This window comes from Flavisphingomonas formosensis (assembly GCF_009755815.1).
GTDB classification, from domain to species: domain Bacteria; phylum Pseudomonadota; class Alphaproteobacteria; order Sphingomonadales; family Sphingomonadaceae; genus Flavisphingomonas; species Flavisphingomonas formosensis.
Genome location: NZ_WRPK01000005.1, coordinates 402,842 through 503,530, shown reverse-complemented (window position 1 = coordinate 503,530; position 100,689 = coordinate 402,842). Strand labels below are relative to the sequence as shown.

Sequence of the window (100,689 nt, the reverse complement as noted above, 5' to 3'; positions counted from 1 at the left end):
GCGCATGGTTGCTCCTCCTCATGGTTGTGGCCGCTCGATACGGACCACGTTCTACTATCCGCGAGGAGCAGCCACCCCACCGACTCGGGCACGAGCCCCAATCACCCCATCTGTTTGGAAATGCGCGGAAGCGCGCATTTCGAGGCGGCACCGCCCTCCACCTTCTTTCCAACGATGCTGCGCATCGCCGGAACCTTGGATGGTTCCGCCCTCTCCCCCACCCGGCCTCCCATAGAATACTGCCGTTGGGAGGCCGGGTGGGGGAGAGGGCCGGTGCCGAGCATGCGCCGAAGGCGCATTTCCATACAGACTCTGAAACGGGTCCGCCTGCAGAATCGGTTACGGAGTCAAGAGGGCCGCGATGGTCGCGGCCCTCTTTCGTTGCGTCCCGAGGATCTTCCGTCCGCCGTGATCAATATTTGAAGGTGACGTCCATCAGGTAGCTGCGGCCGTAGCGTTCATAGCGGGCGAGCTGTTGCGGATCGTTGTTCCAGTAGAAGCGCGCAACCTGGTTGGTAAGATTATTGGCCTGCACGCGTACCGAGAAATTGCGGTTGATCGTGTAGGACAGGCTGGCGCCCAGGGTCGTTTCCGCTTCCAGCCGGGTCAACTGCGAGGAATCCCAGCCGTAGATGACGGTGAACGGCGTGTGATGCTTGAGTGCGACGCGGGCGTCGATGCCGTGGTCCGAATAATAGAGATCAAGCTCTCCAGTGAACTTGGCGAGACCCACCGCCGGGAAAGGATTGCTCGACGGCGCGAGCTCCTTGATGTTGGAGTGGACCAGCGCGACGTTCGAATAGATTCCGAAATGATCGAGGCCGGGAATGAAATAGAAGGGGGTCTGGAACGTCGCTTCGAGGCCGGCGATGTTGCCGCCCTTGCCATTGGCGGGCCGGGTGATGGTGTAGGAAGCGCCGTCTATGTCGGCTGCTGCCTGGGTATAGCCGATGTTGGTGCCGACCTTCTTGTAATAGCCGGCAAGCGCGAACAGCGCGTCCTTGTGGAAATACCATTCGAGCGAAAGATCGGCTTGCGAGGCCATGAACGGCTTGAGCTGGGGATTGCCGGCCGATCCCGTATTGGTCGGCGGATAGTAGCTGAGGCTGCGGCTGGCGCGCAGTTCGTCGAGCGGCGGACGGGACATCACGCGGGCGATGCCGGCACGCAGCTTCAGCTTGTCCGAGAGATCGAAATTGAGGTTGAGGCTCGGCAGCGCCCGGAAATAATGATTATTGGCGCTGACCGGCGCGTAGCTGGTGACGTTCGCCTGCAATATGGGATCCCAGCTGGTCGTGCCCTGAAAGGCATTGCTGTGGGTGCTGACGTCGACGAAGCGCACGCCCACATTTCCGGTGAAGCCGTTTCCGCCGAAATCGGCGAGCAGATATCCCTCGAAATCATCCTCGCGGACCCGCCAATATTTCGAGAGATCCTCGATCGGTGCAGCGATATTCAGGGCCAGACCGGCAATCTGCTCGTAATTGCCATACATCAGGTTCGGGACGTTGAAGCCACCGACATTGAATTCGCCGAGCATCGAGGAGGGAATCGAAACGTCGCCGCCGGTATTGGTGGTGACGGCCGACGTGAAGGCCTTGAAGCTCTTCACACGGTTGGAATAGCGCATCCCCGCGCCGAAGCCGGTGAAGAAGCCGTCATGCAGCGTATGATAGACGTCCGCCTGGCCGGCGGCGAGCGAGTCGCGCAGGCGCTGCGGCCCATCGACCAGGCCGGCATAGTAGCTGCGGACCGACTGGATCGAGGGATCGGCCGGATCGATGCTGGTCGACACCGTCGGCACCGACCCGGCGCCGGTGGAGAAGCTGGTGCTTGCGGGATAGACCTCGCTGGCCACCGCGCGCCAGATGTTGTCGCGACGCGCGAGCGAATAGGATCCGTCGAACTTCACCGTCCAGTCGTCGCCGCTATATTTGGCGTTGAGGCCGGTCGCGATCAGATTCTTGTCCTCGGTATAATGGCCGAGCACGTTGGTGACGGACGAATAGTTGTTGAGCGTGCCGGCGACGATGTCATTGCCGACGATGGTGTAATTGCCCGGCTGATAGATATCGCCCGGCCCGCCGATCGTGCCGCCCCAGTCGCCCCAGCCGTTAGAACGGCCGTACCATTGCTGATATTGGCGCTCGTTGATCTTGACGTCGGAATAGAGGAAGTCGGCATTGACGTCCCAATCCCCGCCCGGCTTCCATTCCAGAGCGCCGGTAGTGCTCCAGCGGGTCTCGGTGAGCGCCTTGACCTCGGTCTGCGCGCCCCACGGAGCGTTGATCGGCTTGCCGTCCAGCGTGGGTGGAGAACCGGTATCGACGGTGTTGTACCCCCAGCCCTGGAAGGAGGCGAAGCCATTCTTCTGCTTTTGGTACGAGCCGCCGACCGCGACGGCGAGAGTGTCGGTGAGCTTGGCCACATATTGGCCGCTCTCGCGCGTGCCCCAGCCCCCATAATGGGGAATATCCTTGCCGCCGTCATTGTACAGCGCGCCGCCGCGCACGGTGAGGGCGGGGCCGGTATAATCGAGCGGATGCAGCGTGCGGATGTCGATCGTGGCGGCAACGCCTCCGGCGATCAGATCGGCCGACTGCGATTTGTACACGGTCACCCCCGAGACGATCTCGGACGGATAGATTTCCCAACGGACGTTGCGATCCGGTTCCGACGAGGCGACCTCGCGGCCGTTGACGAGACCCAGCACGAGACGCGGGCCGAGACCGCGCACCACGGCCTGGCTGGCATTGCCGCGATCGCGCGTGGCGGTAATGCCGGGAAGGCGCGCGAGCTCGTCCGCGATGGTCACGTCCGGCAGTACGCCGATATCCTTCGAAGAGATGGTCTCGGTGACGACCGTTGCCGCACGTTTCGCCTTCAGTGCGTCGCGCAGGCTGGCGCGATAGCCCGTGACGACGATGTCGTCGGGCGAGGTGTCGGTCTTTTGAGGCGTGCCGGGCGCCGTTTGCGCCTGGGCGGCCTCGGCCGCGGCGACCAGCGCCAGCAGGCTCGCGACGCCGAGATAGAGACTGGGCCTGGATTTCATCGATGCATCCCCCCGGACGATTACCGTTGCTAATTATCATATAAATACGATTGTTGAGATCTACGTGTCAAGGCCGCGTCGGACGCGTGCGTGCGGCGCATCCGCGCACCGGAGGGGTTGCCGAGATTGAACCACGTCGAAGGCAAATGTTGCAGACTGATCAACATCGCAGCGCGCAAATAGCATCTCCGCGCCGCCAGCGGGCTGCTATGCCAGCACCATGACGCAACCGGCGAGGAGGGTGGCATGAGCGATGTCGGCGAGATCGACCTTGCCGATCCGCGTGCCGTGCGCCGTGCGATTCGCCAGGGCAGCTTCCGCGATTTCACCAACCATGTCGCGCCGGGCTATGTGCAGGGCAATCTCGTCATCCTGCCGCGAGCCTATGCCGAGGATTTCGAAACCTACTGCCGGGCCAACGCGCAGGCATTGCCGATCCTGGGACGATCCGAGCCCGGATCGCCCCATATTCCGGCACTGGCCGAGGATCTCGATCTCAGGACCGATGTCGGTGAATATATGGTCTTCCGCGACGGCGAGCATGTGGCGACGCCGGACGGCATCGGCGATCTCTGGCGGGACGACCTTGTCGCCTTCGTGCTCGGCTGTTCCTTTTCGTTCGAGGCCATGCTGCTCGCGCATGGGGTTCGGCTGCGCCACCTCGACGAGGGCAATGTCTCGGCCATGTATGTCACCGACATCGATACGGTGCCGGTCGGTCCGTTTGCGGGCAAGCTCGTCGTCTCGATGCGTGCGTTGACGCCGTCGGATGCGATCAGCGCGACGATCATTTCGGACCGTTATCCGCAATATCATGGCCGCCCCGTATCGATCGGGCTGCCATCCGCGATCGGCATAACCGATCTTGCGGCTTCCTATGGCGGACACGGGCTGACCCGGCTCGAAGCCGGGGAGATCCCGGTCTTCTGGGCATGCGGCGCAACCGGGCAGATTGCGGCCCGCGCGGCGCGGCTGCCTCTCTGCATCACTCATCACAAGGCGCATATGGTCATCACCGATCTTCCCGTGGTCCCCGCTCATGGCTGAGCTCGATCTGGATCCCATCGTCCGCGACTATCGCGCGAACGGCTATGTCATCGTTCCCGGCCTGCTCTCGCCCGAGGAGGTGAGCGCGCTTCGCGCCGTCACCCAGCGCATCGAAGATGCCGCGGCAGGGTTGAGCGAAGAAACGCCGGTCTATGACTTCGTCACCTCGCCCGAGGGGGAGGTGACGATCGAACGGATCAAGAAACCGCACCGGGCCGACCCCTTCTACTGGTCTCTCGCCGGCCATCCGGGCATCATCGCTGTGCTGAGCGCGCTGATCGGGCCCGACATCCGGCTGAGCCACAGCAAGATCAACATGAAAGCTGCGCGCGGCGGCAGCGCGCTGGAATGGCATCAGGATTGGGCCTTCGCCCCGCACACCCACATGGGCACCTGCGTGGCATCGGTGATGATCGACGAGGCACGGCCGGAAAATGGCGCGATGCAGGTCCTCGCCGGCAGCCACAAGGGGCCGCTGCTCGAGCATCATGGCGAGGACGGCTATTTCATCGGCGCAGTGGATGTCGCCGATCCGGGCGTGGATCTGGGCCAGAGCCGCTCGCTGGTCGGGCCGGCCGGTACCGTCGCCTTCCATCATCCGCTGACCATCCACGGATCGGGCGTGAACCGTTCCGGTGATCCGCGCCGCATCCTCTTCCTCGAATATGCCGCGGCGGATGCCTATCCGCTCTTCTACGCGGTCGACTGGGAAGAATATGAGGGCCGAATGGTCGCTGGATCTTCCGCTCCCTCGATACGCGTCGAGGCCAATCCGGTGAAGCTGCCGCAGCCGTCGCGCGCCGGCAGCTCGATCTACAAGATCCAGGCGGGGCTCAAGTCGCGCTATTTCGCGAAGGCGGGCTGATCATGGCGGAAGGAGCGGCGCCCGTCGCCTTCGTCACCGGTGCGAGCGCGGGTACGGGCCGCGAGATCGCGCTGGCGCTGGCGGGCGCCGGGTATGACGTGGCGTTGGTCGGCCGGCGTACCGAAGCGCTGGAGGCGGTCGCCACAGCCATAGGCGAGCATGGGCGGGATGCGCTGGTCCTGCCGATCGAACTGCGCGATGCGGCGGCGGTCGAGACCGGCATCGATGCGTTTCTCGCCTGGTCGGGCGGGCGCTGCGACGTCGTCGTCAACGCCGCGGGCATACCCGGGCCGCTGTCGCCGGACATAGGCGGCTTCGGCGTCGCGGAATTCGACGCGGTGATCGCCACCAACCTGCGCGCGCCCTTCCTGATCCTCTCGCGGCTGTTGCCCGTGATGCGCGCACGGAAGAGCGGGCGCATCATCAACATCGGCGGCAACCATGGCATGCGCGGGAGGGCGGGCCGCTCGAGCTATTCCAGCTCCAAATGGGGATTGCGCGGGCTCAGCCGCAGCGCGGCGCTGGAGGCCGGCAAGGACAATGTGACGGTCAACTATATCGCGCCGGGCCCGATCGCGGTGCAGCGCATGAAGGACGGCTGGGCGGCACGCGGAGAAGCCGAGGGCGCGAGCGAGGATGCCGTCCGCAAGGATTATGTGGCGGCGATGGGCATAGCGCTCGGCCGAACCAACGAGCCGGCGGACATCGTCGCCACGGTGCTGTTCCTCGTCGGCCCGGGCGGGCGCAACATCACCGGGCAGGAGATCGTGATCGACGGCGGCGTGATCGTCTGATCCGGTGCCTCGCAACGTGCCGAACGCGGGCTCTCACCCGACCAGGCCGATATGGCCGGCCAGGGCGGCGGTGAACGCCTCGGGCGCCTCGACTGCAGAGATATGGCCGGTATCCAGCAGCGACAGGTTCGCACCCTGGATGCCGGCGGCGAGATATTCGCTGTCGGCAGGCGGGGTGGGGATGTCCTCGCGGCCCGTCAGGACGAGCGTCGGCACGGCGATGCGGCCAAGCTGATCCCGGAAATCGCAATCGCGCAACACTGCGCAGCAGCCGGCAAAGCCATGGCTTGGCGTTGTGAGGAAGATCGACCGAAACTTTGCGACCGTTTCCGGCGCGCGAGCGCGGAAGCCGTCCGAGAAGAAGCGCGTCATCGACATGTCGACGAGCGCGGCCATGCCCTGATCGCGCGCGACGTCGATACGCTGCTGCCATCCTTCGGCCGTGCCGAGCCGGGCGGCGGTATCGCAGAGGGTGAGGCTGGCCAACCGCTCCGGCGCGTGGATGCCGAGCCACTGGCCGAGCGTGCCGCCGAGCGAGAGGCCGCACAGATGCACGCGATCGATCGCGAAGGCATCCAATATGGCGAGGGCATCTCCGGCAAGCTGCTCGATGCGATAGTCGCCTTCCGGTGCGTCCGACCGGCCATGGCCACGCGCGTCATAGCGTAGGATGCGAAAGCGCTCGGCGAGCGCCGCCACCTGGTTGTCCCACAGGGTGAGATCGCAGCCGACCGAATGCGCGAAGAGCAGTGCGGGGGCATTCGCGCGGCCTTCGACACGAACGTGAAGGCGGGTTCCGTCCGGTGCGGCGATCATCGGCATGGCGAACTCCTGGGGGTCTCTCCCCCTCATCGCATATCACCGCGCATGCCGCCGTTCGAAATCCGGCACTTGCCCTTCGCCCAATCGGCACCGCCAGCGCCTGGCCATCGCGCTAGGATTGCGCATTTTCTGTCGGAGTATCACGGGATGGAGGGGCATGTGCTGCCGATCGTCGACATTTCGGCGCTGGCCGAGACGGATCGCGAAGCCAGGCGATCGCTTGCGGAGGCGCTGCGTGCCGCCGGGACCGGGAGCGGTTTCTTCTATCTGACCGGTCACGGTCTCGACGAGGCTGCGCTGGGCGCCGTGCTGGACGCGGCACGCAGCCTGTTCTCGCTCGACGAAGCCGCCAAGCGCCGCATCGCCAACAGGGGGCGGCCCGGCGCACCCGGCTATGCCCGCATGGGCGGGCGCACGACGGCGGGCGATCTGCAGGCGCCGCTCAAGGAGGAATATTTCCTGCGACGCGAAGGCGGCGCGGAGCCCAACCTCTGGCCGGACAAGCTCGCGGGCTTTCGGGCCGTCATGCTCGCCCATGTCGAAGCGATGCACGATATCGCGGCGCGCGTGATGCGCGGCATGGCGCTGTCGCTGAATCTTCCGGAGGATCATTTCGACGCCTTCTGCACCGATCCGATCGCGGCCCTGCGCCTGGTGCGCTATGCGCCGGAGGCGGAAGGGGCCGGGCCGCATAATGATTTCGGTGCGCTGACCCTCCTGCTGCAGGATGATGTCGGCGGACTGCAGCTCTTCGATCGCGGCCGGGATCGCTGGATCGACGTCCCGCCGTTCCGTGGCGCGCTGGTCGTCAATGTCGGCGACCTGTTCGAGCGCTGGACCAACGGACTGTATCATTCCTCGCTGCATCGCGTGGCGAACCTGGCCGGGGTCGAGCGCTTCTCCGCGCCTTTCTTTCTCACCGGCGCGGCGAGCCAGCTGATCGAATGCCTGCCCGGCTGTGTCGCACCGGGCGAAGCGCCGCGGCACCCCCCCGTCACGGTTGCCGATCATCTCAACGCGCGGTTCGCGGCGCAGGGCTTCTGAAGGCGAGACACCTCGCATGGCATGGAAAAGGGACCGCCGGCAGAGTTCCGGCGGTCCCTTTTTCTTTTGTGGGCCGGACTATGCCGGCCCACATTTCTCCATGATCAGTAGCGAGCTTGCAGCGTGAGGCCGTAGGTACGAGGACGATAAGATTCGTCATAGTAGAGTGGTGACGTAATCGTATCGTGGTTTCGCGCCAGCGGCGTGGTCTCGTTGGTGAGATTGTTGACGAAGAAGGACGCATCGAACGCGCCGAATTTCGCGCCGACGCGCACCGTCACATAGTCGCTGCTCTTCAGCGGATAGAGGCTTGCATCATAATTATAGGGGACCGCCGGGACGGTGGACCTGACGCCCGTGCCGGTGAAGCTGTAGTCCACTCGGGCATAGCCGTCGACGCTGGTGCTGATCGGCTGGGTCATCTCGGCGAAGGCGGTTGCCGACCAGGGCGGACCGCCGACGCGCTGCCCCTTGGCCCGAACGATCACGCCGGGATTGGCGTCGCTCGGGTCGCCGTCGAAATAGGCGTCCTTGTCGATGGTTGTGTGGTTGTAGCCGAGGCTGCCGCCGATCTGGAAACCCCTGAACGGTTTGAGTGCCACCGAGACGTCGAAGCCCTTGCCCGTGGCGTTGCCCAGATTGCCGATGAAGGTGAAGCCGCAGGTCGGCAGGCGGATCGCCTGCTGCAGCTTTTTCCACTTGATCAGATAGGCGTTGGCATCGACGATGAGCATGCCCCCGAACAGGCTGTTCTTCGAACCGACCTCATAAGACCAGAGCGAGTCGCGCTTGTAGCCGGTCGGGCTGGTCGTGACCTTGAGATTGGCGAGGTCGGTCGCGCAGAAATTGGGATCGACGATCGGCTGAGCGCCGCCAGGGCGGAAGCCCTTGCTGGCCGAAGCGTAGAGCATGTTGTTGTTGTCGACCTGCCAGGTGACGCCGATCTTGGGCGTGAACTGGTTTTCTTTCTGGCTGTTGAGCACCGTCGAGTCTTTGCCGCTGTTGACCGGGCCGGTACGGAAGTTGACGAAATCGAACTTGTTGTGGGTGAACCGTCCGCCCAGCGTGATCTTCACGCCATTGATCGGCTTGATGTCGACATTGGCATAGCCGGCAAATTGACGATCATTGGCATCTATCAGCTCGAATAGATTGTAGCGTCCCAGATATTGAGGATAGCCGCTCGAGATAACGCCGGGGATGCGGCCAGAGGCCGAGTAATAGATCAGGTGCTGCTTGGTTCGCGAGTAATATCCGCCAACCGTCCAGTCGACCAAGCTGTCATCATTATAGGATTGAATGCGCACCTCCTGAATGAAGTTGCGCTGTTGATTGGTCAGATCGGCAAAGGCGTTCGTCGCATCCTTATTGGCATATGTCCCGAATGGACTGCCGCTGCGCAGTGTCGAGAGATAGTTGGCATAATCGAGAATCTGGTGCTGCTTGCGCGAAAAATAGGACGTGTTGGAGATCAATTGCACGCGGCCCAGGTCATAGTTGACCTTGAGCGAGGGTAGGTAGAAGCGGTCGCTCGAAGGTTCGGCGTTGGTGTGGCCGGTCACATAATCGCCTTTGGAGGGATTGCCGTATCCTTCCCAATATTGATTTCGACCATTCGCTTCGATGTTCTGATAATAGATTCCGGGCGTGATAGTCAGATTGTCGATTGGTCTCCAGGAGATCGCCGCTTTTACAGCGTAGGTGTCTTGTGAGTTGATATCCTTGTGAATGACATTGTTCGTACCGGGCGTCACTTCGTCGATATAGCCGCCGTCACGGCGATACCATGCGCTGAACCGCACTGCGATCTTGTCGGTAACCGGTCCGCCGGCGGCGAGGCCCGCTTCATAGCTTGGAGCGCCATGTTCCGTGGTCGAAACTTCGGTACGGCCGTAGACGCTGAAATCGGAAAAGCTCGGTTGCGGCGTGATGAAGCGGACGGCGCCGCCCTCTGCGCCTGCGCCGAACAACGTGCCCTGTGGACCGCGCAAAACCTCGACGCGCTCGAGATCGAAGACACGCGGATAGGGATTGCCCGGAAAATAGCCGACGCTGCGGATCTGGATCGGCGTATCGTCGATGTAGATGGCCGTGGTCGCAGCGCCAACGTCAGACGCGATGTTGCGGATCGAGATGTTCGCTCCGTTGTTGCCGGTGACACCCGACGTGCGCGTGAAGCGCAGGCTCGGCGTCAGGCGTGCGATATCGTCGATCTGGCGGATGCCCTGCGTGTCCATCTTGGCCTGCGAGAAGGTTGCGACAGACAGCGGAACCTTGAGGACATTTTGCTCGCGGCGCTGCGCCGTCACGATGATGTCGCTGGAATCGGCGGCCGGTGCCGCGGCGGCTTCGGCTGCGTCCGCAGCCATGGCCGGCTGCGAAAGCAGCGCAGCGGCGGCGACGCCCGCGGCCAATGCGATTCGACGACAGGAGAAGAGTGTCTGCCCTTCCGTCCGGTGGACGGTATATTCCCTGAAGACAATATTCATCTTTTGAGCTCCCTCGGTATGTGGTGCCCTCGCCTGCGAATATATTATCAATATTGTCGTTGATTATGTTATTGAGGTACGCGTCAGAACAGATTGAAATATTCTCGTTGTTCCCAGTCGGTCACGTGCGCATTGTATCGTGCGACTTCCGATCTCTTTATCATTAGGAAATAATCGACGAAACGATCGCCGAACGCGGTACGAAACAGAGTGCTGCCATCCAGCGCCGTAAGCGCCGCTTCGAGCGTCGTCGGCAGCATCGGCGCTTCGGCCTGATAGGGAGAATCGACGCCGGCCGGCGGCTCCTGGCCAGCCGCGAGGCCGGCGAGGCCGCTCGCGATTTGCGAGGCGAGGTAGAGATAGGGATTGGCGGCCGGCTCGCCCGCGCGATTCTCGATGCGTGCGGCTTGCGGCGACGTTCCGGTGATCACGCGCAACAGCGCACCGCGATTTTCCCGTCCCCAGGCGACGCGGTCGGGCGCCAGCGAATTGGCGCGATAGCGCTTGTAGCCGTTGATCGTGGGCGTCGTGAATGCGGCGGCTTCGCGCGCGCCGGCCAAGAGCCCGGCGAGATAGTGGCGCCCGATCATGGAAAGTTCTGCCCCGCCATCCTCTGCGGCGAAGACGTTGCGGCCGCCGGCCGACAGCGACTGATGCAGGTGCCAGCCGCTCGACATGATGTTGGGCAGCGCCGGCCGGCACATGAAGGTGGCATGATAGCCGTGACGCTGGCAGATCTGCTTCACGGCGCTGCGGAACAATATCATATCGTCGGCGGGCTGCATGCCGATGCCGGCGCGGAACACGAATTCGCACTGGCTCGGGCCGAATTCGAGCTCGATCGAACCGAGCGGCAGGCCAAGCGCGACGATGTCACGGCGCAATATCTCGAGGATGGGCTCCATCTGGTCGAGCCGCTGCTCGGTCAGATAATTATAGCCCTGATGCAGCAGGCTGACTTCAGGCGGATTGCCAGGCTGGCCGGCATCTTCGAGACCGAGCTTGGCATCGACGAGGCGGGTGATGTGGAACTCGACTTCGAGCCCCGAGACGAAATCATGACCCTGCCGCCCCAGCCGGTCGATCATGTCGCGGCAAAGATGGCGTGTCGAGAAAGGAACCTTGCGGCCGTCGGCGAAATAGAGATCGCACAGCATCCACCCCGTGCCGGCGGCCCAGGGCAGGATCTTGAAGGTCAACGGATCCGGCACCATCACGATGTCGGCGCCGCCCTGCAGCTCCGGCATGTCGATACCGGCCCCGGCAGTGAACACCGGGACGACGGTACGGTGCGCGCTGTCCTTGAGGAGCAGGGTGGAGGTGAGCGAAAGGCCGTCGCGCATCGCCGCGGGCAGGGAAAGCGGGAGCACCGCCTTGCCGCGCAGCACACCATGCAGATCGGGGAAGGAGAGGCGGACGATTTCCAGCCCGTCCTTCTCCATGCGGTCGAGAATGTCGGCCGCTGCGTTGCGCTGTGCATCGCTCCAGAGGCCGTGTTTCTCGACGAAGCTCATTGTGCCGGCGCCGCCTCGCTGAGAGTGGACGCCAGCCATGGCGCATTTTCGCGGCGGCGTGCATCGGCGGAACGCCAATATGCTTCCCACTCGCCGGTCGTGCCGATGCCGTCGATCGTCGCGGGACCGGTGATCGCGGCCGCCTGTTCCGCCGTCAGTTCCAGGAAGACCGGCTTGCCTTCCTCCGCCTTCCGGATCTCGCCGAGCAGCATCTTGCGATAGGCGACGATCGCCTTGTCCGTCGTGCCGAGATGCTCGCGGGTGCGATCCTGGATGCGACCCTGGGATTCGACCGCCCATTGATCGTGGACGTTGATGTCGAGCCCCATGCCCGTGAAGGTCTGATCGCGCTGCTCGGCCACATCGTAGCCATATTGGTTGCCGCGGCCGACGCGCGGCCGATAGTCCGGCAGCGTGTAGAGCTCCAGCCGTTGCCGGCGCATCTCGGGCTTGTCGACCGGATCGGTGAAGCTGGTGAAGATGGCGTACCAGTAGCAGCTGACGTCGTCGACCGGCACATGCCACTGGGTGATGGTCATTTCGGACGACATCGGAATGACGAAGGCCTGCGGGAACAGGAGATTGGTCACGCGGACGTGGGTGCGCCGCGCGTCGATCTCACGCAGCGCCGTGATGCGCAGGCCGATCTCGGATTTTTCCACCTCGATCTCGGGGCGGGGGAAATCGCGCAGCACAGCGGTCATCGGAATGTCGCTGTCCGCCGACTCCGCGCGAAACTGCCGGCCATAATTGTCGTTCGGATCCGCATCCTCGAAGAAGCGGTGCAGGAAGCTGGCATGGGCCGGATCGATCCCGACCTCCAAGGCCTGCAGCCAGTTGCACTCCATCAGCCCCTTGAAGGCGAAGACGTGGCTGTCCGGCGCGGCGAAGCAGTCGAGCGCGGGAAGCGCGGGGGGCTCACCCTCGCCGAGATAGGCGAAGATGATGCCGCTGCGCTCGCATACCGGATAGGAACGCAGCGTGATACGATCGCACAGCCGGCTCTTTTCCGGTTCGGCGGGCGTTTCGAGGCACTTGCCGTCGACATCGAACAGCCAGCCGTGGAAGAGGCAGCGCAACCCGCCATTTTCGAGCCGCCCATAAGCCATGTCGGCGCCGCGATGCGGGCAATCGCGATCGATGAGGCCGAGCCGACCCTGCTCGTCCCGGAACAGGACGAAATCGTCGCCGAGCAGCTTGACGGGACGCACGGGGCGTGGACCTTCCAGTTCCACGCTGAGCGCGGCAGGCTGCCAGTAGCGGCGCAGCAGCGCGCCTGCCGGCGTGCCATTGCCCGTCTGGGTGATCAGCCTGTTCTGATCCCGGCTCATCATCGGCGGTAGTGTCCCCCTTTTGCATTTGTTCGACTACCGAACAAATTGACGAAAAAACGATGATTCGTGACGCGTATGACTGTGCGTCATCGGATTCGGTTTGGCTGTTGCTTCAATCGCGGGGGCCTGTTGCCGAGAATGAAATAGGAGTGTCACATGCGCTGCCGGGCGTTGCGGCTTTTCCCGTCGACGTGCGCCTTTCGGCTGCTATAGCCGGCCGATGACGAACGAGACGCCCGCCAGCGGACGCGCGATCCGCGCCATAGCCATCTTCTGCGGATCGAACAGTGGCGACGGCAACCGTTATATCGACGCCGCCGCGTCCCTCGGCCAGGCGCTTGCCAGACGCGGCATCATGCTGGTCTATGGCGGCACGCACAAAGGGCTGATGGGGGTGCTCGCCAATGCCGCGCTCGATGCCGGCGGTACCGTCCATGGCGTGATCACCGAGCGGCTGCATGGCCGCGGCCATCTGCACGACCGGCTCAGCGTCCATGAAATCGTTTCGGACATGCGCGTGCGCAAGGAGCGGATGCTGGACCTGTCCGACGCTTGCATCGCGTTGCCCGGCGGGCTCGGCACGCTCGAAGAGTTCATGGAAGCCTGGACGCTCAACCAGCTCGGCGACGTCGACAAGCCCGTCGGCCTGCTCAACGTCGATGGCTATTATGCGCCGCTGATGACGATGATCGACATGATGATCACGCACCGCTTCCTGCCGCCAGCGCATCGCGACAGCGTGGTGCTCGCCGAGGATCCCGACGCGCTGATCGACGGCCTCCTTGCGCAGCCGCCGATGAGCGTACCGAAGTGGATGTCCTGAGGCGCGGGCCGCTCCAGTCGGTCCATCATGCTGAAACCAGTGCAGCATGATGGCAAGAAGTCCGCTTACGCCGTTCTGATCCAGAGCGATTTCGTCTGGAGATGCTCTTCCAGATGGTTGGGCCCATATTCGCGGCCATAGCCAGAGGCCTTGTAACCACCCGCCGGTACCGCGGGATCCAGTGTGTTGTAGCAATTGACCCACACGGATCCTGCGCGCAGCGCCTTGCCCATCGCATGCGCCTTGCCGATCTCACGTGTCCAGACGCCGGCGCCGAGGCCGAAAGGCGTTGCATTGGCGCGGCCGATCACTTCCTCCATCGTATCGAATGGGAGCACGGAGAGCACCGGGCCGAACACTTCCTCCCGCACCACCTTCATATCGTCGCCAACGTCCGTCAGCACGGTCGGCGGCACGAAGAAGCCGGCATCCCAGGGATCGCCGGTCAGCTGTTTACCGCCGCACACCGCCGCGGCTCCCTCTTCGCGCGCGCTGTCCAGATAGCCGACCACACGGGCGAGCTGGCGGGCCGAAACGAGCGGGCCAAGATCGGTATCCTCCTCGATACCGTTGCCGATCCGCATCGCCGCTGCCGCGCGTGCGACCTCGGCGGCGAACTCTTCCGCAATGGCACGCTCCACGAACAGACGCGTGCCGGCGCTGCACACTTGCCCGCTATTGCCGAACGCGGCGATGGCAGCCGCAGGCGCGGCGGCCGCAATGTCGGCATCCGCGAAGATGATGTGCGGGGACTTGCCGCCAAGCTCCAGCGACAGGCGCTTGAGATTGCCGGCCGATGCCTGGACGATCTTGCGTCCCGTGGCGTCCGAACCGGTAAAGGACATTTTGTCGACGTCGAGATGCGCGGCGAGCGCGGCGCCGGCGGTTCCGCCGAAACCGGGAACGATGTTGATCACGCCCGGCGGCACGCCCGCCTCCAGGCAGAGCTCGCCGAACATCAGCGGCGAAAGCGAAGCATCCTCGGCTGGCTTCAGCACGAGCGTGCAGCCCGTCGCCAGCACCGGCCCGACCTTCAGCACCGATGCCCAGAGCGGCCCGTTCCAGGGGATGACCGCGCCGCACACGCCGACCGGCTCCTTCACCGTCGCGACGAACATGTCGGGCATGGAGGGCTGCGGTGTCGATCCCTCGATCGCACGGGCGAGGCCGGCGAAATAGCGCAGCACGCCGGTGAGCAGGCCGATGGCGCCGCGCGTGCGGCGGATCGGCGCGCCCATGTCCAGCGTGTCGAGCCGCGCGAAGCTCTCGCCGCGCGCTTCGAGCAGGTCGGCGAGGCGAAGCAGTACCGCCTGCCGTTCGGCGGGCGTGAAGCGCGGCCAAGGGCCGCTTTCGAATGCGCGGCGCGCGGCGGCGACGGCGCGATCGATATCGGCGGCATCGCCTTCGGCTATGGTCGCGAGCAGCGCGCCCGTCGCCGGATTGCGGGATTCGAAGCTGCGGCCGGATTGCGCGTCGACCCATTGGCCGTCGATCAGCAGCTTCTTGCGCGGATCGGCGAGAAAGGGATGATCAATCGATGACATCGTCGTCCTTCAGCGTCTGGAGAATGGCACGGGTGACGGCGGACACGGCATCCGCATCCGCGCTGGCGAGATAGCGCAGCTCGGCAATCTCACCCTGCGGCGCGGGCGTGCCGCGATGCGCGGCGGTGAACGCATCGACAGCGACTATAAGATCGGGCTTGCCGTCCGCCGGCGCGACGAAGCGCCCGGCCGGCGCGATCGTGGCCGCGTCCAGCGCGAGACCAAGTTCCTCCGCGATCTCACGGCGGAGCGCCGCGATATCGTCCTCGCCCGGCTCGGGCTTGCCGCCGGGAATGTAGAACAGCGCCTTGCCGGCGCTGCGCACGCACAGCAGCCGCCGCGCCTCGACATTCAGCCAGGCGACCTTGCGGATCATCCGCGCAGCCGGAACCGGATCGGCTGCGCGCCTTCCCACAGCACCTTGCGGCCGAGTTCCGCGAGCTGCTCAGCCCCTTCGACGATCGTCAGGAACTGGTTGCCGGGAAGCTGGCCGAACTTGCTGCTGAAACAGACATTGCCATAAGCGAGCAGTACTTCCGTCTCGCTCACCCCGCCGGGATAGAAGATGAACTGGCCGGGCGTCGGGTAGCAGGTGTGATTTTCCCAGGGCAGGTCGACATGGGCATCGCCCATCGGAATCCACATGCCCTCGCCGCTCCAGCGGACATGGATGAGCTGCTGGTCCCAGGGCAGCATCGTGCGGAACAGCGCGCAGGTCTTCGGTGCCAGCGCCTCTTCCAGCCGGGCGACGAAAGCGAAAGGGCCGGCCATGATATCGACGAGCATGGTCATATCCGGACTCCTCTCAGGCGGCTGCCGCAAGGCGCGCGAAGCCCGCTTCGAGATCGGCGATCAGATCCTCGACATCCTCCAGCCCGACATGGAGCCGCAGCGACGGCCCCGGCGCCTCCCAGGCTTCCGCCGAGCGCAGGTCGGACGGATAGGTGGGCACGCACAGGCTCTCATAGCCGCCCCAGCTGTAGCCCAGCCGGAACAGCTTCATATGATCGAGCATCGCGGCGAATTGCGCGTCGGTGCAGGCGTTGAGCACGATGCCGAACAGACCCGAGGCGCCGGTGAAATCCCGCTTCCAGATCTCGTGCCCGGGATCGCCGGGAAGTGCCGGATACATCACCCGGGCAACCTCCGGGCGATCCTGCAGCCAGGTGGCGACGCGGGTGGCGTTCGCCTGATGCTGCCGCATGCGCAGCGGCAGGGTGCGCAGGCCGCGCAGCGCCATGTAGACATCGTCGGGGCCGCCGCAGTAGCCGGATCCGGACGCCGTCTTCTTGACCGGTACGAAAGCCTCCTCGGTGCACACGGCGATGCCGAGCATCAGGTCGCTGTGACCGGAAATATATTTGGTCGCCGCGTTGATCGACACGTCGACGCCATGCTTGAGGGGCTGGAAGCAGACCGGAGAAGACCAGGTATTGTCCATGATCGTGGTGATGCCACGCGCACGGCAGATGCTGGTGATCGCCGGAACGTCGGTGATCTCGAAGGTCAGCGAGCCGGGCGATTCGATATAGACGACCTTGGTGTTGGGCCGCATCAGCGCCTCGATGCCGGCGCCGATCGAGGGCGGATAATAAGTGATCTCGACGCCGAACTTGCGCAGGAAATCCTCGCAGAAGGCGCGGGCCGGGCCGTAGAGGCTATCGACGATCAGCAGATGGTCGCCTGCCGAGAGGAAGGCGGTGAGCGAGGCGCAGATCGCGCCGAGCCCGCAGGAGGTGACGACCGCCCGATAGCCGCCCTCCAGCAAGGTCACGGCATCCTCGAACGCACGTGTCGTCACCGTGCCCTCGCGGCCATAGGTGAAGCCGACATAGGCGCCGCTGGCACGATCGCGCCGCGTTTCCAGAAGCTCGTCGAGCGATTGGAAGATCACCGTCGAGCAATGATAGACCGGCGGGTTGACGACACCATGATTGGCGTCCGGATCGCGGCCGGCATGAAGGATCTGCGTGTCGCGCCGATAGGCGGAAAGGTCGGTCATGATGCTCTCGTTACGGCGATGGTCTCAGACGCGTCGCCCTTGCAAAGACAGGGACGACAGGGAAGAAGCAAGCGGCACGGCAGCGTCGCGATCACACGATCGTGCCGGCATCGATGATGATGTCCTGCCCCGTGATCATCCGCCCGCCCTCACCGGCAAGGTGCAGGATCGCGGCCGCGATATCGTCGCCGGTGACAAGGCGCCCGAGCGCGGTGCCGGCGGTGAAGCGGCCGATCACCGCCTCGACCGGCTCGCCGCGCGCATCGGCCGATTGCTGGAAGGTGCGCCGCAGCCTTTCGCCTTCCACCCCGCCGGGCGCGATGACGTTGCAGGTGACGCCGAACGGCGCCGCTTCCAGCGCTGCGGATTTCACGAGGCCGCGCAACGCCCATTTCGACGCAGCGTAAATTGCCGAATTGGCGACCCCCTTGTGGCCGTACGTGCCTCCGATCACGATCACGCGGCCGTGCCGGCGTTCGATCATGCCGGGCAGGACGGCACGCATCGCCAGCATCGTTCCCAGCACATTGACGTCGAAACAGGCATGGAGGTCGGCCGCGCGGCTCTCCCAGACCGGCCTGCGCGGACCGCCGACGCCGGCGGTGCAGACCAATATGTCGATGCGGCCGAAGACCTCCAGCGCCTGCGCCGCGACGGCATCCATCGCCGCCTCGTCGGTGACGTCGCCGGGTGCGACGAGCGCGCGGCGGCCTGCGGCACGGACCAATTCGGCGGTGATTTCGCCTGTTTCCGCCTCGCGCCCCACCACCACGATGTCGCAACCGGCCTCTGCCAGCACCGCTGCGAGCTCGCGCCCGAGCCCACGCGTCGATCCGGTGACGAGCGCGACCTGGCCCTCCAGCGGCCCGCTCACCGGCTCCAGTCCAGCACGAGGCGCTCCATCGCGAGGGTGAGCGTGAAGAAGAGATAGGCCGCGGTGGTGCTGGTGAGCACGGCCGCCCACATCAGCGGGAAATCCTGCACCGAATAGGATTCGAGGATCAGCATGCCGAGCCCGGGCGCACCGGACAGCCATTCCGCGAACATCGCGCAGAGGATGGCCGATCCCGATGCGATGCGCAGGCCGGTGAAGATGTACGGAATGGCGAAGGGCACGCGCACCTTGAGCTGAATCTGCCAGAAGCTGGCGCCATAAGTGTGCATCATCTCCATGGCGTTGGGCGAGGGCGACAGGAAGCCGCGCTTGGCCGCCAGCATGATCTGGAAGAAGGTGAGCAGTGCGACCATGCCGATGCTGTTCGCAGGGCCGCGGCCGAAAATCAGGATGATGAGCGGCGCGACGGCGATCATCGGAACCGTGCGGATCAGGATGATCAGCGGCATCAGCGCCCGGCTCAGCCGATCGGAGGCGATGAAGGCGATGGCGAGGGTGATCGCGATGACGACGCTGATCACCATGCCGATCGAAGTGCACAGTACCGTGAAGCCCGCCGCCTGCAGGATCGCGCCGCCATGGCCGCCGAATGCCGCGAGCACGGCCGGCGGGGGCGGTAGCAGATAGCGTGGAATGGCGAAGACCGTGACGAGCAATTGCCAGATCAGCCCCAGCGCCAGCAGGAAGGCGAGGAAATTGCCGATACGGTGCGCGGCGATGCGGCCTGCGCCGGCAAAGGGGTTGTGACGGCGCCGGACGGCCGCGACCGTGCCGCTCACGATCCGACCCCGCGACGACCGCTGTCGGTGATCGAAAGCAGCTCGAACAGGCAGACCAGCATGTAGGCGCTCGCCGAAACCGCGCAGGCGAGGAACACACCGCTCCACAGCTCGATCACGCGAAGGCCGAACATGGCGTTGAGCATGTAGACGCCGAGGCCGCGCTCGGCGCCCGTCCATTCCGCGATCAGCGCGCCGAGGATGGCGAGCGGTGCCGCGATCTTCAGCCCGACGAACAGATAGGGCAGGGCGTAGGGGATGGCGAGCAGCCGGAAGCGCTGGAGCGGCGAGGCAGCCAGATTGGTGAACAGCTCATTGGCCGTGGAAGGAGGCGATTTGAGGCCCTGCAGCACGGAGATGAAGATCGGGAACAGGCAGATGATCGTCGTGATGGTGAGGCGCATCGGCAGCGACAGCCCCATCCAGATCACCAGCACCGGCGCGATCGCGATCATCGGGATGCTGTCGATGACGGTGCCTATCGTCATCACCGTCGTCTCCAGCGGCTTCACCACATAGACGAGCGCGGCCAGCGCGAGCGCGAGCAGGATGGCGAGCAGGAAGCCGGTGACGGCCACCAGCAATGTCGGCTCGAGATGATACCAGAGCAGGCCGCCATGGCTTGCCATGCCGGCGAGCACCGCACTCGGCGCCGCGATCGTTACCGGCGTGAGGCCCGCGCGGGCGGCCAGCTCGAACGCCAGGATCGCTAGCGCGAACACCGAAGCGGGCAGAACGACACGGCGGACGTCAGGCATCGTCGAGCATGCCCAGCGCATCGCCGAACAGGCTGGTGCGCACCCGATCGACCGCCGCGGCGAATTCGGGCGAGTTCATCACCGAAAGCTTGCGCGGCCGCTCGACCTCCACCTCGACGACATCGACGATCCGGCCCGGCCGTGCGGCGAGCACGAAGATACGATCCGCCATGAACACCGCTTCCTGGATCGAATGCGTCACCATCAGCGAGGTCGTACGCGTCTCGGCGCGGATGCGCAGCAGCTCCATGTTCATGCGATAGCGGGTGATCTCGTCCAGCGCGCCGAACGGCTCGTCGAGCAGCAGCAGCTGCGGCGACAGGATGAGGGCGCGGGCGATCGCGGCGCGCTGCTGCATGCCTCCGGACAACTGGCCGGGGCGGGCATGTTCGAAGCCCGAGAGGCCGACCAGGTCGATCAGCTCCTGCGGCGTCGAGCCGGACAGCCGCGCCGAATTGCCGACCAGTTCCAGCGGCAGGCGGACATTGTCGAGCACCGATCGCCACGGCAGCAGCGTCGGATCCTGGAAGACGAAGCCGATCTCATGCTCGCGCCGCGCCCGCGCCGGCTCATGTCCGCCGATCAATATGGTGCCGTCGCTCGGCGGCAATATGTCCGCGATCATGCGGAGCAGCGTCGATTTGCCGCAACCGGACGGGCCGATCAGCGCGCCGAACTCGCCGGCCTTGAGGGTGAGATCCGTCGGGCTGAGCACCTCGACACTGCGGCCATCGATTTCGAAGCGCTTGCAGACGCCGCGGACGGTGAGCTGTTCCATCGCGACATCCTGGCGCGGGGTTGGGAGGGATTCCGTCGGTGCGAGCGCGGACAGGGAGGTCATGACGCTAGGTCTGCCCGAATACGCCGTTCACGAGATATGCCGATTGCGATCGAGGGTGATGCCGAATCGGCTACGCACATGTGGTCATCCGACTGCATGAGCGGCCTTCACCACATCCTGCGTCACCATGTGTTCGATGTCGATGCGCCGATCGGCGGGAACCTGCCCGGCATCGCGCGCGATCCGCAGATTCGCTTCGAATATCGCCGGATCGAGCCACAGCAGCCCCTGCGTCCGGGCGTCGCCGGCGGTGACGTAGGGGACGATGGTTTCGGCCTGCAGCGTCTGCTCGGCCAGGCTGCGCCCCGGATCGGCATATTTCTCGACGACGATCCGCGCCGTCTCCCGCGGGTGCGCGACCATCCAGCCCCAGCCGCCGATCAGCGCGCGCGTGTAGCGCACGAACAGCTCGAACTCCTTCTCCAGCCGGTCGCGCCGCGCGATTAGCACCGCGCCATAGCTCGGTGCGCCGATGTCGCACATGTGCAGGACATGGGTGGGGAAGCCGGCAATGGTGAGCGAAGGTACTGCCGTCGTCGCCCAATTGAAATAGCCGTCCACCTGGCCACCGACGAGCATCGACGCGTCCGATCCGACGGGCACGAAGCGCACCTTGTCCGCATCCAGCCCGGCGCGGCGCATCAGCACGCCGATCTGGCCGCGGATGCTGTTGGGCAGGCCGATGGTCCGCCCGACCATGTCGCGCAACGAACGGATCGGCCGTGCGGCGGGGCTGATGATGCAGCCCGGATCGCGCTGATAGATGGCGGCGAATGCGACCAGTGGCTGGCCCTGCAACGCCGCCTCGATCATCCCTTGCGGATTGCTTTCGCTCACGAGCGACCGTCCGCTGGAAACCAGGGTGCGATAGTCCGTGCCCGGGCCGCCGGCGGCATAATAGACGTTCAGCTTCTCCCGATCGAAGAAGCCCTGTTCCTGCGCCATGAAATCGCCGCCGAACTGGACGCCCTTGGTCCAGCCGAGCTGATGATCGATCGCCGAAAAGCCGCTGCGTCCCTCGCGCGCCGAAAAAGCGCCCTGCTGCGCCGCGCGTACCCAGAGCGACCCGACGCCGGCGGCGCAGAGCGTGCCGAGGCCGGCGAGCCCGATGCGGCGCAGCGCCTCGCGTCGTCCGGGCTGGAAAGAAGGATGCGCTGTTTCCATGGTGCGCAGCATAGCGCGCCATTCGTGCGCTGCACGTAGACGATTCGTCGACGGGTGTTGACCGAAAAAGCATCGGTGAGGGGGCAGGCGTTGCGATAATCGTGTCACTGCATCGATGTTCGAGGAGAATGGAATGAGCCGCAGCGAGAGAAGCGATGACGACGTCATGGTCGCCGCGGCTGTCGACATCGAGGAGATTCCGCTGATCGATTTCGCGCCCTTCCTTTCGGGCAATGCGACGGATCGCGCGCGGGTCGCGGGCGAGATCGCCTGGGCATGCAGGGTGATCGGCTTCTTCTATCTCAAGGGTCATGGCGTCGATCAGGCCGTGATCGACAGGATGTTCGACCAGTCCGCCGCCTTCTTCCACCTCCCGCGCGAAGAGAAGATGCGCGCGCTGGCGACACGGGACTGGTATCGCGGCTGGGTGCCGGCGCCCGAGCGGCAGTCGCTCTCGCGCAACAGCCGCCTGTTCGACCAATATCGTTTCCAGCTCGATTGGGGGCCGGAAGACCGGCCGGACGATCCGCTCGCCTGGATATTCGACGCGCCCAACCGCTGGCCGGAGGAGATGCCGGCCTTCCGTGCTGCGGGCGAGGCCTATCTCGATGCGATGCAGACGCTTTCGGTCGAGCTGCTGCGTGCCTTCGCGCTCGGGCTCGGCCTTCCCGAGGACCGGTTCGACGGCTATTTCCATCGTCCGCCGTCGCAGCTGAGCCTCAACTATTATCCGCCGCTGCCGGCCGAGGCCGATCTCGACGTGTCCAACACGGTCTCGCACACCGACGAGGGGCCGTTCACCATCCTGGCGCAGGGGGCGGTCGGCGGCCTGGAGGTGAAGCGGCGCGACGGCGCATGGATCGCTGCGCCGCCGATCCCAGGCGCCTTCACCATCAATGTCGGCGACATGATGATGTGGTGGTCGAACGGCGAATTCCTCTCCAACTATCATCGCGTGCGCAACCGGTCCGGCGGCGAGCGTTTCTCCGTACCGTTCTTCGCCAACCCCGATCGCGACGTGGTGGTGGCGCCGCTTCCCGAGATGCTCGCGCGGACCGGCACGCCGCGTTACGAGCCGGTCAAGGTGTCGGACCATCTCGCCCGCTTCTACGCAAAGCTCGAACGCAATCCGGATGACTATAATGGCTGAATCCCGGGCGATGGTGAAGATCGGCGCCGATATCGGCGGAACCTTCACCGACGTCGTGCTCGAAACGCCCGAGCGGCGTCATTCCACCAAGCTGCTCACCACCTATGACGCGCCCGAACGGGCGCTGCTCGACGGCGTGGCATTGCTGCTCGGCGAGGCGGGGATCGCGCCCGGCGATGTCGAGTTGATCGTGCACGGCACCACGCTTGCCACCAACGCCTTGATCGAGCGGCGCGGCGCGGCGACCGCGCTGCTGACCACCGAGGGTTTTCGCGACGTGCTCGACCTCGGCACCGAAAGCCGGTTCGATCAATATGACATCGCGATGGAAAAGCCGGCGCCGCTGGTGCCGCGCGCGCTCCGCATCGGTGTGCCGGAACGGATCGCCGCCGATGGCGCGGTGCTGCTGCCGCTCGACGAGGCGGCGGTGCGCGCGGCGGCGGCCGGCTTCCGCGCGCGCGGTATCCAGAGCGTCGCGATCGCCTTCCTGCACAGCTATGCCAATCCCGCGCACGAGCAGGCCGCGGCGCGCATCCTCGCCGAGGAGATGCCGGGCGCGAGCCTGTCGCTGTCCTCCGAGGTCTCGCCCGAGATGCGCGAATATGAGCGTTTCTCGACGACCGTCGCCAACGCCTATGTGCAGCCGCTGGTCGATCATTATCTGCGCCGGCTCGACGACAAGCTGGCGGAGCTGGGCTTCGCCTGTCCCTTTTATCTGATGCTGTCCTCGGGCGGATTGACGACGGTGGACACGGCGGCGCGCTTTCCGGTCCGGCTGGTCGAATCCGGGCCCGCGGGCGGCGCGATCTTCGCCGCCAAGATCGCGCGCGAGCGCGGCATCGATCGCATGGTCGCGCTCGACGTGGGCGGCACGACCGCGAAGATCTGCCTGATCGATGAGGGCCGGCCGCAGACGTCTCAGGGCTTCGAGGTCGCGCGCGTCCACCGCTTCCGCAAGGGCAGCGGCCTGCCGCTCCGCATCCCGGTGGTGGAGATGGTGGAGATCGGCGCGGGCGGCGGCTCGATCGCCGCGCTCGATGCCGCCGGGCGCCTCCAGGTCGGCCCGCACAGCGCGGGGTCCGAGCCGGGGCCGGCGGCTTACGGGCGTGGCGGCACGCGCCCGACCGTGACCGATGCCGACATCACGCTCGGCCGGATCGATCCCGACGCCTTTGCGGGCGGCAAGGTGCGGCTCGACACCGGCGCGGCCGCAGGCGCGCTGGCGGGGCTCGGCGCATTCGGCGCGGACGCGGCGACGCTGGCGATCGGCGTCAGCGAGATCGTCGACGAGGCGATGGCGAGCGCGGCGCGCGTCCATGCCGTCGAGCAGGGGCTCACGCTGGAGGATCGCACGTTGATCGCCTTCGGCGGCTGCGCGCCGCTCCACGCGGCGCGCATCGCCGAGAAGCTCGGCGTGCGGGAGGTGATCATCCCGCGCAATGCCGGCGTCGGCTCTGCGGTCGGCTTTCTCCACGCGCCGATCTCCTACGAGCTTGCGCGCAGCCTTCCGCAGACGCTCGACCGGATCGATTTTGCCGCAGTGAACGCGATGCTGGACGAGATGGCGGCTTCGGCCGACGCGCTGGTCGCGCAGGGGGCCGGCGGGCGGGCGCGGTCCGAGACGCGTTCCTGCCTCGCCCGCTATGTCGGCCAGGGCTATGAGATTCCCGTGCCGCTGCCCGCGCGGAGGCTGGGCGAAGGGGACGAGGCGGAGATCCTCGCCGCCTTCGAGCGCGCCTATCGCGACCAATATGGCGGCGTCACCATTGCCTGGCCTGTCGAGATACTCACCTGGCGCGTCTCGGTTCAGACGCGCGAGACGGAGCCCGTGCGGCTTGCCCAGACCGCTGCCTCCCGCACCGTCGATCCCGCCGGCTATCGCGAGGTGATCGATCCGGCCTCCGGCACGGCGGAGCGCTTCGGCCTGTTCCGCCGTGAGGCGCTCCGGCCCGGCGACCGCTTCGCCGGCCCCGCGTTGGTGATCGAGCGCGAGACGACCAGCGTCGTGTCCCCGGCCTTCGACGGCGCCATCGACGGCCATGGCTATATCGTGCTCACCCGCCGCATGCCGAACGAGGAGATGCCCCGATGACCGCCGCCCTCTCCGACCTGCGCATGCAGGTGATGTGGACGCGCCTCATCTCGATCGTCGAGGAACAGGCGCAGACGCTGATGCGCACCGCCTTCTCGACCACGGTGCGCGACGCGGGCGACCTTTCCGCTGCGCTGTTCGACGTGCGGGGCCGGATGGTCGCGGAAGCGGTGACGGGAACGCCCGGGCACGTCAATTCGATGGCCTCCGGCGTTCATCATTTCCTCGAGAAGTTCGCCGTCGAGAGCATGGCCGAGGGCGATCATTTCATCACCAATGATCCCTGGCTGACCTCCGGCCATCTCCACGACGTGACCGTGATCACCCCGGTGTTCCACCGTGGCCGGATCGTCGGCATCTTCGGCGTCTGCTGCCATCAGGTCGACATAGGCGGGCTGGGGCAGGGCCCGGACGGGCGCTCCATCTACGAGGAAGGGCTGCAGATCCCGCTGCTGAGGCTCGCCTCGCGGGGCGTGATCAACGCCGATCTCATGGAGATTTTGCGGCAGAATGTCCGCACGCCGCTGCAGGTGGAGGGCGATGTCCTCTCCTACATCACCAGCAACAATGCCGGCGCCCGGCGGCTGTGCGCGATGCTCGACGAGTTCGGGCTCGATGGCCTCGACGCGATCGCCGATTATGTGATCGAGCGGTCGCTGGCGGCGACGCGGGCGGAGATCGCCAGGCTGCCGCGCGGCAGCTGGTCCAACGAGATGACGATCGACGGCTATGACCGGCCGATCACGCTCCGCGCGACACTGACCATCGCCGAGGATACGGTGACGATCGACTATGACGGCACCGATCCGGCGGTGCAGCGCGGCATCAACGTGGTGATGAACTATTGCCGCGCCTATACCGTCTTCGGCCTGCGCTGCATCGTCTCGCCGGAGATCCCGAACAATGACGGCGCGCTCTCGCCGTTCGTCGTCAAGGCGCCGCTCGGCAGCATCCTCAATGTCGAACGCGGCTGGCCGGTCGCCGCCCGCCATGTCATCGGCCAGATGCTGCCGGACGTCGTGTTCGGCTGCCTCGCCCAGGCGCTGCCCGGCCGGGTGCCGGCGGAGGGAAGCTCCTGCCTGTGGAGCGTGCAGCTGCGCGGACGGATCGAGGCGGCGGGCAGCAACGCGCCGGGCCGAAGCTTCGACACCGTCTTCTTCAACAGCGGGGGATCGGGTGCCCGGCCGATCCAGGACGGTCTCTCCGGCACCGCCTTTCCGAGCGGCGTGCGCGCCATGCCGGTGGAAGTGAGCGAGGCCAACGCCCCGATCGTGATCTGGAAGAAGGAACTCACGACGGACAGCGGCGGTGCGGGCGAACGGCGCGGCGGCCTCGGCCAGACGGTGGAGGTCGGTGCCCGTGGGGATGCGCCGTTCGAGGTGCTCGCAATGTTCGAGCGCGTCGAGCGTCCCGCGCGCGGGCGCGATGGCGGGCACGACGCGAAGCCCGGCGTGGTTCGCCTCAAATCAGGTGGCGCGCTTCGGGCCAAGGGCCTGCAGGCGATCCCGCGCGGCGACCGGCTGGTGCTGGAGGTACCGGGGGGCGCCGGGCTGGGCGATCCGACGACGCGCGCACCGGAGCAGGTGATGGCCGATATCGACGCAGGCTTCGTGTCGCCCGAGGCGGCGCGGCGCATTTACGGAGCGGAGGAGTAGCAGGACCGGCACAGTCGTCAGGGCAGGTCGTGATGCTCCGGCGCGGGAAGGCTGCGCAGGCCGTCGAGCTTGCGGGCGAGCTGTTCCGCGAATTTGGCGGGGGCCAAGGGCAATGCGCGTCCCTTGAACTGCCCCAGCACCAGGGGGCCATAAGCGCTGTCGAGATCGCTCACCGAGCGCACGGCGAAACGCGGATCGGATTTCCAGTTGAGCGCGCCGATATCGATCTGGAAGGTGATCGCCTGTGTGTTCGCCACGAAATCGGCGAGCATGTCGAAGCTGTTCGCTTCCAGCACGATGTTGAGCTTGGCCGAACTGGCGGCGAGCCTGTCCTCCAATATCTCCCGTCCGCCGAAGCTGCCTTCAGGAAGCGCGACGTCATAGGCCGCGCATTCGCGGATACGCACCGTCTCGCGCGCCGCCAACGGATGATCGGCGGCCATGATGGCGGCGAGCCCCTGGCCGACGGTCAGGATGGTCTGCAGCTCGGCCGAGCGTGACGGGCGGAAGACCAGCACGAGATCGGTCTCGTAATTGGCGAGTGACTGGATCGCGGTGGTGTGGTCGGTCACCGTGACCTTGAATTTCACCATCGGATGCTGGGCATGAAAAGCGATGATTTCGTTGAGCAGGAAGCTGCGCGCCACCGCCTGGCTGCACGCGATGCGGATCTCGCCGCGCTTGAGGCCGGACAGTTCCTCGATCTGCGAATAGACGCGCCGCAAATCCGCATTCTGGCTGCGAATCCAACGGATCAGCACCTCGCCGGCGGCAGTCAGCTTCACGCCGGTCGCGTGGCGTTCGAAGATCGGCGCGCTGAGATCATATTCGACGTCCTGGATACGGCGTAGAAGCGCGGACGGCGTGACGCTGAGCCGCTCTGCCGCCTGCCGAACCGACCCGACGCGCGCCACTTCGTCGATGTAGCGCCAGATGCGCATGTTCCTGAGTGCCATCGATACCCCGTAGTCTAATTTGCAACGCTACCCCGAGAAATTAGCACCCCCGCGGCAACGGCATAGGCCCTAATTCTCGGTGGTCCGGTGGTGCCGAAGCGGCAACACCCGCTGTCGCCGGATCCTGGAAGCTTTGGACAAATATTTGAAATAACGGAGTAACGGCCGATCGGTGACGCGATCGCCAACATAGAAGCAGGCGCCGCACGATGCGGCAACAGCAAAATTTCGGAGAAGAAGTCTGGCTGGTTCCAGCCGGTATGCGGACTTCTTCACCGACCGATCGTCAAGGGGCGCCGCAGGCCCGAAGGAGGAATGCGCGTATGGATTTGGGACTGGCGGGAAAGATTGCCGTCTTCACCGGGCCGGGCAAAGGCATGGGACCGGCCGTAGCCGGCGCCTTTGCGCGGGAAGGCTGCCATCTGATTCTCGCCGGACGCGATCTGGCGCCGATCGAAGCCGTTGCGGCAGATGCGCGGGCCATGGGGGTCGAGGCGCTGGTCAGCGCCTGCGACGTGATGGAGCCGACAGAGTGCGAGCGTCTGGTTGCGGAGGCGGAAGCGCGCTTCGGCCGTGTCGACATCCTCGTCAACATCGCCGGGGGAACCGGGCCCGTCGGCAAGACCGCGTGGGAGACTTCCCCGGAGGAATTCGACCAGATCGTGCGGCTCAACATGGCAGGCTGCTTCAACACGATGCGCGCGGTGCTGCCGGGGATGGTAGCGCGCCGCTATGGCAAGATCGTGAATGTGGGCGGCACCTTCGGCATGCGCGGTCGCGCCGGACGCATGGCTTATTCCGCCTCCAAATGGGGTCTGCGCGGCATCACCAAATCAACCGCGCTCGAGGCCGGCCCGCATAATGTGAACGTGAATTGCGTCGCGCCGGGCATGGTCGACGGCCCGCGCTTCCGCACCAAAGTGATGCCCGGCTACGCCAAGGCCAAGGGGATCAGCGAAGAGCAAGCGGTGGCCGAGCACGCCGCCGAATATGCGATGCGGCGGATCAGCACCGGCGAGGACGCCGCCGCCGCATGCCTCTTCCTGGCTTCGGATGCTTCGCGCCAGATCACCGGGGTTGACCTGCCGGTCGACGGCGGCTGGGCAATGCTTTGAGAAGCGTCGCACGGCTGGTTCCGGATATGAATTACTGTACCTAACCGTTTCTCCAAGCGAGTAGATTATATGATTGCTGATCTCGTCATCACCGGCGGCACGGTCGTCACCGACAGTGCCCAGTTCCGCGCTGCGATCGCGATCAAGGACGGCGCGATCCTCGCCATCGGCGATGACGCCGCGATGCCCGAAGCGCGCGAGCGGCTGGATGCCAGCGGCAAATATCTGCTGCCCGGCGCGATCGACGCCCATGTCCATTTCCGCGAGCCGGGCTACACCCACAAGGAGACCTGGGAGACCGGCACGGCGAGCGCCGCGATGGGAGGCGTCACCACCGTTTTCGAGATGCCGAACACCAAGCCGCCGACCGGCACCGTCGACGCGCTCAACCTCAAGCTGAAGGCGGCCGAGGCGGCCTATGTCGATTTCGGCATATACGGCCTGCTCGCCGAGGATAATCTCGACCAGCTCGAGGCGTTGATCGAAGGCGGTGTCGCTGCGTTCAAATGTTTCATGGGCAACACCTTCGCAAACCTCCCGGCACCGCCGAGCGGCGCGATCCTCGAAGGGTTCGAGATCGTCGCGCGGCACGGCTATCGCGTCTCGCTGCATGCGGAGAATGCGTCGATCATGGCGCGTCGGCAGATCAAGTTGCGCGAGGCGGGTCGCACCGATCCGCTCGCCCATCTCGCCGCCCGCCCGCCGGTGGTGGCGGTGGAGGCGGTGTCGCGTGCGGCAATCCTCGCCGAATGGACCGGTGCGCGAATCCACATTCTTCACGTGTCCTCCGGCGACGAGCTGCGCCCGCTGCGCGAAGCCAAGGCGCGGGGTGTCGACATCACGGCAGAGACCTGCCCGCACTATCTGCTGCTCGACGAGCATGCCTATACGGAGAAAGGCTCGCTGATCCGGGTCAATCCGCCGGTGCGCGAAAAGGCGCATCAGGATCAGCTCTGGAAGGGCGTGGCCGACGGTACGATCGACATGATCGCGACCGATCATGCACCGCATACCGCCGAGGAAAAGCATAATGACGACATCTGGTGCGCGGATTGCGGTTTCACCGGTGTCGAGACACAGATGCCGCTGATGCTGACCCAGGTGCAGGCAGGGCGGATGACGCTGAACGATTATGTGCGGATGACCTCCACCGCGCCGGCCAAGGCCTTTGGCCTGTTTCCGCGCAAGGGCGCGCTGATCCCGGGCGCGGATGCGGATATCGTCGTCGTTGACCTTGGCCGGGAAGAGACGGTGGATTCGGGCGTGCTCAAGTCCAAGGGATCGAGCACGCCGTTCGATAAGACGACGGTGAAGGGCGTTCCGATCCACACGCTGGTGCGCGGCCGCTTCGTCATGCGCGATCGCGCGCTGGTGACGGAGGCGAAAGGCCATGGCCGCAACATAAGGCGCGTGCAGCAGATGCCCCTGCCGACGCCGCGGAACGTCGACCAGACGACCGCGGCGATCATCGCCTTCCGTCCCGGGGCGGCGTGAGCGACGGCCTCTCGATCCGTGCCGGCCGGCTGCTCGCGACGCCGGGGCATGGCGGGGGGCAGGGGGCCTCCGCCATTCGGATCATGGGCGGCCGCATCGCTGCGATCGAGGCTGCCGATCCTGCGGCGCTGAGCCCGCCGGAGGCGGATGCGTTGCTGATGCCGGCGCTCGCCAACGCCCATGATCATGGGCGCGGGCTGAGGACGCTGGCTTTCGGTGCGGCAGACGCGCCGCTGGAGGAGTGGCTTCCGGCGTTGGCACGCCAGCCCCGGATCGATCCTTATGCCTGCGCGGCGCTGGCCTTTGCCCGCATGGCCGAAAGCGGCATCTGCGCCGCCAATCATTGCCACAACACCCAGGATGGGACGCAATTGCTGGCGGAGGCCGAAGCCGTATCGCGCGCGGCGCGGGATGTCGGCATCCGCATTGCGTTCGCCTTGCCGTTCCAGGATCGCAATCCCAACGTCTATGGGAAGCTCGATCCGCTCCTGGCGAGCCTGCCGGCGGAGGATCGACCGGCCGTGGTCGCGCGTGCCAATGCGCTGCGCGGGCTCGAGACCAACATGGCGCTGATCGAAGCGATCGGCGCCCTCGAGCATGAGACATTCATGCTCCAATATGGTCCCGTCGCGCCGCAATGGGCATCACATGAAACATTGGCGGCGATCGCGGCGGCCTCGCAAGAGACCGGTCGACGCGTGCATATGCACATGCTGGAAACCGAACGGCAGCGGCAATGGGCCGATGCGCATTATCCCGGTGGACTCGTCCCGTTCCTCGATTCGATCGGCCTGCTCAGCCCGCGTCTGACAGTGGCGCATGCCGTATGGCTGCGCCCCGACGAGTGCGCGCTGCTGGCCGAACGCGGCGTGACCGTTTCGATCAACCTCTCCTCCAACATGCGGCTGCGCTCCGGCCGTCCACCCTTGCACGACATTCGCGCAGCCGGCCTGCGTTTCGGCATCGGCCTCGACGGGATGAGCTTTGACGATGACGAGGACATGCTGCGCGAACTGCGGCTGGTCTGGCATTTCCACGCCCGCGATGCGGATCCGATGGCCGCTGGCGAGCTCTTCGATGCGGCGATGCGGAGCGGTCGACATACGATCGTCGGCGACGATGGCGGCGGCACGATCGCGATCGGTGCGCCGGCCGATCTGATCGCGATCGATTTCGCGGCGATGAGCGCAGACTGCGTGCATGACGACATCGATCCCGTAGCCATCCTGCTGGGCCGTATGAAGGCAGCCCATCTGCAACGGCTCGTCGTTGCGGGACGGGATATCGTCATCGACGGCCGCTGCGTCAGCATCGATGCAGAAGCCCTGGAAAGGGAGCTGACCGCGGCGGGACGCGCCGCCTTTGCCGCCCAGCGCGCCGATGATGGGCGGATTGCACGCATGCAGCAGGCCGTGCGCGGCTATTATGACGCCGGCTGCCACAGATCCGGCGGCGATTAGATCGTTCTGAAAAACACCGCGTAACCCGATATATTCAGGCGTGTTTTGCTGGCACCAATATCGTCCCCGCGGATGCGGCCACCACCAGCGCAATGGCCAGCCACTGCAACCCGGTCAGATGTTCGCCGAGCAGGAGCCAGCCGGAGAGGGCGCCTACCGCTGGCTCCACGCTCAGCAGCACGCCGAAACTATTCTCCGGGATTCTCTTGAGAGCGACCATTTCCAGCGAATAAGGCAGCGCGCTGGATAGCACCGCCGGTATGAGACCGAGCAGCATCAGCGAAGGTGCCCAGAGAGCGGCGCCGGCATGATGGATGCCGATCGGCACGACGAGGATCGCCGCGGTGGTCATGCCCAGCGCAACCGCCTGCCCGCCGGGCAGATGGCCGGTTCGCTTGCCGAATATGATGTACAAACCCCAGCAGAGCCCGGCTCCCAATGCATAGACCACGCCGACCGGATCCAGAGCGTGGCTGGTGTTGCGTATGGGGAGCAGGAGAAGAAGGCCGACGACGGCCAGACCGACGATCGCGAAGTGCGCGGGCCTGCGCGAGTGGATCAATGCCACGGTCAGCGGGCCGAGAAATTCAATCGCGATCGTGAGGCCCAACGGAATGCTGCGCAATGCCATGTAGAAGCAGAAATTCATGACGCCCAGCGCGGCGCCGTAGCGCATCGTCGCATAGAGGTCGGCGCGTGATAGCGGCATCCGCCACGGGCGGAAGAGGATCAGCAGGATGATCGCCGCGAAGCCGACGCGATAGGTGACCGCGACTTGCGCTCCCACGAGCGGAAACAGCTGCTTGGCGAACGAAGTTCCCACGCAAAAGGAAATGATCGAACCGGCGAGCGCCGCATAGGGCAGCGCCTTATGCAGGAGCGGCATGGACGGTGGCAGAGGGGTGGCGGTCACGGTCGTCATGATGAAGGCGATATACGCGCGCGGCCATGGCGAAGGCCGCCTTTTTCTGTCATCCTTCGGCGGATTTCATCATCATTGTGGTATGAATGACGGAAACAGTCACACTCGACACGTTCGATCGTCGCATTCTGGCGATCGTCCGACGTCATAATCTGGAACCTGCTCGATCCATCGCCGACCAGGTCGGCCTGTCCGAAAGCGCGGTGCTGCGTCGCCTGCGTCGGCTTCGCGCAACGGGCGTGATCATGGCGGATGTCTCGCTGATCGATCCGCGCCGGCTGGCGTCGTCGATTACGATCCATGTGCTGGTCGAGCTGATGCAGAGCCTCCCGCATGTGGAGCAGCTTTTCGCGCGGAAGCTCGAAAAACGGCCGGAGGTGATCGGCGCATGGAACGTCACCGGCCGTACGGATTTCCTCCTGATGGTGACGGTGCCTTCGATCGAAGGCTATCAGGCGTTCATCGATGCAGTGCTCACGCCGGACGAGAATGTCCGTCGCTACGAGACGCTGGTGAGCCTGCGCGAGATCGTCCGGTTTGACCCGTATCGCGTGGGGGAGGTTTGCTGACTCTGCTTTTCGGATTGGTGCCGTCCAGTGCACGGTCCCGTGACACTCGAGAAGCGCGAATGACCGATCGAGCCCCAACTTTAAATAAGTCTGATAAGATATGTTATGTTAAATTCAGATCATTCGTTACGATATGATCGCTACGGCTTTGAAAGACCAAGCTTAATGGCGCGGCTTTCGATGTCGGGTTCGATCGTCTTCGCCGCTGCGAGATCGGCCTTGCCCGCATCTTCCTGTCCCGCGCGCAATCGCGCCAGTCCGCGGCCGAGCAAGGACCAGGCGGAACCCGGCTGTCGCGCAAGGACCGCATCATAATCGGCAATCGAATGTGGATAATCACCACGGCGCAGATAGACCATTCCCCGGCTGTCCAGGAAGCCGGCATCGGCTTTGCGTATCCGCAATGCCCGGTTGCAGTCGTCGAGCGCCTTGTCGAGGTCGACATTGGCGAGCGCCCGGGACCAGCATCGGTCGTTGAGCCCTTCGGCAAGGCCCGCATCGTCCCCGTGCAGCCTCACCCAGCCATCGAACAGTGGGATGGCCCGCGCAGGTGCGTCCAGCGCGACGAACAGATTGGCGAGCGCGAGCGCCATGCGAGAACCCGTGTCTACGAAACGCTCTGCCGCCTCGGCATCCGCGAGAGCGCCTGTCGTGTCACGATTGCCGAGCCTGACCCTGGCGCGCATGATCAATGTCTGCACATTGTCCGGATCGCGCTTCACGGCTGCATCGAGATCGTCGAGAGCGAGCTTCGGCTGGCGAATGGCGAGATAGGCTTTTGCCCGGTCGACATGGTAGCTGGCGACATCGGGCGCCTGCCGGATCGCCTCGCTGAGATCGGCGATGCCGAGAGCCGATTCGTGCCTGGCGATATGGGCATTGCCGCGCAGGGCGAATTCTTCGGCGGTTTTCGGGGTGGCGCTGCTGTCGTTCTGCCTGGCTGTGCTGGCGGAGGCCGCCGGGGCCGGCTCCGCCGCCGCATCTCCCCCCCTCTGTCCCAGCGAGAAGACCTTGCCCCCATTATAGGTGAAGTAGATGCGCCGCTGGCTCTTGGCGACGAGCATATGGTGCGCAAGCATGAAATCGGTGCCCAGCAACATGTCCGGTGTGTCGGGACCGTTGCCGATAGTGCCGTCCATCACGGCAATATGCGTCTTGCGGATCTCTTCGTCGCCGATCTTGAACTGATCGACCGGCGCGATCCATGTCCTGTAGGTTCGCCGCCCGACGCCGCGCGTGCCGTAGCTCGCCAGCACGTCCTTGGCGGTGAGATCGATACCGGCTCGCTCCGCCGCGTCGCGACTGAGGAGCGAGCCGCTCGCGCCGCTATCGAGCAGCGCGCGGATCGTCTTGCCGTTTATGGTGACGGCGACGAAGCTGCGTCGGTCACGCTCGTTCGTGGTCGAGAGCATTTCCGCAACCGAATAATTGCCGTTGCTCGACCAGTAAGCGAGCGCGCCATTGCCGCAGCCTTTGGCCTCGACGATACGGACCTTGCCCGCGGCGAGATCATATTCGGTATCGGCCAAGGCAAGTAGATTGGCGCCGATCAACCCCGCACCAGCATCCGTTCCGCCAACCAGAAACTCGACATTCTTGAGCTCCGTGCCGAGGAATCCGAACGTCCGGATCCGGGCGAGCTGGGGCACCGCGCTTCCACCGATGCCGGAAATGGTGAAATCGAAGGGCAACGGTCCCGGCGACAGGCCGAGCTGGGCGGCCTGCGCTTGAGACATGAAATTGAAGAAGGCGCCGCTGTCGAGAATGAAGCGGCTTTCCTTGCCGTTCACCTTGACCGTCGTCATCGGACGCAGTCCCTCCATCGTGACCGGCAACGTGCCATAGCTGACGAGCTGACAGCTTGCCGCCTGCGCGGCCTGGGATGCCAGCATCGCCAGGACCAGGGTTAGCAGGCGGGCGCCGAACGGCACGCGCATCATCGACATCGATCCCCCGGTTCCCCCTTTTCGGCAATGCGATCGCCTGTCCATTATGAAGCATAAATGTCTATAATAGCACATATGGGCGAGAACAGATGGCGCCGAAATGGTGGAAACGGGCACGGCCGCCGCGGTCATTCGGGACGAAGATCGAACCTCTGGATATAAGGCCGCAGCCGCTGGCGCACGACGGCAGGATCGATGCCATATTCCTCCGGCGAATAGCGGTGGATGCCGTGCTTGCCCTGGGGATTGTCCGCGATGAATGCCTTCATCCGGCGCGCGCCCTCCTCTGACATGGGCAGATCGAATGCACGGTATATGGCCTCGACCACCGCAAATTGATCCTGCACGAAATCGGGGAACATCACGTCGTAAAGAATCGCCCTGGGCCAGCTTTTCTCGGCACGAAGGCGCAGGACGTTCGCCAGCACGCGCTCGAGCCGTCCGGTCCAATCCTCCGCGATCTCGGCGCGATCGACCTCGTCGCTGCCCATCGTCCGGACGAGCGCCGTGAGGCTGGCGTAGGATGTGAGCGATTTCACCGGATCCCTGTGGGTGAAGACGATCCGGGCATCGGGATAGGTTTCGAGCAGATGCTCCAGACCCCACAGATGTGCGCCGGTCTTCAGAACCCACCGCTCGCCCTTGTGACGGTGCTGCAGATGCTGGAGCTGCTGCCGATGGAAGGCGTATACGGAGCGCCAGTCGGCATCGCGGTCCACCCAATCCTGATAGCTAGGCACCCGAAACTGGTTATGGAACAAGGGCGTGCACATCGCATCGCCCATCATCACCACGCATTCCTGCGAAAGTTGCGCGCCCATCGGATGCATGGCCTTGAAGGCGATGCGCCGTTCGTCGATCGGCGGGAAAGAGGCCTCGCATCGGGCGATGCGGGGATCGGTCTCAAAGCTGGCGGTCATCGGCGGCGGCGAGGGATAGGTGATTTCCCAGGTCAGGGGTGCGCGATTTGCCGGGTCCTGCGCCAGGATGTCATGGAGGATGGTGGTGCCCGTCCGGGGAAAGCCGATGATGAAGATCGGCTTGACGATGCGTTCGTCGGCAATGCCCGGAAAGGTTTTGCGGTCCTCTACATAGTGCAGGCGGTTGACGATATGGCCGAGCGCCCGTTCTCGGGCGATATGCTGGCCGATGGGATTGAGCCTGGCGTCACGGGCCAGGGAATTGACGAAAATCCCCAGCGGCTCCACGAACGGGCCGGATCCGAAATCTTCGAGGCCTTCAGTGCGCTGCCGTGCTTCCGCCATCAGCGACGGAACGTCGAATTCGATACCGGCGTTGGCCATGCTCATCCCCCGCAATCCCACTCCCGCAACTGGAGATGCGCCGGTATCCGGACACATTCCGATCATGTCCGACCTGTGGACAGTTCCCTTCCCTCGACAAGGCCGGGCCTGCCACCATCGATCGATCTTTTAGTGGTTATCGGTGCCGTGGCGCATGAGGCTTCGCAATGTCTGCGCGTATTTCATCGAAGGGCGTGGCCCTTTTTGCGCACTTTGGCCACACAGACTTGGCCGCGACGGTCGGTTGTCCGCAGGAAGGCTCAGGCTGCAAGCGAGGGCTGTGCGCCGACCTGCAACTGGCGCTGCGCCGTCGCGAGGCACGCGCTGAGGCTCGCCCCGACGAAATGAGCGAGCGTGCCGTCCTGCCTGCGAACGGAAAGTTCCCAGACGTCGCCACCCGCCTCACATAAGGCGCGATCGGCCTGCGTGGCGAAGACCAGCGTCTCGCCCAGACGCTCGCGGTGGAGCAGATGCCGCGCGACGGTTGTTTCCGCCTCCAGATGCGCATTGTGCGCGACGAAAAAGCTCTCGCTCACACGCGCCAGCCAAGCGAAGCTAGAGGCCTCCGACATTCGTTCCAATGTACCTTCACAGCTCTTTGCCGAGCATTCCGTAGATCCGGTTCGGCTGTTCCGCGACATACGCCCTTTTCGCGAATAAGTTCCGCGGCTTATCCTGGAAGAGTCGTTTTCCGCGCATTAGCCGGATGCCGGTGGCGGGGTTTCGGGATAGGCCGGATCGGGCTGATCGCGGTCAGGAAGGGTCGGCGTGATCACCGGCGGCGGCTCGACCGGCTCTTCGAGCGGCGTGGCCGGCGGCGACACCTCCGGCGGCGATTGCGGATTGATCGTATCAGGTGGGGCGACTTCAGGCTGCGTTGCCATTCTCTATCCTTCCCCGACCCAACGCAGCGCCATGGCGGACGTTCCTCGTGCCGGACGCGAATAGAGCCAGCCTCCCGTCCGAACCTGCCAAAGACGGGACAAAAAAATGGCCCGATGCCAAGAGAAGCACCGGGCCAAGTCGACGAGCACCCTGCTCGTCCGGGTCGCATGATGCTTATGGCGGGCATCGCGCCACTGCGCTGTGACGGCCGTCACGCCGCCTTCCCGCGCATTCCGATCCGCTGTCGCCTGCTCGATGCCGGCATTTGAAAATACCGGCGGCCGACGCGTATTGGCTAATAATTCGATACAAATCTAACGAACCAAGATCAGTTCATGCAGATCTCGCTTATGGTTTCGTTCTTGATCTTAAGACAAGCGCAAGGGTTTCGGCGGGCCCTTGGGAACGAGCCGATTCCCCCTCGTACCCCATTCGCCATATTCGCGGGCGCACGGCCGTCGCATATTGCGATCTGATCGGTTGCGACCCAGCCGCGATAAAATGGCTTCGTGGCAATATTCGATGACGGGAGCATGATAAAGGAGCAGAAGCGAACGGCTTGTGCCCGATCGGAATCGCATCACGCATCGTCCGAAGAAGGGCTTTATGCGGAAACACTTTGTTACAGGCGGGCGAGTTTCAAGAAACATTGGATCGGCATTTCAATGCCTACCACTTTTCACATGGAGGCTCGATTGTTTGCCAAGATTCTCTGCTCGGCGGTGTTGCTGCTCGCGCCATCCGCGCTGATGGCCCAGCAACTGTCCGAAACCCACGAAGTCGTCTCGATGCCCGGCAAGAGCGTCCCCATGCTCCGCCCGGTCACCCAGGTCAAGAACGATGTGGCTTTCTGCCACCCGGAAACCAGCAAGGCGACCACCTGTCTTGGCCATGCCCGCGCCAGGGCGCAGGCTCTTGCCGATGCTGCCCCCCACCCCACTCAGCTTAGCGAGCGATGATCATGATCACGTCCGTCCGCAAGATTGCCCTTCTCGTCGGCGCAACGCTTCTCCTGCCGGCAGCTGCGTCGGCCAGCGACACCCTGTCGAAGCGGCTCGCGGCGATGACGCCGGCTGATTTCGAAAGCCGGACCAGCATTGTCAACGATCCGCTCGAGCCCGATCTGGTGATCTCCACCGAGAAGGCGCATCGCGGCCGCCAGCCGATCCGCGATGGCCTGGCCGACAATGTCTATGTTCGCGCGCTCGTCGCCCGTGATACCGGTGCGGTGCGCTTTCAGATCTGGCACGACATCGCTTATTGGGGCCAGCGCAAGGAGCTCTACCAGGTGAATTATGTCGCCGGCGGCGCGCTCAAGAGCGATCCTCTCGCCATTGCCGCCCATCGTGCGGACGAATGCCCTTTCGTCGACGAAGTGGTCTATTGCAAGCTCAACAAGACGCTCGTCTTCGAGGTGTCGGAACCGGTGATGCGGGAGATCGCGCAGCAATATCAGCCGGCCTCGCGTGATCCCTGGTCGTTCCGCTTCAAGGACCGCCTCGGCCGCGACGTGACCAGCGGTATCGCGCCGGCGGAAGCCGCAGGATTGCTGCGGGTTCTCGACAAGGTGCGCAGTGCCGCCGCGCAGCAGCACGCCTCGCTCTGACCTCGCTCGGGGCGGCTCCGGCCGCCCCCTCACGCCGCCCGTTTCGGCCATATCGACGATAGATGTTTGTTATGGCGCGTGCCAGCACCTATCTGTCGTCAGTCGAGCGAATGACATAAAGATCCGGATGACCGCACACACGATCATATTGGTAGAGGACGATCCGTCCCTCCGTACCCTCACCGTCCGTCTCTTGCAGGAGAATGGCTTCCAGGTGCGATCCGCCACCTCCGCTCCGGAGATGTGGACCGCGCTCGAAGCCGGGCCGGCCGATCTCATCGTCCTGGACGTCATGCTGCCCGGCACCAACGGCATCGATCTCTGCCGGCAGATCCGCCGCGACAGCGATGTGCCGATCATCTTCATCAGCGCCCGCGGCAGCGAGGAGGATCGCATCCTGGGCTTGGAGCTCGGTGCCGACGACTATCTCGCCAAGCCGTTCAGCAGGCGCGAGCTCGTCGCCAGGATCCGGGCGGTGCTACGTCGCGGGCCGATGGCCGACGCGAACGACAAGAAGCGCCATGAAGCCGAATTCGACGGCTGGCGCGTGTCCTTCACCCGGCGCGAGCTGCGTTCGCCGAGCGGTGCGATCGTCGATCTGACCGGTGCGGAATTCGATCTGCTCGGGACGTTCGTGGGGCAGCCGCAGCGCGTCATAGGGCGCGAACGGCTGATCGAGCTTTCGCGCACCCGCCTCAGCGACAGTTCCGACCGAAGCATCGACGTGCTGGTCAGCCGCCTGCGCCGCAAGCTCAGCGCGGATGGCGCCAAGCCGCCGATCGTGACGGTGCGGGGCATAGGCTACATGTTCAGCGCCGCAGTCTCACGCGATTGATGCGGGGCCGCTCGCTCGGCGTCCTCGCCCGTATATTGCTGATCCTCGTCGCGATCATGGCGACGGAGTTCATCGCCAACACGCTGGTGTTCAACCGGGCGAACCGTTTTGCGCTGCGCGAGGACGACGCGCATCGGATGGCCGAGCATCTCGTCGTGGCCCGGCGCGTGCTCGATCGCACGCGACCGAGCGACCGGCCGTTCGTGGCGAACGAACTGAGTACCGATCGCTTCACCTTCCGCTGGTCGCGTGCCGGCGACGTGATGCCGTCCAATCTCAGCCTGCGCAACATGCGCAACCAGATATTGGAGCAGGAGCCGGCGCTGCTCGAGGCGAAGCTGCGGATCCATCTCCTGCCGCTTCCCAAAGGCGGCGATGTCGCCGGCACGATGGAGCTGTCGGACGGCACCTTGCTCTTTTTCCGTACCTATCAGGCCAAGGCGATCTGGACGCTCACCTTCGGACGCATTCTGAGCCTGATCGCGCCCACGCTGGTGCTCGTCCTCGTCGGCATCATCATGATCCGCGCGACGCTGGGGCCGCTGCGCGTGCTCATGCGGGCGACGCGCCAGGTCGGCACCCAGGATCCCAAACCGGTGCCCGAAGCAGGCCCTGCCGAGGTCCGCAGCCTCATTCACGGCTTCAACGCGATGCAGGATCGTATCCACCGGCTGATCACCAGCCGCACCCAGGCGCTCGCTGCGGTCGGCCACGATCTGCGTACGCCGCTTGCCCGGTTGCAGCTCCGGCTCGACGGGGCAGGCCTCGATCCCGCCACGCAGCGTCCGATGGATCAGGACATCGAAGAAATGACCGGGCTTCTTCACTCGCTCCAAATCTATCTGAGCGGCGAGGAAGCGACCGTAACCGCCGAGAGCGTCGATCTCGCGATCATGGCCGCCACGCAGATCGACGCGGCACGCGATGCCGGCAAGGATGCGCACTATTTCGGTCCGGATCATCTGGTCGCCCATGTCCGTCCGGTCGCGATCCGGCGCGCGCTCACCAATCTCATCGACAATGCGCTCCACTATGGCGGTAATGTCCGTCTCACGCTACGCGAGCGCGACGACGGCATTCTCATCATCGTTGACGACGACGGGCCCGGCATCGCGGAAGACAAGCTCGCCGAGGTGCTGCAGCCCTTCGTGCGGCTGGACGGTGCGCGCAGCCGCAACACGCGCGGAATGGGCCTCGGTCTCGCGATCGTGAACGACGCGGTGCGTGCCGAAAAGGGCAGTTTCACGATCGAGAACCGGCCCGAAGGCGGCCTGCGCGCCACGATCCGTCTCCCCCGCGCGGCGGGTTGAGATCTGGCCGGGATCGGCCGCCAGCATGGAAATACTTCCTTACATTCAGGCCGAAAAGCAGCAAAAGCCATAGGATAGTTCTCTTCCATCCCGCGGGATCCCCCCTGCCCGCGCATGGAGGCAATCGATGAACGAACTGATCGGCCGCGTCTTCAGCTTCGAGAAGACCGTCTTTCCCAACAGCAGCGATCTCTACGCCAAGCTCGCCACCCATGGGCAGAGCCCCAAGGCGCTGATGATCTCCTGCGCGGATTCGCGCGTGGTGCCCGAACAGATCATGCAGGCCCAACCCGGCGACCTGTTCGTCTGCCGCAACGCCGGCAATATCGTGCCGCCCTTCGCCACGCAGAATGGCGGCGTCTCGTCAACCGTGGAATATGCGGTGATGGCGCTCGGCGTAAGCGACATCATCGTCTGCGGTCATTCCGATTGCGGCGCGATGAAAGCGCTGAGCAAGCCGGAACTGCTCGCCGGCATGCCGAACGTCGCGGCCTGGCTGCGCCATGGCACGGCGGCCGAGAATGTCGTCAACAGCTGCTATCCGGATCTCGACGGAGCGGCGCGGGTTCACGCGATCAGCCTCGAAAATGTCGTGGCCCAGATCGCCCATCTGCGGACCCATCCGTCTGTCGCCGCTGCGCTCGCGCGAGGCAAAATGGCGCTGCACGGCTGGTTCGTCGATATTCATGCCGGCCAGGTGCTCGGTCTTGACGGAGAGACCGGCCGCTTCGTGCCCTTGCGCGAGGATCAGCCACTTCCCATCGCGGTGGCGTCGTCGCCGCGCCTCGCCGCCGATGTCCATTACGAGGCTGCCGCATGATAGCCAAGCTGAAGGGCCAGGCGTCGGGCAGCCCGACGCTGGCGCGCGATTTCACCGCGTCGATCGTGGTGTTTCTGGTGGCGATGCCGCTGTGCATGGGCATCGCCATCGCCTCCGGCGTGCCGCCGGAAAAAGGCCTGATCACGGGCATCATCGGCGGCATCGTCGTCGGCCTGTTCGCCGGATCGCCGCTGCAGGTCAGCGGCCCGGCGGCCGGCCTTGCCGTGATCGTGTTCGAGCTGGTGCAGCAGCACGGACTGAGCGCGCTCGGCCCGATCCTGTTCCTGGCCGGCGCGCTGCAGTTCGTAGCGGGTACGCTGCGCATGGGCGGCTTCTTCCGTTCGATTTCGCCTGCGGTGGTGCATGGCATGCTCGCCGGCATCGGCGCGCTGATCGTGGTCGGCCAGTTCCATATCCTCTTCGACAGCCGGCCGCTTTCGAGCGGTCTCGACAATCTGGCAGCCATGCCGGGCCGCGTTCTCGGCCTCTCGCCCTTCGCCTGGCGATCGACCGAGATCGCGCTGCTGATCGGTCTCGTCACCATCGGTACGATGCTGGCATGGGAGAAGTGGCGGCCGGCGAGCCTGCGCCTCGTCCCCGGTGCGCTGATCGGCGTCACCCTGGCGACCGCCATCGCCTATTTCTCCGGCCTCGAAATTGCCCGCATCGACGTCCCCTCGTCGATCATCGGTGCGATCGACACTCCCGACGGCGGCTTCCTCGCGCCGCTCGCCAGCCCCGCCCTGCTGATGAGCGCGCTCGTCATCGCCTTCATCGCCAGCGCCGAGACGCTCCTGTCCGCCGCCGCGGTCGATCGCATGCATGACGGCGTGCGTACCGACTACAATAAGGAACTGCGTGCCCAGGGCATCGGCAATCTGCTATGCGGCCTCGCCGGCGCACTGCCGATGACCGGCGTGATCGTCCGCAGCTCCGCCAACGTCCAGGCGGGCGCCAAGACGCGGCTTTCCACCATTCTGCACGGCGCCTGGATCCTCGGCTTCGTCGCCCTGCTTCCGTGGCTTTTGCGCGAGGTACCGATGGCCGCGCTGGGCGGTATCCTCGTGGTCACCGGCTGGCGCCTCGTCAGCGTTGCCCATGTGAAGCATCTGTTCGAGAATTACGGCCTCCTCCCGGCGGCCACCTGGGCGGCGACGTTCGTGCTCGTGGTGGCGACGGATCTGCTGACCGGGGTTCTCGTCGGTCTCGCTTTGTCGCTCCTCGAACTGATCCCGCATCGCAAGTCGCTGCGCCTCACCGTCGAGGAGGATCATGCCGACGAGGAAAGCAAGGTGCGCCTGCACGGTTCGGCGACATTCGTCAGCCTCGCCCGGCTCAGCGAGACGCTGGACCGGATCCCGGCGGGCCGCGCGGTCCATCTCGATCTGCATCGGCTCAACGGCATCGATCATACCGCCGCCGAGACGGTTCGCGAATGGCTCGCCCGTCGCCGGAAGACCGGACAGCCCGTCGCTCTCGCCGGCCCGGATCCGATGCTGCGCCGCTTGGCTGCCGCCGGACACTGACTTCCCCCGGAAGCTCACGAACCCGAGCTTCCACCCCCAGCGGAGCCGAGCGATCCTGTCGCTCGGCTCCGCACCCATTTAGAGTCTGTTTGGACATGCGCGGAAGCGCGCATTTCGAGGCGGCACCGCCCTCCACCATCTTTCCAACGATGCTGCGCATCGCCGGAACCTTGGATGGTTCCGCCCTCTCCCCCACCCGGCCTCCCATAGAATACTGCCGTTGGGAGGCCGGGTGGGGGAGAGGGCCGGTGCCGAGCATGCGCCGAAGGCGCATTTCCATACACACTCTTAGCGCCGGCCTTGCGCCCCTGGTGATGCTTGCATTCCGCCGCCCCCTCGGCCGAATGAATTAGAAAAACTCAATACACGAATTTAATCTATTCCCGATGCTCATATACTCTGGACAAACGCCCCCGATGTAAAATCGATCGGACAATTTTTTCCATCATCCCGTACAATCATAGCCATTTGCACCAGGAGAATTTTGGGTAGCATATACTGTGCGGAGAATGTCGGAGATTGTCATGGCCACTCGTCAGGGTGACGCAGTTACCTGCCTGATCGTACCCGGCCTGAACGGTTCGGGCGAACAGCATTGGCAGACCCTGTGGGAGCGCGAACGAAGCGATTGCGTGCGTGTCGAAATGGGCTGCTGGTCTCGTCCGGTAAGAACGGTATGGATCAGCCGGCTCGAGCAGGCGGTGCTCTGCACGGCGGAGCCGATCGTCATCGTGGCGCACAGCCTCGGCTGTCTCGCTACCGCCTGGTGGTCGACCCTGTCGGATCCATCGATAACGGCGCGGGTCCGCGGCGCGCTGCTGGTTGCGCCACCCGATGTCGAGAAGCACGGGCCTCATCGCGTGCTGAAACGCTTCGCGCCGGAGCCCGACACGCCTCTTCCCTTCCCTTCGCTGCTCGTCGCCAGCCGCAACGATCCCTATGCGAGTTTCGAGCGGCAGGCGGAGATGGCCCGTCGCTGGCACAGCGAGCTGATCGATGTGGGCGCGTGCGGCCATATCAACGCGGAGTCCGGCCTGGATGACTGGATCGACGGACAGACGCTGCTCGACGAACTGATCGAGCGCACCTGTCCCGCGCAGCCAGTCGAGCCAACCCACCGGCACGAGGGAAGCGGCCGGCGCGATCGCGCCTGATCCACTTATCGTCAATTGTCATAAGCCATTCGAATATTCTCGACGGACAGGTGGGACGCATCGCTCTAGCTTCGGCATGAAACCAGCCAGTGAGGATGGCATGTCCGCTCGCAGAGTCAGACCATATCCGGCGTCGAATGCCATCGCGGCCGCTTCACATATCGATCATGGCCTGACCGGCACGCCATGGCGCTGCCGGGATTGATCGGCGGTCCATCGTGCTGCGGCACTGGCTGCACGGCATCTTCGGTCAGCGAGCGGCAGCCGGACGCCTCGACGCGGCATCGCCGACGATACCGGCTGCTCTCGGGAACGACGCGCTGTCTCGCGAACTTCTCTGCGCCGTCCATCATGGCCGTTCCTGCGCCGACGGCAGCCGGCGCATTCGCCACCCGTCATTTCTGAAAGGAGCATGACCATGCCCGATAACGCGCAGGAAAGCCTTACCGCCCAGTTCGAAGCCCTGCATACCGAACGCGTGCGAAGCTGGGATCCGGGCAAGCTCGCCAAGAATGTCGATCAGCGCCGTAAGCTCGTCGACGCTTTCGATCCCGGCACCATCGTCAAGGTCGGCGACCGAATTGCTCCCTTCACCCTCATCGACAGTGATGGCGCGGCGTTGACGCTGGAAGCGCTGACTGCCGAGGGTCCGGTCGCCCTCGTCTTCTTCCGTTTCGCCGGATGCCCGGCCTGCAATCTCGCCCTGCCCTATTATGACCGGCAGCTTCGGCCGGCGCTCGACGCTGCGGGTATCCGCCTGGTCGCGGTCAGCCCGCATCTGGCGGAAAAAGGGCTTGGCGAGATCAAGATCCGGCACGGGCTCGGCTATGCCGTCGCGTCGGATCGCGACAATGCGCTGGGCCGGCGGTTCGGCATTACCTTTTCGCGGGGCGAGATCCCGGAAGGCCAGCCGACACCAGGATGGATCGGCGAGCTGACCGGCACCGGCACGGCCGAATTGCCGCAACCCGCGGTGATCGTGATCGATCGCGATCATGTCGTCCGCTTCGTCGATGTCAGCCCTGACTGGCTGGTCCGCACGGAGGCGCAGACCGTCCTGAATGCGATCCGCGCGCTCGAGGTGAGGGTGGCGGCCTGAGCGCTGCGCGGCGGCGGGCGTGCCCGACGCCGCCCGCCGCTTTTGCGAAGATCAATAGCATATCAGATATCCCCGTTCGTCCGTCGACATGCGCCGCCGTATCGAGGGATGGTACTTTCCCCTTTCAGGATCCGTCCGATGGCCAATGCGCGCAAGATCAAGCTGGGTTTCATCCTCCACGGTGTCGGCCGGACATGGAATGACTGGCGCCATCCCGACAAGGATGTGAATGCCAGCACCAGCTTCCCCTTCTACGCCGAACAGGCGCGGCTCGCCGAAAAGGGTAAGTTCGATTTCCTGTTCGTGGCGGACAGCCTGTCGATCACGGAACAATCGAGCCCGCATTATCTCAACCGGATCGAACCGATCACGATCCTGTCTGCCTTGTCCGCCGTCACCTCTCATATCGGCCTCGTCGCGACGGTGACCGTCAGCTATTCGGAGCCGTTCAACGTGGCCCGGCAGTTCGCCTCGCTGGATCACATCAGCGGAGGCCGCGCCGGCTGGAACGTCGTCACCTCGTGGCTTGGCGATACCGCCGCCAATTTTTCCAGGACCGAGCATCCCGCCCATGAGGTGCGCTATCGCATCGCCGCGGAGTATCTCGACGTCGTCCAGGGGCTGTGGGACAGTTGGGAGGACGGCGCGCACGTCGGCGACAAGGAAAGCGGCGTGTTCGTCGATCCTGCGAAGCTGCATCGGCTGGATCACAAGGGGGAGTTCTTCCAGGTGCGTGGCCCGCTCAACATCAAGCGCGTGCCGCAAGGCCAGCCCGTGATCTTCCAGGCCGGTGCGTCCGACGACGGGCGCAATTTCGCTGCCAAGCGCGCCGAGGCACTGTTCACCCATGCCGAGACGATCGAGCAAGCGCAGGAATATTATCGGGACGTCAAGGCACGGGCCAAGGGCTTCGGGCGCGATCCCGGGGCGGTCCATGTGCTGCCCGGCATTTCGCCGATCGTGGGCGATACCGACGCGGATGCCGAAGCCCGATATCAGGAGCTGGCCGCGCTGGAATCGATCGATACGGGCCTGGGTTTCCTGTCGCGCACGTTCAACGATCACGACTTCCGGCAATATGATCTCGATGTGCCCTTTCCCGACGTCGCCCATATCGGCCTCAACAGCCAGCAGAGCGGCACGTTGCGCATTCTGAAGGAGGTGCGCGAGGAAGGGCTCACCTTGCGCCAGGCCGCGCAGCGCCTGTCGACACCGCGCACCGCCTTTATCGGTTCGGCCGAGCGCGTCGCGGATGCGTTGCAGCACTGGTTCGAGAATGAGGGCGCAGACGGCTTCGTGGTGTTCGAGCCATTGCCGGGCCAGCTTGCGTTGTTCGTCGAAAAGGTCGTGCCGATACTCCAGGCGCGTGGCCTTTTTCGGGAAGATTATGAGGGCGCGACCTTCCGCGAGAATATCGGCCTGCCCGTTCCGGCCAACCGCTACACGGCCGCTGGGCGCGTCCAGCAGGCCGCCTGACACCGGCCTCCGGCCAAAATGCTGGCGCTCGTCGAACACGCTCCGTCAACGGGCTGACCGGCGCGCGCGGAGCCAGCGTAAAGCGGAACTGCAGCGGCCCATAGAATTGCTCGATAGCTGACGGGACGAGCGGGTGCCAGACGCAGCTTTGCAACGCCCCTGGGCGGATGGGAGAATGATGGCATGCGGTGGATCCGCACCTGTTGGAACTGGATCAGGGCGAGGCAGCGCCGCTTGGCGGAGACCCTGCTCCGCCCCGATGCGGTCACGCTCGCCTATCGCCCCGCCGGAGCTCCGGACACGCGCCCGTCGATGACATCGGAGATGCATGGGTGAACCGTCGCTTTTGCCTTGGGGTAACGCGGGAGTCGGCATAGCAGGGCGCCGTTCGCCGGCATGCGACAGCCCCCTCGTCGTTGAACCTCACCCTATCGATGAGGCGGGAGGGGCCCGGACCCGGAACTCGAATTGCATGGTAACAGGCCGCTGCATTCGTCGTCCGCAATTCGACGACACGAAAGATGAAAGTTTGATCAACCATCGCTGATTGACGATCACGGCGTGGTGCAGTGCGAAAATTGCACTTGGCGAGAACCAATCTCGTGGGCCATATTGGTTCAGAGAGGATGTCTCGGGGCGTGTGCTTTACTTCATCACTTTGATGGACCGGAGAGCAAACGCTATGAGAAAGACTATCGACCCGACGCGTCAGCTTGAAATCCAAGCGGCGGCGTTGCTCCTGTTAGGCGCTGTCGTGGGCTGGCTGATCTGGTAGCCCGATCGATCCGGCGGACATTCCTCATTCTCAGCGGAATCGATCGAAAGGAGCGGCGTCATCGCTGACTCGGAACAGCAAAGCTTCGCGATGGTGTTGCAAGTCCTGGGGGAAGACCGCGATAATTCGGACGGAAGCGATCGGCAGGGGGCAATACTGGCGAGCCGAATCGGCGAGACCGTGCTGCTGCATCACGAGCCTGAGACCAGGGCGCATCCTCCCCTGCTGATCGTGACCAACCGGAGCGGCGTTCAACTCGGCCATATAAGGGAACCCGAGGCCTCGGAGATCATCGCGGCGATGGGCGGCGGGATGCGGGTGACCGCAACCGTGCAGGCCGTTCTCGAATTCCCTCGCAGCCGGGCGCCGCAGCGCCTTGTCATCCGCATTTCGGCTAAGGCAGCCGGCTGACCGACCGGAGCGATGCGACCGCAAAGGCCCGGCGCACGGCGTGATTTCCGTATCCCGCGGGCATTCGCTCAGTGCCGACCCGCCAGACCGAGCAAAGTTGGTGCATCGACGGTGAACTTGAAGCCGACGACGAAGGCATTGGGTATGTCCGTCCTCCGGAACGGCATGCCCGTCTGATCGGGATGGACGATATATTGAAGGTTGGGCGAGATCCGGATCGCCGGGCCGAGCTGCGCTCCATAGGCCAGTTCCATCATATATTGATGGCGGGGAAGATGGGGAGACCCGCCGATCGAAGTCCGCGCCGCCCGCACTGCGTCCAATGCCAGGTCGCTGAACCGCTGATCGTTGATCACGAAGCCGATCGTATCCTTGTCGCGTCCTGCGAAGGTACCTGTCTGCACCAGGCCCAGCTCCATGAAGCGCGTTTCCGTCACCCGCCCCGACAGATTCTGCATCGCCACGCCAAAGACGGATAGCCCGCGCTCGCTGTTCGGATCGGGACGGAAAATCATCTGGTCGAAGCGGAAATAGAGGCCGGACCGACCCTTGCGCGTCGCCGCCGGACGGCCGCTCAGCACCGCGATGCCGCCGCGATCGTCGCGCAGCGGGTCCGTATAGTCGCCGCGATCGACCCATCCGCCGAGAATATAGTGGCGCGGCAGCCGATCGGTCCCGAAATCCGAGCCATAGCCGAGCTCGAAGGGCACGATGTAGCCGGTGCCGCCCTTGAAGCTGAGGCTGAAGCCGTCGTCGTCGGCGCGCTTGCGGTTCGGGTTGACCTCGTAGATCCCGGCATGAGCGAACCAGGGGCCGAAGCTCAGCTTCGCCTTGGCCATCCAGCTCGATGCCGGAAAATAGGTGAAATTGCTATTCTTGAAGACGAAGGTCGGATTGCCGCACGCCGAATTCGACTGGAAATTGCAGTAGAGCGGCGAGTTCAGAAAATGGATGTTCGCCTGGCTCTTGCCGGCCTCGATATCGAGATGCCCATCGAACAATTTCTGCTCGTAGGTCAGGATCGCGAGATGGGTGTTCTGCGTGCCCCATATCTCCTGTACCGATGTATTGTTGCCGATGGCGAGGGCGGACAGGCTCTTGCCGTGCCGGTTGGTCACCGCGAAATGCAGCGCGCCGCCGTCCACCCCTGCGATCTTCGCGAGATCGAGATCGAGGCCCATGTAGAGCTGTCCGGCATAGGCCGCGTCGCGCCGCACTCCGCCGCTGGGATTGGCGGCTGCCTCGCCCGTATAGTTCAGTGCGATGCGGATCCCCGCGTCCGCCAGTGGCTGCCATTCGGTCGCGGCGTCCGAAGCCGGAGCGGGCCGCGTGCCGAGCTTGTCCGGCACCGCCTCGCTCGCCTGCGTAACCGTGCTTTGCGTTTCCTGTGCCCCGGCGGCCGGCACGCCCATCCCCAGGCCCAGCGCGGCCAAGGCCGCGAGGCGCATCATCCCCACCATGTTCACCGATCCTCTCTGTAAATGACAGTCCCAGTCAGGCGGCCGGCAGCGGCCGCTTGACCATGCCCAGCAGCAGCGCGCTCACGACGGTCCCCGCCACGAGCGCCGCAACATAGGCGAGCAGATGAGTGACCGCGCCGGGGATCGGCAGCACGAAGATTCCGCCATGCGGAACCTTGAGCTCCACCCCCACGGTCGTCGATATCGCGCCCGCGATCGCGGATCCGACCATCAGGCAGGGGATCACGCGCAGCGGATCGCGGGCCGCGAACGGGATCGCACCTTCGGTGATGAAGGCGAGGCCGAGCACCGCCGCCGCACCACCTGCCTCGCGCTCGTCCGCGGTGAAACGGCTGGCGAACAACCGCGTCGCCAGCGCAACGGCGAGCGGCGGCGTCATGCCGCCGATCATCGTGGCGGCCATCGGCGTATAGACCTGGCTGGCGATCAGGCCGGTGGAGAAGGCGTAACCCGCCTTGTTGACCGGTCCGCCCATGTCGAACGCGGACATCGCGCCGAGCACGAGGCCGAGCAACAGCGCGCTCGCGCCCTGCATGCCGCGCAGCCATTCGGTGAGCCAGGACAGCAGGGCCGCGGCCGGCGCGCCGACCGCATAGACCATCAGCAGCCCGGTCAGCAGCGTGCCGAGCAGCGGCAGGATGAGCATCGGCTTCAATCCCTGCAGCGTGCGCGGCAGGGGGATGTGGCGATTGAGCCAGTCGACGCCGAAGCCGGCGATGAAGCCCGCCGCGATGCCGCCCAGGAAGCCCGCGCCGAGATTGGCGGCAAGCATGCCGCCGATCATGCCGGGTGCGATACCCGGCCGGTCGGCGATCGAGAAGGCGATATAGCCCGCCAGCGCCGGCACGATCAGCGCAAAGCCGCCCTTCGCGCCGATCTCGAACAGCGCGTGGGCGAGCGTGCCGGCATGGGCATCGTCATTGGCGTGGATGCCGCCCAGCGCGAAGGCGAGCGCGATCAGCAGGCCGCCCGCGACGACGAAGGGCAGCATGAACGACACGCCCGTCATCAGATGCTTATAGGCGCCGGCCCGTTCCGGTCCCGAGCCTGCGGCGGCCGCGGCATTGGGGCTGGCACCGCCGCCCTGCACCTTCGCCTCGGCCAGCGCGCGCTCGATCAATTTGGCGCCGCCGGTGATCGCCGGCTTGGTGCCGGAAACGAAGACACGCTTGCCCGCGAAGCGGCCACGATCGACCTCGCGGTCCGCCGCGATCAGGACGACGTCGGCCGCCGCGATCTCCTCCGGAGTCAGGGGGGTCCGTGCGCCGACCGAGCCCTGCGTCTCGACATGGATCTCATAGCCGAGCTGCCGCGCCCCTTCCTGCAGGCCCTCGGCCGCCATGAAGGTGTGTGCGATGCCCGTCGGGCAGGAGGTGATCGCGACGATGCGCTTCACCGGCGAAGGGCCGGCACTCCCCTCGCCTGCGGTCGCGCCGGAGACAGCGGCCAGGGGATCCGCCAGCACGGCATCGAGGGTCAGGCGTCGCGGGGCCTGCAGATCGAAGCGGCTGTCGTCGGCATCGGCAGGCGCGACGAGCAGCACGCCGTCGCCCTCCGCCACCGCCGCCCGATCGAACGGATGCAGCACGCCCTGACTGGTGCGCACCTCCACAGCAATGTCCCATCCACTCGAACGCGCCGCCTTGCGCAGCGCCTCGCTGGCGAGGACGCCGGCGACGTCAGCATCGCCGGCATCCACCACGGCCCAGATCCTGGTCATTAGGCCTCTCCCCTCATCATCTCCTGCGGCATATCGACCGCGGTGATCGTCACATCCTCGACAAGCGCGTCGATCGTCGGCAGCGCCGGCAGGTTCGGGCCGGGGCGGCCGAGCTTGGCCACCGCGAACGCCGTCGCCAGCCGGGCTATCCGCTCGAGCCCGGCGCCTTCCCGCGCCGCCGCCGCGATCCCGGCGACCATCGCATCGCCGGCACCGACGGTGCTGGCGAGCGCATCGACCGGCAGGCGGGCAAGCAGCGCTCCTTCCGCAGAGAGGAACAGCGCCCCCTCCGCGCCCATCGACACGACGACCAGCGCGATGCCGCGCCGGTTCAGCGCCGCCGCCACGTCAACGACGTCGGCCAACCGAGGCAGCGGCTGGCCTGCCCAGTCGGCGAGCTCGCGGCGATTGGGCTTGATGCACCAGGGCATCGCCCCGCCGGCCAGTGCGGCCGCCAGCGGCTCGCCGCTGGTATCGAGCAGGATCCGCGCGCCGCTCGGCGCCAGCCGCTCCAGCAGCGAGCGATATTGATCGATACCGCAGCCGGCGGGCAGGCTCCCGGAGAGGATCATCATATCGCCCTCGGACGCCTGTGTGACGATATCCGCCATCGCCAGCTCGATCCGGTCGGCGGGAACGGCGGGCCCGTCGAAATTGATGTCGGTCGTCCGGCGATCGTCGACGATCTTGAGATTGACCCGCGTCGCCCCCGGAAAGCGGACGAACCGATCCGCGATCGCCTTGTCGCGGAACAGCGTCTCGAACGGCACGGCATTGTCGGCGCCCAGCAGCCCCGCCGCGGCGACCGGGCATCCCCAGTCGGCAAGGCAGCTCGCGACGTTGACGCCCTTGCCGCCGGGATGCTGCTGCACCTGGCGGGCGCGATGGACCTCGCCCGGAACCAGCCGGTCGATCATGATCGTCTGATCGATCGCGGGGTTGAGCGTGACGGTGACGATGGCCATCACTGCGCCGCCCGGTCCAGCGCGCGCACGTCGGCAGCCGATTCCGCGTCGAGCGCCCGTTCCGCCAGCGTCCGCAGCGAGCCGAGCGAAGAGGCCCGGATGCGCGCCTTCACGGCAGGAATGTCCCGCGGCGTCATCGAAAGTTCGCTGACGCCGAGCCCGACGAGCAGCGCAGCGCCGAACGGATCGCCGGCGATGCCTCCGCAGACGCCGACCCAGCGCCCGTGCCGTCCGGCGCCGGCCACCGTCATCGCGATCAGGCGCAGCACGGCGGGATGCAGGCTGTCGGCATCGGCCGCTAGCTCGGGATTCTGGCGATCGATGGCGAGCGCATATTGGGTGAGGTCATTGGTGCCGATCGAAAAGAAATCCGCATGCGCCGCCAGTGCATCGGCCCGGACCGCCGCTGCCGGCACCTCGATCATGATGCCGATCGGCACCTGCGGCGCGTCCAGCGCCTGCCGCACCTCCTCGCAGCGGGCGCGCAGCGCGATCAGCTCGGCGACGGAGGTGATCATCGGAAACATGATCGAGAGATCGCCGCCGTCCCGGGCGGCGCGGTAGAGCGCGCGCAGCTGCGGATCGAGCAGGTCGGGCCGGCGCAGCAGCAGGCGGGCGCCGCGCACGCCGAGGAAAGGATTCTCCTCCTTCGGGAGATCGAGATGCGGCACCTGCTTGTCGCCGCCGATATCGAGCGCGCGCACGATCAGCGGACGGCCGCCCAGCGCGCCGATCATCGCGCGGTAGGTTTCGCGCTGCTCCTCCTCGCTTGGGCTGTCGCCGCGTTCCAGGAACAGGAATTCGGTGCGCATCAGGCCTACGCCCTCGCCGCCCTGCGCCAGCGCGAAATCCACCTGGTCGGGGCGATTGACGTTGGCGCCGATGGCGATCTCGTGCCCGTCCGTGGTGCGGGCGGGTTCGCTGCGCTCGGCCTGTTCGGCGGCGCGGCGGGTGGCCAGTTCCGCGATCCAGGCGCGCGCCGATCGCAGATCTTCTTCTGACGGATCGAGCCAGACGCGGCCCCCGTCGCCATCGACGATCGCCAATCGGCCGGCCGCCTGCGCCAGCAGCTCGGCGCCCGCGGCGACGACCGAAGGCAGGCCGAGCGTACGGGCGAGGATCGCGCTGTGCGAGGTCGGCCCGCCCAGCGCGGTCGCGATGCCGGCGACCTTCGCGCTGTCCAGCGCTGCGGTATCCGACGGGGAGAGGTCGGCCGCGACGAGGATCGAGGGCTCGTCCGGCAGATCCGCGAGCGTGCCTGTGCCCAGCGCCGGATTGAGCTGTGTCAGCACGCGCCGGCCGACATCGCGCAGATCGGCGGCGCGGGCCGCCAGCACCGGATTGCCGAGCGCGCCAAGCTGGCCGGCAAGCCGATCGATCGCTGCGTTCCAGGACCATGCGACGCCGTGCCCTTCCACCATCAGCTGGCAGGTGAGCGTGATCAGGTCCGTATCGTCGAGCAATGCGGTCTGTGCCTTGAAGATCGCGGCATCGGAGGCGCCGAGCCGGCGCGTCGTATCGTCGACCAGCACCGCCATCTGGGCACGGGTGCGCACGATGGCGTCGTTCAGCTGCGCGCCGCCCTCCACCAGCGACACCGGCTCGTCCGGAACGCTGAACTCCTGTGCGGCGAGCAGGTGGACGCGGCCGATGGCAAGACCGGGGCTGGCCGCGACGCCCGCGATCATCGTCGGCGTTCCCGCGGGCTGCCATCCGGGCCCGCCGCTGCGGACCTTCTCCGCGGCACGGGCGGCATCCGCCTTTTCCCGTCCCGACAGGCCGGCGATGACGGCGAGGAAAGCGCGCAGGGCCTCTGCCGCGCCCTGCCCTGCCGCCGAGAGGGTGACGCGATCGCCCGGTTTGAGGCCGAGCTGCAGCAGCTGGACGAGATTGCGCGGGTCGGCGGCCTCCGCGCCATGCCGGACGCGCAGCGGCACGACGGACCGCTTCGCGGCCTCGACCCAGCTCGCCGCCGGCCGGGCGTGCAGGCCAGCCGGATAATCGACCGTCCACTCGATGCGTTCGGCAAGATCGGCGGCCACCTCCGCTTCGCCGGACGAGAGCGCGGCCTCGCCGTGCAGCGCCGCGGCGATGGTGGCGGGATCCCGCGTCCCGAACAGGCTGCGCAGCTTTGCATCGTCCTGGATCAGGCGCGTGAGACGGCGCAATATATCAATGTGGCTGTCCGAGCTGGCGGCGATGCCGACGACGAGATGGGCGACCTGCCCCGGATTCCATTCGATGCCCTCCGGGATCTGCAGCACGGCGATGCCGTCGCGCCGCACCAGCCCGCGATCCTCACCGAGACCGTGCGGAATGGCGACGCCGCCGCCCAGATAGGTGTTGGCCACCGCCTCGCGGCCGATCATGCTGCGATCATAGCCAGGACCGGCGCAGCCTGCGGCGATCAGCAACTGCCCGGCCTGCAGGATCGCATCCTCCTTGCTGGAGACATGCGCGCCGATACGGATCAGATCGTCCGTCTCCAATGCCACCGAAGGCTGGTCGAGCGTCATGCGCACCTCTCCTCGTTTTTACGATGGCTATTAGAAAACGTTTTCTCATAAATTTGTCAATAGCCTCTAGGCCAGGGCAGAATATCTTGATTTTTCAGCATCAGCAGGCCAAAATGACGGCAGAAGAGTGGAGAACGTTTTCACAATGACGGTCGGAATCAAGGATGTCGCTCGACTCGCCGGCGTCTCGCCTGCAACCGTGTCGCGCGTGCTGGCCGGCCGTGCGGTGGATTCCGACATGCAGGAACGCGTATTGGCTGCGGTGAAATCGACCGGTTACCGGCCGAACCTCTCGGCCCGCCGCCTGCGCTCCCAGCACAGCAATACGATCGGCCTGATCGTGGCCGATATCCGCAACCCCTTCTTCACCGCGGTGAGCCGCACCATCGAGGATGTCGCCTATGCCCGCGGCATGCGCGTGATCCTGTGCAACACCGACGAGGATCCGGCGAAGGAGGAGATGTATCTGCGCCTGATGCAGGAGGAGCGCGTCACCGGCGCGATCCTCGCGCCAACGCGGCGCGGGGTGGAGAAGGTGGATGCCATCCCGAAGGATTTCCCCATCGTCCTGATCGACCGCGCCGGTACGTCCAGACAGCATGATAGCGTGTTGCTGGACAATCATGCGATGGCTGCGTTGCTCGTCCGGCATCTCCATGAGCAGGGATATCGCCGGATCGCCGGCCTGTTCGGTGCCGCCAGCACAACCGGCGCGGAACGCCGGGCGGGCTATGAGCAGGCGATGGCCCAGCTCGGGCTCGATCCCGAAGCGGTGCTGGTCGATCATGCCCCTGGCGCCGCGGAAGCGGCCGTGGCCCGGCTGCTGCAGGCGACCAGCCGGCCCGAGGCGCTGATCGCGAGCAATGGCGTGATGTTGACCCGCGTCCTGCACGCGGTACGCGACATGGGGCTCGTGATTCCCGGCGACGTCGCGCTGGCTGGCTTCGACAACGAACCCTGGATGGAACTGGTCGGCGACGGGCTCACCGTGATCGAGCAGCCGGTTGCCGAGATCGGTCGCACCGCGATGACGATGCTGCTCGACCGGCTGGACCATCCCGATGCTGCCGCCCGCCGCATCGTGCTGGACGGGCGCTGCCTCGTGCGCGGATCCAGCACGCCGATCCGCCGAACCAGCGCAGCAGCCTGAAGGACGCCAGGAGATGAAACCCCCGATCGGCCGTGACACCCGGCTATGCATGTCGCTCTCGGCCCGGCCCGGCAATGCCGGATCCTACCTGCACAATCATCTCTACGAGGCGCTGGGCCTCGACTATGTCTATAAAGCCTTCAGTACCACCGATCTGGCGGCGGCCGTGGCTGGCATCCGCGCGCTCGGCATCCGCGGCTCGGCGATCTCGATGCCGTTCAAGGAAGCGGTGATACCGCTCCTGGACGTGCTGGAGGATTCCGCCAGGGCGATCGAGAGCGTCAACACGATCGTCAACGATGACGGGCGGCTGACCGGTTACAATACCGACTATACTGCCGTGCGGACGCTGCTCGCGCGCCATGCGGTGGATCCCGCCACGCCATTTCTGCTTCGCGGAAGCGGCGGCATGGCCAAGGCCGTCGTCGCCGCGTTGCGCGATTCCGGTTTCAGGCATGGCACGCTGGTTGCGCGTAATGCCGATGCCGGTCGGGCGCTGGCGGCGCTCTACGGTTATGACTGGCGTGCGGACCTGCCTGCGGAAGGCGCCGGCCTGCTGATCAACGTGACGCCGATCGGCATGGAAGGACCGGACCGCGACGGCTTCGCCTTCCCGCCAGCGCTGATCGCCGCCTGCACCGTCGCCTTCGATGTCGTTGCCCAGCCCGCGGAGACGCCTTTCATCCTGGCGGCGCGCCAGCAGGGCAAGCGGATCATCTCGGGCGCCGAAGTGATCGTGCTGCAGTCGATCGAGCAGTTCGTGCTATATACGGGCGTCCGCCCCTCAGGGGATCAGATCCGCGCCGCGGCGATCTTCGCCCATGGGCCGGGGATCGCCGCCGCGCTCGGCTGACGATTCGCCGAACGCTACGCCTCATCCAGTTCCGCGATGATGCGGCCGGCCTCGGCGAAGGCGGTGTTGGCCGCCGGCACGCCGGCATAGATGGCGGTCTGCATCAGCACCTCCTTGAGCTCGTCGCGGGTAAAGCCGCCGCGCGCAAGGCCGGCGCGGACGTGCAGGCCGAACTCCTCCCAACGGCCGAGGCTGGCGGTGATGGCGACGACGAGCAGGCGGCGGGTGCGATCATCGAGGCCCGCTCGGCTCCATATCTCCTGCCATGCGATGCGGGTGATCATCGCCTGGAACTCGGCATTGAACGGCGTGCGATTGGCCAGCGACCGATCAACCCAGGCATCGCCGAGCACGCGCCGCCGATTGGCGAGGCCCGCCTCGAAGAGTGTCTCCGCCGCCTCGCGGACCGGAGCTTCGCCGAGCAGAGTATCGCGCAGCGCGGCGGCGAGCGCAGCGGGCGCCTCGATCGGCGGCAGATGGGCGGAAGCGAGTGCGACGTGGCGCGCGTCGGGCAGAGCCGCGAGCAGCCGGTCGCCATGGCCCGCGAAAGGCGTCGAGACATCGGCATCGCCGGTGACGACCAGCGCAGGCACCGAAATCGCGCCGAGCCGGCCGTCCAGCGCCATGTCACGGATCGCGGCGCCGGCGCCGGCATAGCCGGCGTCTGCCTGGGCGGCGATCGCGCGGCGCAGGCTGTCGGCGATCTCGGCATGGCTCGCCGCGAAAGCGGGGGAGAGGAAGCGGCCGATCGCCATGTCGGCGATGGCGGCAGTGCCCTCGTTCCGTACCGTGGCGATGCGCGTCTCCCACGATGCGCGGTCCATCGCGGCCGAGGTGCAGATCAGGGCGAGCGCGGAGACGCGATCGGGATGATCGAGCGCGAGCTGCATCGCCATCATGCCGCCGAGCGAGACGCCGGCGACCGGTGCCCGCGCGATGCCCGCGGCGTTCATCACCGCCGCGACGTCCGCCGCCAGCATGGGAAGCGTATAATCGCCGTCCGGCGCATCGGATGCGCCATGGCCCCGCGTGTCGATCCGCAGCAGGCGGAAGGCCCGCAGGAGATACGGCAACGCGGCGTCCCACAGGCTCATGTCGGTGCCGATCGAGTTCAGCAGCACGAGCGGCGGGCGCTCCTCCGCTCCCTCGAGCCGCCAATAGAGGCGGACGCCGTCGCGCTCGGTAAAAGCCATTCAATCCTCCTCGCGACCGGCATTTTCGCTGCCCAGCAGCTGCGCGACGATCGCCGCGCTTTCGCCGATGTCGGTGCCCAGTCCACTCGCGGCGAGATTGCGCGCAATCGCCGCCTCGTCGATCTCCAGCCCCTCGGTGACGGTGGCGAGTGCATCGGCCGAGCCTGCGGCGAGCAGGAACAGATCGGCGATCGCCGGACCCTCCGCCTGCCAGCCGCCAATGCCCCGCTCCTCTTCGGCCGGGAGGCCGGCGAGAATGCCGGCCACCAGCCCTGGCGCGCGCAACGCGGCCGAAAGCGCGACCTGGCAGCCTGTGGGATTGCGCTTATGCGCCATCGCCGAGGAGCCGCCCCGCCCCGCTATCGCCGGCTCGCGTGCTTCGCCGATCATATTCTGAGCAAGCAGCGTGACGTCCCGCGCCACCTTGCCGAGCGCGCCGATGGTGATGCCCAGCGCCCCCGCGATGCCCGCGATGCCGCCGCGCCGGGCATGCCAGGGCGGCGCGGCCGGAAGGCCGAGCGCAGTGGCGAGGCGGCGGGCGATCGCCTCGCCACTGCCTGCGAGACCGGCGCGCGTGCCGGCCGCGCCGCCGAATTGCAGCACCGCGTGCGCGGCGACCTCCGCCTCTATCCGCCGTGCGCCGTCCGCGACGCCCGCCGCGCCCTGGGCGAGGCGCAGACCGAAGCCGATCGGCAGCGCATCCTGAAGCAAGGTCCGGCCCAGCGCGGGCGTGTCGGCATGGCGCCGTGCCTGGTGATCGAGCGCGGCCACGATGCGTGCGAGATCGGCTGCGAGCAGCGCCGCCGCCTCGCGCAGCTGCAGCATCAGCACCGTATCGGCGAGATCCTGGCTGGTCGCGCCGCGATGCACAGCCTCGGCCGCGGGGCCGGCCAAGGCGGCGCGCAGATGTTTCACCAGCGGAATGGCAAGCGTTCCCGCCAGCGCCGCCTCCTCGGCCAGCGCGGCGGGATCGAGCACGAGCGAGCGGCAGGCCGCGCCGATCGCGTCTGCGGACGCCCGGTCGATCAGTCCCTCCGCTGCCTCGGCGGCGGCCAGCGCCGCCTCGAAGGCGAGCGCATGGCCGATCGTTCGATCGTCGGCGAAGATCGCCAGCATCGCCGGCGTTGCCGCCGGGCGGGAGCGCAGCCAATCGCTCATAGATCGAAGAAGACCGTTTCCCCCTCGCCCGAGAGGATGATGTCGAGCCACCAGCTCCCATCGGCGCGGCGGGTGGCGATCAGCGTGTCGCGCCGCTCCTCGGGAACGAGGCCGAGCACCGGATCGAAGTCATTGCCTTCGCCGTCGGAGAAATAGAGGCGCGTCGCCAGCCGCTTGAGGACGCCGCGGCCGAAGACCGACAGTGCGATGTGTGGTGCCTGCAGGCTGTTGCCCGGCCCCGGTACCCGGCCCGGACGGATGGTACGGAAACGATAGACGCCGTCCTCGCCGGTCGATGCGCGGCCGAAACCCACGAAGTGCGGATCGGGCGCCACTTCGTCGCGTGCATCGTCCGGGCTCGCATAGCGGCCGGCGGCATTGGCCTGCCAGATCTCGATCATCGCATCCGGCACGGCCTCGCCCGCCCCGTCGAGCACGCGCCCGGCGATCTCGATCGCCTCACCGGTGGGCGTACCGGTGGGAGACGAGAGGTTCAGCACATAATGGTCTTCCGGAAACAGCTCCGGCCGGGCGCCCATGTCGGACTTGCCGATGAGGTCGGCGCCGCCTTTCCAGGGCAGGCCATAATGGAAGAACGGACCGACCGTCTGCGAGGGCGTCTGACCGAACAGTGCCGCATCCTGATTGTCCGCCCGGGATGCGGGGTTGCGGGATTCCAGGTCGCTCATCACGCTTCCTCCTCGAGCGGCGTCGCGTCGCGTCCCTTGAGCACGATGTCGAACCGATAGCCAAGCGCCCAATTGGGCTCGGTGATGCCGATATCGAAACGGCAGACCAGGCGATCGCGATAGGGCATCGGTACGGCATTCGCGATCGGATCGATCTCGATGAGCGGATCGTCCGGAAAATAGAGTTGGGTGACGAGCCGGGTGGCATAGGCCGGACCGAGCAGCGAAAGGTGGATATGCGCCGGCCGCCAGGCATTGCGATGATTGCCCCAGGGATAGGCGCCGGGCCGGATGGTGACGAAGCGATAGCGCCCTTCCCCGTCCGTGACCACGCGGCCGGCCCCGGTGAAATGGGGATCGAGCGGCGCATCCCACTGATCCTTGCCATGGATGTAGCGGCCGGCGGCGTTGGCCTGCCAGATCTCGATCACCGTATGGGGAACGGGCCGCCGAGCCTCGTCGAGCACGTGCCCGGTGACGATGATGCGCTGGCCGAGCGGCGCGCCCTCGTGCTGGGTGGTGAGATCGGCGAGCGCGGAGCCCATCAGGCGGTCCCAGCAGCCTGCCGGGCCGGTCACCTCGGTCAGTGTCTGGGGAATGCGGACCAAAGGCAGCGAGGGGCTGCGCAGCACGGTGGAGCGATAGTCGGGAAACCGCGAGGGCGGCGCCCCCGCATCGTCATGGGCATAAGCGAGACTGTCGGTCATGGTCGGTCCTCTGAGGATGGGGCGCCGGACTATGCCGTGCTTGCCGGACGATCTTAGCCGCAGCGATCCGATTGGACATGATCGGGCGAACATAATAATTGGACGATCCAACAGACATTTTCCGTGGAAAGGCTTCGCGCCATGCCTTCCCGTCCGGCGACCATTCCGACCTTTTACCTCTATGGGGAGCCAGACAGGCTGGTCGCCCAGGGCTTTGTACACCTCGAAAACCTCGACGACCGCACTCGCCCGAGCGAATGGACGATCCAACCGCACGCCCATGCGGAGCTCAGCCATGTCTTCGTGGTCAACGAGGGCGGCGGGGCATTGCGCGCGGAGGCAGGCGAGATCGGCTTCTCGGCGCCCTGCCTGCTGCTGGTACCGGCGGGCGTGGTGCATGGTTTCGGCTGGTTTGCTGAATCGAGCGGCTGGGTACTGACCCTCGCCGGCAGCTATCTGTCGGACCTGCTGCAGCGCAACCCCGATCTCGCCATGCTTTTCAAGGAGCCATGTGCCGTGGCGCTGGATGAGGCGCTGATCGGATCCGTTGAGGCCATTCTTGCCAATCTCAGCCGGGAGTTGGGCTGGGCCGCGCCCGGCCATCGCGCGGCGGTGGAAGCCGCGCTGCTCTCCCTGATGGTGATTGCGCGCCGCCAGCTCGGGGCTGCGGAGGGTGGCTACGCTTTGGCGGAGCCATCGCACCATGCGGCGATCGTCGCACGGCTGCGCGAACGGATCGAGCAGCGCTTCCGTCTGCGTGAGCCGGTCTCGGCTTATGCCGCCGCGCTCGGCGTCAGCGCCACCGCCTTGCGCGTCGCTTGCTCGCGCGTCGCGGGCGCCTCGCCGACGGCCTTGCTCGATCAGCGTGCGCTGCTTGAGGCGAAACGCGCGCTGCTCTACTCCAACCTATCCGTCGCCGAGATCGGCTATTCGGTCGGCATGGTCGATCCGGCTTATTTCTCGCGCTTCTTCGCCCGTCATGTCGGCCGCTCCCCCAAACGCTACCGTGAGGAGAGCGTATCGGCACGACGGGCGTAGAGATCAGCGCACCGCGCTATGCGATGGTCGGAACGATACCCCCCTCGGTGCGCACCGCCGCGCCGTTGGTAGCTGCCGCCAGCGGGCTGGCGAGGAAGGCGACCATCGCCGCTACCTCTTCCGCCTCGATCAGCCGGCGGATCAGCGACAAAGGCCGCAATTCGGAGAAGAAGGCCGCTTCGCGCTCCGCCTCCGGCGCTTCCTTGTCGGATACCACCGAACGGATGAAATCGACGATGCCTTCCGAACGGGTAGGCCCCGGCATCACCGAGTTGACGGTGACGCCCGTGCCCCGCGTCTGCTCGGCGAGGCCGCGCGCAATGGCGAGCTGTGCCGTCTTGGTCATGCCGTAATGGATCATCTCGCCCGGGATCACGAGCGCGCTTTCGCTGGCGATGAAGATGATCCTGCCCCAGTTCTTCGCCAGCATGCGCGGGAAATAGTGGCGCGCCAGCCGGGCGCCGCTGACCACGTTGACCTCGAAGATATGATGCCAGTCCTCGTCGCCGATTTCGGTAAAGGGCCGCGCCTCGTAGATGCCGAGATTGTTGACGAGAATATCGACGTCCGGGACCGCCTCGATCAGTGTCGCCGCGCCGGCCGCGGTGGCAGGGTCGGCGAGAATGGCGGTGACGCGGCCGGCCTGCGCCACGCGCTCGGCGGCGGCATCCAGTTTCTCCTGGCTGCGGCCGGTGATGACGACCTCCGCTCCTTCTGCGGCCAACCGCTCGGCGATGGCGAGGCCGATGCCTGCCGTCGAACCGGTGACGAGCGCCTTCTTGCCTGCGATGTTCAGATCCATGACCAACTCCCTTGCTGTGGCCCTGAGCTAGGCATGCGGCGGATTGATGAGTAGATGGCAACGCATCATCATTGAAGTGATCGAAAGTCATCAATGCCATGGACAATCGGCTGGGCGACATGGAGATGTTCCTGACCGTGGCCCGCGAAGGCAGCTTCGCCTCCGCGGCGCGCGCATTGCGCCTGACGCCGTCGGCGATCAGCCGGGCGATGGCCCGGCTCGAGGCGCGGCTCGGCGTCCAGCTCATCCGGCGCACGACGCGCGCGCTGACGCTCACCCATGAGGGCGAGCGCTATCGCGATCGCGTCTCCGGGCTGCTGGCGGACATCGACGCGATCGAACGCGGCATCGGCGAAGAGCGGATCGAAGCGCGCGGGCCCTTGCGCGTCAACGCTTCGGTGCCGTTCGGCGTCCATTGCCTGCTGCCGATCCTGCCGCGCTTCCTCGATGCGCATCCCGGAATCACGCTGGAGCTGGAACTCACCGATGCCGTCGTGGACCTGGTCGAGGAGCGCGCGGATATCGCCATCCGCATCGGGCCGCTGCGCGATTCCACATTGCGCGCGCGCAAGATCGGCCACAGCCGGATGGTCGTCGTTGCCAGCCCGGACTATCTCGCAAAACATGGCGAACCGCAGGTGCCGGCGGATCTGGATCGTCACCGCTGCCTACGCTTCACCTTCCGCCGGTCCATCGACAGCTGGCCGTTCCGCGTGGGCGGCAGGATCGTCCAGCGTCCCGTCGAAGGCGGCTTTTTCGGCAATTCGGGCGAGGTGGTGCGTCAGATGGCCGCGGCAGGCGGCGGTATCGCGAGGCTGGGGAGTTTCCACGTCGCCGCGGATCTGCGCGCCGGCCGTCTGGTCGAGCTGCTCCACCCCTTCCATCCGGGCGACGGGGAGGACGTCCACATTCTCTACGCCGGTGGCCCCCGTCCGGCCCCCCGTGTCAGCGCCTTCCTCGATTTCGTGCGGGACCATGTCTCGCTGGAATGAGCGCCCCGCTCAGCGCCTGCGATCGCGGCGCATCCGCCGCACCGACGCATCGAACAGCATGCGCGCCGCGCCGCCGCTTTTCGAAATGCGTTGGGCATCGCTCACGCATTGCTGCCGCACAGCATCGGACAGCATGATCTGATCGCCCTGCATCGCCTGCGAAAGCATCTGCACCTGCGCGGCGCGCTCGACGATCCACAGCAGCATGAAGGTGGAGGGAATGTCGGGCCCGCAGACCGCGACGCCATGGTTGCGCAGCACCAGCACGTCCTTGTCGCCCAGCGAGGCGAGCATGCGGCCTTTCTCTTCCGCATAGAGGGTGATCCCCTCGAAATCATGATAGCCGATCCGGCCGGTGAGCTGTGCGCCGTAGAAATTGTCGTGGCTGAAGCCCTGCGCCTTGTTGGCCACCGCGGACATGGCGAGCGTGTGGGCATGGGCGACGCAGATAGCGTCGGGACGATTGGCATGGATCACGCCGTGCAGCGCAAAGCCCGCCGGATTGGCCTTGTAGCCATTGTCCTCGACCAGCCGGCCCTCGGTATCGACCTTCACCAGCATCCGCGGTTCGATCTCGTCATATCCGAGGCCGAACGGGTTGACGAGATAGTGATGATCAGGCCCCGGTACACGAACGGAAATATGATTGAATATAATTTCGTCCCAGCCGAAATATTCGACGAGATGATAGAAATCGGTAAGATCGCTACGCAGCTGCGCTTCTTCGCTGGAGATATCGAGGGGATTGCGCAGGTTCATCATATCTTCTCCGGAAGGGTGCTTGCAGCGGAGCGATAGCGGGCGAGTTCGACGATGGCCCGGCTTATCGGCAGATCGAGGCCGATCGCGGCGGCAAGCTCGAATACGGCATCGGCGATCGAATCCAGTTCCAGCGGACGGCCCGCGCGATAATCCTCGAGCATCGATGTGCGGAAGGCGCCTGCCTGCCGTCCGCGATCGAGCATCTCCGTGCGGGTCAGCGGCGGTCGTGCATCATAGCGGCCGGCCACGCGCCAGACCTCGTCGAGAATGGTGGAAACGACGGGCTCCAGATGCGGATCGGAACAGAGCTGGCCGAGATAGGCCCCGCTCACCACCGAAAGCGGATTGGTGGCGAGATTCAGCGCCACCTTGGTCCAGACATCGTCGCGGATCCGATCACTGACACTGGTTTCTATGCCGGCGGCCGACAGCTCCGCGGCGAGCGCGGCGATACGGTCCGATGACCGACCATCGATCGCACCCAGGATCAGCCGCTGATTGCGCGTGACGCGCACGCATGCGGAATCGACGATCATCGCGGTCGTATAGACGACGCTTCCTGCAATCTGCCCGGGCACGAAGCGGCGCAGAAGCGCACCCTGCGGATCGACGGCCCGGACCGGGCGGGCCCCTGCTCCGCCGTCGAGCGGAAACCACCAGGGAATGCCATTGACCAGCGGCACGATTAGCGTGTCCCGATCGATGGAGTCGGGAAGCGTCGCGACAGCGTCGCTTATCGTGGCCGCTTTCAGGGCGAGAAACAGCACATCGCATCGGACCAGCGGCAGCTTTTCCACGATGCGCGGCCTTGCCTCGATCCGCGCGCCCGCCTCGACGCAGGTGATGCCGTCGGCGGCAAGGGCGTCGCGGCGCTGTCGCTTGCGCACTACCAGCGATACGTCATGCCCCGCATGGGCGAGCCGCGCCGCAAGGGCGCAGCCGATCGCCCCAGCCCCGACTATGCCGGTACGCATGAGTCCAGCTCTTCGAGGCTGGCGGCGAACCGGTCGAGCTGAGTCTCGGCTAGGCCCGCGACGTTGATGCGCCCGTTGGGCGCGATATAGATGCCATGGGCCTCGCGCAGATGCATGATCTGTCCAGCGTCCAGCGGCAGGCTGGAAAAAAAGCCGTTCTGCTGCCCCAGCGGCACGAGATCGACGGGCCCGCGCCGGCCATGGGCCGCAAGCGCGGCGCGCAGGGAACGTACGCGTGTGCGCATCTCGCCGAGTTCCTCTCGCCATGCCCGCGCCAGCGCGGGGGATTGCAGGATCGTCCGCACCACGGCCGCACCATGATCCGGCGGCATGGAATAGTTCGCCCGCGCCAGCGCGAAAAGATTGGACATGGCCAATTCCACCCCGAGGCCGCTGCCGACGACGAAGAGGGCGCCGGTCCGCTCGCGATAGAGCGCGAAATTCTTGCTGCAGGAATAGGCGATCAGCGCGGCCGGCACCTCTTCCAGCAGAGCCCGCAGGCCTGCGGCATCCTCGTCGAGCCCATGGCCGAAACCGTGATAGGCCATGTCGACGACCGGCAGCAGCCCCTTGCGCGCGCATTGGACGCCGATTTCGCGCCACGTTTCCAGATCGAGGTCGATGCCCGTGGGGTTGTGGCAGCAGCCGTGCACCACGATCACGTCGCCTTGCCTGGCCTGTGCGACGGCATCGCCGAGCGCGGCACCGTCCACCCGCTGCGTGGCGGGATCGACGTAACGAAAGGTGCGCGTCTGCAAGCCGGCGGCCGCGAACAGGGGAAGATGGTTCGCCCAGGTCGGCAATCCGAACCAGACGGTCCGATCCCGCCTCTCGAGCGCCAGCAGGTCCGCGGCGAGCCGTAGCGCCCCCGTCCCACCGACGCTCTGAACGCCGGCAATATCGAGGGCGCGCGGCAGAGTGCCGAAGAGGATCGGCTGCAGTGCGGCCACGAAATGACGATCCCCCTCGATGCCGAGATAGCCTTTGCTCGCCTGCTCGGCCAGAAGCTGCTGCTCGGCCAGCTTGACGACACGCATCACCGGCGTGCCGCCCTCCGCATCGCGATAGACGCCGATCCCGAGATCGATCTTGTCCGTTCGTCGATCGGACGCGAAGGCGTCGATGATCGCAAGGATCGGATCCCTCGGCTCTGCGGACAAGGTGGCGAAATACATAATGTCTCCCGTAGGATATGCGTTTCACCTCTTAGCGCCGGACGGAAGCACGGTGCGTGCGAAATCGGGGTTTCCGCCTGCATGGACGCAACCATCGTGCGCATGAAAGCTAAAATCGCGCACCGACGATGCATCTGCCTCCCAATTGGCGGCAACGACTCATTGACGGTCCGCGAAATGCGCGCAAATCTCCCCGGTCTATGGCGACCTCATCCGATGCGACCCAGCTCGATTCCTACGACCGCAAGATCCTTGCGGAGCTGCAGGAGGACGGCAGTCTCGGCCCGGTCGAAATCAGCGCGCGGATCAATCTTTCCGCATCGCAATGTTCACGGCGCATGCAGCGCCTGCGTGACCGCGGCCTGATCGATCGCACGGTGGCGATCCTCGATCGCGAAGCGCTCAAGCTCGGCATCTCGGCGATCATCCTGGTGCGGCTCGGGTCGCATTCGGCAGAGAATGAGCGGCTTTTTCTCGAACGGATCGAAAAGCTGCCCGAGGTCGTCGCCTGCCATTACGTCACCGGCGATCTGGATTTTATCCTGCATGTCGTGACCAGGGATTTGGTCAGCTACGAGGAGTTGTTGAGGAAGAATTTGCTGACGGGGGCAGAGGTCAGTGCCTGCCGGTCCAACATCATATTGCGAACCACCAAAGAAACGACATCATTGCCCCTGCATTTTGCTTAAGCACGACATCGGCCGATCCGGAGCGGTGATTGTTCGGGATCGGCAAGCAGCCGGATATGCGGAGAGCGGTCGAGCGCGCAGCGGGCGCCCGGTGCGATCCGGCGGGCACTCAGAAGGATCGCAGCCCCGTCTAGGCGATGCCGCCCGGATACCCGTTCGTGAGCGCCATCACAGCGGGCGCCCGCATGCACGATGCATCGCGCGGCAGCTTCACCGCTACCGTCCGACCAGCTAGGCTGCACCAAAGGAGAGAATGATGCCGCGCAAACCGCTTCGTCCCGAAACCCTGGCCCTGCACGCCGGTTGGCGAGCCGATCCGACGACGGGCGCCGTGGCGCCGCCCATCTACCAGACCACCTCTTATCAGTTTCGCGACACCGAACATGCCGCGAACCTGTTCGCGCTGAAGGAGCTCGGCAACATCTACACGCGGATCATGAATCCGACGACGGACATATTGGAGCAGCGGCTCGCCGCGCTCGACGGCGGCGCAGCGGCGCTGGCGGTCGCCTCCGGTCAGGCGGCTTCGGCGTTCGCGGTCCAGAATCTCGCCCGCGCCGGCGACAATATCGTGAGCTCCACCGATCTTTATGGCGGCACCTGGAACCTGTTCGCCAACACGCTGCGCGATCAGGGCATCGAGGTGCGATTCGTCGATCCCGCGGATCCCGACGCTTTCGCCCGCGCCACCGATGCGCGCACCCGGGCTTATTATGGCGAGACGCTGGCCAATCCGAAGCTCGCCGTCTTCCCCATCGCGGAAGTCGCCGCGATCGGCCGTCCGCTCGGCATCCCGCTGATCGTCGACAACACCGCCGCGCCGCTGCTCGCCCGCCCGCTGGACCATGGCGCGGCAATTCTGGTCTATTCGACGACCAAATATATCGGCGGCCATGGCACCTCGATCGGCGGTGCGATCGTCGACGGCGGCACTTTCGACTGGCAGGCGGTGCCTGAGCGCCAGCCTCAGCTCAACACGCCCGATGCCAGCTATCATGGCGCCGTCTGGGCCGAGGCGGCCAAGCCGCTCGGCCCGATCGCCTATATTCTGCGCGCCCGGGTCGTCCTGCTGCGCGATCTCGGCGCGGCGCTTTCTCCGTTCAACGCCTTCCAGGCGATCCAGGGGATCGAGACGCTGCCGCTGCGCATCGCCCGGCACAGCGAGAACGCCCAGGCCGTGGTCGATCATCTCCGCGAGCGGCCGGAGGTCGTTCGCGTCATCCATCCGTCGCAGCAGACCGGCCTGCTGCGCGAGCGGGCGGACCGCTATCTGCCGAACGGCTTCGGCGGCCTGCTGGGCTTCGAGCTCAAGGGCGGGCAGGAGGCGGGGCGCCGCTTCATCGATGCGCTCGAACTCTTCTATCATGTCGCCAATATCGGCGATGCGCGCAGCCTCGCCATCCATCCGGCGAGCACCACCCATTCCCAGCTTACGCCGGAAGATCGCCTCGCGACCGGCGTCTCCGACGGCTATGTCCGTCTCTCGATCGGCATCGAGCACATCGACGATATCCTCGCGGATCTCGATCAGGCGCTGGATGCGGCGGGCGGGGGGAATTAGGCTCGGGCCGGCCCGGATGCGACACGGACTTTCCTCGGGGTCGCATCGGCTATCTTGAGTCTCGCCGCATAGTGTCAGACCATCCGTGCATGGACCCGAATCGCGACTCGCGCCAGGCGGAGACAGGCCGCATCTCCTTCGAGGATTGGATGCGCATCACTGCGGCCTCTACATCCCGGCCCGCAGCGGATCCGACCGGCAGATCGGCGCGGCACGTGCGGCGGCTGATGACGCCGCTGGTCCCAGTCACGGCGACCTTGTGCGCCGCCGCGGCCTTCGTCGCCGCGATCATGCTCTGGCAATGAACGGGCGGGCCGCAGGGGATTGATGCAGGTCTTTTTCGGCGGCCCCGATCGGCCGGGACGCCTGCGTGATCTGTTGGAAGAGCGCATCGATGCGGTTCCTTCCGGCGGGGTGATACGCTGGGCAACCTATTATTTCCGCGACGAAAGGCTGGCGGCCTCCTTGATCCGCGCGCATCGGCGCGGCGTCCGCGTCCGCCTGGCGATCGAGGGCGCGCCACGGCTGCGCAACGCCAACCAGGCGGTGATCGCAATGCTGGCCGATTCGGTCGACGGCATTGGCGCCGGCATCGGGCTCGTCCACCGTGGCGCCTTCCGCCATCTGCACGAGAAGCTCTACTGCTTCAGCCACCCTGTCCCAACCGCCCTTATCGGATCGTTCAACCCATCCGGCAATGAACAGCCCGATCCGCGCGTCATCCGCGCCATTGGCGATCAGGACCGCGGGCACAATTATCTGGTCGCGTTGAACGGTCCGGTCGTCGCCCCGCTGATGACGCATGTCGATCTGCTCCACTCCCGGCTCCGGTCGATCGGACAGCGCTTTTCGCGGGCGCTCAATAGCCCGATCGAAGCATCAGAAATCGCGATCTATTTCTTTCCTCGTCGCAGCCACCCGCTTGATCGCATGCTCTCCGCGTTGCCAGCCGGCTCGCGGTTGCGGCTCGCCGTCTCGCATCTGCGCGATCCGGGCATGGCGCGGCGGCTGATCGCGCTCGCGCGGCGCGGCGTCCGCGTCGAGCTGCTGACCGAGGCGACCGAACGCCGCGTGCCCCGGCGGATCGAGCGGCGCATCGCGGCAGGCGGTATCGGCTTCACCCGCTATCGCCATCCCGAGGAGCTGCCGATGCACAGCAAGTTTCTGCTGGCCGACGGGCCGGACGGGCGCTGGACGGGTTTCGGCAGCCTCAATCTCACGCTCACGTCGCGCTGGCTCAATCACGAGATCTTCGCCGTCAGCCGCGATGCCGCTCTGTTCGATGCCTTCGCCGGGCGGTGGGATGAGATGCTGGCGGAGCAGGCCGGAGGATATGCAGGGCCGTGAAGGATCGGATAGCCTTTCTCTTCCTGGGCGAGACGCTGCTGATCCCGCACCTCTATCCCATCGTCGAGGCGCTCTCTGCCGCCAGCGACGTGCCGATCGATCTGTGGGTGAGCACCAGCACGCATGAGGCCTTGCTCTCCGCCTGGCTGCCGTCCCTGCCCCGGCCCACCGCCCGGATCCGGCGCGCGCCGGGTTTCCGCGTGCAGACCGCCGACAGCATGACGCTCGATCTGCCGCCCAAGCTGCCGATGCTCGCACGGCTGATTCCCGCGATGCTGCGGACGTCGGTGGTCGTCTGCGCGGAACAGACCAGCCTGTGGCTGCCGACGCTGCTGCCCCTGCCCTGCCGCTTCGTGAAGACCTCCCATGGCGTCGGATCGATGAGTGCGCGCGACGACCGCCGACGCAGGAGCCCCTGGCTGACGCTGGTGCCCAGCGAGCGCGAGCGGCAGACCTATCTGGACCGGGGCTTCGCGCCGGACCGGATCCTGGCGACGGGCTATGTCAAATCCGCCTTCCGCCAGCGCAGCCAGCCGGCCTTGCCCTTCGCCGAACCGCGCCCGGTGCTGCTCTACACGCCGCACTGGCAGGCGCACCGCTCCTCCTGGCCGCTCTGGGGAGCCGGGGTCGTCCGCATGCTGGCGGCACAGGATCGTTTCAACGTGATCCTCGCGCCCCATCAACGCCTGATCGAAAATGCGCCCGAGATCCGGCCGCTGCTGGCCGAAGTGGCCGGGCTGCCGCACGTCCACGCCGATCTGGACAGTTTCGCGATGATCGACGGCAGCTACACCGCGGCGGCCGACATCTATCTCGGCGACACCTCCAGCCAGGTGATAGAGTTCCTTGCTCGTCCGCGGCCCTGCGTCTTCCTCAATGCGCAGAATGCCGCCTGGCGCGGCGATCCCTCCTATGCCCAATGGGCCTGCGGCGAGGTGATAGAGGAGCCGGACCAGATATTTGCCGCGCTGATGCGGGCGAGCGAGAGCCACCCGATCTACCGCGCCGCGCAGGAGGCTTATGCGCGCGCGTCGCTGGGCGATACGGAAGGGGGAGCGCCCGCCCGCGCCGCCGCGGCGATACTGGACGCGCTCGGCGGCAGGCTGCCCCGGTCGCCCGCCATCGCCAAAGCATCTTGAAAGGCCGCGGCGCGCCAGCCATCTGCTCGACCAAATCGATTGGAGGAGATGGAAGATCACCATGACGACCACGACCGACTCTGCGCCGGAGACCCGCTCGTTCGAGGCCGATGTCGCCAGGCTGCTGCACCTGATGGTGCATTCGGTCTATTCGGACAAGGAGGTGTTCCTGCGGGAGTTGATCTCGAACGCAGCCGACGCGTGCGAGAAACTCCGCTACGAGGGGCTCAGCGACCCTGCCCTGCTCGGCGATGACGGCCAGCCGCGGATCACCGTGACGCTGGACGCGGACAAGCGACAGCTCGTCGTCGAGGATAATGGAATCGGCATGAGCGAGGTCGAGCTGGCCGAAGCGCTCGGCACCATCGCCCGTTCCGGAACCCGGGCATTCATGGACAGGATCGCCGCGTCGAAGGATGCGGAGGGAAGCCAGCTCATCGGGCAGTTCGGCGTCGGTTTCTATTCGGCTTTCATGGTCGCGGATCATGTCGACGTCGTTTCGCGCCGCGCGGGCAGCGAGGGCGCGGCCCGCTGGTCGTCGGACGGGCTCGGTACCTACACCATCCAGGCGATCGACACGGATGAGGCCCCGGCCCGCGGCACGCGCGTCATCCTCCACCTCAAGGAGGACGCGGCCGGCTATACCCAGCCGTACACCGCCGAGCACAGCGTCAAATCCCATTCCGGCCATGTGCCCGTGCCGATCTTCCTGCGTGACACGCCCGATGCGGAGCCGCGGCAGATCGCCGACGGCGCGGCGCTGTGGACGAAGCCGCGCAGCGAGATCACGGCCGAGGAATATAAGGATTTCTATCGCAGCGTGGCTGGCCAGTTCGACGAGCCGGCACTGACCCTCCATTATCGCGCCGAGGGTCTCCACGAATATTCGGTGCTCGCCTTCGTGCCGGAGACGCGCCCGTTCGATCTGTTCGATCCCGATCGCGGCGGTCGGATGAAGCTCTATGTCCGCCGCGTCTTCATCACCGACGAGGCGCAGATCCTGCCGCGCTATTTGCGGTTCGTGCGCGGCCTGGTCGATTCCGCGGATCTGCCGCTCAATGTCTCGCGCGAGATGATCCAGGAAAGCCCGGTGCTCGCCGCGATTCAGAAAGGCGTTTCCAACCGCGTCCTCGCCGAGCTCGAGAAGCTGTCGTCCAACGACACCGAGCGCTATCTCAAGATCTGGGACAATTTCGGCGCGGTGCTCAAAGAGGGGCTCTACGAGGATTTTGCCCGCCGCGAGACGCTGCTCTCGCTTGCCCGCTTCAAGACGACGGCGTCCGGCGAAGGCTGGCGCTCGCTCAAGGATTATGCCGCCGGCCTCAAGGACAATCAGACCGCCATCTATTATGCCACCGGCTCGGATCTCGACCGCCTCGCCAAGTCGCCGCAACTCGAGGGCTTCCGCGCGCGCGGCATCGAGGTGCTGCTGCTGACCGATCAGGTCGACAGCTTCTGGGTCACCGCCGGCGCCGACTATGAAGGCAAGCCGTTCAAATCGGTGACGCAGGGTCTCGCCGATCTCGGCCTGATTCCCCTCCCCGAGGGCGAGGCGCCGGCAGCCGCCTCGGAAGAGGTGGGCGCTTTCATCGCTTATGTGAAGACGGTGCTCGGCGATGCCGTGTCGGACGTGCGTGCATCGGAGCGACTGACCGACAGCGCCGTCTGTCTCGTCGCATCGGAGCAGGGCATGGATCGGCAGCTGGAGAAGCTGCTGGCCAATGCCGGCCGGCTCGGCTCCGCGACCAAGCCGGTGCTGGAGATCAATCCGCGCCACGCGCTGATCACCCGCCTCGGCGTGCTGGGCGAAGAAGCCGCGTCGCTGCGTGAGGATGCCGCCCATCTGCTGCTGGACGAAGCGCGCATCGCCGACGGCGAATTGCCTGCCGATCCTTCTGCCTTCTCGGCACGACTGGCGCGCGTGATCGGCAAGGCGGCGGGTTGACGACCACCCGTCCCTGAACAGACGAAGCGGCGGTCGGCCTGGAGACCGCCGCTTCGAATATATCCGTCAAACAGGCTTGGTCAGCCTTGGTCGAGTGGGCGCCAGTCGTCCGGGCCGTAGCGTACGAGCGGCTGACCGCAACGCTTGCAGGTAGCGTGCAGATCGCCCTTCACATGGCGGACGCGCTGCCGATCCACCTTGTGATTGCCTCGGCTACAGGCGCCCAATGGCCCGATCAGTCGTCTTACGAATTCCATAGGATCCTCTGGTCGAGGGCCCCACGCCCTCTTGCCGGCCATAGCAGACCAACTGGCCCGCCCTTAGCCGAAACCATTCTCAATCCAACGTTAATTTTTCCATATGTCCAATATCGGTTTCATACGGCAAAGAGGATTTAACGTCCTTGAAAAACTGGAACTATCCGGGCTGCGCTGATGAGGCGGCTTCGGTTCAGCGCCCCGTAAACCGCGGCTGGCGCTTCGCCTTGAAGGCACGGACGCCCTCTCGATAATCGTCGTTGCGGCCGAGCAGCCGCTGTTCGTCGCGTTCGAGATCGAGTTGCGCATCGAGCGTCCTGTCCCACGCGCTGCGGACTGCACCACGGATCGCTACCAGCGCGGACGTGGGCGCAGCAGCAAGGCGCCGGGCGAAAGACTCCACCTCCGCATCGAACTCGGCGTCGGGCACGGCCTTCCAGATCATGCCCCAATCCGCCGCCCGGCGCGCGTCGATCGGATCGCCCGTCATCGCGAGGGCAAGTGCCCTCGGCTGGCCGACGAGATGAGGCAGTGTCCAGGTCCCGCCGCTGTCGGGCATGAGCCCGATGCGGGCGAAGGACTGGATGAAGCGGGCGCTCTCCTTCGCGATCACGATGTCGCCGAGCAGCGCGATGTTCGCACCCGCGCCAGCCGCCACTCCATTGACCGCGCAGATCAGCGGAAATGGCAGCGCCACCAGCCGGCGGACCAACGGATTATAATATGTCTCGATGTTCGCGCCGAGATCGAGCGGCGCATCGCCGTCCACGTCACGCTCGCCCAGATCCTGTCCAGCGGAAAAGGCACGGCCGGATCCGGTCAGCAGCATCACGCGAACGTCTCGCCGCGCTTCGAGCATGTCCAGAATCTCCAACAGGCGTTCGTGCAGCTCCACCGTTAAGGCGTTGAGCCGATCCGGACGATTGAGCGTGACGCGGGCGATCCCCTGTTCCATGGCCAGCAGCACCGGCTGATCCGGACCGTCGACCCGCATTCATCTCCTCCTCTTCCTGAGCGCATCTTCAATTGCCGGACGGTCGGCGGCTAGAGCATCGTGCGGAGAAGCGGAAACCGGTCTTCCGCGCAAAGGATGCGACCACAAAGGCTTAGAGCAAGCTGTGCGATTCACAGATCGCGCAGATTGCTCTGGAAATGCGGGATCCCAAACCGGAGCGTTTCCGCCCGGTACGGCAACGTTTCAGACGACAGAGCCGCCGGTCTCGGGGAGAGGGACCGACGGCTCCTTCAAACGCCGACGGGCAAAATCCCGGCAGCTGCGACGCTGGAGCGATTTCGAAGCAGCTGGCTCGGAAATCGCGGTAACGGAAAGACTAAGGGTGGTTGATCCGATGGAGTCCGATCAACTGCCTTAGAATTTAAAGCGGGCACCCGCCGTGAAGGCCCGGCCGATGAAATCATAGACGGCGATATTGGTCGGCAGGTTCACGCCGGGAACCGTGCCCGGTATCAGCGGCGGTTTCTTGTCGAACAGATTGTTGATGTTGCCGAATAGCTCGAAATTGCCATTGCCGTGCGGCACGGTGAAACGGATGGCGAGATCGGTATACCAGACCGGCTTCACATGATCGTCAACGAAATACACCTTCGTCGTCTGGCCGGGAATATCGAGCCGCATCTTGCCGATATATTGCTCGCCAATCGTGACGCCGAACGGCCCGTTCGAATAGTCGATCGTTAGATTGCCGCGCCAGCGGGGGTAACCCGCCGGATTGCTGCCTACCACGCTGACGCCCGCATAATGGGCGATTGGCGCGCCGGCATATTGCTGGCTGTCGAATTTGAAGAGGTAATTGGCATAAAGGCGGACGCCGAGTGCCCCATTGCCCAATGGAGTCCGATAGCTGGCGTCGATATCGAGACCCGCAGTTTTGAGGAATGCGATGTTGCGCGGCAACAGCGTAATGAGGGAAGGCAGGCTGGTTGCCGTCTGGCGCGAGATGTAGCCACACTCCGCCACGCCTGAACCGCCCGCCTGGTAGCAATTAGTGATGATCTGCTGTGCCGACAAACTGTCGATCAGATTATCGACCTTGATACGATAATAGTCGACCGAAAGAGAGAAACCACGGAAGAAGGAAGGAGTCACCACCCCACCGATGGTCAGGGTCTTGGCCTTCTCCGGCTTTAGATCGGGATTGCCGACGGTGACGGTGTTGACGTTCTGATTGAGACCGCTTCCGTAGATCAAGTTTCCGTTAGGATCCTTGATAGCGATGTCGTTGACGATGCCGATACCGCTTTGTGGTCCGGCATAGAGCTCGAACAGGTTGGGAGCACGGATGTCACGCGACAGGTTGGCCCGCAGCAGCAGATCGTCGACCGGCTTCCATGTCGCGCCCACTTTCCAAGTCTTCACCGTGCCAGATGTAGAATAGTCGGTAATGCGACCGGCACCGTTGATACCCAATTCTCGGAAGAAGGGCTTATCCTTCAAGATCGGTACGCCGATCTCGATATAACCTTCCTTTACGTTCAATTTACCGTTGGCCGGACCGACGTTGGTCAACCAAAACGCGGAAGCCGTGGGAGGTACGCCGCGCAAGCCATTGAAATAGGAGTCGTGATCCGCCGTGGATAGAAGGATAGTCGTGTCTGCATTGGACGTCAGATTGAGCGACTGATGACGATACTCACCACCGACAGCGAAATCTACTGGACCAGCCGGCAGATCAAACAGGCTGCCACTCAGATTGATCGCAAATGCATCCTGCCGGATCGTCGCCCGATAACGCGATGTACCAGTCGCATAGGCATAGCCTTCGGGTGTCGATTTCGAAGGATCGCCATGCAGCACGTCAAGCGGTTTGCACCCGGCATATTGGCTGGCCAGCGTAGGATCGAGAAGGACGCGGCAGGTGACTTGTCCCGTCGAAGGATCGACCACCGCATCGACGGCAGCATAGAGCTTGTTGTTATCGTAAAGGCCGGAATTGGCCATCGTGTGGGTGGAACTGCCGTGCGAATAGGTAGCCGACCAATTGAACCGGCCGAGCGTACCGTTCAGGCCGGCAGTCGCCATCCAATAATCGGTGCGCTCCTTGGCTACGGGCTTGGGCTGTCCCGCATCATATTGGCCCACCCGAAGATAATCATTGGTGGTTGGCAAAGACGCGTCGAGCGCAGACGACAAATAGGGGTTGCCCTTGTAAATCTGGACATACTCCGATGAAGGGACGAGGCCGTTGACCTGCGTTACATAACGCATGTCCGTGCGAGACCAAGTGCCTTGGACATACGCCGTGATGTCGTCGGTCAGCTTATAACTCGCTCGACCGAAGGCCTGGTAGGTTTTCATCGGGGAAATGGCGGTTCCGTCGTTTGGAATGGTATAACCGTCGCCGCCAGACTGAAAGCCCGTCGTGCCCACGGCAGTGCCCGTGTTGAAGGGGCGTGTGCTACCGTCGCTGTTGATCACCTGTCCGACGAATGGATTGCCCGTAACGCTGGATGCGACGATGCGACCGCTCGGCGCTAAGGCGGAAATCCGGATATCGGAACCGATCGTATAGGGGTTCAACTGACCGCCCGGATTGCAGGCTGTTGGAATAGTCGTGGTGTTCACGCAACCAATGACGCTACCGACATAAGTGTAACCCTTCGTCGCGAAATCGCGATCGTTGCGCTGCATGCCGTCATTGTTCGAATATTCGCCGCTGAGCAGCAGGTGGCCGCGGCCGCCGGTGAAGTCGGTGCCATAGGCGGCGCCGAGCCGCTGGTTGCCGGCATAGCCACGCTGCGCGACGCCGGCCTGGGCGACGCCCTTGATGCCCGTAAAATTCTTGTCGAGTACGAAGTTGACGACGCCTGCGACGGCGTCCGAACCCCATTGCGCCGAGGCGCCGCCGGTCACGACATCGACACGCTGCATCAGAAGCTGTGGCAGCACGTTGGTGTCGACCGTGCCGACATATTCCGTAGGCGAAACGCGCATCCCGTCGAACAGCACCAGCGTCCGCAGCGGCCCCTTCGGATTGGCGCTGGGGGTGCCAAGGCCACGAAGATTGAGGACGTTACCGTGAATCGGTGCATTCGAGAAGTTCAGAGCGGACTTGGATGGGCTGAGTGAATTGGTGAATTGGGGAAGCTTGTTGAGTGCGTCCGAAATGCTCGATGGCGTCGTCTTCACCAAATCTTCTGCCGTCGCGACGGTAACGGGTGTCGGTGCTGTATAGCCGTTCCGCACGATGCGCGAACCGGTGACGACGATATCGCCACCATTTGCCGATTTGGTGCTGTCGGACGTCTCCGCCGAAGCCTGCGATTTTGCGTCCTGCGCAGCGGCGTCCTGCTGCGCGTAAGCGGGCGCAGCGAGCGCGATCAGGCTTACGCCGGCTACGAATGCAGAAATAAAATGCGGTGCCATCGCACACCCCTCCCTGAAGCAACGCGGCGGCCGATCACGGCGAACGGGCCATTATTATCCTCGCGTGCACTTTTCTGTTAGAGCATTCTGCGACGCTGTCAACAAAATTTGCACGAAAGGGAAGTTTTGACGATTAGGGTGCAGTTCGGCTGTGCGCAGCATGTGCTGCCGCAGAAAGGCCCTATTTCAGCGAGCGGGGGTCTCGGCGCTCAGGAATATATTGACCTAGTGTGCAGAAATATGTGTTATCGCCATCAGGTCGGCCCAGGCAATCGGCCCGCAACAACGCCGCACCAACCGAACGAAATGCGGCGATACATGGAGATGCCGGTGAGCTGCCCCCAATGCCATCTCGATTGGAGGCCGGTGCGGCTGCGCCCCATGCGGCCCGATTCGCGCAGGTGAACATGTCCAATCCGTTGCCCAAGACCGAGCAGCCCGCCGCGGCCACGGCCTATCCCTCCCCGCTAATGGGATGGCTGACCGTCGCCATCCTTTTCCTGCTGTACATCCTGTCGCTGACCGACCGGAACATCATGGCGCTGATGGTGACGCCGATCAAAAGGGATCTCGGCCTCAGCGATTTCCAGATCAGCCTCCTGCAGGGCCCGGCCTTCGCCTTCCTCTTCTGCTTGTGCGCGATTCCGCTCGGCATGGCACTGGATCGGTTCAGCCGCCGCGTGGTGCTCTATATCTCCGTGACGATCTGGAGCCTGTCCGCGGCCTCCTGCGGCCTTGCCGGCAGCTTTGCCCTGCTCGCCCTGGCCCGTGCCGGCGTCGGCGCCGGAGAATCCGGGTTCGGCACGGGCAGCTATTCGATCGTGGGAGACAGTTTCCCGCCGCATCGCGTGTCGCTCGCCATGTCGGTGTTCATCATGGGCGGCGTGATGGGCGCCGGCATCGTCTTTCTGGTCGGCGGACCGATCGTCGCTGCAGCTATGAAAGCAGGCCCCTCCGTCTGGCCGGTCTTCGGCTTGCTCCAGCCCTGGCAAAAGGTGTTTCTGATGACCGGCGCGCCGGGCCTCCTGCTCGCCTTCCTGGTCTTCGTCTTTCGGGAGCCTCCGCGGCGCAAGGCTGCAGCCAGCACCGCCGGCTATGGCGAAGCCTGGGCGTTCATGCGCCGCTACAAGGCCTTGTTCGCCGCCAATTTCATCGGATTCGGCCTCGCTTATGCGGTCACCATCGGCTTCCAGCTCTGGACGCCAGCCTATCTCACCCGCGTCCATGGCTGGGAACCGGCGCGGATCGGCGTGGTCATCGGCATCGCCCAGATCGCGGCGGCGGCGCTGATGCCGCTGCATGGCTCGATCGTCGACGCGCTCTATCGCCGCGGCCGCAAGGATGCGCATCTGCTCTGGTGCCTCGCCACCGTGCTGCTCGCCGCGCCGTGCGGCATCGCGGCGTTTCTGGTCGGCAATCCGTGGGTCACGATCGGCTTCTACTGGCTGTTCATGATGCTGATCCTCTCGACCGCCAGCATGGGACCCGCCACAGCGCAGATAGTGACGCCTCAGCATCTGCGCGGCCGCGTTTCCGCGATCTACGTGCTCGCAACGGGCCTCATCGCCATGGCCGGCGGCCCGGCCTTCGTCGGCCTCGTCACCGATAAGGTGCTCGGCAATGAAAAGCTGGTCGGCATGTCGCTCATCATCAGCGTCTTGTGCATATTGCTGCCGAGCGCGCTCCTCTTCGCTCTGGGACGCGGCTCGATGCGCCGCGCCGTCGCCGCGAACGCTGCATAAGGAATTGGTTTCATGACCCAGTTTGCTCGCCCTGCCTTTCTCGATTCTGGGCCCAAACGGCTTCTGATCGACGGCAAGTTGGTCGATGCGCTCTCCGGCGAGCGGTTCCAGAGCATCAGTGCGTCCACCGGCGAAGTGGTCGCCGAGCTGGCGCTGGCTGGCCCGGAGGATGTCGATCGCGCCGTCGCCGCCGCTCGCGCCGCCTTCGAGGGACCATGGAGCCGCTTCAAGCCGGCCGAGCGCCAGGCGATCCTGATCCGCCTCGCCGAACTGGTCGACCGCGAGTTCGACGATCTCGCGCTGCTCGACACGATGGAGATGGGCCGCCCGATCACCGCCTCACGCGGCCTGCGCGGCATGATCCAGCGCTCGCTGCACCATTTCGCGGGCGCCGCGACGATGATCCACGGCCAGACGCTGGGCAACAGCTTTCCGGTGGAGCTGCTCTCCTACACGCTGCGCGAACCGGTCGGCGTCGTCGGCGCGATCATTCCCTGGAACGGCCCGCTGTTCAGCGCCGTCTGGAAGGTCGGTCCCGTGCTCGCCACCGGCTGCACCGTCGTGCTGAAGCCGGCCGAGGATGCCGGCCTCAGCCCGCTGCGTTTCGGCGAGCTCTGCCTCGAGGCAGGCGTGCCGCCGGGGGTGGTGAACATCGTCACCGGCAAGGGCGGCACCGGCGCCGCCCTGTCGGCGCATCCCGATGTCGACAAGATCGCCTTCACCGGATCGTGCGAGACCGGCCAGCGTATCATCCAGGCTTCGGCCGGATCGGTGAAGAAGGTGACGATGGAGCTCGGCGGCAAATCGCCCAACATCGTCTTCGCCGACGCCGACATCGACGCGCTGATCCCGTCGGCGGCGATGGGCGTGTTCAACAATAGCGGGCAGGTCTGCGCAGCCGGCACGCGCCTGTTCGTCGAGCGGCCGGTCTATGAAGAGGTCGTCGCCCGTGTCGCCGAATTCGGCGCCGCGCTGAAGATCGGACCCAGCCTCGATCCGGCGACCCAGATCGGCCCGCTCGTCTCGGCGAGACAATATGAGCGCGTCTCCTCCTATATGGAGCTCGGGCCGCAGGAGGGCGCGCGGCTCGTCTCGGGCGGCCACCGCGTGACCGGCGGCGAATTGGACAAAGGCCATTTCGTCGCCCCCACCGTCTTCGCCGACGTGAAGGACGAGATGCGCATCGCCCGCGAGGAGATTTTCGGCCCCGTCGCCTCGATCCTCCCGTTCGACGATTTCGACGAGGTGATCAAGCGCGCCAACGCCACCCGCTTCGGCCTCGCCGGCGGCGTGTGGACGAAGAATATCGACAAGGCGATGACCGCCGTGAAGCGCATCCGCGCCGGCTCGGTCTGGGTGAACCATTATTTCGCGATGGATCCGGCAGTGCCTTTCGGCGGCTATAAGATGAGCGGCTTCGGCCGCGAGGGCGGCTTCGAGCATATCGACGCCTATCTGCAGACCAAGGGCGTCTGGATCCGGACCTATTCGTAGGGACGGTCGACGAAAATCTCTTCCGTCATCCCGACGCGAGGGTGACGCCGAAAACGGCTAGTGCGGCTTGGTCACTTCTCGATTTCGAGCGCGCGTTCCGGGCACGACTTTGCGCCCCGCCAGGCCTTCTTCTCGTCGTCCGGCGTGACGTCGATGTCGCCGGCGACGATATAGCCTTCGTCGTCGAGGTCGAAGATGTCCGGTGCCATTGACCAGCAGCGTGCATGCCCCTGGCATTTTTCCTTGTGGACGAGGATCCGCATGCGCTTCCCTTTTCTCTACGCTCTGGCTGTACCCTTGGCCTCGGTCAGGACCAGTCCAGGATCAGGTCCTCGATACCGAACACATGGCCGCCATAGGCGATCGGCGCGGTGCCTTCCTTGATCCGGAAATCAGGAATGCGCTTCAGCCATTCCTCCAGACCGATCACGATCTCGCGCCGGGCGAGATGCGATCCGAGGCAGCGGTGCGGGCCGTAGGCGAAGGCCTGGTGCCGGTTGTCCTCGCGGGACAGGTCGATCTTCTCCGGGCATTCGAACTCTTCCGGATCGCGATTGGCGATCATCGTCGCGCAGGAGACATAGTCGCCCTTCCTGATCGGCGCGCCCTCGAAATCGATGTCCCTGGTCGCGACGCGGATCATCTGCACCGTCGGATAGGCGCGCAGCAGCTCTTCGGCCGCCAGCACGATGCGGGACGGCTCGTTGCGAAGCAGCCGCTGGTCCGCGATATTGCGCGCGAGATAGGCCAGGTCGAAGCCGATCGCGGCGGCCACCGTGTCGAGCCCTGCGATGAACAGCAGGACGCCGATGCCGCGCACCTCCACATCCGTGAGCGGCCGATCCTTCACCTTGGCCTGGATGATGAAGGACATGAAATCATCCACCGGCTCGCGGCGCCGTTCCGCGGCGAGGTCGTCGATGAAGGCGACGATCGTGCGCGCTGCGGCGCCGCGCTTCGCAGGCTCGCCATGGAGCAGGTCGGTCGCCCAGCCGACGAATTCCTCCAGCTGGTCGTCGGGCAGGCCGAGGAAGCGCAGGAAGATGTTCACCGCGAAGGGGAAGGCGAAGTCATTCATCACGTCGCAGCTGGTGCCGGCCCTCGCGATCCGGTCGATCAGGAAGGCCGCGCGCTCGCGCACCGCAGGCTCCAGCACCATGACGCGCTTGGGCGAGAGCAGCGGGTTGAGCAGCGAGCGGAACGCGCCATGCTCGGGCGGGTCCAGCTCCAGCGGGATCATCGGCCAATCCTCGCCGAGCGCGGACGCGAAGATGCTGCGGTGGCTGGAGAAGGTCTCGCCGTCCTGGAGGACGCGGCGCTGGTCCTTGGCGCGGGTGATCACCCAGGTGCCATGCCCGTCGCGCGTGTTCAGTGGCGAATAGAAGATGCGCGGGCCGGCATGGACGCAGGCGGCGGCGGCCTGGGGGTCGCCATTGGGAGTCGGCGCCATGCCGGGCGCGGTGAAGAGGCTGAATTCGCCGACCATCTCGGGCGGGACATGGGCGGGAATCGGCCGGGCCGCAGTCGGGGTCGTCATCGCGCTCTCCTGAATTTCGCTTCACGCCGGGGGAACGGGCGATCCTCCGGTCAATTATGCATTATGGTATAGTTTATGGAGCGCGCCGGTGCTGTCAACGGGAGCCGCTCCACCCTTAAAAATTATCCCCCTGTGCAAAATATGTCTAGTCTCAAGTGCAAGTTTCGCTTAAGTGACGGGGAAGGGCCGGCAAGCGCCCGAACGGGAGGACAGTGCCGAAGGCGAGGCCAGCGCCTGCCCTCCCCGGGCACAGACAAGGACGTTTCGCAGGCGATGGACGATCAGGATTTCAGGCTGGAGGCACGGTCATGGCTGCGGGAGAATTTCCCGCCGGCACTGACCAATGTCAGCGGCCTCATCTTCCAGGGCAACGCCCATGCCGCCGCCGCCAGCGCCGATTTCCAGCTGTGGCGCCAGCGCATGACCGACAAGGGCTGGGGCGTGCCCACCTGGGCGCCCCGTTATGGCGGCGCCGGCCTCAGCGAAGCGCAGGCGAAGATTATCGGCGAGGAACTGGCGGCGATCGGCGGCTTCAATCCGATCCGCAGCTACGGCACGATGATGCTCGGCCCGACCCTGCTCGAATATGGCAATGAAGAGCAGAAGCTCGAACATCTGCCCTGGATCGCCTCGCACGAGCGGCGCTGGTGCCAGGGCTTTTCCGAGCCGGGCGCGGGATCGGACCTCGCTTCGCTGCAGACCAAGTGCGTCGACATGGGCGATCACTGGCTGGTCAACGGCCAGAAGATCTGGACCTCCGGCGCCGACCAGGCCGACTGGTGCTTCGCGCTGGTCCGCACCGATACGAGCCGCAAGCAGGGCGGCATCAGCTTCCTGCTGATCGACATGAAATCGCCGGGCATCGAGGCGCGGCCGATCGTGCTGATCAGCGGCTCGACCCATTTCTGCGAAGTCTTCTTCAACGACGTGAAAGTGCCCAAGGGCAATCTCGTCGGCGAGGTCAATGGCGGCTGGTCGATCGCCAAGCGCCTGCTCCAGTTCGAACGGAGCAGCCTGTCGGAGGTGAAGACCGACATCACCCCCCTCGCCCCGCTGGCCCACCGCTATGTCGGCAGCGACGCCGAAGGACGGATCGCCGATCCGGATCTGCGGGCGCGCATGGTGCACAATGCCATGCGCCATGCGGCCTATATGGCGACGGTCCGCCGCTTCACGCAGGAAGCGAAGAATGGCGGGCCGAACAACGGCGTGTCGACGCTCAAGAATCTCTGGTCGACCATCATCCAGCGCCGATCCGAGCTGGTGATCGAGATCCTCGGCGCGCACGGCCTCGGCTGGGCGGGCGAGGACTATTCCCCCGACGAGCGGGAAGCGAGCCGGGCTCTGCTGCACAGCAAGGCCTTCTCCATCTACGGCGGCAGCTACGAGGTCCAGAACAACATCACGGCGAAGCGATCGCTGGGGTTGCCCGATCGGTGAGGTCGCCGGCGGCAGGGAGCGGGCAAGCGCGGACCATGATCAATTTGCGGGAGGGCGCACCGTGGCGGTGCTGAACGAAGAACAGGCGATGCTCAAGGACATGGCGGTCGAGTGGGTGCGCGATCGTATGCCCATCTCCGTGGTCCGCGGCCTCTACGATCATGGCGGCGGCGGCAAGCCGGGCGATGGTGTCGGCTTCGATCGCGACACCTATGCCGAGATGGCGGCCATGGGCTGGACGGGCATAGTGGTGCCCGAGACTTTCGGCGGCGCCGATTTCGGCTATCTCAGCCTCGGCCTGATCGTCGAGGAACTCGGCCGCACGCTCGCCCCCTCCCCGCTGCTCAGCTCCGCCTTCGTGGCGGCCAGCGCCCTGCGGCTGGGCGGCTCCGCGGCCCAGCAGGAGCGCTTGCTGCCCGGGATCGCCGCCGGCTCGCTGATCGGCACGCTGGCGGTGGACGAGGGTGCCCATCACGCTCCGGCCCGGATCACGCTCGCCGCTGCACGCTCCGGCGCGGGATGGCGCCTCGACGGGATGAAGCGGCCGGTGCAGGACGGCATGGGCGCGGATCTGTTCATCGTCGCCGCACGCACTGCCGGCGCTCCGGGCGACACACATGGCATCACCCTGTTCCTGGTCCCCGCGGACAGCGCAGGCCTCGACCGCCGCCGGCTCGATCAAATCGACGCGCGCTGCCCGGCGCTGCTCACGTTCGAAGCCGTCGCGCTCGACGAAGATGCGGTGCTGGGCATGGTCGACGAAGGCTATCCGCTACTCGAGGCTATTCTCGATCGCGCCCGCATCGGCGTGGCCGCCGAACTGCTCGGCCTTGCCACCCAGGCGTTCGACACGACGCTCGACTACCTCAAGACACGCGTCCAGTTCGGCCAGATCATCGGCTCCTTCCAGGCGCTGCAGCATCGCGCATCGGAGATGTTCGGCGAGCTTCAGCTGACCCGTTCCGCAGTTGAGGCGGCGCTGGACGCGCTCGACGCCGGAGACGCGAACGTGGCGCAACTCGCCTCGCTCGCCAAGGCGATCGCCGGCGAGACGGCCCACCTGATCTCGAACCAGATGGTGCAACTGCACGGCGGCATCGGCATGACCCACGAACATGACGCCGGCCTTTATCTGAAGCGCGCCCGCGTGGCCGAGCAATGCTATGGCGGCGCCTCCTTCCATCGCGAGCGGTGGGGGCGCCTCAACGGCTATTGATGCGATGGCCCCTCCTCATCATCCCCGCGAAGGCGCAGATCCATGTCTCTCAATTGCTGCGATGATTTCGCCTGTTGATGGAGACATGGGGTCTGCCTCCACGCTACAATATTCACACTTCATTGATTGGAAGCTTCTTCTTCGTCACCCCCGCGGAAGCTGGGGGCACTCTCAACAATTATCCGGTTGCTGGTCGAGAGTGATGCCAGCTTCCGCTGGCATGACGCGGAAGAGACGAGACCAAACCGATGCGTGAATCCGGTAGCGCCTCTGCGGGGCGACACGCGATGATCAAACGGCAAGGCTTGCGAAGAGGTCCGGGACAATGAAATCTGGGGAAATGCATCTGAAGCGCCGGCCGGTGGGCGTGCCGGTTGCGGAGGATTTCGCGCTGGTCAGCGTCGACGTGCCGCCGCCCGGCCCGGGCGAGGTGCAGGTGCGCAACCTCTGGATGGCGGTCGATCCCGCGATGCGCGGCCGGATGAGCGACGCCAAGAGCTATGTTCCGCCCTTCGTGCTGGACGGGCCGATGGAAGGTCCGGCAATCGGCGAGGTGGTCGCTTCCGAGGATCCCGGCTTCGCGCCCGGCGATCTCGTCTTCTCCCGCCTCGGCTGGCGCGAGCTGTTCAACGCGCCGGCCGGCGCGCTCCAGCATCGCGTGCGGGGCACGCTGCCGCCGCAGGCCTATCTCGGTTTCGCCGGCCCGACCGGCCTCACCGCCTATGTCGGCCTGCTGCGCATCGCCGAGATGAAGGATGGCGATGTCGTCTTCGTCTCCGCCGCATCCGGCGGCGTCGGCTCGATTGCGTGCCAGATCGCCAGGATCAAGGGCCACAAGGTCATCGGTTCGGCCGGCGGCGCTCGCAAGAAGCAATTCCTGCTCGACACGCTGAAGCTGGATGCGGCGATCGATTACAAGGCCGAACCCAATCTCACCAAGGCACTCGCCCGCGAGGTCAAGGCGATCGGCGCGACCGGCATCGACGTCAATTTCGAGAATGTCGGCGGCGATCATCTCCAGGCCGCGCTCGCGCTCGCCAACAAGCGGGCGCGCTTCGCGATCTGCGGGATGATCTCGCAATATAATGTGACCGACGCACCCACCGTTCCGCGCAACCTCACCATGATCATGACAAAAAGTCTCCGTCTCGAAGGATTCATCGTGCTTGACCACATGGACCTCGAGCAGCAGTTCCTCGCGGACATGACTGCGTGGTACGAAGCCGGGCTGATGCGCCAAGCGGAGACCGTCCAGGACGGCCTCGCGCGTTCGCTGGACGCCTTCTTCGGGCTGTTCAGCGGCGAGAATCTCGGCCGGTCGCTGGTGAAGCTCGGCTGAGAGGGGGGCATATGTACGATCTGCTGAAGGGGCTGCGCGTCGTCGAGGGATCGGCCTTCATCGCCGGCCCGTCCTGCGGCCTCCACCTCGCGCAGATGGGCGCCGAGGTGATCCGCTTCGACGCGATCGGCGGCGGGCCGGACTGGCGGCGCTGGCCGGTCGCGCCCAATGGCGCGAGCCTCTATTGGGAGGGGCTCAACAAGGGCAAGAAATCGATCGCCATCGATCTCGGCCGGCCCGAGGGGCGCGAGCTGGCGGTGGCGCTGGCGACCGCGCCGGGCGACAATGCCGGCCTCTTCCTCACCAACTATCCGGTGAAGGGTTTCCTGTCGCACGACGCGCTCAAGGAAAGGCGTCCCGACATCATCACGGTGCGCGTGATGGGTTGGTCGGACGGATCGCCGGCGGTCGATTACACCGTCAATGCCGCGGCGGGCATCCCCGCCATGACCGGTCCGGCCGACGACGACCGGCCAGTCAATCATGTCCTGCCGGCCTGGGACCTGCTCGGCGGGGCCTATGCCGCCTTCGCCATGGCCTCAGCACTGCTCCGGCGCCGCGCCACCGGCCAGGGCGCCGAGATCCGCGTGCCGCTCTCCGATCTCGCCGCATCCAGCCTCAGCCATCTCGGCCAGGTCGCCGAGGTGCTGCACGGCGGGGACCGGCCGCGCATGGGCAACGACCTGTTCGGTGCCTTCGGCCGCGATTTCGTCACCGCCGACGGCCGCCGCCTGATCGTCGTCGCGATCACCGGCCGGCAATGGACCGGCCTCGTCAAGACACTCGACCTGGCCGCCGAGATCGCCGCGCTCGAGGCCGAGCTCGGCGTCAGCTTCGCCAAGGACGAGGGCGTCCGCTTCGTCCACCGCGCCCGCCTCTTCCCGCTGTTCGAGCGCGCCTTCGCAGCCCGCGACAGCGAAGCCCTGAAGCCCGCCTTCGACGCCGGTGGCGTCACCTGGGGGGAATATCGAACGCTCCACCAGGCGGTCACCGGCGATCCCCGCCTGTTCACCGCCAACCCGCTGTTCGAGACGCTGACCCATCCGAGCGGCCTCAGCTATCCGACCTCCGGCCCGGCGGCGACCTTCGCCGGGGAGGAGCGCGGCCCCGTGGCGATCGCGCCGCGCCTCGGCGAACATACCGATCAGGTTTTGGCCGAGCTGCTGTCGTTCGACAGCGGCACCATCGCCCGGCTGCATGACGAGGGGATCGTGGCGTGAGCGGAGATGTCGGGCGCATCATCCTCCCCCACAGGGGGAGGGGGACCGCCCGCAGGGTGGTGGAGGGGCCGCCGGTCACAACAAGCGACACGCAGGTGGTGAGGCTAAGCCCCTCCACCACCTTCGGTGGTCCCCAGTGTCGGGTCCATCGTGCCCCCGGCACGATCTTGGATTGCCGGGGGCAATCCAACCCGACACTCCCTGCAGGGGAGGATGAAGGGCGTGATCGCCCTGCCTTCGCGGGGAGAAGGGATGGCGAGCAACACCATGGTCTCTGAAGACGACATCGTCCACTGGCGCGGCTGGATCGGCAAGGAGGAGCTGCGCCGCGAGCATCTCTCCACCGAGACATTGCGCCGCTTCGCTGCCGCGCTCGGCGAGACGCTGGACGTCGAGAGCAGCCAGCCACCCCTCGCCCATTGGGCCTTCTTCCTGCCGACCGTCGCCGCCGACCAGATCGGGCCGGACGGCCATCCCAAGCGCGGCGGCTTCCTGCCCCCGGTCACCCTGCCGCGCCGCATGTTCGCCGCCGCCGAGATGCGCTTCGAGGCGCCGCTGCTGCTCGACCGCGAGGCCGAGCGCCGATCGACCATCCTCGACGTCACGCACAAGGCCGGCCGCAGCGGCCAGCTCGTCCTCGTCCAGCTCGAACATCGCATCACCCAGGACGGCGCGATGCGCATCAACGAGAAGCAGACGATCGTCTATCGCGACGCCGGGGCGCCCACCCCGCCGGTGGTGCCCGCCGAGATCGCGCCGCAAAACGGCGACGCGCTGTGGAACCCGACCCCCGTGGACTTGTTCCGCGTCTCCGCGGCTACCTTCAACAGCCACCGCATCCACTATGACCTGCCCTACGCCACCGGCGAGGAAGGCTATCCCGGCCTCGTCGTCCACGGCCCATTCACGGCGGCGCGGCTGTTCGGCCACGCCCGGCGCAGCGGCGGCACGCCCACCGGCTTCGGCTTCCGCGCGGTCGCCCCGCTATTCTGCGGCCAGCCGATCCTGCTGCGCGACGACGGCGCCGGCAAGGTCCGCGCCCTGCGCTGCGACGGTGCCGATGCGATGATCGCCACGGCGGATTTCCAAGCACATTCAGGACATTGAGGAGACACCCATGGACACCGAAACCTTCTCGCTGTTCCTCAGCACCGTCCGCCGCTTCGTCGACGAGAAGCTGATCCCCGCCGAGGATGCGGTGGAGGAGGCCGACGCCGTCCCTGCCGAGATCATCGACCAAATGAAGGAGATGGGCCTGTTCGGCATCTCCGTGCCGGAGGCCTATGACGGCCTCGGCTGCACCATGTCCGAAGAGGCGGCGATCATCCGCGAGCTGACCCGCGCCTCGGTCGTCTTCCGCTCGGTGATCGGCACCACCGTCGGCATCGGCAGCCAGGGCATCGTGATGGACGGCACCGAGGAGCAGAAGCGCGAATGGCTGCCCAAATTCGCAACCGGCGAGGCGATCGCCAGCTTCGGGCTCACCGAGCCGGAGGCCGGTTCGGACGCCGGATCGCTGCGCACCGCAGCGGTGCGCGACGGCGAAACATACCGGATCAGCGGCACGAAGCGTTACATCACCAATGCACCGCGCGCCAACGTCTTCACGCTGATGGCGCGCACCGAGCCGGATGTGAAGGGCGCCGCGGGCATCTCCGCCTTCATCCTGCCGGCCGACACGCCGGGCATTTCGCTCGGCAAGCCGGACAAGAAGATGGGCCAGAAAGGTGCGGTCACCACCGACGTGATCCTCGACGACGTCGTGCTGCCCGCCAGCGCGATCATCGGCGGCGTGCCCGGCCGCGGCTTCAAGACGGCGATGAAGGTGCTCGATCGTGGCCGCATCCACATCGCCGCCGTCTCGCTCGGCATGTGCGACCGGCTGATCGAGATGAGCCTGCGCTATGCGCTGGAGCGCAAGCAGTTCGGCCAGCGCATCGGCAACTTCCAGCTCGTCCAGGCGATGCTCGCCGACATGAAGGTGGACATGCTGACCACCGAGGCGCTGATGAAGTCGGTAGCCGCGAAGTTTGATGCCGGCGAACCGGTGAGCCTCGAATGTTCGGCACTCAAATATCACGCCTCCGAGGCGGTGGGCCGCATCGCCGACCGTGCCGTGCAGATCTATGGCGGCGCCGGCTATATGGCCGAATATAAGGTCGAGCGCTTCTATCGCGACGTGCGCCTGCTCCGCATCTACGAAGGGACCAGCCAGATCCAGCAGACGATCATCGCCAAGCAGATGATCCGCCAGGCCGAGGCCGGCTGATCGAGATACCACCCTTTCGCCGTTCGTGCTGAGCCTGTCGAAGCACTCCCTTCTTCTTCCGTTCGTTGCCAGAATGAGGAGGAAAGGGCTTCGACAAGCTCAGCCCGAACGGGGAATAAACGCACCATATCCACATTACTCCACCCAACCCAAAGGGACATTCCATGCGCAGAGCCGCCATCGTCGCTCCCATCCGCACCGCCGTCGGCAAGTTCGGCGGCTCGCTCGCCTCGATCACCGCCGGTGATCTCGGTGCCGTGATCCTGAAGGCGCTGGTCGAGCGCACGAAGATCGACCCGGAGCGGATCGACGATGTCGTCTTCAGCCAGGGCTATGGCAATGGCGAGGCACCCTGCATCGGCCGCTGGTCGGCGCTGGCGGCGGGCTTTCCGGAGTCCATTCCGGGCGTTCAGCTCGATCGGCGCTGCGGCTCGGGCCTCCAGGCGGTGATCGATGCCGCGATGCGCATCCAGACCGGCGCGGCCGACATCGTCGTCGCCGGCGGCGTGGAGAGCATGAGCAACGTCGAATATTATTCCATCGATCATCGCCATGGCGCCCGTTCCGGATCGACGACGCTGCACGATCGGCTGACCCGCGGCCGCGTCATGTCCCAGCCGATCGCGCGCTACGGCATCATCACCGGCATGATCGAGACGGCGAACAACCTCGCCAAGGATTATGACATCAGCCGCGAGGCCTGCGACGAATATGCCGCGATGAGCCATCAGCGCGCCGCCAAGGCCTGGGCCGAGGGCAAGTTCGACGACGAGCTGGTTCCCGTGCCGGTGCCGCAACGCAAGGGCGATCCCGTGCTGTTCGCCAAGGACGAGGGCATCCGTGCCGATGCGACGCCGGAATCGCTCGCCCTGCTGAAGCCGATCGAGAAGGGCGGCGTGGTCACCGCCGGCAATGCCAGCCAGCAGAACGACGCCGCGGCCGCCTGCCTGGTCGTCGCCGAGGACAAGCTGGCAGAGCTCGGCCTGGAGCCGATGGGTTATCTGCACAGCTGGGCCGCGGCGGGCTGCGATCCCTCGCGCATGGGCATCGGCCCGGTGCCGGCGGTGGCGAAGCTGTTCGCGCGCACCGGCCTCGGCTGGAACGACATCGATCTCGTCGAGCTCAACGAGGCCTTCGCGCCGCAGGTGCTCGCCTGCCTCAAGGGCTGGGGCTGGGACGATCGCGATCGGCTGAACGTCAACGGCTCCGGCATTTCGCTCGGCCACCCGATCGGCGCGACCGGCGGACGCATCCTCGCCAACCTGATGCGCGAGCTGCAGCGCCGCGACGGCCGCTACGGCCTCGAGACGATGTGCATCGGCGGCGGTCAGGGCCTCGCCGCGGTGTTCGAGCGGGCGTGAGATCGCATAGCTCACAACTGAGCCAAACCCATCCGCTCATCCTGAGTAGGGGCTGAGCCTGGGAGGGCACCCACGAAAATGGCATTTTCGTGGGAACCCGAAGAAGACCCGTATCGAAGGACAAACGCTTCGGCCGATCCTTCGATACGCCATTTCGACAAGCTCAATGGCTACTCAGGATGAGCGGGTCTGATTGACTTCCGATGGCTTAGAGCCGTCACCCCTCACCCCCTCTTTCGTCAACGCAATCAGACTCACCCCCGCCAGTGCCAGCAACCCGCCGAACGCCATCACCGGCGTGATAGGCGTGTGGAAATAGAGCGAAGCGAACAGCGTCGCCATCACCGGCGAGGCGAGCATCAGCGGCATCACCGTCGAGATCGGATGGCGCTGCAGCAGCCAGGCGAGCGCCCCCTGCCCGATCACCGTCGAGCCCAGCACCGAGAAGGCGAACCAGCCGATCGCCTCCCCGCTCGCCTGCGGCAGTTTGGCGAGCGTCCCGGGCTCGAAGATGAGCGCGAAGGGCGCCAGCACCGCCGCACCCATCAGCCCGTTCCAGGCCTGGATCGTCATCACCGGGATCCCGCCCAGCCGCCGCTGGATCAGGGTCGCCCCGCCCCAGGTGAAAGCCGCGGCCGCCATGATCAGCACCGCCGGTATCTCGCCGAGAATATGTGGATCGAACACCAATATGGCGACGCCGGCAAAGGCCAGCACGATGCCGACGATCTTGCGCGACGAAAGCCGCTCGCCGAAGATCAGCGCGCCGAGCAGGAGCGAAAAAGGCACGCTGAGCTGCCCTGCGATCGCGAGGGTGCCGACATTGGTCGCCATGAACAGCGCCAGATTCATCAGCAGCAGGAACAGGCCGCCATTGAGGAAGCCGTAGAGCGCCAGGGCCCGGTTGCGCCCCGGCACGAGCCGGAAGGCCGGTGCACAGAAGAGGAAGACCGCACCCATGCGGAGCGCGACGGAGAGCAGCGGCGATGTCGCCGTCACCACCACCTTCATCGCGACGACGTTGAGCGCGAACATGATATCGACGAGAATCGCGACGGACAGGCCGACGGGCCCGAAATGCGCGCTGTCGGCCTTGTGGTCGACCGTAGCCATGATTTTCCTCTTCCTGGTGGCTGCCAGGCCCGCGCTGCCCGCACCCGTTTCAATATGCGACGGGATAAGCCATCGCTAATTCGTGCACACTGGTATAGAATTATGCGAACAATGAAAGAAGGAGTTTGCGTGTGCCCCTGTATCGTGACGCCGTGACGTTCGCTCTCGCAGCTGCCGCCATCGGCGCGCTCGCTTCGTCCGCCCACGCCCAGGCGGCGGATCCTGCCAAGGGCAAGACCCTCTTCATGCGCTGCGCCATCTGCCATGCGGTGGAGCCCGGCAAGAACAGGCTCGGCCCGTCGCTTTCCGGAATGTTCGGACGCAGGGCGGGCACGGTGCCCGGCTTCGCCTATTCGCCCGCGATGAAGGCATCGAAGATCGTGTGGGACGACAAGACGGTGGATGCCTTCATAGCCAAGCCGATGACGGCCGTGCCGGGCACGCGCATGGCCTTTCCGGGCATCGCCAACCCGGCCGATCGGGCGAACCTGATCGCCTATCTGCGCACCACAACCAAGGCGAAGTGAGAGGAAAAGTATCCCCTAGTGCAAAAATGCTTGTGGCTCGTCTCGGGCAACGCTATCTGCCATGTCACAGGAAGCAATAGAATATGGGGCAGGAGCCGAATGCGCTTTCCGGACATCATATCGAAAGCCGAGACGGCAGCGTGCGCGGCGAACGCGGGAGCGGGCGCATGAGCGGCCGCGCGCTCGACGGCGTCAAGGTGCTCGATCTCTCGCGCGTGCTCGCGGGGCCGTGGTCCACGCAGATCCTTGCCGATTTCGGCGCGGACGTGATCAAGATCGAGCTGCCCGGCAATGGCGACGACACCCGCGCCTGGGGCCCGCCCTACCTCACCGGCGCCGATGGCGAGCCGGAGATCGGCGAGAGCGCCTATTATCTGTCGTGCAACCGCAACAAGCGGTCGGCGGCGATCAACCTCGCCGATCCCGCGGGGGCGGAGCTGATCCGCAAGCTTGCCGCGCAGGCCGACATCGTCGTCGAGAATTTCAAGGTCGGCGGCCTCAGGAAATACGGCCTCGATTACGAGTCGCTGAGCGCGATCAACCCGCGCCTGGTCTATTGCTCGATCACCGGCTTCGGCCAGACCGGCCCCTATAAGGACCGCGGCGGCTATGATTTCGTCGCCCAGGGCATGGGCGGCTTCATGAGCATCACCGGCGAGGAGGATGGCGGGCCGCTGCGTGCCGGGGTCGCCATGTGCGACCTTTCGACCGGCATGTATGCGACGGTCAGCATCCTCGCGGCCCTGCGTCACGCCGAGCGCACCGGAGAAGGGCAGCGGATCGACGTGTCGCTGCTCGACACCCAGATCGCGATGCTCGCCAACCAGTCGATGAACTGGCTGGTGGGCGGCATCGTGCCGGGCCGGCTCGGCAACCGGCATCCCACCGTCGTTCCCTACAAGACATTCGAGGTGGCGGACGGCGTGATGATCATCGCCGTCGGCAATGACCGCCAGTTCCGCGCGCTCTGCGCCGAGATGGGGGTGCCTGAGCTCGGCACCGACCCGCGATTCGCCACCAGCCGCCAGCGGCTGATCAACCGCGACGCGATCGAGGCGATCGTCCAGGATCTGGTGCGCGGCTTTCCGCGCGACGAGCTCATGACGCGGTTCGTTGCCTGCGGCGTGCCGGCGGGGCCGGTGAACACGATCAAGGATGTGTTCGAGGATCCCTTCGTCGAGGCGCGGGGCACCGTGCACCGCTTCGTGCGCGAGGATGGGGTGGAGATCCCGACCGTCGCCTATCCGGGCAAGCTGTCCGCGACTCCGGCCGATTATCGATACAGCCCGCCGCGCGTCGGCGAACATACCCGCGACATCCTGCGCGACTGGCTTGCGGCCGACGACGAGACGCTCGACGCGCTCGACGCCCGGGGTGCGATCGCCCAGCGCCCATCCGGAGCGCGCAAATCCGAGGAAGGACAATAATGAAGCTCGACAGCACCGTATCCGCGATCGTCACCGGCGGAGCCTCCGGCCTGGGCGCGGCCACCGCGCGCGCGCTGGCGGCCAAGGGCGTGAAGGTCGCCCTGTTCGACTTCAACGAGGAGACCGGCACGAAGACGGCCGAGGAGATTGGCGGCCTGTTCTGCAAGGTCGACGTCACGTCGGAAGAGTCGGTGGATGAGGGCTTCGCGAAGGCGCGCGCGGCGCATGGGCAGGAGCGGATCATCGTCAACTGCGCCGGCACCGGCAATGCGATCAAGACCGCCAGCCGCGACAAGGCGACCGGCGAGACCAAGGCCTTTCCGACCGACCAGTTCGACCGGATCATCCAGATCAACCTGGTGGGGACCTTCCGCTGCTGCGCCAAGTCCGCCAAGGGCATGCTCGACCTCGAGCCGCTGGAGGATGGCGCGCGCGGCGTGATCATCAACACCGGCAGCGTCGCGGCCGAAGACGGTCAGATCGGCCAGGCTGCCTATGCGGCATCCAAGGGCGGCATCGTCAGCCTCACCTTGCCCCTGGCGCGGGACCTGATGAACGACGGGATCCGCGTCAACACCATCCTGCCCGGCATCTTCGACACGCCGCTGATGGCCCGCGCCTCCGAGCAGGTGCGCGCCTCGCTCAGCGCCGGCGTGCCCTTCCCGAAGCGCTTTGGCCGGCCGGAGGAATATGCGGCGATGGCGCTGGCGATGATCGAGAACGACTATTGGAACGGAGAGGATGTGCGCCTGGACGGCGGCATCCGGATGGGGCCGCGCTGAGCGCGAGCGGAGAAAGGCAAGGGCATGACCACGGAGACGCAGCCGGACGAGCCGGACTATGTGACCTATATGGTCGAGGATGCGGTGGCATGGATCATGCTCAATCGCCCGCAATATTCCAACGCGCAGAATTACCGGCTGCTCAATCAGCTCGACGCCGCGTTCAAGCGCGCGGTGGAGGATGACGAGGTCAAGGTCATCGTGCTCGGCGGCGAGGGCAAGCATTTCTCGGCCGGCCACGACATCGGCACGCCCGAGAAGGATTCCAACCTGCCGCGCAGCCGCACCCTGCTGTGGTGGGATCACCTCAACAAGGGCGGCGCAGAGCGGCAATATGTGCTGGAGCAGGACGCCTATCTCGGCCTCTGCCGGCGCTGGCAGGACATCCCCAAGCCGATGATCGCGATGGTGCAGGGCGCCTGCATCGCGGGCGGACTGATGCTCGCCTGGGTGTGCGACCTGATCGTGGCATCCGAGGACGCCTTCTTCCAGGATCCGGTGGTGCGCATGGCGCAGCCCGGCGTCGAATATTTCGCCCATGCCTTCGAGCTGCCGCCGCGCGTGGCGCGCGAGCTGCTGCTGCTCGGCGAGCGGATGCCGGCGCAGCGCGCCTATCAGTTCGGCATGGTCAATCGCATCTACCCGCGCGAGACGCTGCGCGAGGAGGTGGCGAAGATGGCCGCCGAGCTGGCGACGCGCGACCGCTTCGGCATGGCGCTGACCAAGCAGGCAGTGAACCATGTCGAGGAGCTGCGCGGCAAGCGCACCGCGATGGATGCCGTGTTCCACATGCACCACCTCGCCCATGCGCATAACCAGCTGATGACCGGCCATCTCGTCGGCGGCCTCGATGCCAAGGCGATGGCGAGCGCGAACAAGAAGCAGGCAGGCGAAGGATGACGAACGCAGTGCTGGCCGAAATGCCTGAAGCGCCCATCCTGCCGGATCTTCTCTCGCTGCTGGCCGGCGCGGCCGATGCGGCGCAGGCCTTCGTCGCCGCCGCGCAGCCGCAGGTGAAGGCGCGGATCGCGGGCGCGAACGGCCGTGTCGACAGGCGCCGCGCCGACGAGGAGCAGCATGTCGTCCACGGCTTCGGCTGGTTCGCCTCCTATGCCGAGCTGATGCGCGAAGTGGCGCATTGGGCGGCGGCGCTCGATGCGAAGGGGGAGTTTGGCGAGATCGAGGCGCTGCTCGCGCAAGTGCTCTTTGCCGAATATGGCGCGCAGCTGCGCGGCGGCATCCCGATGAACCAGGGCGAGGTGATCCGCCCGGGCGACCTCGCCGACGACGTCTCGGCGCTCGATGCGCCCGCGCTCGGCACGCTGATCCGCCAGGGCGGCACGCAGGCGGTGAAGACCGCCGTCGCCCGCCATCTCGCCGATGCGCGCGGCCGCGCGACGCTGGAGAATGCCGGGCTCGACGAGATGTTCGACATGATCCGCGACCAGTTCTTCGCTTTCTCGCAGGAGAAGGTCGCGCCCCATGCCCATGACTGGCATCTCAAGGACGAGCTGATCCCGCTGCCGCTGGTCGAGGAGCTCGGTGCGATGGGTGTGTTCGGCATGACCATCCCCGAGCCATTCGGCGGCCTCGGCATGGGCAAGACGGCGATGTGCGTCGTGTCCGAGGAGCTGTCGCGCGGCTGGATCGGGGTCGGATCGCTGGCCACCCGGTCGGAGATTGCCGCCGAGCTGATCCTGACCGGCGGCACGCCCGAGCAGAAGGCGCACTGGCTGCCGCAGATCGCGAGCGCGGCGATCCTGCCGACCGCCGTGTTCACCGAGCCCGATACCGGCTCCGACCTCGGCGCGCTGCGCACCCGCGCGACGCTCAGCGGCGACGAATATCGCGTCAGCGGCAACAAGACCTGGATCACCCACGCGGCGCGCGCCGACGTGATGACGCTGCTGGTCCGCACCGATCCCGCCACGAAGGACTATAGCGGCCTCTCGATGTTGCTCGCGCCCAAAGAGCGCGGCACCGTCGCCGATCCGTTCCCCACCCCGGGCATGAGCGGCGGCGAGATCGAGGTGATCGGCTATCGCGGCATGAAGGAATATGAGATCGGCTTCGACGATTTCCGCGTGCCCGCCGCCAACCTGCTCGGCGGCGTCGAGGGCCAGGGCTTCAAGCAGCTCATGGCGACCTTCGAGAGCGCGCGCATCCAGACGGCGGCGCGCGCGATCGGCGTCGCCCAGGCCGCGCTCGACGTCGGCCTCGGCTATGCGCTGGACCGCAAGCAGTTCGGCCGCCCGATCTTCGAATTCCCCCGCGTCGCCAACAAGCTGGCGATGATGGCCGCGGAGATCATGGGCGCCCGCCAGCTCACCTATTTCGCCGCGCGCCAGAAGGACGAGGGCAAGCGCTGCGATCTCGAGGCCGGCATGGCCAAGCTGATCGGCGCCCGCGTCGCCTGGGCCGCGGCCGACAATGCGCTCCAGATCCATGGCGGCAACGGCTTCGCCACCGAGTATCAGGCGAGCCGCCTGCTCGCCGACGCGCGCATCCTCAACATCTTCGAAGGCGCCGGCGAGATCCAGGCCCAGGTGATCGCACGGCGTTTGCTGGACGGGGGGAACTGATCGCAGAGCGATATCGGTCGGCCGTCGACAGATGGTTCAATCGTCCGGCCAATCGTCCTCGCCCCAATCCCGCGACGTATGGATGACCCTCAGGATCGACCCCGCCGCGTCGTCATCGGTCAGCGCATATGCGATGACATAGGGCAAGCCACGCACCGATTTTTCGTAGGTGCCGGCAACCCGCCCAGGATGTCCCGTAGCGAAAGTGCCGAGGCTTTCGCCGACGTGATTCACTATCGCCACGATCCGGCGGGCGGCCTGGGGATCTTCGGCGGCAATATATTCAACTTGGGTGCGGATATCGTGCCTGGCCGCGTTCGACCACTCGACGCGTCTCACCCCCGGCGGGCCTTGGTTCGCTCCACCTCATCGATCATGGCGTCGAGCTCGGCAATCACCTGATCGTGCGGCGTCACCCGGCCCGCCGCCACATCCGCCAGCCCCTGCTGTATCCCTTCGATGATCGCGAGCTCGCGGTCGACATAGGCCGCCAAGGCTTCAGCCGCCAGGAAGGATCGGCTGCGTCTCGTGCCTTGCGCAAGACGGCCGAGCTTATCGTGAACCTCCACCGGGAGACGGATCGTCATCGTCGTGCTGCTCATGGCAATAACCTCTGCGATCATATGTGTACAATCTAACACATGTCGCAGACAATGCCAGCCTCAGAGCCGTTCGACGATCGTCACGTTTGCCATGCCCCCCGCCTCGCACATCGTCTGCAGGCCGTAGCGGCCGCCGCGATCGTGGAGGGCGCTGACCAGCGTCGTCATCAGCTTGGAGCCCGACCCGCCGAGCGGATGGCCGAGCGCGATGGCGCCGCCATTGACGTTGAGCTTCGCCGGATCCGCGCCGAGCGCCTTGAGCCAGGCGAGCGGCACCGACGCGAAGGCTTCGTTGACTTCGAACAGGTCGATGTCGTCGATGCCGAGGCCGGTCTTCGCGAGCGCCCGTTCGGTCGCCGGGATCGGCGCCTCGAGCATGATCACCGGATCATGGCCGATCACGGTCATGTGGTGGACCCGCGCCAGTGGGGTAAGGCCCAGCGCCTTGAGGCCGGTCTCGTTGACGACGAGCAGCGCGGCGGCACCGTCGCAAATCTGGCTGGCGTTGCCCGCGCTGATCACACCGCCCTCGCGCAGCAATTTGAGGCTGGCTATCTTTTCGAGGCTGGCATCGAAACGGATGCCCTCGTCCACCGTGTGGACCACCGTCTCGCCCTCGGGCGTCACCACCTCGATCGGCACGATCTCGCCCGCGAACTTGCCGGCCTCCGTGGCCGCCGCCGCGCGCCTGTGGCTTTCCAGCGCAAAGCGATCGAGGTCCTCGCGGGTGAAGCCATATTTGGTCGCCATCATCTCGGCGCCGCCGAACTGGCTGAACGGCGTATCCGGATAGCGGGCCTCGATGCCCGGGCTGCGATAGGTGCCGAAGCCGTGCTGGGCCGGCAGCGTCCAGGGCAGGCCCATCGGCACGCGCGTCATGCTTTCGACGCCGGCGGCGACGATCACGTCCATCGCGCCGGACATCACCGTCGCCGCGGCGAAATGCAGCGCCTGCTGCGAGGAGCCGCATTGCCGGTCGACATGCGTCGCGGGCACCGACTCCGGCAGCCCCGACGCAAGCACGGCGTTGCGCGCGATGTTCGCGCCCTGCTCGCCGCCCGGACAGGCGCAGCCCATGATCACATCCTCGATCGCTGCGGGATCGATGCCGCTGCGCTCGACAAGGCCCGCCAGCACCTTGCCGGCCAGGTCCGCAGGATGGACCCCCGCCAGCCGTCCGCCGCGCTTGCCGCCGGCGCTGCGCGCAACCGCCGCAATATATGCTTCCGCCATGATTTCCTCTCGCTCAATAGGGATGAATAATGCCGCGGTGCCGGCTCAGCCGACCGGCCCGCGCGTCTCCGGAAGCGGCGCGGCGCGCCCTTCGATCTGGGCGATCGCCGCGGCGGGCAGGTCCACCGGCGCCTCGAGCAGGGCCGTCAGCGCCTGGGCGAAATGCTCCAACCCATGCTCGCTGCCCCACATCGGATGATCGCGGCTCTCGTCCGCCAGTGCGCGCTCGCGCGCGGAAAGCACCGCGCCGAGACAGGCGCCCATGAATATGAATCGCTGATTCTGCAGGCCGGGCGACAGCTGCGGCATCAGCCTGCGCAGATGATCGAGACAGCGGCCATAGGCACGATTCCAGCGCGGATCGATCGCATCGAGCATGAGATCGCGATGCGACATGCTGAACAAGGTGACGAAACGAATATAATAGCGGTCGCCCAGCGCCGTGACCGGCAGGATCAGCACGTCGACGATCTCGCGCACCGAGCGCGGCCCGCCTTCTGCTTCCAGCCGGTCGAGCGCGGCATTGCGGAGCTGCTCGAGTTCCACCGCGCCATCCATGATGATCACACGGACGAGCGCTTCCTTCGATCCGAAATAATAGCCGACGGCTCCGTGATTCTTCTGGCCCGCCGCTGCCGCAATCTCGCGCACGGTGACACCGTCGACGCCCCGTTCGGCGAACAGGCGCAATGCTACCCGCTTGATATGCTCGGCGGCTGCGCTGCGGCTCTGTTCATCGCTCCTGGCGATCTGAAGTCTAACCATGAGTGCAAAATCTCATTGCAATCCCTATCAGTCAAGCGCATTATCCAATTGACCTAATCGGCGACATAAGCGCCGGAAATGCGAGGATGTCTGAGTGGATTCGGCGATTAACATCGAGTCGCTTGCTGCCTGGATGACATCGCAGCAGCTGGGCACCGGAGCGATCGAGAACATCGTCCCGCTGGCTGGCGGCACGCAGAACATCCTGCTGCGCTT

General features: G+C 65.7%; 88 protein-coding genes (1 of these 88 running past the window's edge). 47 read left to right on the top strand and 41 right to left on the bottom strand.

All coding sequences use genetic code 11. From position 1 onward, the window contains the following. Positions 1–412: 412 nt before the first annotated feature. On the bottom strand, positions 413–3,052 hold the full coding sequence (locus GQY20_RS16805) for a TonB-dependent receptor (RefSeq protein WP_157218247.1): 2,640 nt from the start codon (positions 3,050–3,052) through the stop codon (positions 413–415). Positions 3,053–3,298: 246 nt separating this feature from the next. Here GQY20_RS16805 and GQY20_RS16800 point away from each other — a divergent pair, with 246 nt between their 5' ends. The 3 genes from GQY20_RS16800 to GQY20_RS16790 are packed head-to-tail and all read left to right on the top strand — an operon-like array spanning position 3,299 to position 5,758. Next, positions 3,299–4,099, top strand: a complete 801-nt coding sequence (locus GQY20_RS16800) for a putative hydro-lyase (protein WP_157218246.1) — start codon at positions 3,299–3,301, stop codon at positions 4,097–4,099. Then, positions 4,092–4,964: a phytanoyl-CoA dioxygenase family protein gene (locus GQY20_RS16795; RefSeq protein WP_157218245.1), complete on the top strand. Its 873-nt coding sequence runs from the start codon at positions 4,092–4,094 to the stop codon at positions 4,962–4,964. Before GQY20_RS16800 ends, GQY20_RS16795 begins: the two co-directional genes overlap by 8 nt. 2 nt (positions 4,965–4,966) lie before the next feature. Further along, positions 4,967–5,758 carry an SDR family NAD(P)-dependent oxidoreductase gene (locus GQY20_RS16790; protein WP_157218244.1) on the top strand — a complete coding sequence of 264 codons (792 nt, stop codon included), beginning with the start codon at positions 4,967–4,969 and terminating at the stop codon, positions 5,756–5,758. A gap of 33 nt (positions 5,759–5,791) precedes the next feature. Here the strand turns inward: GQY20_RS16790 and pcaD are convergent, their stop codons facing one another. Then, positions 5,792–6,580 carry a 3-oxoadipate enol-lactonase gene (pcaD, locus tag GQY20_RS16785; RefSeq protein ID WP_198351012.1) on the bottom strand — a complete coding sequence of 263 codons (789 nt, stop codon included), beginning with the start codon at positions 6,578–6,580 and terminating at the stop codon, positions 5,792–5,794. Between the two features lie 159 nt (positions 6,581–6,739). On the opposite strand from pcaD, the gene GQY20_RS16780 reads away from it, so the two are divergent. Next, positions 6,740–7,624, top strand: coding sequence for an isopenicillin N synthase family dioxygenase (locus GQY20_RS16780; RefSeq protein WP_198351011.1), 885 nt, complete (start codon positions 6,740–6,742; stop codon positions 7,622–7,624). 104 nt (positions 7,625–7,728) lie between these two features. On the opposite strand, the gene GQY20_RS16775 is transcribed toward GQY20_RS16780, so the two are convergent. From GQY20_RS16775 to GQY20_RS16765, 3 genes are all read right to left on the bottom strand, one after another. Then, the gene (locus GQY20_RS16775) at positions 7,729–10,113 is read right to left on the bottom strand and encodes a TonB-dependent receptor (protein WP_157218242.1); all 2,385 of its coding nucleotides are present in this window, start codon (positions 10,111–10,113) and stop codon (positions 7,729–7,731) included. Between the two features lie 83 nt (positions 10,114–10,196). Continuing rightward, positions 10,197–11,627, bottom strand: a complete 1,431-nt coding sequence (locus GQY20_RS16770) for a glutamine synthetase family protein (protein ID WP_157218241.1) — start codon at positions 11,625–11,627, stop codon at positions 10,197–10,199. Next, on the bottom strand, positions 11,624–12,961 hold the full coding sequence (locus tag GQY20_RS16765) for an aromatic ring-hydroxylating dioxygenase subunit alpha (protein ID WP_157218240.1): 1,338 nt from the start codon (positions 12,959–12,961) through the stop codon (positions 11,624–11,626). The genes GQY20_RS16770 and GQY20_RS16765 overlap by 4 nt, the downstream gene beginning before the upstream one ends. Positions 12,962–13,181: 220 nt before the next feature. Here GQY20_RS16765 and GQY20_RS16760 point away from each other — a divergent pair, with 220 nt between their 5' ends. Further along, on the top strand, positions 13,182–13,784 hold the full coding sequence (locus GQY20_RS16760; RefSeq protein ID WP_198351010.1) for an LOG family protein: 603 nt from the start codon (positions 13,182–13,184) through the stop codon (positions 13,782–13,784). 65 nt (positions 13,785–13,849) lie between these two features. Here the strand turns inward: GQY20_RS16760 and GQY20_RS16755 are convergent, their stop codons facing one another. The 9 genes from GQY20_RS16755 to GQY20_RS16715 all read right to left on the bottom strand — a co-directional run bounded on the left by GQY20_RS16755 (position 13,850) and on the right by GQY20_RS16715 (position 21,779). Beyond that, the gene (locus tag GQY20_RS16755) at positions 13,850–15,328 is read right to left on the bottom strand and encodes an aldehyde dehydrogenase family protein (protein ID WP_157218239.1); all 1,479 of its coding nucleotides are present in this window, start codon (positions 15,326–15,328) and stop codon (positions 13,850–13,852) included. Beyond that, positions 15,315–15,704: an NUDIX hydrolase gene (locus GQY20_RS16750; protein WP_157218238.1), complete on the bottom strand. Its 390-nt coding sequence runs from the start codon at positions 15,702–15,704 to the stop codon at positions 15,315–15,317. Before GQY20_RS16750 ends, GQY20_RS16755 begins: the two co-directional genes overlap by 14 nt. Next, positions 15,701–16,120, bottom strand: a complete 420-nt coding sequence (locus tag GQY20_RS16745; RefSeq protein WP_157218237.1) for a DUF3830 family protein — start codon at positions 16,118–16,120, stop codon at positions 15,701–15,703. Before GQY20_RS16745 ends, GQY20_RS16750 begins: the two co-directional genes overlap by 4 nt. Before the next feature lie 13 nt (positions 16,121–16,133). Then, a complete protein-coding gene (metC, locus tag GQY20_RS16740) occupies positions 16,134–17,330 on the bottom strand; it encodes a cystathionine beta-lyase (protein WP_157218236.1) in 1,197 nt (398 codons plus the stop codon). Between the two features lie 91 nt (positions 17,331–17,421). Next, positions 17,422–18,204 carry an SDR family NAD(P)-dependent oxidoreductase gene (locus tag GQY20_RS16735; protein ID WP_232476095.1) on the bottom strand — a complete coding sequence of 261 codons (783 nt, stop codon included), beginning with the start codon at positions 18,202–18,204 and terminating at the stop codon, positions 17,422–17,424. Next, a complete protein-coding gene (locus GQY20_RS16730; protein WP_157218235.1) occupies positions 18,201–19,004 on the bottom strand; it encodes an ABC transporter permease in 804 nt (267 codons plus the stop codon). The genes GQY20_RS16735 and GQY20_RS16730 overlap by 4 nt, the downstream gene beginning before the upstream one ends. Next, on the bottom strand, positions 19,001–19,762 hold the full coding sequence (locus GQY20_RS16725; RefSeq protein ID WP_157218234.1) for an ABC transporter permease: 762 nt from the start codon (positions 19,760–19,762) through the stop codon (positions 19,001–19,003). Before GQY20_RS16725 ends, GQY20_RS16730 begins: the two co-directional genes overlap by 4 nt. Beyond that, positions 19,755–20,540: an ABC transporter ATP-binding protein gene (locus tag GQY20_RS16720; RefSeq protein ID WP_157218233.1), complete on the bottom strand. Its 786-nt coding sequence runs from the start codon at positions 20,538–20,540 to the stop codon at positions 19,755–19,757. The genes GQY20_RS16725 and GQY20_RS16720 overlap by 8 nt, the downstream gene beginning before the upstream one ends. Before the next feature lie 147 nt (positions 20,541–20,687). Further along, positions 20,688–21,779, bottom strand: coding sequence for an ABC transporter substrate-binding protein (locus GQY20_RS16715; protein ID WP_157218232.1), 1,092 nt, complete (start codon positions 21,777–21,779; stop codon positions 20,688–20,690). A gap of 121 nt (positions 21,780–21,900) precedes the next feature. On the opposite strand from GQY20_RS16715, the gene GQY20_RS16710 reads away from it, so the two are divergent. From GQY20_RS16710 to GQY20_RS16700, 3 genes are read left to right on the top strand one after another with little or no spacing between them, the layout of a single operon-like run. Beyond that, a complete protein-coding gene (locus GQY20_RS16710) occupies positions 21,901–22,917 on the top strand; it encodes an isopenicillin N synthase family dioxygenase (protein ID WP_157218231.1) in 1,017 nt (338 codons plus the stop codon). After that, the gene (locus GQY20_RS16705; RefSeq protein ID WP_232476094.1) at positions 22,910–25,009 is read left to right on the top strand and encodes a hydantoinase/oxoprolinase family protein; all 2,100 of its coding nucleotides are present in this window, start codon (positions 22,910–22,912) and stop codon (positions 25,007–25,009) included. Before GQY20_RS16710 ends, GQY20_RS16705 begins: the two co-directional genes overlap by 8 nt. Next, positions 25,006–26,664: a hydantoinase B/oxoprolinase family protein gene (locus GQY20_RS16700; RefSeq protein ID WP_157218230.1), complete on the top strand. Its 1,659-nt coding sequence runs from the start codon at positions 25,006–25,008 to the stop codon at positions 26,662–26,664. Before GQY20_RS16705 ends, GQY20_RS16700 begins: the two co-directional genes overlap by 4 nt. A gap of 17 nt (positions 26,665–26,681) precedes the next feature. Here the strand turns inward: GQY20_RS16700 and GQY20_RS16695 are convergent, their stop codons facing one another. Beyond that, positions 26,682–27,620, bottom strand: a complete 939-nt coding sequence (locus GQY20_RS16695) for a LysR family transcriptional regulator (RefSeq protein WP_157218229.1) — start codon at positions 27,618–27,620, stop codon at positions 26,682–26,684. A gap of 323 nt (positions 27,621–27,943) precedes the next feature. Here GQY20_RS16695 and GQY20_RS16690 point away from each other — a divergent pair, with 323 nt between their 5' ends. The 3 genes from GQY20_RS16690 (at position 27,944) to GQY20_RS16680 (ending at position 31,689) form a co-directional block, all read left to right on the top strand. Further along, entirely contained in the window at positions 27,944–28,735 is a 792-nt protein-coding gene (locus GQY20_RS16690) for an SDR family NAD(P)-dependent oxidoreductase (protein WP_157218228.1), read from the top strand. Between the two features lie 69 nt (positions 28,736–28,804). Continuing rightward, positions 28,805–30,229 (top strand): allantoinase AllB, encoded by a 1,425-nt coding sequence (gene allB / locus GQY20_RS16685; RefSeq protein WP_157218227.1) that lies wholly within the window; start codon positions 28,805–28,807, stop codon positions 30,227–30,229. Then, positions 30,226–31,689 (top strand): amidohydrolase family protein, encoded by a 1,464-nt coding sequence (locus GQY20_RS16680; RefSeq protein ID WP_157218226.1) that lies wholly within the window; start codon positions 30,226–30,228, stop codon positions 31,687–31,689. The genes allB and GQY20_RS16680 overlap by 4 nt, the downstream gene beginning before the upstream one ends. 34 nt (positions 31,690–31,723) lie before the next feature. On the opposite strand, the gene GQY20_RS16675 is transcribed toward GQY20_RS16680, so the two are convergent. Then, entirely contained in the window at positions 31,724–32,575 is an 852-nt protein-coding gene (locus GQY20_RS16675; protein ID WP_232476093.1) for an EamA family transporter, read from the bottom strand. A 122-nt stretch (positions 32,576–32,697) separates the two neighbouring features. On the opposite strand from GQY20_RS16675, the gene GQY20_RS16670 reads away from it, so the two are divergent. Further along, complete coding sequence (locus tag GQY20_RS16670; RefSeq protein ID WP_157218224.1) at positions 32,698–33,180, top strand: Lrp/AsnC family transcriptional regulator; 483 nt, start codon at positions 32,698–32,700, stop codon at positions 33,178–33,180. Between the two features lie 140 nt (positions 33,181–33,320). On the opposite strand, the gene GQY20_RS16665 is transcribed toward GQY20_RS16670, so the two are convergent. The 4 genes from GQY20_RS16665 to GQY20_RS16650 all read right to left on the bottom strand — a co-directional run bounded on the left by GQY20_RS16665 (position 33,321) and on the right by GQY20_RS16650 (position 37,314). After that, entirely contained in the window at positions 33,321–35,126 is a 1,806-nt protein-coding gene (locus GQY20_RS16665) for an aspartyl protease family protein (RefSeq protein WP_198351009.1), read from the bottom strand. Positions 35,127–35,254: 128 nt separating this feature from the next. Beyond that, positions 35,255–36,430: a sulfotransferase family protein gene (locus tag GQY20_RS16660; protein WP_198351008.1), complete on the bottom strand. Its 1,176-nt coding sequence runs from the start codon at positions 36,428–36,430 to the stop codon at positions 35,255–35,257. Between the two features lie 260 nt (positions 36,431–36,690). Continuing rightward, a complete protein-coding gene (locus tag GQY20_RS16655; protein WP_198351007.1) occupies positions 36,691–36,966 on the bottom strand; it encodes a hypothetical protein in 276 nt (91 codons plus the stop codon). 162 nt (positions 36,967–37,128) lie between these two features. After that, positions 37,129–37,314: a hypothetical protein gene (locus GQY20_RS16650; protein WP_157218220.1), complete on the bottom strand. Its 186-nt coding sequence runs from the start codon at positions 37,312–37,314 to the stop codon at positions 37,129–37,131. A 534-nt stretch (positions 37,315–37,848) separates the two neighbouring features. On the opposite strand from GQY20_RS16650, the gene GQY20_RS16645 reads away from it, so the two are divergent. The 10 genes from GQY20_RS16645 (at position 37,849) to GQY20_RS16600 (ending at position 48,327) form a co-directional block, all read left to right on the top strand. After that, positions 37,849–38,274, top strand: a complete 426-nt coding sequence (locus GQY20_RS16645; protein WP_157218219.1) for a hypothetical protein — start codon at positions 37,849–37,851, stop codon at positions 38,272–38,274. Positions 38,275–38,276: 2 nt separating this feature from the next. Next, positions 38,277–38,921 carry a hypothetical protein gene (locus tag GQY20_RS16640; protein WP_157218218.1) on the top strand — a complete coding sequence of 215 codons (645 nt, stop codon included), beginning with the start codon at positions 38,277–38,279 and terminating at the stop codon, positions 38,919–38,921. Positions 38,922–39,048: 127 nt separating this feature from the next. After that, on the top strand, positions 39,049–39,756 hold the full coding sequence (locus GQY20_RS16635) for a response regulator (RefSeq protein WP_157218217.1): 708 nt from the start codon (positions 39,049–39,051) through the stop codon (positions 39,754–39,756). Next, positions 39,756–41,066 carry an ATP-binding protein gene (locus GQY20_RS16630; RefSeq protein WP_157218216.1) on the top strand — a complete coding sequence of 437 codons (1,311 nt, stop codon included), beginning with the start codon at positions 39,756–39,758 and terminating at the stop codon, positions 41,064–41,066. Before GQY20_RS16635 ends, GQY20_RS16630 begins: the two co-directional genes overlap by 1 nt. A 127-nt stretch (positions 41,067–41,193) precedes the next feature. Continuing rightward, on the top strand, positions 41,194–41,886 hold the full coding sequence (locus GQY20_RS16625; protein WP_157218215.1) for a carbonic anhydrase: 693 nt from the start codon (positions 41,194–41,196) through the stop codon (positions 41,884–41,886). Beyond that, on the top strand, positions 41,883–43,412 hold the full coding sequence (locus GQY20_RS16620; RefSeq protein ID WP_157218214.1) for a SulP family inorganic anion transporter: 1,530 nt from the start codon (positions 41,883–41,885) through the stop codon (positions 43,410–43,412). Before GQY20_RS16625 ends, GQY20_RS16620 begins: the two co-directional genes overlap by 4 nt. A 524-nt stretch (positions 43,413–43,936) precedes the next feature. Then, the gene (locus GQY20_RS16615; RefSeq protein ID WP_157218213.1) at positions 43,937–44,566 is read left to right on the top strand and encodes an RBBP9/YdeN family alpha/beta hydrolase; all 630 of its coding nucleotides are present in this window, start codon (positions 43,937–43,939) and stop codon (positions 44,564–44,566) included. A 418-nt stretch (positions 44,567–44,984) separates the two neighbouring features. After that, positions 44,985–45,665 (top strand): peroxiredoxin-like family protein, encoded by a 681-nt coding sequence (locus GQY20_RS16610; RefSeq protein ID WP_157218212.1) that lies wholly within the window; start codon positions 44,985–44,987, stop codon positions 45,663–45,665. Positions 45,666–45,803: 138 nt separating this feature from the next. After that, positions 45,804–47,141: an LLM class flavin-dependent oxidoreductase gene (locus tag GQY20_RS16605; protein WP_157218211.1), complete on the top strand. Its 1,338-nt coding sequence runs from the start codon at positions 45,804–45,806 to the stop codon at positions 47,139–47,141. Between the two features lie 865 nt (positions 47,142–48,006). Next, positions 48,007–48,327 (top strand): hypothetical protein, encoded by a 321-nt coding sequence (locus GQY20_RS16600; RefSeq protein ID WP_157218210.1) that lies wholly within the window; start codon positions 48,007–48,009, stop codon positions 48,325–48,327. 68 nt (positions 48,328–48,395) lie between these two features. On the opposite strand, the gene GQY20_RS16595 is transcribed toward GQY20_RS16600, so the two are convergent. Genes GQY20_RS16595 through ptsP form a run of 4 tightly spaced genes read right to left on the bottom strand, consistent with a single transcriptional unit; the run spans position 48,396 to position 55,009 of the window. Then, the gene (locus tag GQY20_RS16595; protein ID WP_157218297.1) at positions 48,396–49,778 is read right to left on the bottom strand and encodes a carbohydrate porin; all 1,383 of its coding nucleotides are present in this window, start codon (positions 49,776–49,778) and stop codon (positions 48,396–48,398) included. Positions 49,779–49,821: 43 nt separating this feature from the next. Then, a complete protein-coding gene (locus GQY20_RS16590; RefSeq protein ID WP_157218209.1) occupies positions 49,822–51,528 on the bottom strand; it encodes a fructose-specific PTS transporter subunit EIIC in 1,707 nt (568 codons plus the stop codon). Further along, a complete protein-coding gene (pfkB, locus tag GQY20_RS16585; RefSeq protein ID WP_157218208.1) occupies positions 51,528–52,493 on the bottom strand; it encodes a 1-phosphofructokinase in 966 nt (321 codons plus the stop codon). Before pfkB ends, GQY20_RS16590 begins: the two co-directional genes overlap by 1 nt. Then, a complete protein-coding gene (gene ptsP / locus GQY20_RS16580) occupies positions 52,493–55,009 on the bottom strand; it encodes a phosphoenolpyruvate--protein phosphotransferase (RefSeq protein ID WP_157218207.1) in 2,517 nt (838 codons plus the stop codon). The genes pfkB and ptsP overlap by 1 nt, the downstream gene beginning before the upstream one ends. Positions 55,010–55,154: 145 nt before the next feature. On the opposite strand from ptsP, the gene GQY20_RS16575 reads away from it, so the two are divergent. Together GQY20_RS16575 and GQY20_RS16570 are read left to right on the top strand one after the other, a co-directional pair. Continuing rightward, a complete protein-coding gene (locus GQY20_RS16575; protein ID WP_157218206.1) occupies positions 55,155–56,159 on the top strand; it encodes a LacI family DNA-binding transcriptional regulator in 1,005 nt (334 codons plus the stop codon). 13 nt (positions 56,160–56,172) lie between these two features. Continuing rightward, positions 56,173–57,012 carry a shikimate 5-dehydrogenase gene (locus tag GQY20_RS16570; RefSeq protein ID WP_157218205.1) on the top strand — a complete coding sequence of 280 codons (840 nt, stop codon included), beginning with the start codon at positions 56,173–56,175 and terminating at the stop codon, positions 57,010–57,012. 14 nt (positions 57,013–57,026) lie between these two features. On the opposite strand, the gene pcaDC is transcribed toward GQY20_RS16570, so the two are convergent. Genes pcaDC through pcaH form a run of 4 tightly spaced genes read right to left on the bottom strand, consistent with a single transcriptional unit; the run spans position 57,027 to position 60,759 of the window. Further along, positions 57,027–58,205, bottom strand: a complete 1,179-nt coding sequence (pcaDC, locus tag GQY20_RS16565) for a bifunctional 3-oxoadipate enol-lactonase/4-carboxymuconolactone decarboxylase PcaDC (RefSeq protein WP_157218204.1) — start codon at positions 58,203–58,205, stop codon at positions 57,027–57,029. After that, positions 58,206–59,363, bottom strand: a complete 1,158-nt coding sequence (locus GQY20_RS16560; RefSeq protein ID WP_157218203.1) for a lyase family protein — start codon at positions 59,361–59,363, stop codon at positions 58,206–58,208. After that, entirely contained in the window at positions 59,360–60,052 is a 693-nt protein-coding gene (pcaG, locus tag GQY20_RS16555; protein ID WP_157218202.1) for a protocatechuate 3,4-dioxygenase subunit alpha, read from the bottom strand. The genes GQY20_RS16560 and pcaG overlap by 4 nt, the downstream gene beginning before the upstream one ends. Further along, positions 60,052–60,759, bottom strand: coding sequence for a protocatechuate 3,4-dioxygenase subunit beta (gene pcaH, locus GQY20_RS16550; RefSeq protein WP_157218201.1), 708 nt, complete (start codon positions 60,757–60,759; stop codon positions 60,052–60,054). Before pcaH ends, pcaG begins: the two co-directional genes overlap by 1 nt. A gap of 141 nt (positions 60,760–60,900) precedes the next feature. Between pcaH and GQY20_RS16545 the strand changes: the two genes are divergently transcribed. Continuing rightward, on the top strand, positions 60,901–61,797 hold the full coding sequence (locus GQY20_RS16545) for a helix-turn-helix domain-containing protein (protein WP_157218200.1): 897 nt from the start codon (positions 60,901–60,903) through the stop codon (positions 61,795–61,797). Positions 61,798–61,813: 16 nt separating this feature from the next. Here the strand turns inward: GQY20_RS16545 and GQY20_RS16540 are convergent, their stop codons facing one another. Then, positions 61,814–62,599 carry an SDR family NAD(P)-dependent oxidoreductase gene (locus GQY20_RS16540; protein WP_157218199.1) on the bottom strand — a complete coding sequence of 262 codons (786 nt, stop codon included), beginning with the start codon at positions 62,597–62,599 and terminating at the stop codon, positions 61,814–61,816. A gap of 98 nt (positions 62,600–62,697) precedes the next feature. Between GQY20_RS16540 and GQY20_RS16535 the strand changes: the two genes are divergently transcribed. Then, positions 62,698–63,591, top strand: coding sequence for a LysR family transcriptional regulator (locus tag GQY20_RS16535; RefSeq protein WP_157218198.1), 894 nt, complete (start codon positions 62,698–62,700; stop codon positions 63,589–63,591). 9 nt (positions 63,592–63,600) lie between these two features. On the opposite strand, the gene GQY20_RS16530 is transcribed toward GQY20_RS16535, so the two are convergent. From GQY20_RS16530 to GQY20_RS16520, 3 genes are read right to left on the bottom strand one after another with little or no spacing between them, the layout of a single operon-like run. Next, complete coding sequence (locus GQY20_RS16530) at positions 63,601–64,350, bottom strand: class II aldolase/adducin family protein (protein ID WP_157218296.1); 750 nt, start codon at positions 64,348–64,350, stop codon at positions 63,601–63,603. After that, complete coding sequence (locus tag GQY20_RS16525) at positions 64,350–65,327, bottom strand: ketopantoate reductase family protein (RefSeq protein WP_157218197.1); 978 nt, start codon at positions 65,325–65,327, stop codon at positions 64,350–64,352. The genes GQY20_RS16530 and GQY20_RS16525 overlap by 1 nt, the downstream gene beginning before the upstream one ends. After that, positions 65,312–66,502 carry an aromatic amino acid transaminase gene (locus GQY20_RS16520; protein WP_157218196.1) on the bottom strand — a complete coding sequence of 397 codons (1,191 nt, stop codon included), beginning with the start codon at positions 66,500–66,502 and terminating at the stop codon, positions 65,312–65,314. Before GQY20_RS16520 ends, GQY20_RS16525 begins: the two co-directional genes overlap by 16 nt. Positions 66,503–66,630: 128 nt before the next feature. On the opposite strand from GQY20_RS16520, the gene GQY20_RS16515 reads away from it, so the two are divergent. From GQY20_RS16515 to htpG, 6 genes are all read left to right on the top strand, one after another. Beyond that, on the top strand, positions 66,631–67,191 hold the full coding sequence (locus GQY20_RS16515) for an Lrp/AsnC family transcriptional regulator (protein WP_157218195.1): 561 nt from the start codon (positions 66,631–66,633) through the stop codon (positions 67,189–67,191). Between the two features lie 256 nt (positions 67,192–67,447). Further along, complete coding sequence (locus GQY20_RS16510; protein ID WP_157218295.1) at positions 67,448–68,752, top strand: O-acetylhomoserine aminocarboxypropyltransferase/cysteine synthase family protein; 1,305 nt, start codon at positions 67,448–67,450, stop codon at positions 68,750–68,752. Between the two features lie 89 nt (positions 68,753–68,841). Next, complete coding sequence (locus tag GQY20_RS16505; protein ID WP_157218194.1) at positions 68,842–69,057, top strand: hypothetical protein; 216 nt, start codon at positions 68,842–68,844, stop codon at positions 69,055–69,057. Between the two features lie 22 nt (positions 69,058–69,079). Continuing rightward, complete coding sequence (locus tag GQY20_RS16500; protein ID WP_157218193.1) at positions 69,080–70,099, top strand: phospholipase D-like domain-containing protein; 1,020 nt, start codon at positions 69,080–69,082, stop codon at positions 70,097–70,099. Further along, complete coding sequence (locus GQY20_RS16495) at positions 70,096–71,238, top strand: hypothetical protein (protein ID WP_157218192.1); 1,143 nt, start codon at positions 70,096–70,098, stop codon at positions 71,236–71,238. The genes GQY20_RS16500 and GQY20_RS16495 overlap by 4 nt, the downstream gene beginning before the upstream one ends. Before the next feature lie 61 nt (positions 71,239–71,299). After that, positions 71,300–73,183, top strand: a complete 1,884-nt coding sequence (gene htpG, locus GQY20_RS16490; RefSeq protein ID WP_157218191.1) for a molecular chaperone HtpG — start codon at positions 71,300–71,302, stop codon at positions 73,181–73,183. Positions 73,184–73,633: 450 nt separating this feature from the next. On the opposite strand, the gene paaG is transcribed toward htpG, so the two are convergent. Together paaG and GQY20_RS16480 are read right to left on the bottom strand one after the other, a co-directional pair. Beyond that, on the bottom strand, positions 73,634–74,434 hold the full coding sequence (gene paaG / locus GQY20_RS16485) for a 2-(1,2-epoxy-1,2-dihydrophenyl)acetyl-CoA isomerase PaaG (protein WP_157218190.1): 801 nt from the start codon (positions 74,432–74,434) through the stop codon (positions 73,634–73,636). A gap of 375 nt (positions 74,435–74,809) precedes the next feature. Continuing rightward, positions 74,810–77,824, bottom strand: coding sequence for a TonB-dependent receptor domain-containing protein (locus GQY20_RS16480; protein ID WP_157218189.1), 3,015 nt, complete (start codon positions 77,822–77,824; stop codon positions 74,810–74,812). A 407-nt stretch (positions 77,825–78,231) separates the two neighbouring features. Between GQY20_RS16480 and GQY20_RS16475 the strand changes: the two genes are divergently transcribed. Continuing rightward, positions 78,232–79,566: an MFS transporter gene (locus GQY20_RS16475; protein ID WP_232476091.1), complete on the top strand. Its 1,335-nt coding sequence runs from the start codon at positions 78,232–78,234 to the stop codon at positions 79,564–79,566. A gap of 12 nt (positions 79,567–79,578) precedes the next feature. Next, positions 79,579–81,060, top strand: coding sequence for an aldehyde dehydrogenase family protein (locus GQY20_RS16470; protein ID WP_157218188.1), 1,482 nt, complete (start codon positions 79,579–79,581; stop codon positions 81,058–81,060). Positions 81,061–81,131: 71 nt separating this feature from the next. Here GQY20_RS16470 and GQY20_RS16465 read toward each other — a convergent pair whose 3' ends face one another. Together GQY20_RS16465 and GQY20_RS16460 are read right to left on the bottom strand one after the other, a co-directional pair. Then, positions 81,132–81,323 (bottom strand): ferredoxin, encoded by a 192-nt coding sequence (locus tag GQY20_RS16465; protein WP_157218187.1) that lies wholly within the window; start codon positions 81,321–81,323, stop codon positions 81,132–81,134. 44 nt (positions 81,324–81,367) lie between these two features. Continuing rightward, the gene (locus GQY20_RS16460; protein ID WP_157218186.1) at positions 81,368–82,597 is read right to left on the bottom strand and encodes a cytochrome P450; all 1,230 of its coding nucleotides are present in this window, start codon (positions 82,595–82,597) and stop codon (positions 81,368–81,370) included. Between the two features lie 273 nt (positions 82,598–82,870). On the opposite strand from GQY20_RS16460, the gene GQY20_RS16455 reads away from it, so the two are divergent. From GQY20_RS16455 to GQY20_RS16425, 7 genes are all read left to right on the top strand, one after another. Continuing rightward, positions 82,871–84,037 carry an acyl-CoA dehydrogenase family protein gene (locus GQY20_RS16455; RefSeq protein WP_157218185.1) on the top strand — a complete coding sequence of 389 codons (1,167 nt, stop codon included), beginning with the start codon at positions 82,871–82,873 and terminating at the stop codon, positions 84,035–84,037. Between the two features lie 61 nt (positions 84,038–84,098). Then, positions 84,099–85,253, top strand: coding sequence for an acyl-CoA dehydrogenase family protein (locus tag GQY20_RS16450; protein ID WP_157218184.1), 1,155 nt, complete (start codon positions 84,099–84,101; stop codon positions 85,251–85,253). A gap of 325 nt (positions 85,254–85,578) precedes the next feature. After that, positions 85,579–86,592 carry an NADP-dependent oxidoreductase gene (locus tag GQY20_RS16445; protein WP_157218183.1) on the top strand — a complete coding sequence of 338 codons (1,014 nt, stop codon included), beginning with the start codon at positions 85,579–85,581 and terminating at the stop codon, positions 86,590–86,592. A gap of 11 nt (positions 86,593–86,603) precedes the next feature. Further along, positions 86,604–87,812, top strand: a complete 1,209-nt coding sequence (locus GQY20_RS16440) for a CoA transferase (RefSeq protein ID WP_157218182.1) — start codon at positions 86,604–86,606, stop codon at positions 87,810–87,812. Positions 87,813–88,064: 252 nt separating this feature from the next. Further along, a complete protein-coding gene (locus GQY20_RS16435) occupies positions 88,065–88,919 on the top strand; it encodes an FAS1-like dehydratase domain-containing protein (RefSeq protein ID WP_232476090.1) in 855 nt (284 codons plus the stop codon). A 10-nt stretch (positions 88,920–88,929) separates the two neighbouring features. Beyond that, positions 88,930–90,081, top strand: a complete 1,152-nt coding sequence (locus GQY20_RS16430; RefSeq protein WP_157218181.1) for an acyl-CoA dehydrogenase family protein — start codon at positions 88,930–88,932, stop codon at positions 90,079–90,081. Positions 90,082–90,245: 164 nt separating this feature from the next. Next, positions 90,246–91,442, top strand: coding sequence for an acetyl-CoA C-acetyltransferase (locus tag GQY20_RS16425; protein ID WP_157218180.1), 1,197 nt, complete (start codon positions 90,246–90,248; stop codon positions 91,440–91,442). A gap of 174 nt (positions 91,443–91,616) precedes the next feature. Here the strand turns inward: GQY20_RS16425 and GQY20_RS16420 are convergent, their stop codons facing one another. After that, on the bottom strand, positions 91,617–92,555 hold the full coding sequence (locus tag GQY20_RS16420; protein WP_157218179.1) for a DMT family transporter: 939 nt from the start codon (positions 92,553–92,555) through the stop codon (positions 91,617–91,619). Positions 92,556–92,686: 131 nt separating this feature from the next. Here GQY20_RS16420 and GQY20_RS16415 point away from each other — a divergent pair, with 131 nt between their 5' ends. The 5 genes from GQY20_RS16415 (at position 92,687) to GQY20_RS16395 (ending at position 97,873) form a co-directional block, all read left to right on the top strand. Further along, entirely contained in the window at positions 92,687–93,082 is a 396-nt protein-coding gene (locus GQY20_RS16415) for a c-type cytochrome (protein ID WP_232476089.1), read from the top strand. A 167-nt stretch (positions 93,083–93,249) separates the two neighbouring features. Further along, positions 93,250–94,509, top strand: a complete 1,260-nt coding sequence (locus GQY20_RS16410) for a CaiB/BaiF CoA transferase family protein (RefSeq protein WP_157218177.1) — start codon at positions 93,250–93,252, stop codon at positions 94,507–94,509. Next, positions 94,509–95,291, top strand: a complete 783-nt coding sequence (locus GQY20_RS16405) for an SDR family NAD(P)-dependent oxidoreductase (RefSeq protein WP_157218176.1) — start codon at positions 94,509–94,511, stop codon at positions 95,289–95,291. Before GQY20_RS16410 ends, GQY20_RS16405 begins: the two co-directional genes overlap by 1 nt. Positions 95,292–95,315: 24 nt before the next feature. Then, positions 95,316–96,191 carry an enoyl-CoA hydratase gene (locus GQY20_RS16400; protein ID WP_157218175.1) on the top strand — a complete coding sequence of 292 codons (876 nt, stop codon included), beginning with the start codon at positions 95,316–95,318 and terminating at the stop codon, positions 96,189–96,191. Continuing rightward, positions 96,188–97,873, top strand: a complete 1,686-nt coding sequence (locus tag GQY20_RS16395) for an acyl-CoA dehydrogenase family protein (protein ID WP_157218174.1) — start codon at positions 96,188–96,190, stop codon at positions 97,871–97,873. Before GQY20_RS16400 ends, GQY20_RS16395 begins: the two co-directional genes overlap by 4 nt. A 36-nt stretch (positions 97,874–97,909) precedes the next feature. Here GQY20_RS16395 and GQY20_RS16390 read toward each other — a convergent pair whose 3' ends face one another. Genes GQY20_RS16390 through GQY20_RS16375 form a run of 4 tightly spaced genes read right to left on the bottom strand, consistent with a single transcriptional unit; the run spans position 97,910 to position 100,473 of the window. Then, the gene (locus tag GQY20_RS16390; protein WP_157218173.1) at positions 97,910–98,212 is read right to left on the bottom strand and encodes a type II toxin-antitoxin system RelE/ParE family toxin; all 303 of its coding nucleotides are present in this window, start codon (positions 98,210–98,212) and stop codon (positions 97,910–97,912) included. Further along, complete coding sequence (locus GQY20_RS16385; protein ID WP_157218172.1) at positions 98,209–98,475, bottom strand: CopG family ribbon-helix-helix protein; 267 nt, start codon at positions 98,473–98,475, stop codon at positions 98,209–98,211. Before GQY20_RS16385 ends, GQY20_RS16390 begins: the two co-directional genes overlap by 4 nt. A 60-nt stretch (positions 98,476–98,535) precedes the next feature. Beyond that, positions 98,536–99,708 carry an acetyl-CoA C-acetyltransferase gene (locus GQY20_RS16380; protein ID WP_157218171.1) on the bottom strand — a complete coding sequence of 391 codons (1,173 nt, stop codon included), beginning with the start codon at positions 99,706–99,708 and terminating at the stop codon, positions 98,536–98,538. A 45-nt stretch (positions 99,709–99,753) separates the two neighbouring features. Then, on the bottom strand, positions 99,754–100,473 hold the full coding sequence (locus GQY20_RS16375) for a TetR/AcrR family transcriptional regulator (RefSeq protein WP_157218170.1): 720 nt from the start codon (positions 100,471–100,473) through the stop codon (positions 99,754–99,756). A 94-nt stretch (positions 100,474–100,567) separates the two neighbouring features. On the opposite strand from GQY20_RS16375, the gene GQY20_RS16370 reads away from it, so the two are divergent. Then, a protein-coding gene (locus GQY20_RS16370) for a phosphotransferase family protein (protein WP_157218169.1) crosses the window boundary here: on the top strand, positions 100,568–100,689 show its start. 901 nt of this gene lie beyond the right edge of the window; 122 of the gene's 1,023 nt are visible here — the first part of the coding sequence; it begins with the start codon at positions 100,568–100,570; the stop codon falls past the right edge of the window.

Bases quoted from the DNA above. Each gene is read 5' to 3' on its own strand.
- GQY20_RS16805 (WP_157218247.1), bottom strand. From the start codon at position 3,052: ATGAAATCCAGGCCCAGTCTCTATCTCGGCGTCGCGAGCCTGCTGGCG.
- GQY20_RS16800 (WP_157218246.1), top strand. From the start codon at position 3,299: ATGAGCGATGTCGGCGAGATCGACCTTGCCGATCCGCGTGCCGTGCGC.
- GQY20_RS16455 (WP_157218185.1), top strand. From the start codon at position 82,871: ATGGACGATCAGGATTTCAGGCTGGAGGCACGGTCATGGCTGCGGGAG.
- GQY20_RS16440 (WP_157218182.1), top strand. From the start codon at position 86,604: ATGTACGATCTGCTGAAGGGGCTGCGCGTCGTCGAGGGATCGGCCTTC.
- GQY20_RS16695 (WP_157218229.1), bottom strand. From the start codon at position 27,620: ATGGCACTCAGGAACATGCGCATCTGGCGCTACATCGACGAAGTGGCG.
- GQY20_RS16635 (WP_157218217.1), top strand. From the start codon at position 39,049: ATGACCGCACACACGATCATATTGGTAGAGGACGATCCGTCCCTCCGT.
- GQY20_RS16575 (WP_157218206.1), top strand. From the start codon at position 55,155: ATGACGGTCGGAATCAAGGATGTCGCTCGACTCGCCGGCGTCTCGCCT.
- GQY20_RS16535 (WP_157218198.1), top strand. From the start codon at position 62,698: ATGGACAATCGGCTGGGCGACATGGAGATGTTCCTGACCGTGGCCCGC.
- ptsP (WP_157218207.1), bottom strand. From the start codon at position 55,009: ATGACGCTCGACCAGCCTTCGGTGGCATTGGAGACGGACGATCTGATC.
- GQY20_RS16770 (WP_157218241.1), bottom strand. From the start codon at position 11,627: ATGAGCTTCGTCGAGAAACACGGCCTCTGGAGCGATGCACAGCGCAAC.
- GQY20_RS16640 (WP_157218218.1), top strand. From the start codon at position 38,277: ATGATCACGTCCGTCCGCAAGATTGCCCTTCTCGTCGGCGCAACGCTT.
- GQY20_RS16590 (WP_157218209.1), bottom strand. From the start codon at position 51,528: ATGACCAGGATCTGGGCCGTGGTGGATGCCGGCGATGCTGACGTCGCC.
- GQY20_RS16755 (WP_157218239.1), bottom strand. From the start codon at position 15,328: ATGTCATCGATTGATCATCCCTTTCTCGCCGATCCGCGCAAGAAGCTG.
- pcaDC (WP_157218204.1), bottom strand. From the start codon at position 58,205: ATGGCTTTTACCGAGCGCGACGGCGTCCGCCTCTATTGGCGGCTCGAG.
- GQY20_RS16465 (WP_157218187.1), bottom strand. From the start codon at position 81,323: ATGCGGATCCTCGTCCACAAGGAAAAATGCCAGGGGCATGCACGCTGC.
- GQY20_RS16460 (WP_157218186.1), bottom strand. From the start codon at position 82,597: ATGACGACCCCGACTGCGGCCCGGCCGATTCCCGCCCATGTCCCGCCC.
- GQY20_RS16700 (WP_157218230.1), top strand. From the start codon at position 25,006: ATGACCGCCGCCCTCTCCGACCTGCGCATGCAGGTGATGTGGACGCGC.
- GQY20_RS16375 (WP_157218170.1), bottom strand. From the start codon at position 100,473: ATGGTTAGACTTCAGATCGCCAGGAGCGATGAACAGAGCCGCAGCGCA.
- GQY20_RS16790 (WP_157218244.1), top strand. From the start codon at position 4,967: ATGGCGGAAGGAGCGGCGCCCGTCGCCTTCGTCACCGGTGCGAGCGCG.
- GQY20_RS16795 (WP_157218245.1), top strand. From the start codon at position 4,092: ATGGCTGAGCTCGATCTGGATCCCATCGTCCGCGACTATCGCGCGAAC.
- GQY20_RS16545 (WP_157218200.1), top strand. From the start codon at position 60,901: ATGCCTTCCCGTCCGGCGACCATTCCGACCTTTTACCTCTATGGGGAG.
- GQY20_RS16425 (WP_157218180.1), top strand. From the start codon at position 90,246: ATGCGCAGAGCCGCCATCGTCGCTCCCATCCGCACCGCCGTCGGCAAG.
- GQY20_RS16630 (WP_157218216.1), top strand. From the start codon at position 39,756: ATGCGGGGCCGCTCGCTCGGCGTCCTCGCCCGTATATTGCTGATCCTC.
- GQY20_RS16445 (WP_157218183.1), top strand. From the start codon at position 85,579: ATGAAATCTGGGGAAATGCATCTGAAGCGCCGGCCGGTGGGCGTGCCG.
- GQY20_RS16650 (WP_157218220.1), bottom strand. From the start codon at position 37,314: ATGGCAACGCAGCCTGAAGTCGCCCCACCTGATACGATCAATCCGCAA.
- GQY20_RS16615 (WP_157218213.1), top strand. From the start codon at position 43,937: ATGGCCACTCGTCAGGGTGACGCAGTTACCTGCCTGATCGTACCCGGC.
- GQY20_RS16725 (WP_157218234.1), bottom strand. From the start codon at position 19,762: ATGCCTGACGTCCGCCGTGTCGTTCTGCCCGCTTCGGTGTTCGCGCTA.
- GQY20_RS16520 (WP_157218196.1), bottom strand. From the start codon at position 66,502: ATGTATTTCGCCACCTTGTCCGCAGAGCCGAGGGATCCGATCCTTGCG.
- GQY20_RS16405 (WP_157218176.1), top strand. From the start codon at position 94,509: ATGAAGCTCGACAGCACCGTATCCGCGATCGTCACCGGCGGAGCCTCC.
- GQY20_RS16435 (WP_232476090.1), top strand. From the start codon at position 88,065: ATGGCGAGCAACACCATGGTCTCTGAAGACGACATCGTCCACTGGCGC.
- GQY20_RS16530 (WP_157218296.1), bottom strand. From the start codon at position 64,350: ATGAACCTGCGCAATCCCCTCGATATCTCCAGCGAAGAAGCGCAGCTG.
- GQY20_RS16470 (WP_157218188.1), top strand. From the start codon at position 79,579: ATGACCCAGTTTGCTCGCCCTGCCTTTCTCGATTCTGGGCCCAAACGG.
- GQY20_RS16645 (WP_157218219.1), top strand. From the start codon at position 37,849: ATGATAAAGGAGCAGAAGCGAACGGCTTGTGCCCGATCGGAATCGCAT.
- GQY20_RS16540 (WP_157218199.1), bottom strand. From the start codon at position 62,599: ATGGATCTGAACATCGCAGGCAAGAAGGCGCTCGTCACCGGTTCGACG.
- GQY20_RS16760 (WP_198351010.1), top strand. From the start codon at position 13,182: ATGACGAACGAGACGCCCGCCAGCGGACGCGCGATCCGCGCCATAGCC.
- GQY20_RS16710 (WP_157218231.1), top strand. From the start codon at position 21,901: ATGAGCCGCAGCGAGAGAAGCGATGACGACGTCATGGTCGCCGCGGCT.
- allB (WP_157218227.1), top strand. From the start codon at position 28,805: ATGATTGCTGATCTCGTCATCACCGGCGGCACGGTCGTCACCGACAGT.
- GQY20_RS16385 (WP_157218172.1), bottom strand. From the start codon at position 98,475: ATGAGCAGCACGACGATGACGATCCGTCTCCCGGTGGAGGTTCACGAT.
- GQY20_RS16660 (WP_198351008.1), bottom strand. From the start codon at position 36,430: ATGGCCAACGCCGGTATCGAATTCGACGTTCCGTCGCTGATGGCGGAA.
- GQY20_RS16500 (WP_157218193.1), top strand. From the start codon at position 69,080: ATGCAGGTCTTTTTCGGCGGCCCCGATCGGCCGGGACGCCTGCGTGAT.
- GQY20_RS16480 (WP_157218189.1), bottom strand. From the start codon at position 77,824: ATGGCACCGCATTTTATTTCTGCATTCGTAGCCGGCGTAAGCCTGATC.
- GQY20_RS16605 (WP_157218211.1), top strand. From the start codon at position 45,804: ATGGCCAATGCGCGCAAGATCAAGCTGGGTTTCATCCTCCACGGTGTC.
- GQY20_RS16720 (WP_157218233.1), bottom strand. From the start codon at position 20,540: ATGGAACAGCTCACCGTCCGCGGCGTCTGCAAGCGCTTCGAAATCGAT.
- GQY20_RS16420 (WP_157218179.1), bottom strand. From the start codon at position 92,555: ATGGCTACGGTCGACCACAAGGCCGACAGCGCGCATTTCGGGCCCGTC.
- GQY20_RS16595 (WP_157218297.1), bottom strand. From the start codon at position 49,778: ATGATGCGCCTCGCGGCCTTGGCCGCGCTGGGCCTGGGGATGGGCGTG.
- GQY20_RS16620 (WP_157218214.1), top strand. From the start codon at position 41,883: ATGATAGCCAAGCTGAAGGGCCAGGCGTCGGGCAGCCCGACGCTGGCG.
- GQY20_RS16430 (WP_157218181.1), top strand. From the start codon at position 88,930: ATGGACACCGAAACCTTCTCGCTGTTCCTCAGCACCGTCCGCCGCTTC.
- GQY20_RS16600 (WP_157218210.1), top strand. From the start codon at position 48,007: ATGGTGTTGCAAGTCCTGGGGGAAGACCGCGATAATTCGGACGGAAGC.
- GQY20_RS16775 (WP_157218242.1), bottom strand. From the start codon at position 10,113: ATGAATATTGTCTTCAGGGAATATACCGTCCACCGGACGGAAGGGCAG.
- GQY20_RS16715 (WP_157218232.1), bottom strand. From the start codon at position 21,779: ATGCTGCGCACCATGGAAACAGCGCATCCTTCTTTCCAGCCCGGACGA.
- GQY20_RS16570 (WP_157218205.1), top strand. From the start codon at position 56,173: ATGAAACCCCCGATCGGCCGTGACACCCGGCTATGCATGTCGCTCTCG.
- GQY20_RS16690 (WP_157218228.1), top strand. From the start codon at position 27,944: ATGGATTTGGGACTGGCGGGAAAGATTGCCGTCTTCACCGGGCCGGGC.
- GQY20_RS16515 (WP_157218195.1), top strand. From the start codon at position 66,631: ATGCATCTGCCTCCCAATTGGCGGCAACGACTCATTGACGGTCCGCGA.
- GQY20_RS16475 (WP_232476091.1), top strand. From the start codon at position 78,232: ATGTCCAATCCGTTGCCCAAGACCGAGCAGCCCGCCGCGGCCACGGCC.
- GQY20_RS16765 (WP_157218240.1), bottom strand. From the start codon at position 12,961: ATGATGAGCCGGGATCAGAACAGGCTGATCACCCAGACGGGCAATGGC.
- GQY20_RS16380 (WP_157218171.1), bottom strand. From the start codon at position 99,708: ATGGCGGAAGCATATATTGCGGCGGTTGCGCGCAGCGCCGGCGGCAAG.
- GQY20_RS16395 (WP_157218174.1), top strand. From the start codon at position 96,188: ATGACGAACGCAGTGCTGGCCGAAATGCCTGAAGCGCCCATCCTGCCG.
- GQY20_RS16705 (WP_232476094.1), top strand. From the start codon at position 22,910: ATGGCTGAATCCCGGGCGATGGTGAAGATCGGCGCCGATATCGGCGGA.
- htpG (WP_157218191.1), top strand. From the start codon at position 71,300: ATGACGACCACGACCGACTCTGCGCCGGAGACCCGCTCGTTCGAGGCC.
- GQY20_RS16410 (WP_157218177.1), top strand. From the start codon at position 93,250: ATGAGCGGCCGCGCGCTCGACGGCGTCAAGGTGCTCGATCTCTCGCGC.
- GQY20_RS16625 (WP_157218215.1), top strand. From the start codon at position 41,194: ATGAACGAACTGATCGGCCGCGTCTTCAGCTTCGAGAAGACCGTCTTT.
- paaG (WP_157218190.1), bottom strand. From the start codon at position 74,434: ATGCGGGTCGACGGTCCGGATCAGCCGGTGCTGCTGGCCATGGAACAG.
- GQY20_RS16750 (WP_157218238.1), bottom strand. From the start codon at position 15,704: ATGATCCGCAAGGTCGCCTGGCTGAATGTCGAGGCGCGGCGGCTGCTG.
- GQY20_RS16525 (WP_157218197.1), bottom strand. From the start codon at position 65,327: ATGCGTACCGGCATAGTCGGGGCTGGGGCGATCGGCTGCGCCCTTGCG.
- GQY20_RS16745 (WP_157218237.1), bottom strand. From the start codon at position 16,120: ATGACCATGCTCGTCGATATCATGGCCGGCCCTTTCGCTTTCGTCGCC.
- GQY20_RS16560 (WP_157218203.1), bottom strand. From the start codon at position 59,363: ATGAGCGATTGGCTGCGCTCCCGCCCGGCGGCAACGCCGGCGATGCTG.
- GQY20_RS16610 (WP_157218212.1), top strand. From the start codon at position 44,985: ATGCCCGATAACGCGCAGGAAAGCCTTACCGCCCAGTTCGAAGCCCTG.
- metC (WP_157218236.1), bottom strand. From the start codon at position 17,330: ATGACCGACCTTTCCGCCTATCGGCGCGACACGCAGATCCTTCATGCC.
- GQY20_RS16670 (WP_157218224.1), top strand. From the start codon at position 32,698: ATGACGGAAACAGTCACACTCGACACGTTCGATCGTCGCATTCTGGCG.
- pcaG (WP_157218202.1), bottom strand. From the start codon at position 60,052: ATGAGCGACCTGGAATCCCGCAACCCCGCATCCCGGGCGGACAATCAG.
- GQY20_RS16510 (WP_157218295.1), top strand. From the start codon at position 67,448: ATGCCGCGCAAACCGCTTCGTCCCGAAACCCTGGCCCTGCACGCCGGT.
- GQY20_RS16400 (WP_157218175.1), top strand. From the start codon at position 95,316: ATGACCACGGAGACGCAGCCGGACGAGCCGGACTATGTGACCTATATG.
- pcaD (WP_198351012.1), bottom strand. From the start codon at position 6,580: ATGCCGATGATCGCCGCACCGGACGGAACCCGCCTTCACGTTCGTGTC.
- GQY20_RS16675 (WP_232476093.1), bottom strand. From the start codon at position 32,575: ATGCCGCTCCTGCATAAGGCGCTGCCCTATGCGGCGCTCGCCGGTTCG.
- pfkB (WP_157218208.1), bottom strand. From the start codon at position 52,493: ATGGCCATCGTCACCGTCACGCTCAACCCCGCGATCGATCAGACGATC.
- GQY20_RS16505 (WP_157218194.1), top strand. From the start codon at position 68,842: ATGGACCCGAATCGCGACTCGCGCCAGGCGGAGACAGGCCGCATCTCC.
- GQY20_RS16665 (WP_198351009.1), bottom strand. From the start codon at position 35,126: ATGTCGATGATGCGCGTGCCGTTCGGCGCCCGCCTGCTAACCCTGGTC.
- pcaH (WP_157218201.1), bottom strand. From the start codon at position 60,759: ATGACCGACAGTCTCGCTTATGCCCATGACGATGCGGGGGCGCCGCCC.